This is a genomic window from Hafnia sp. CBA7124, assembly GCF_002355555.1.
In the GTDB taxonomy this organism is placed as follows: Bacteria; Pseudomonadota; Gammaproteobacteria; order Enterobacterales; family Enterobacteriaceae; genus Hafnia; species Hafnia alvei.
In genome coordinates, this window is the sequence record NZ_AP017469.1 from 346,029 (window position 1) to 461,371 (window position 115,343).

Consider the following 115,343-nt stretch of genomic DNA (forward strand, 5'->3'; position numbering starts at 1 on the left):
CAGTCTGATTGGCTGCACTATCTGTATGCCAAAATGCAGGCACGCGATCCGTTATTACCTGATTATGAAACGCTGCGCCAGCAGGGGATCTATAAACGAAAAGATCCAAATGGCCACTTCGTTGCATATAAAAAATTCCGTGAAGATCCCGATGCCAACCCGCTAAAAACGCCGTCTGGAAAAATTGAAATCTATTCTGAACGATTGGCTGAGATCGCCGCCACATGGCATTTGGATAAAGACGAAACCATCAGCGCTTTACCCGTTTATGCCTCAACGTTTGAAGGCTGGGACGATGCTTTGCGCCAAACCTATCCGCTGCAAATGTTTGGTTTCCATTACAAGGCACGTACTCACTCAACTTACGGCAACATTGACGTGTTGCAGGCCGCTTGCAGACAAGAGGTATGGATTAACCCGATTGATGCCGAGAAACGAGGTATTCAAAACGGTGATAAAGTTCGTGTGTTCAACAAGCGTGGCACGGTGGTGATTAACGCGAAAGTGACGCCGCGAATTATGCCGGGCGTTAGCGCTATGGGGCAGGGCGCTTGGCATCAGGCAGATATGACGGGTGATAAAGTCGATCACGGTGGCTGTATCAATACCCTCACCACGATGCGCCCGTCGCCGTTGGCGAAAGGCAATCCTCAGCACACCAATTTAGTGGAAATTGAAAAAGTATAGTCTGTCGATTGGGCTCCCAGAGGGGAGCCCACGGACATTACGAATGTCTGCCGCCATAAGCTAGCGTGACTTCTTTCGCTGCTTTAATCACTAAGGCACCAATTTCGATCACGCGATCGTCGGTGATACGAGAAACGGGGCCAGAAATAGAAATAGCGGCAAAGGCTTCCTGATGCTCATCATAGATACAGGCGGCAATACAGCGCAGGCCGAGAGCATGTTCTTCATCGTCAAAAGAAAATCCCTGTTTACGAATATGGGCCAGCTCTTCTTTCAGGCTATTGGGATTGCTGCGGGTGTGCGGCGTGTAGCTGTGCAAACCCTTTTTATGCAGTAATTCAACCAAATGAGTATCACTGACCGTCGACAAAAACGCCTTCCCTGCACCAGAGGCATGCATCGGCAGTTTGCCGCCAATCGGCGCAGACATGCGCATCAGCTGGGTACACTGTACCTGATCGATAATCACCGCCTGAAAATCGCTTACATCGAGCACGGCCAGATTCACGGTTTCGCCAGAGTCTTCCATTAAGCGGCGCAGAATCGGATGGACAATGGCCAGCAGGTTGCGGCTCTGCAAAAAACTACTTCCCACGAAGAAAGCGTGTGAGGCAATGGTCCACAGGCCAAGATCGCCGACTTGCTGGACGAATCCTTGCTGCTGCATGGTGCTCAAAAGGCGGTGTGTCGTAGAGTTGGGCAAACCCGCTTGCTGGGCTAAATCGGTGAGCGCCACGCTGCCGTGTGCTTCGGCAATTAATTCCAACAATCTCAATCCACGCTGTAAGGATTGAACCTGTCCGGTGGCTGCGGGAGTGGTGGCTGGCGTTGCGGTACGTGGTTTCTTACCACGTTTTACGGGCACGGTAGTCGCCATTTTAGTGCTCTCCTGAGACAGTCATAAATAATTATTTTTATTGAACAAATTCGTATTAAAAAAATGTTATAAAAATGGAATCTATTTTCGTTTTCGACATTATGGATGCGATCGTGGTTTTTAACTGCTCCGATGTGTTCAAAGTCAGAGGCTGCACGCAAAAGTCACCTGAAAAAGTCTCAAGATCGCCTCCGCCAACAGAACTGAAACCTATGTTAGGATGAGGAAACGTCACTTTTTTGAATAAAAAACCTGCACGAAAAGACGGGTGATATCAGGGTAAATGAAAGACTAGGAGCAACAGTGAGCACAATCGTTGAAAGATTACGCCATCAGCTTTCCCAAAGGATTTTGGTGCTGGATGGCGGTATGGGAACCATGATTCAGGGCTATCGGTTAACCGAAGAGGATTTCCGAGGCGAACGCTTTGCCGATTGGCAAAGCGATCTAAAAGGCAATAACGACTTATTGGTTCTCACTCAGCCGGACATTATTAGCGCGATACATTATGAGTATCTCGAAGCTGGCGCTGATATTTTGGAAACCAACACTTTCAACTCAACGCGCATTGCGATGGCGGATTACCACATGGAATCCCTGTCGGCGGAAATAAACTATGAAGCCGCGCGTTTGGCACGGGCATGTGCCGATGAGTGGACAGCGCGTACACCAGACAAACCGCGCTACGTTGCTGGGGTGCTTGGCCCGACCAACCGTACCGCCTCCATTTCTCCTGATGTTAACGATCCCGCATTTCGTAATATTTCGTTTGATCAGTTAGTTGAAGCCTATCGGGAATCAACGCATGCGTTAGTGGAAGGCGGGGTCGATCTGATCATGATCGAAACCATCTTTGATACGTTGAATGCTAAAGCCGCGATCTATGCGGTAGAAACCGAATTTGAAGCCATGGGAATCGAGCTGCCGGTGATGATCTCCGGCACCATTACTGATGCTTCAGGACGTACTCTGTCAGGTCAAACCACCGAAGCGTTTTACAACTCGTTGCGCCACGTTAAACCGCTGACTTTTGGCCTCAACTGCGCCTTAGGTCCAGATGAACTTCGCCAATATGTGGCCGAACTTTCGCGTATCGCAGAATGCTACGTCACCGCGCATCCGAATGCGGGTTTACCTAACGCCTTTGGTGAATACGATCTTGGCCCGCAAGAGATGGCTGAGCACATTTCAGAGTGGGCACAGGCTGGGTTTCTAAACATCGTGGGCGGCTGCTGTGGTACCACACCGGCGCACATTGCGGCGATCAGTCAGGCCGTTGAAGGCGTGAAACCACGCGTGTTGCCCGATATTCCCGTCGCCTGTCGTTTAGCGGGGTTAGAACCGCTGACCATTGATGCCAATACGCTGTTTGTTAACGTGGGTGAGCGTACTAACGTTACGGGATCGGCAAAGTTTAAAAGACTGATTAAAGAAGATAAATACGCTGAGGCGCTGGAAGTTGCGCTACAGCAGGTTGAAAGCGGCGCGCAGATCATCGACATCAATATGGATGAAGGGATGCTTGATGCTGAAGCGGCGATGGTGCGTTTCCTTAGCCTGATCGCCGGTGAGCCGGATATCGCCCGTGTGCCGATTATGATCGATTCCTCTAAGTGGGAGGTGATCGAGAAAGGACTTAAATGTATTCAGGGCAAAGGTATCGTTAACTCGATCTCAATGAAAGAGGGCGAGGAAAAATTCATCGAGCATGCACGCAAAGTTCGCCGCTACGGCGCGGCGATGGTGGTGATGGCGTTTGATGAAGTTGGGCAGGCGGATACGCGCGAGCGTAAGATTGAAATTTGCCGTCGTGCTTATAAATTGCTGACTGAAACCGTCTGTTTCCCACCAGAAGATATCATTTTTGATCCTAATATTTTCGCGGTTGCGACTGGGATTGAAGAGCATAACAACTATGCCGTCGACTTTATTGAAGCCTGCGCGGATATCAAAGCTGAACTGCCGCACGCGCTGATTTCTGGCGGTGTCTCCAACGTTTCATTCTCTTTCCGCGGTAACGATCCGGTTCGTGAAGCTATTCACGCCGTGTTCTTGTATTACGCGATCCGCAACGGCATGGACATGGGGATCGTGAACGCTGGGCAATTGGCGATCTACGACGATCTTCCGGCGGATCTGCGCGATGCGGTAGAAGATGTGATCCTCAATCGTCGTGAAGATGGCACCGAACGTTTGCTGGATCTGGCTGAAAAATATCGGGGTAGTAAAAGCGACGACGATAGCACCAAACCGCAGGCCGAATGGCGCGGCTGGCCGGTGAAAAAACGGCTGGAATACTCGCTGGTTAAAGGCATTACCGAATTTATTGAATTAGATACCGAAGAGGCTCGTCTTGAGGCCGATCGCCCTATTGAGGTGATCGAAGGTCCGCTGATGGACGGGATGAACGTGGTCGGCGATCTGTTTGGTGACGGCAAAATGTTCTTGCCGCAGGTGGTTAAATCCGCACGCGTCATGAAGCAGGCCGTGGCCTACCTCGAACCGTTCATTGAGGCGAGCAAAGAGAAAGGCACATCGGCCGGAAAAGTGCTGTTGGCGACCGTTAAAGGCGACGTGCATGACATTGGTAAGAATATCGTTGGCGTCGTTTTGCAGTGTAACAACTACGAGATCATCGATCTTGGTGTGATGGTGCCTTGCGATAAAATTCTAAAAACGGCCCGTGAGCAAAACGTTGATATCATCGGGCTGTCGGGCCTTATCACCCCTTCGCTGGATGAAATGGTGTACGTTGCCAAAGAGATGGAGCGCCAAGGTTTCGATCTACCGCTGCTGATTGGTGGAGCAACCACGTCGAAGGCGCATACGGCGGTCAAAATAGAGCAGAACTATAGCGGCCCAACGACCTACGTTTCGAACGCGTCACGCACCGTTGGCGTGGTAGCGGCGCTGCTGTCGCCAACGCAAAAGCCTGATTTTATTGCTCGTACCCGTAAAGAGTATGAAACCGTGCGTATTCAGCATGCACGAAAGAAACCACGCACGCCTCCGGTGACGCTGGAAGCCGCGCGCGAAAACGCGATGTCACTGGACTGGACGGATTATACGCCGCCTGTTCCACATCGTTTGGGTGTACATCAGGTAACGGCCAGCATCGACGTGCTGCGCAATTATATTGATTGGACACCGTTCTTTATGACGTGGTCGCTGGCAGGAAAATACCCGCGTATCTTGGAAGATGAGGTGGTGGGTGAAGAAGCCAAACGCGTATTTGCCGATGCCAACGCCATGCTGGATGATTTGGCTAGTAGCGGTAAGTTAAATCCGCGTGGGGTTTATGGCCTATTCCCGGCTAACCGCGTGGGTGATGACGTTGAAATTTATAGCAATGAGTTCCGCGACGAGCTGTTGGTGACGGGACATCATCTGCGTCAGCAAACGGAAAAAACGGATTTTGCCAACTACTGCTTGGCTGATTTCGTGGCGCCTAAATCCAGCGGCAAAGCCGATTACATTGGTGCTTTCGCGGTAACTGGTGGGCTCGAAGAAGATACGCTAGCCGATGCGTATGAAGCGCAGCACGATGATTACAATAAAATCATGGTGAAAGCGCTTTCGGATCGTTTGGCTGAGGCCTTTGCCGAATATCTGCATGAAAAAGTACGTAAGGTGCATTGGGGCTATGCGGCCAATGAAAATCTCAGTAACGAAGAGCTGATCCGTGAAAACTATCAAGGAATACGCCCTGCGCCGGGCTATCCTGCCTGCCCTGAACATACTGAAAAAGCAGCAATTTGGACGCTACTCGACGCAGAAAATAGCGTTGGCATGAAGCTAACGGAATCCTATGCGATGTGGCCGGGAGCGTCGGTATCTGGCTGGTATTTCAGTCATCCGGAGAGCAAATATTTTGCCGTTGCGCAGATCCAACGCGATCAGGTTGAAGACTATGCTCAGCGTAAGGGAATGCCGGTTAGCGAGGTTGAGCGCTGGTTGGCGCCTAATCTTGGGTATGATGCGGATTAATGGTTAATTTAGGTTTTATCAGTCAAGAGCGGTGTAATATTACGAACGCTGTTTGGCTCTGAGACCTATTTGGGTATCGCATCAGCGTTCGTGTTAGGGGGCCAATCACCGCCCCCTAACAACCCGGCTTGGCACCACCTTCCAGCCTGCTACGCAGGTCCCCTCATTCGCCATTTCGGTCTTAACGGAACGAACGGCAATCGCCATCCTGGCTCCTCCGTTCTTTCGCCGACATCCCTGTCGGCGAATCCTAACCTACATGACTCATTCGGCTGTACGGCAATGTGCCGGACAGGGTACTCAACTTTCTGATGGTGCCTCTTTTCTGCTCTCCTTTTCATCCCCCGTCGGACGTCCCTGCCAGTATCCAGCCAATAGGGAACCAGACAGGTTGTGCCAAACAGAGAACAAAGCGCCGGGTAACGCAGCCAGCGGAGAGAAGTAGATTTTCCCTAACGTGGCGGCTAAACCAGAGTTTTGCATACCGACTTCAATCGCCAACGTGCGACAGGTAGATTCATCGAAGCCGAACAGGCGTCCACCCCAATAGCCACTGAGTAAGCCGATCCCGTTATGCAAAATAACCGCAACAATAACCATTAACCCGACAGATGCGATGTGGCTTTGACTACCCGCAACCACGGCGCTGATGATGGCTAAAATGCAAAGCATCGAAAGAGCCGGTAGATAAGGCTCGACGCGTGCGACCAACTTGCTAAACATATGGTGAATGGCTAAGCCTGCGGCAATCGGAATAACCACGATTTGTAAGATGCTGATGAGCATTCCCATGATATCCACGCTGATGGTGGCATCGACATATAAGCGTGTAAGCAACGGGGTAGCGAAAACGCCGACGAGCGTTGAGAACGATGAAATGGTCACGGAAAGCGCAACATCTCCACGAGCCAGATAGATCATGACATTGGACGCGGTGCCGCTGGCCACGCTGCCGACGAGTACCATGCCTGCTGAGAGATCTGGTGACATATGGAAAGCTTTGGCAAGCAAGAATGCGGCGAGTGGCATCACCAGATAATGCAGGAAAATCCCTGCAGCAACAGGCGCAGGGCGAGAGAGAACGCGTTTGAAATCATCAATTTTTAGCGTCACACCCATCGTAAACATGATGAGCATTAACAAGGGGCTTACGTAGGGACCAATACCGGTAAAGGTAGTTGGCGTGAAATAAGCTGTGATGGACAGCAGAACTGCCCACAGAGGAAATAGACGAGTGAACGTTGCCAGCATAATTAGGCCTTTTTTATGGTGTTGTGATGTGTGTTATTCGTTATTTTTTTAGCATGTGGAACGGATATCTAATGTCCCCGCCGCAGAGCGCGGCGGGAAGGCCGGAGCGGCGGAGAGAGGTTACTCGAAGAGGTTGCTGTGGAGTGCGCGCACGACATGCTCGGCATTTTCGCCGGGAACGAGGAAGCAAAGGTTATGGCTGCTGGCACCGTAGCAAATCATGCGAATATTGAACGGCTCCATGACGCCAAACACCTCTTTGCCAACCCCACAGGCTGAGGAGAGTTTGTTACCAATCAATGCTACCAGCGCCAGATTCTCTTCCACTTCTACGCGGCATAGAGAAGACAGTTCGGTTAATAGCGATGTGGTTAATAAGCTTGCTCCGCTGGTGCAAGAACCGGTGGTATCCAGCGTTAGCGCAATGCTGACTTCAGATGTGGTGATTAAGTCCACGGAAATATTGTGACGCGCCAGAATGCCGAATACTTCAGCCAAGAAGCCTCGGGCGTGAAGCATGTTTAGGCTGTGCAGCGTCATCAAGGTTTGCTTGCGGCGCAGTGCAAGAGCGCGAAACAGCGGTGGCTGTTCTGTTTTGTTGCACACTAAAGTTCCGCCAGCAGAAGGATCTTTGCTGGAGCCGACGAAGACAGGGATATCGCTACGCACCGCAGGCAATAAGGTTGCCGGATGTAAAACTTTAGCGCCGAAAGTCGCCATCTCCGCCGCTTCAGAAAAACCGATTTCGCTGATACGGCGAGCGGCGGGCACGATGCGTGGGTCGGTAGTGTAGATACCCGGAACATCCGTCCAGATATCAACGCGTGCGGCATTCAGCGCTTCACCAAGCAGTGCTGCGGTATAGTCGCTGCCACCGCGGCCAAGGGTGGTTGTACGGCCTTTGGCTTCGCTACCGATAAAACCTTGAGTAATGATGATCGCTTCTTGTGTCCGTGGCACCAACTGCTGTTGTGCTAATTCGTACAGCGCATGGGTGTCTGGTTCTGCGCGGCCAAAGCGATCGTTAGTACGCATGATTTTACGTACATCAAACCATTCGGCATTGACGTCACGCTGGCGAAGGAGCTCGACGAACAGCAGGGTGGACATCAGTTCACCATGGCTAACTAATTCGTCGGTCAAGGCTGGCGAGGTAGCCAGCGCAGCGGCTTCTGACAGCATGGTGATATTTTCCAGCATGCGGTCAATTTCATCGCGCAGCACGTTTGGCTGATGCAACGTATCGAGGATGTTGTACTGAATGCGACGTATTTCGTCGATGACGTAATGACGCTTCTCCTGATCGCAGCCGTCAGCCAGTTCTACCAGTAAATTGGTGACGCCCGCAGAGGCAGATAACACCACCACGCGCACGTTCGGATTGGAAAGAACAATATTGGCACTGTTTTGCATCGCGTCAGCGTTAGCCACGCTGGTGCCGCCAAATTTTGCGACGATGGTATTTTTCATGTAAGCCTCGTGTCAGGGAAGCCCGCGTTAATTCACTTAATCGGGCTAAAAATTCCATTACCTTGGCACAAGGAGAGAGCGGTATACGGGAGCAGACGTAGGGATTAAAGCTACGATACACCCAGAAGCGCCTCACCTTGCCGATCCCCCGGAATACAGAGAATCGAGGTGACAGCCCAAGGGATTCAGCCCTTGTAGCCGACGTAGCAGTTTCTCCGGTGGGCTGCTGCGCCTCGGCGTCACACCCCCTCGCGTATCGTCAATGGAAACCGGCTCCTCTGATACGCTACCTGAGCAACGCGCCTCTTCTGGCTTGTACACGTGATGTACAAGTAGGTTTTTAGAAATAGCGACTTATTGAAGTTATGTCAATGTCATTAACATGAGCGATTTTCAATTTGAACGGGAATAAGTTACAACGGCGAATGTTAAGTTATATCTTCTTGAATAATATAATTTAATAGCGAATGACTCTGTTATTAGCCGTGCGCATGGCCTACCGGTGAGCTGATAAGCCATGCTAATAAAATGTTAGTTTGGCGTGGTGAGCGAATCGCCCTGAACCAAGGCAACCAGCGTACATGGCATCGCTGGAACGCTATTTTCATTCACCGGTTGTAAAGAACCATCTTCTTTTTGAGCGAACAGAGGGATCACTCCCTGATGTTTTTCCAGATATTCGACCCAGCCAAAATTTTCGTTAAGTTTGGTCGCCTTAATCACAGCACCTTTACCTAGCAAGGTACTCAGGCGTGAATAGGTCGCTTCGCGATTAAACAAAATCTCATGGCGACGGAAACGGCTGCTTTCGCCGTTGCTGCGGCCTTTGAGTTGTGCGCTGGAACGAATGGAAAACACTTTTCGTTCGCCAAAAATGTGCCCGAAGTGATAAACCGCAAGCGCGTTTTGATGCCGGTTTGGTGATAGGGCCAGCACCTGAGCCGTATCGCTGAGATCGAGATAGTTTTCTGCGTGTTCAGAGTAAGCGTGACCGTAATAGGCGGGAATGCCGTCCATACGTGCCTGACGATAGTATTCCCAACTGCTGTCTGTCACCATCACCGGAATTTTCAGCTTAATTAGCGCCTGTGCGACCGCACGTGCAACGCTGTTGGCCCCGATAATCAGTACGCCTCGCGGCTTTTGTTGTTGAACGCCTAACCAACGCGCCAGACGTGAGCTGGTGAGGCTTTGCAGCACCACCGTACCAATAATGACCGCAAAAACCACCGTGACGAGTTTATCTGCTTCAGGGTAATTCATTCGTTGTAGCGTTAGCGCAAACAAAGAACTCACGGCGGCGGCGACAATCCCGCGTGGTGCAATCCAAGACAGCAGCGCTTTTTCCCGCCACTTCAACGATGAACCTGCGGTTGAAACGGCGATACACAGCGGGCGAGCAATAAACTGCACAATCAGCAACACGATGACCAGCGGCCATCCCATATTCCAAAGCGCATCGACATCAAGACGCGCCGCCAAAATGATAAACAGCGCTGAAATTAAAATGGCCGAAAGCTCTTCTTTAAACGCCAGAATGTCGCTGATATCGACGTCACGCATGTTGGCCAGCCAAATCCCCATGACGGTAACGGCCAATAAGCCGGATTCTTCTGCAACCGCGTTTGAAAACCCAAAAGCACTGAGCATAACCGCTAATACGGCCAGATTTTGCAGATAGCGAGGGATCCACACCTTGCGTAAGGCTACGCCGAGCACGTAGCCAAATAGTGCGCCAATCAGTAGGCCGAGCACCACTGTTTTGCCAAAGGTGACAAACAGGTGAGTCCATGCCTCGGAATTCTGGTGCAGAACGATAAACTCAAATACCAGTACGGTGAAAATAGCGCCGACAGGATCAATGACAATCCCTTCCCATCTCAATACGCGGTTTATACTTGCCTTGGGGCGAACCACGCGCATTAGCGGTGCAATGACGGTTGGCCCCGTCACAACCGTCACCGCTCCCACTAGCGCAGAGAGCTCAGCGGAAAAGCCGAGCAGCCACCAACATGAAACGGAAATGATGGCGAAGGTCACGAGCATACCGATGCTGACCAAATTGCGAACAACGCCGCCAAGCCCGCGAATTTCCTCAAAGCGTAGCGTTAGCGAACCTTCAAATAAGATGATAGCGACTGAGAGAGAGACGAGTGGAAAAAGCAGTTCGCCAAAGAGATCATCCGGATTGACCACATGTGCGAGCGGACCAAGTGCTATACCCATGATAAGCAACGGTAAAATTGCAGGGATTCGTAGCCGCCAAGCTAACCACTGAGCCGCGAGTGAACTAATGCCGATAATCACCAGCATTAAGGGGGTTGATAGCTCCATAATATAAACCTTAGAAACGATTAACAAAAACAGTTGGTTATCATGACAGTTTAGCAACAATATGGCGGGGCGTAGGTGTTTGGCTGAAAGGAGTCAGTATCAGGTGGCAAAAGGGGTTAACAGTTTTCAACTATCGCAACAAAAGTGATCGCAACCCGAGGGGAAAAGGATACAATTTGGTAAATCGTTGGGAAAAGATGACTCAGTACCTGCTCGTCGTCATTCCAGTTTTCATGGAAACGCCGGGTTTGGTTGCTTGTTAGTCTCTATGTTCAGAAGAACACATGTCTGAAGAACAAACTTTCTTTTATTCTCAAGCATAAAGGCGTCGCTATGAAAAATATCAATCCTAGTCAAACCGCTGCCTGGCATGCGCTGCAGCAGCATTTCGAGCAAATGAAATCTGTGCAGATGCGCGATCTGTTCGCTCAAGATGCCGACCGCTTCTCTAAGTTCTCTGCTACCTTTGATGACCAGATGCTGGTCGATTTCTCTAAAAACCGCATCACCACAGAGACCCTCGAAAAGCTGCAGGCATTAGCCAAAGAAACGGATTTGCAGGGGGCGATTGCCTCCATGTTTGCGGGCGAAAAGATTAACCGTACCGAAGACCGTGCCGTTCTGCATATTGCTCTGCGTAACCGCAGCAACACGCCAATTATCGTGGATGGCAAAGATGTTATGCCTGAAGTGAATGCGGTGCTGGCTAAGATGAAACAGTTCTGCGAACGCGTTATTGGCGGTGAGTGGAAAGGCTATACCGGTAAAACTATTACTGACGTGGTGAACATTGGTATCGGTGGTTCAGACTTAGGCCCATACATGGTGACCGAAGCGCTGAAACCATACAAAAACCATCTGGGAATGCACTTTGTTTCTAACGTCGATGGTACCCATATTGCCGAAACGTTGAAAACCTTAAACCCAGAAACCACGCTGTTCCTTGTTGCGTCTAAAACATTCACGACACAAGAAACCATGACGAACGCCCACAGCGCGCGTGATTGGTTCCTGAAGTCGGCCGGTGATGAAGCACACGTGGCGAAGCATTTTGCCGCGCTTTCTACCAATGGCAAAGCGGTGGGTGAATTTGGTATTGATACCGCCAACATGTTTGAGTTCTGGGACTGGGTCGGCGGTCGTTACTCGCTGTGGTCTGCCATCGGTCTGTCTATTGCCTTAAGCATTGGTTTCGATAATTTCGAACAACTGTTGAGCGGCGCTCATGCCATGGACCAACATTTTGCCAATACGCCAATCGAAAAAAATCTGCCGGTACAGCTCGCCCTAATTGGCATCTGGTATAACAATTTCTTCGGTGCAGAAACCGAAGCGATTCTTCCATATGACCAATATATGCACCGTTTCCCAGCTTATTTCCAACAAGGAAATATGGAATCTAACGGTAAATATGTGGATCGTAACGGTAACCCAGTTTCTTACCAGACTGGCCCAATCATTTGGGGTGAACCCGGTACGAACGGCCAGCATGCGTTCTATCAGCTGATTCATCAGGGAACTAAACTGGTTCCTTGTGACTTTATTGCTCCGGCGATTAGCCACAATGCGTTAGGCGATCACCACAGCAAACTGCTGTCTAACTTCTTTGCTCAAACTGAAGCGCTTGCGTTCGGTAAATCACGTGAAGAAGTGGAAGAAGAGTTTGCGAAAGCCGGTAAAACCGCGGCAGAAGTGGCGCACATCGTACCGTTTAAGGTGTTTGAAGGTAACCGCCCAACGAACTCCATTCTGCTGCGTGAAATCACGCCATACAGCTTGGGCCTGTTAATCGCCTTGTACGAACACAAAATCTTCACTCAGGGCGCAATTCTGAATATCTTCACCTTTGACCAATGGGGCGTAGAACTCGGTAAACAACTTGCGAACCGTATCTTGCCTGAGTTGAGTGGTAGTGAAGAGGTAAATAGCCACGATAGTTCAACCAATGCGTTGATTAACCGCTTTAAAAACTGGCGCGCATAGTTGGTTAACTCTTTAAGTTAAAACATAAAAAACGCCACCCTTAATGGTGGCGTTTTTGTTGGGTGAGCTAGACCATTTTCGTGGCGCCACGAAAATGGTCTCTATTTTTTAGTGACGGGTGTTTGTAATCCCTTTGAGCCTAGCTTTTTGTCCTGAGCTTTGACTCGGCGCTGGAGTTTCTTAAGATCCTCTTCAGCAGGCAATTCCTCTGGTTTTATATGCCTTGATCCCAACATGTCCCGCACGCTGATATTATTTTGTTCGTGCTCTGACGTGATGGGCTGCTCACCGTGAAGGTCAATTTGCTGCACGTTATAATTGGTCATCTCGGTCGCTAGATTTTTAGCGGCAATAGTCAGAGTGGGAAGAAAATCGGCTAATGGGCGGTTTTTCACAATTCCGTACCGGTCTTTCATATCTTGAGTGGTATGCCCACCAAATAGTGCGGCGTCACCTCGAGAGCGAATGCGAGAGAAACCGGCATCATCAATACCGCGCTCATAAATATTCTGCGACAGCGCCTTCTCTGACTCTTTCAATCGATCTCTTGCCTCTAAGCGTTCGTATAAGCGCATACGATCTTCGATAAGCTCTTGTTTGCGAGTTTGTACGGCAAAGTAACTCTGAGCAAAGGCAATTTCCGGCTTACGTGGATCGCCATTCTGAGCAATCAGATAGCAGGCGTAACGTGTCAGAATAAGGTCTTCAACCGCCCGTTCCGCGCCGCTGCCCAGCAGAACCATTTTCGTGACGCCACGAAAATGGTCGAGTTCTTTGAAGCCAGATAAACGGCAGGCTTCAATGGATCTGATGATGGCGGTTTGGAAGTTTTCCCAACGGGCATAGCCCAGATGAGGCTGAAGGTCGCGCGCGAACCAAAACTCGATACCATCAGAATCAGTGCGTTGTGCGAGTGAATCGAAATGTTGCTGTAACATCTGAAGCTTTTTATCTAATGCCATGGAAAATCCCTCTAAATAAGTAACGTCCAAAGATGGGCGTTATCCCTTGTTCAGAGGGGGACTTCCACGGCGTTTCGCTAGCTTTGCGAAGCGTATCGCAGGGTATTTAACCTTGCATACAGGCTTTGCGCTTCAACCAATCCTTCCCTTCCACAAATCGCGTCACCATCATGGCGCAGACGGTATTTCCTGTGGAATTCAACAGCGTTGCGGGAACGTCGATGATGGTGCTGATAATCATGATGGTGCCGACTAACTCAGGTGAGAAACCAAACACCGAGCAGATCATCAATTCACCGGTCATCCCGCCGCTTGGGATCGCGCCCATGACGGCACCGACGAGGAATGCGACGCTGATGATGGCCGCGATATTCATCGGATCGCTCATATCTTTATGGAATAGCGTAAAGAGGAATACGATTTTGATGATGCCGCCGATTACCGAGCCATCTTTATGCGTGTTGGCACCCAAAGGGATGACGGTTTCGGCGATATCATGGGGGACGCCCATCTTTTTAGTCGCAATCAGGTTTGCTGGAATACAGGCAGCGCTGGATGAGGTGGCGACGGCGGTAATCGCTGGCGTCAGTACGTTAGACCAAAAGACTTTAACGCCCAGTTTTCCACCTGCAACAAAGGCATACAGCGTGTTTGCACCAAAAAAGTAGATCACGGTCAGGATGAGGTAAAGCAGGAAAGCATTCAGATAGCCATTGATAATCTGCGGCCCTAAATGACCAACCGTAGCGGCAAAGTAGCAGCCTAAGCCAACCGGTGCGGCGTACATGATGATTTTCACCATGCGAAGAATAACGACGGTGCCTGAGGTCAGAAAGTTGGCGATTGGCTGACCTTTTTCCCCTGACATCGAGGTAGCTAATCCTAACAACACGGAGAACACGATCAGCGGCAGCAGGCTAGATTTGGTAAACAGCTGCAGGAAATCAGGCACGGTAAAGGTATTTACGATGATTTCACCGAGGCTTTTGCCGTGTGAATCCGGCGCAGGTGGCAAATGTGCAATCAGCGTACTGACGTCGACGTTTTGGAATGGGTTATAAATCTGGGTACCGATGAAGGCGATAACGGCGGCAATGAGCGCGGTGCTTAGAAATACGGCAAAAACCGTTCCCATAATCTTGCCCAGACGCGCCATCTGTTTCATTTCAGCGATAGAAGACGAAATGCTGAGAAACACCAGCGGCACAATGACGACAAACATCAGATTAAGGAAAAGATCCCCGATCGGCTGCACAATTGCGGCCTTTTCTCCGAAAACGATACCGGATAGCCCGCCGAGGATAATCCCTAGCAGCAAGCAAATAGTAAAACCATAATGACGTAGTATTTTCATATTATTTTATTTCTCAATCGTTAGAACACCCTGGCATAAGCTGCAGTAATCATTCGCGATCAGGCGAAGGTTGGCCGGACGACATAGTAAAACGATTAGCAAAAAAATGTCGCGAAATGTGAGGGCCGTTAAGTTTCTATCTGAGGATTTACAGATTTATTTTGGTTTGGGGATAGACGACAAAATAGCCATTTTGTTAACTTGATCACATAAAATGATTAACGGCACAGAGGAACATCGATGCCAGGAACCAAACAAGCGAGCGCTATCGCGAAGATTTTGCAGTGGATTTTGAATGCTGGTCTGTTAATGCTGGCCGTGATTTTAGTGGTGTTCTTAGCGAAAGAAACCTTCACGCTAGGAACGGTGCTGTTTAACGCCAGCGAAACCGCATCCTCATATCTGCTCATTGAAGGGATTGTTATCTACTTCCTTTACTTCGAGTTCATTGCGCTTATCGTGAAGTATTTTCAGTCGGGATATCACTTTCCCTTACGTTATTTTATCTACATCGGTATTACCGCAATCATCCGTTTGATTATTGTCGACCACAAAAATCCAGCCGATACGCTGATTTATTCGGCGGCCATTTTGGTTCTTGTGGTGGCGCTATTTTTAGCGAATACAGAAAAGCTCAAACGAGAATAAGGCGAAAAGAAAAGGCGGCCAATAGGCCGCCAAAGTCGTTATCGCTTTAGCGATAACGGGATCGAATAACTGCAATGGCACAACAAAGACACAGGTTTTAACGCATTACCCTTTCACACCGCCGGACGTGAGTCCGCCCACCAGCCAGCGCTGAGCTAGCAAGAATACGGCAGTAATTGGAATAGCAGACAGCACCGCCGCAGCGGCAAAGTCACCCCACAGATAGTTTTGCGGATTAAGGTATTGCTGCATGCCGACGGCCAACGTATAGCTATTCACATCGCGCAAGAGCAGAGACGCCACCGGCACTTCGGTAATTGCGGCAATAAATGACAAGATGAAGACCACCGCCAAAATAGGTACCGACAACGGTAAAAGCACCAAGCGGAAAGCCTGCCAAGGTGTAGCGCCATCAAGAGCTGCGGCCTCTTCTAACGAGTTATCGATAGTTTCGAAATAGCCCTTAATCGTCCAAACATGCAACGCAATCCCACCCATATAAGCGAAAATTACGCCGCCGTGGGTATTAAGACCCAGGAACGGCACATACTGGCCGATACGATCAAAGAGCGCATACAGCGCCACTAGCGACAGCACGGCTGGGAACATTTGGAATATCAGCATGCCTTTCAGCAGCGAGCTTTTGCCTTTGAATTTCATGCGCGCAAAAGCATAAGCACAAGTGGTGGAAAGCGTCACAATGCCTATTGCCGTAACCACGGCGATTTTAATCGAGTTCCATAGCCATAAAAGAACCGGGAACGGTGGCGGAGTGACGCTGCCATCTGCGTTAGTCACGCTCATTCCCAACGCCAACTGCCAGTGTTCCCAAGAAATATTCTCGGGAATAAGGCTGCCGGTCGCAAAGTTACCAGAGCGCAGCGAGATAGCGATGACCATCAGCAGCGGAAACATGATGGTACAGATAAAAGCCAGCAGCATCAGATGTGTAAACAGCAGGCGTAAACGCTGGGATTTCGGTTGAACCATAGCCATGTTGTGGTCCCTCTCCTTAGTCGAAATTCATTTTGCTGGCTTTCAGATTCAGTATCGCCAACGCGCCAACCAACAGGAAAATCAGTGTGGCAATCGCTGCCGCTAAACCAAAGTCTTGTCCACCGCCGCCTTCAAACGCGATGCGATAGGTATAGCTCACCAGCAAATCGGTATAGCCTGCCGGTGTAGAGGTCCCGAGCATATCTGGACCGCCGTTGGTTAATAGCTGTATCAAAACAAAGTTATTAAAATTGAAGGCAAAACTGGCAATCATCAGCGGTGTTAACGGCTTGATCAGCAATGGCAGCGTGATGCGGAAAAAGTTCTGCATTGGGCCAGCGCCGTCCATCGCCGAGGCTTCGTACAAATCGTCTGGAATGGCTTTGAGCAAGCCCATGCACAAGATCATCATGTACGGATAGCCGAGCCAGGTATTGACGATCAGAATCATGCTTTTGGCGGTGAGCGGATCGCTAAACCAAGCGGGTTTAATACCGAACAGATGGCTGAGCATCATGTTGATTTCACCGAAGCTTTGGTTGAACAACCCCTTAAAGATCAGTATGGAAATAAACGACGGTACGGCATAAGGCAGAATGAGCATCACGCGATACAGCGCCTTACCTTTTAACGCTTCCCACTGAACCACACATGCCAGCACCATGCCGACGGCAACGGTGAACACCACGGTTAAGACCGAGAAGATAATGGTCCAGATAAAGATGCTGACGAACGGCTGGCGGATACCTTCATCCTGTACCACGCGTAAAAAGTTTTTCCAGCCAATAGAAACGGTGAATCCAGGGCTGAGCTGTTCATTTTCCCATTGCCCTTGTGCATTCACCGCTTGATAGAATCCTACGTCGGTATTCGGACGATAGACGGTGCCCGTTTGATTGTTTTTGAGGGTTTCACCGTCTTGCTCAAGAGTATATAGCGGGCTGGTTCCGGCGAACTGACGCAGGGAACTCATGCGCAATTCACTGCTTTCGGGCAAAACTGCCACGATGTTATTTAAGGCCTGACGGTTTTGAGTAATCACCCGCAGCGTAGCGCGATCGCCCGTCTGTTCGACGCTTTCTGGTTTCATGGTTAAGCGCTGTTCTTGAGCGCTGAAGCTAAAAGGATCTGAGATGTAAAGCCGATCGTTTTCGGGATTGGCTAGCTGTAAGCGCCACCGATCGCCTACGGGGTAAAGGCCAAAGCCGTAAGTTTTACCCGTGGTGAATTGACGCTGCATTAACACCGACTGTGCGCGTTCAAAGGTGAGCTGGTTAGTGCTGCTGTAATTGGTGAATGCGATGGCGATGGTGCAGATAAGGGGAAAGAGTACGAATAACCCCATTCCCGCAAGGCCCGGATAGACATAGCGCCACGCATAGGCTTTGCGATTGGCAAAAATGTAGAGTCCTGACCCAAGCAAAACCAGCGTCAGCATGGCAAACAGGTACTCGCCCTGTGCGTACATCACAATGGTGAGATAGCCCGTAAACAGGCACATGGCGGCGATAACGATCCATTTTAGTATGTCACTCTGCCACCATTTATCCGGCTTCGCGATTGGATATTCTGTATGGGATAACGACATCAAACTCTCCCTCATTTCTCTTACGCCGGAGGCGGTTACGGACAACTTAAATTTCGATGTTCAGACCCTATCCAGCCCATACCGAGATCGCTGAGCAAACCCCTCCTCAGTGAAGAGGAGGGTTAGGGTGGAGTCATTTACTGATGAACTTATTTGGCGATACGTTGTTCTGCGCCGGTTAAGGCTTCTTTCACACTCTGACGACCATTTACCGCGTTGATAATGGCGCTGCGCTCGGCGTACCAGAAGGCGCTCATCTGCGGGATGTTTGGCATGATTTCGCCTTTTTGGGCGTTTTGCATGGTGGCGGCGATTTTCGGATCTTTTTCCAGCGTTTCTTGGTAGGACTTCAGTGCAACCGCGCCCAGTGGTTTATCTTTATTAACCTGCTCCAGACCGGCATTGGTCATCAGGTAGTTTTCCAAGAACTCGGTGGCCAGCTCTTTATTCGGGCTAGCGGCATTGATGCCTGCGCTGAGTACGCCAACAAACGGTTTGGATGGGTGGCCTTTGAAGGTTGGCAGCAGGGCAACGCCATAGTTGATGTTGCTCTTATCGATGTTTGACCACGCCCAAGGGCCGTTAATGGTCATCGCGGTTTGCCCCTTATTGAACGCGGCTTCAGCGATGGAGTAATCGGTATCTGCATTGATATGCTTGTTTTTCACCAAATCAACGATGAACTGTAGGCCAGCCTGAGAGCCAGCATTATTCACGCCCACATCTTTGATGTTGTAGGTGCCGTTATCATATTTGAAGGCATAGCCGCCGTCGGCTGCGATGATTGGCCATGTGAAGTACGGTTCTTGTAGATTCCACATGATGGCGCTTTTGCCTTTAGCGCGCAGCTCTTTGTCTAGTGCCGGAATTTCTTCCCACGTTTTTGGCGGCTCTGGCAGAAGGTCTTTGTTGTAAATCAGCGACAGCGCTTCAACGGCCACTGGGTAAGCAATCAGTTTGCCGTTAAAACGAACGGCGTCCCACGTGAATGGATAAAGCTTCTCTTGGAAGGCTTTAGAAGGATGGATTTCAGCCAACAGGCCAGACTGCGCATAACCCCCGAAACGGTCATGAGCCCAAAAAATGATATCAGGGCCATCGCCGGTAGCCGCGACCTGCGGGAATTTTTCTTCCAGCTTGTCTGGATGCTCAATCAGCACTTTGATACCGGTTTCTTTCTCAAACTTTTTACCGACTTCGGCCAGGCCGTTATAGCCTTTATCGCCGTTAATCCAGATAACCAGTTTGCCTTCTTCAATTTTAGCGAACGCGGAAGAGGAGAGAACCAGTGTCGCCAGTGCCGAAAGGGCGAGGGTTCTGATGCCTGATTTCTTAGTCATTATCCAATCCTTCTTGTTCTGTTTCTGTCGAGGTATGAGTTGATGTCTGTACCACCGAGCATGGAAGCCGAAGCGGTTCAGATAAGCCGTAGAGTACGAATCGTTGTTAGCCCCTGCTTGTAGGGGATTTCTGATGCAGTGCCATACTCCTTTACACGAGATTGCTTCTCATCCTCCCCCCTTCTACGCCCCAAGGGGGTTTCTTGTGATCTACTTAACACTACCGCCTATTCTGTGGATGTAGACACAAAATCACAGGGTTATTTTTGCAAGCAGGATCACGAATTCACTGAAAGGTATGAACTTTTCACCGCACGCTATTTTCTCTCATCCTCCTATCTCCTCCCCCATGAAAAACTTTGTTACGGATGATTACGCTTCTTTGCTTAACGCGCACTATCGGCAGCAATCGATAAGGCGCATCTGCTGAACGGCGAGGCTAAGGATTAGGCCCGCTGAGATGTCGCGTTAGTGGACCTCATTAGTGACAGACAGGAGTAACGCATGGCGAGCGTAGCACTGCGAAACGTATATAAGGCTTACGGAGACGTCGTCATTTCTAAAGACGTTAACCTTGAAATCCAAGACGGCGAGTTTGTGGTTTTTGTTGGGCCGTCTGGCTGTGGTAAGTCGACACTGCTGCGCATGATTGCGGGTTTAGAAGATATCACTTCCGGTGAGCTACTTATTGCAGGCAAGCGCATGAATGAAGTGCCGCCCGCTGAGCGCGGTATTGGCATGGTTTTTCAGTCTTATGCTCTGTATCCGCATCTGTCCGTTGCCGACAATATGTCGTTTGGTCTCAAACTCGCTGGCACTAAAAAAGCAGAGATTACCCAGCGGGTGAATCAGGTTTCTGAAGTGCTACAGCTGGCGCATTTGCTCGATCGCCGCCCTAAGGCGTTATCCGGCGGTCAGCGTCAGCGAGTTGCGATTGGCCGAACGCTGGTGGCTGAGCCCGACGTATTCCTGCTTGATGAACCGTTATCAAACCTAGACGCCGCTTTGCGTGTGCAAATGCGTATTGAGATTTCCCGTCTACATAAGCGCCTAGAGCGCACCATGATTTATGTTACCCACGATCAGGTCGAAGCCATGACGTTGGCCGACAAAATTGTGGTGCTGGATGGCGGTAGCGTCGCGCAGATCGGCAAGCCGCTGGAACTTTACCACTATCCGGCTAACCGTTTTGTTGCGGGCTTTATCGGCTCGCCAAAAATGAATTTCCTACCCGTCAAAGTGACCGCCGCAGAACCGCAGCGAGTTCAGATTGAATTACCTAACCGCCAATTAGTATGGCTGCCGGTTGAAGGCACGGATGTGCAGGTTGGCAGCAACCTCTCGCTGGGGATCCGTCCTGAGCATTTGCTGCCGAGCCATGATGCTGAAGTCACCTTGGAAGGGGATGTTCAGGTTGTTGAGCAGTTAGGCAACGAAACCCAAATTCATATTCAGATCCCCGCGATTCGTCAAAACCTTGTTTACCGCCAGAACGATGTGGTGCTGGTAGATGAAGGCGCAAAATTTGCCATTGGCCTGCCACCTGAACGCTGTCATCTGTTCCGAGAAGATGGTGTCGCTTGCCGACGGCTGCATAAGGAGCTGGGTGTCTAGCTCTGGGTTAGAGAGATGTTAGTTAACAATACGTTAGACCATACGTTGAACAAAGAACACTTATAACTTTATGCCGTCAGGCAACCCCTTCAGGAGAATGATGATGACTTTGCGCAAGGTACCTTTAGCACTGGCTGTTGCGAGTGCGGTGCTGTCAACACAGGCACTGGCTGTAGATTTCCACGGTTACGCACGTTCCGGTATCGGCTGGACCGCAAGCGGCGGTGAACAGCAGTGTTTCAAAGCGACGGGAGCTCAAAGTAAATACCGTTTGGGTAACGAATGTGAAACTTATGCGGAATTGAAGCTGGGCCAAGAGCTATGGAAAGACGGCGATAAGAGCTTCTACTTTGACACCAACGTAGCGTACTCCGTGCAGCAGACCAATGACTGGGAAGCGACAGATCCTGCCTTCCGTGAAGCCAATATTCAGGCTAAAAACGTCATCGAATGGGCTCCGGGCTCTACGCTGTGGGCGGGTAAGCGTTTCTATCAACGTCATGACGTTCATATGATCGACTTCTACTACTGGGATATTTCAGGTCCGGGTGCAGGTTTAGAAAACATCGATCTGGGCTTCGGTAAACTCTCTATCGCCGCAACCCGTAACACCGAAACCGGCGGTTCAAACAGCTTCAGCTCCCAACAGCAGCGAGATTTAGTTAAAGACACCGCCAACGACGTCTACGACGTGCGTTTAGCCGGTTTGGAAACCAACCCAGGCGGTACGCTGGAATTAGGTTTTGACTATGGTCGTTCTAACCTAACCGATGGTTATCATCGTGCCAAAGATGCCTCGAAAGACGGCGTCATGCTGACCGCGGAACATACTCAGGCTATCTACAGCGGCTTTAACAAATTTGTCGTTCAGTACGCGACAGACTCTATGACCTCAAACAATTCAGGTCATTCTGAAGGCTCTAGTGTCAACAACAACGGTCACATGATCCGCGTTCTGGATCACGGCGGTATCGACTTCAATGACAAGTGGGCGTTGATGTACGTGGGTATGTATCAGGATATCGATCGCGACGATAAAAACGGTACTACATGGTACACCGCAGGTATTCGCCCAATGTACAAATGGACGCCAATCATGAGCACCTTGATGGAGTTCGGCTATGACAATGTGAAATCACAGCGCACTGGCGATAACAACAACCAGTACAAAGTGACGTTGGCGCAGCAGTGGCAGGCTGGCGACAGCATCTGGTCACGCCCAGCAATTCGTCTGTTCGCAACCTACGCGAAATGGGATGAGAAATGGGGCTATGCAACCAACACCGACACCGGATACAGCGATGGTGTTGCATACAACGATAACAGCACTCACAAATTCAGCCGCGGAAATGACGATGAAGTCACCTTCGGCGCGCAGATGGAAGTTTGGTGGTAACGGTTGTTTGACGGCGGCGGGGCGATCCCGCCGCGTTTGATTGAGCTCGGCTGCTTTCTTGCCATAGCGGCCGAGCTGTCTCTAAGGTGGTTCATAATGAAAAGCAAAATGAATAATAAAATCAAAGCTGTCATGAAAAAGAATACCATCGCGTTGAGCGTAGCCTTGGCGATGTTCAGCGTAATGCCGCTTAGCGTTCAGGCGGATGGCACCATCCAACCGGCGAATGTTGCCACGGCACCGGCGATCCCTGCTAATACGTTACACCAGCTACCTTGGGAGCCATTGGTTCCTCCAGTAACGAAAACGGCAAACTTAACCAGCAGCAGCGCGCAGTTGCATGTCGGTGATATCCAAGGGGCGGTAGGGGCTTTTGCATTACCGGCCGATCGGGGTTCACTTGAAATTACCATCAGCAGCTTGGTGGAAGGCAAAAGGGTCTATGCCCCAAGCGTAATGGTTTTAGATGAAAATATGCGGCCTGCGGCATTTTACCCAAGCAGCTATTTTAGCTATCAACAACCGGGTGTGATGAGCGGCGATCGTCTGGAAGGCACACTGAAATTGACTCCTGCGCTAGGGCAAAAACAGATCTATATGGTGATCTACACCACGTCGCAGGATTTAGCCAAAACGACCCAAATGGTTGATCCCGCGAAAGCCTATGCGGCTGGTGTAGGAAATGCGGTGCCAAATATTCCTGATCCGATCGCGATCCATCAGTCTACGGGCACGATCAAGATCAAGGTGAAGGCAGAACAGAATACCGGCAACGTGATGATCGGCGGGATCTTGCCGATGGCACCCAAAGAGCAGCCCGTAGTGGTAGGCGCTGCAGCGGCACCGGTTGCTACCGCGCCGTCAAAACCGGCTCAGCCAATGCTCAAAGATACCGACGAATATTTCAATAAAGGTATCCGTGATGCAGTGAAAGGCGGAGATATTGATAAGGCATTGAAATTGATGAATGAAGCTGAACAACTTGGTTCAACCACTGCCCGTGAAACCTTTATTCACAGCGTGAAAGGCAAGGGTTAAACCCGCGCTGTGGAAGCTGGCTCTTTGACTGGGTGCCCTTCGGGGCACCTTTTTTTGTTTTGTATTTTCCTTCCTTGTTACCAAATTGATCATCTATTGCTACTGCTCTGCCTACGTCGGGTAATCTGAGTTACAATGAACCTCCCATTTTCAGCGTGGGCGAGGGTCGGCGCTAAATTCTGTTTTGGAGTCACCGGAATGACTGACTGTCATCCGTCGTTGGACGTTACTCATTGGCACCCCATTCATGAAGTTGATTTGACTGCGCAGCAGCATAGTTGGCTGGGCGAGTGCCAATCCATGACCGCGCGTTTTGAGCGCTACTGCGACAAAGTCACTATCGTTCCACGGCGCGAAGGTTTTATCACGGCTCAATCGTTAGGCGAAGAAGCCATGCTGCTTCCAAACTGTGAGCGCTTTTGGCTACGCGAAGTTTTGCTGTGTGGTGATAATGTGCCGTGGTTGTTTGGCCGGACGCTGATCCCCGAAACATCTCTGACTGGGGAAGAGGTCTCCTTGTTGACGCTAGGTACAGTTCCGCTTGGGCGCTATCTGTTCAGCGCTGCGGAGCTTACGCGTGATTTTATTCAGGTGGGTTCTCAAGGAGAACTGTGGGCACGGCGCAGCCGTTTACGTTTGTCGGGTAAACCTTTGTTGTTAACCGAACTTTTTTTGTCTGAGTCTCCGTTGTATGGTGTTAATAATGAATTGTGATGTCGTCATCATTGGAATGAATGACTGGAGGGATTCGTGACTCAAACCAAATGGCAGGCCTATTGTCGCCTGATGAGAATTGATAAACCGATTGGTTCGCTGCTGTTGCTTTGGCCCACCTATTGGGCGTTGTGGCTAGCGGGCGGTCAAATTCCGAGCCTAAAGCTGCTGGTGGTATTTACGCTGGGTGTCTTTTTCATGCGTGCCGCCGGATGTGTGGTTAATGACTTTGCCGATCGTCGTGTAGACGGTCATGTTAAGCGCACGGCGCATCGCCCACTGCCAAGTGGCGCAGTGACGGAGAAAGAAAGCAAGATTCTGTTTGTGGCACTGGTGTTGGTTTCTTTTGGGCTGGTGTTAACGCTTAACGCCATGACGATTTGGCTATCGGTTGCGGCTCTTGCGCTGGCTTGGGTCTATCCCTTTATGAAACGCTTTACCCATTTGCCACAGGTTGTGCTGGGTATGGCGTTTGGATGGTCAATCCCGATGGCGTATGCCGCCGTAAGCGAAAGTTTGCCGCTAAGTTGCTGGTTGCTGTTTCTGGCGAATATTTGCTGGACGGTAGCTTATGACACCCAGTATGCGATGGTGGATAGGGACGACGATCTCCGCATTGGTATCAAGTCTACGGCGATTCTGTTTGGCCGCTTCGATAAGCTAATTATTGGATTGCTACAGCTGGCGACGCTGTTGTTGATGGTGTGGATTGGTTATTTAAACCAGCTGAGCGGCGCTTATTACTGGGGCGTTTTACTGGCTGGGGCGCTGTTTATTCACCAACAGAAGCTGATTGCACTGCGTGAGCGTATGCCTTGCTTCCAAGCTTTCTTGAATAACAACTATGCGGGACTGGTGTTGTTTATCGGCATTGCGCTTTCAATTTGGATCTGACATTAGGGTCTGAAAGCACAAGTTCTCACCTATAGAAAAGGCGCCAATCGGCGCCTTTTCTTATTTACTCAAGAGAGATTAACGAGACGTTATTCGCTCTTGTCGCTATCGTCTTCGGCCGGAGGCAAGGTTTCCATCTCAGGCGCGCTAACGCTTTCAATGGTCAGCTTAATCTCTGGCGTTATCATCGCGACCAGCAGGCTATAGATTTCCATGGTGTGTTCAGGGATCGCATCACCAACGTCGTTGATGTAGCCTTCGGAACGCAAGGTTCCCACCAAGGTAGCAAACACCGCTTTATCGAAGAATTCAGGGGCGTTGATGCCGTGCAGAACCGACAAACGCTGCGCCATAATACGGCTCTCTTTTTCCAGCGCACCACGGCTGATACTTGGGTTCGCGCTAAGCAGAGAGAAGGTGATGGCATAACGTTGCAGGGTTTCACGAACGCCAGCAGCCAAAAGCTGCAACGTGCGGATACGGCCTGGATTCATCACCAGCTCGTCGCCCTTCGCACAAATCAATTGCTGGCGGCACAGCTCGGTAATAATCGGTTCAAGCACCTGCGGTAAGTTGCTGCGCTCATTATGTAAGAACAGCTCTTCCTTCAGCATTGGGTAGAGTAAATCCACCTGACGCAGCAGCTCTGAACGCGAGATGCTGTTATGGTTCATCACCATATTGGCAATTAGCGACGGCAGCACCAACATATGCTGAATGTTGTTGCGGTAATACGTCATCAATACTGCCTGTTCACGTGGCAGTATGATGAGCTCGCCGATGTTGTCTTTTTCCACTTCAAACTTATCCATCTGAAGCGCATGTTTCAGCAGCTCTTCGGCGGTTTGGTTCGGCGTGGTGGCATCTTCGGCATAAGGCGCATTACGCAACAGCTGCAGATAGCAGTCTAGCTGTTCTAACAGTTGCTCACGCGTCAGCGCACGCTGACGAGAAGCCAACAGTGCGGTTGAACAGAGGTTCATCGCGTTAGCGGCAGCCGATTTATTAATGTTCACCATCACGGTATTGGCGATAGCGTTAACCGTTGGTGTTAACCAGCTTGGGCGCTGCGCTTCGATTGGGTCGATAGATTCGCGCCATTCAGGAACGTGCTGATTCAGCCAGTTGTTGATCGGGATCGGCTCACCAAAGTTTACGTAACCCTGTCCCAGATTGCGTAGCTTACGCAGCCCGCGAACCATCTGAATCAGGCTCTCTTTCTCTTTGGTGGCACCGCGCAGCTCTTTGGCGTAGGTAGCCACTTCCATCACGTGTTCGTAGCCGATATACACCGGAACCAGCGTGATTGGGCGCTTACCACCGCGCAGCATGGCCTGAATGGTCATGGCCAGCGTACCCGTTTTAGGCTCAAGCAAACGGCCCGTACGTGAACGGCCGCCTTCCATAAAGTATTCAACCGAATAACCACGGCTGAACAACTCGCCTAAGTATTCACGGAATACGGTGGAATAAAGCTTATTCCCTTTGAAGGTACGACGAATAAAGAACGCACCTAAACGGCGGAAAATCGGACCGGCTGGCCAGAAGTTCAGGTTGATACCGGCAGCGATGTGCGGCGGCACCAAGCCTTGATGATAAAGCACGTAGGACAACAGCAGATAGTCCATGTGGCTGCGGTGGCAGGGAACATAAACAATCTCATGGCCGTCCTGCGCTAATTTACGCACGCGCTCGGCGTTATGGACGTTGATACCTTGGTACAAACGGTTCCATGTCCAGCTCAGCACACGATCGGATAAACGTACCGCTTCGTAGGTGAAATTGGCTGCGACTTCTTCCATCAAAGCAACCGCATTTTGCTGGGCTTTTTCACGGGAGATTTTTTTGGTACGCGCCTCGTCCTCAACCGCTTTCTCAATCGCTTTGGATGAGAGCAGTTTATTAAACAGCGCTTGGCGATCGGGCAGGCTTGGCCCCACAGCGGCTAAGCGCTGACGGGAGAAGTGCATGCGCGCTACGCGTGCGAGTTTCTGGGCGATAGTTTGGTCTGTGCCGTGCTCGTCTGCCATATAACGCAGTGAAACGACGTTAGAGAAACGCACGAAGCTGTCACGACCTAGCCAGATAACGGCAAAGAATTTTTGGATACCGTTAAGCAAACGCAGCTGTGGGGCTCCGCTGTGGCCTTCACGACCCGGAGAGCGCCCAAACATAACCGACACCGGGATCATTTGGATATCCAGTGACGGGTTATTGCGGTGCAGATCCAGATAGTCATGGAACAGCTTGACGGATTCTTGCTTCGGCGCGTAATAACGGAATACGCGCGGGCCATCGTCAATGAAGACGTAGCGTGGCAATATAGTGCCGTCAATTTCGTTATCGTCGAGTGGATCAGGCAGGTCCTGAGCCAAACAGCGATCTCGGAAGGTCAATAAATCCGCTTTTGAGTTATAAGGTAAGACATACAACACCGGGCGGGTGGTGTCTAAACGTAGCTCTGCCACCGGTTCAGAAGGGATTACCTTGCTTTTAACCAGTAGCTTCAGCGGTAGATTCAATAACTTATAGTAAAATTTACGCCAACCTGACATAAAACAGAAAGCCTCTTGTTAGCCATTCGCCGCAAGGATACCAGAAACACGGTTTGAGATCTGTGGTGATGAGTGAATGAGAAGTCGCTAAAATCACATAAGACTTCTAAATTTTGATGGAATTAAAATGAATAGCACTACCGGATTGACTCGAATTGTTAAAGCCGCTGGTTACTCGGTGAAGGGATTGAAAGCGGCGTGGAAACACGAGGCTGCATTCCGCCAAGAATTGATGCTGATGATTGTGGCCGTGGTGATTGCTGCATGGCTGGATGTCTCTATTGTTGAACGTATCTTGCTGATAGGCTGCGTTACGCTGGTGGTGATCTTAGAAATCGTTAACAGCGCGATTGAGGCCGTTGTTGACCGTATCGGGTCTGAGTTCCACGAGCTCTCCGGACGCGCGAAAGATATGGGCTCTGCCGCAGTATTTGTTGCCCTGTGGTTGTCTGCTTTTATTTGGGTCAGCATCCTGTGGGGACACTATATGTAATGTGAGTATGTGCTTACATTCATAATGCATTAAGGCCACCCTTGGGTGGCCTTAATATTATCTAGCAGGACAAGCAGAGCGGTTTAGCTCCACAGAGCCAGAATCGGCCAACCTACCAGCAGCAGCAGGGAAATGTAAATCACACCGAAGATAGCACCCAAGCGCCAGTAGTCTTTGGATTTCACATATCCACAGCCGTAGATGATAACCCCAGGGCCCGTCGCATATGGGGTTAAGCAGCCCATGATACCGATAGACAGTACCAGCAGAATACACAGGTGTTCCATAGGCACGCCTGGGATACCTTTACCTACGGCTAAAATCACAGGCAGCATGGTAGCGGTATGTGCAGACAGGCTGGCAAACAGGTAGTGAGCGAAGTAGAACACCAATACCAGTACAATCACGGTCGCATTTGGCGAGAAGCCTTCCAGATGCGTACTCATGGTGTTAGCAAACCAGTCGATAAAGCCTGAACGAGTCAAACCGTTCGCCATAACCACTAACGTGGCGAGGTTTACCAACGTATTCCATGCGCTGTTGTACTTCGTGATGTCTTTCCAAGGCACAACGTGCAAGGCCAACATCAATGACACCGCCAACAGACCAACCGCAGTGGCATCGATGAAATCGCCGCCGAAGACCCACAAACCCAAGCTCAGCAGTACTAAACCAATCAGGGTGATCTCTTTACTGGTTAAGCGTCCCATCTCTTTTAATGCGCCACCGGCCCACTCAGAGACTTCTTCGCTGTGCGTAACTTCTGGTTTATACAGCACATAAGATAACCATGGAGCCACGATCAGCAGGATAAGGCCCACTGGCAGGAAGCTCAGGAACCACTGCAGCCAGCTAATCTGAATGCCCGCGATTTTACTCACGAATTCCAAGCCCAAGACGTTTGGCGCAGCGCCGGTCACGAACATAGAAGAACTCAGACTGGTACTGATCACCATCATCCACATCAAATAACCACCGATACGACGCGATGACGGATCGTTAGGGAATGACTTGAACAGCGGTGGCAGGTTCTTAATAACTGGGAATACGGTACCACCGGTACGCGCAGTGTTAGACGGCGTGAACGGAGCCAACATGATATCAATGATAACAATGGCATAACCAAGAGTAAGTGTTCGCTTACCCATGAACTTAACCATGAACAGCGCAATACGACGGCCTAGACCGGTGACTTCATAACCCAGAGCAAAAATGAATGCGCCAAACACCAACCACACGGTGGTGCTGGAGAATCCAGCTAGACCCCATTTCAGGGCTTGTTTGCCCGCATCAAAAGCCGGATCGGCCAGCTCTTTTGCATCAAACAGCAGATAGTTGCTGCCAATAACGCAGATAGTGACGGCGATAAAACTGATTGCCGTAGCAGGGATAGGCTCCAAAATCATCCCAACGATCATAGCCACAAACACGGCGAAATAGTGCCATGCCTGCGGAGGCATACCATCAGGAACAGGAATAAGTAGCATCACTGCCATAACCAGCAGCGGTGCTACTAATTTCCATATCTTATCTTTTGAAACAGACATAACTGATTCTCCAAGAAGGAATTTTTAAAGTTTAATGTGAATAATTGAAGTGCGAAATTTGAGCCAAAAACCAGGTAATAATCAGCAAGTCGGCGCAGCCGCCAGCGCTGAGGTTGCGTTGAATGCATTCCTGGTCGAAATCATGGAGGTGCTTGAGATCGGAGGGCTGGCGAATGCCACCCTGACGCAGCAATGCCTTAGCGCGCTGTTGCAGCCAACTGAGGCCGGTTTGGCCTCCGCGTGAGGCTACGTTGGTATCGCCGTTATGTGCCATCAGCACTAACAGCGTATCGAGCAAAGCAAGTTCAGGGTCGGTGCCCTGCGCGAGGCGAGCCTGATAGTGTGGCAGAGCGAGCTGAATAACTAATGGATAGCCCGCCTCGGCTTCGCCGCGAGCGCCGGTGAGGCCGAGTTGCCGATAAAGCCGTTGTCCTGCCGTTTTTTGTTGATTGTTATGGTTATTTTGCAGTTCACGTTCGGTCAGCCCACGGCAAAAAGCGGCGGCGGTGCTACAAATTAGTGCAGGTGTGATAGCGCTTTTTCTTTGATGCAAACGCCCGATAGCCGCGCACAATAACCCCAAAGAAAAAATGCTGCCTTTATGTGTATTCACGCCAAAAGTTGCGCGGAACATATCAGTTTCGCAGGCGATGCCAATGGGACGTAGCCCGGTGAGCACGTCTGCTTCAGCAAGATTGGCGCTACAGGCACCAAATTCGATAAAACGTGGTAACCATTGGCGGATAGCCAATGCGCTACGGTGAAAATCTTCCAGCGCCATATCTTTATGCGCGCCGCAGTTATTTCTATCGACCAAGCCCGGCTTTGGCGTGAGATTGACCTCAGCCAACATGGCACGGTAAGCAAGCTCGCTGCAATGGGCGACGAAATGCTCATCGGTAGCGGTGGAATCAGACGGCTGCTGCGTTATCGGCATCATGCAGTAATGCCTCCATGCGGGTGATCAGATCGGGAATTGCGTGTGCTCTTTCGCGTGCGCATACGGCCGCTTCGCGTTGGCACAGCAAACAGGTTCGGCTAGGTAATAAAAAGTCACGGCGAGAGAGAATTTTTCCTAGCGGATTCAATACGTCGATATCCCATAAACGCCCAAGCACATGTTCTTGTTCGAGTGCGATCATGGCTTCTTTAACCACGCGTGCCGGTGCGTCGATGGCGAGCAGCCCTTCAGGGCCGGTCGCCAACGCAAAAGAAGCCTGCTCCTTCAATTCCCAACCTGATTGTTCAACGCGTTGGCACAGCGCTTTCAAACCGTGATTAAAGATTTTGCGTGTCATCACGCTATCTTTAATCGGCCCGGGCGAGACCACGGTAAACGAGATCAGCGTTGAGGTATGGCGCGCCAGCCACTCCGCCTGCCGAGACTGCCTGCATTCACGGCTGAATAGCAGTTCCGGCAATGTAACGGTGTGGCTGGTCGCCAAAGTTGGGAGCAGGTAAAACATGGTTTATTCCTTAACCTGACGAACGACGTCGATCACGGAACCATCGCGATAGCGCACAACGGCGATAACACGGTCAGTGAATTCGATCGCACGAGGTTGTCCGGTAAGGATTTGCGCACGTTCACGCAGCCATTCAATGGAAACCACTTTCAAGCCAGCGGCTTTCAGGCGGTCAGCCAGCTCTGGGCGCGCAGGGTTAACGGCAATACCGTGGTCAGTAACCAGAATATCGACGCTTGAGCCTGGAGTGACGCAGGTGGTGACTTCATCAACCAGCGTTGGAATGCGGCCACGCACCAACGGTGCAACGATGATGGACAGCGCAGCTGCGACCGCAGTGTCACAGTGGCCACCGGAAGCACCGCGTAAAACACCGTCAGAACCGGTTAACACGTTCACATTGAAGTGAGTGTCCACTTCCAGCGCACTCAGCACCACCACGTCTAAGCGATCAACGGAAGCGCCTTTTGAGCCCCAGTTTGCATACTGGTTAGCGCTGATTTCGATGTGGTTCGGGTTACGCGCCAAAGACTCTGCGGCTGCACGGTCGAAGCTTTGTACATCCAGCAGCTTCTTGATGAAGCCTTTCTCGTGCAGATCAACGATGGTGGACGTAATGCCGCCTAACGCAAAGCCAGCATGAATATCGCGGCTACGCATTTTGTCTTCGAGGAAGCGGGTCACCGCCAGCGATGCACCACCGGTACCGGTTTGCAGCGAGAAACCTTCTTTGAAGTAGCCAGAGTTGACCACTACGTCTGCCGCGCTGCGAGCGATCAACAGTTCGCGTGGATTAGACGTCATGCGGGTTGCATCTGCACCGATCTTATCGGCATCACCGACCTGCTCGATTTGCACGATCAAATCGACCTGATCCTGCATGATGCTGGCTGGGTTGTGCGGGTATGGCAGCAGCGCTTCGGTCAGAAGAACCACTTGTTTGGCATTTTCGGCATCGACTTTGGCATAGCCAAGAGAACCGCAGCAGGCTTTGCCGGTGTAGCCGTTAGCATTACCGAACGGATCACAGGCAGGAACCCCAAGGAAAGCCACATCGATATTTAGCTCGCCGCTTTTAACCAAATGTACGCGGCCACCGTGGGAGTGGATCTGTACCGGTTCTTCCAGCAGACCACGGGAGATTTCTTCCGCTAATGGGCCACGCAGTCCAGAGGTATAGATACGGCTGACAACGCCGTTACGGATATGGTCTACCAGCGGTGCATGGCAGTCGCTCAGTGAGCTAGATGCCAGCGTAAGATTCTTGAAGCCCATCTGCGCGATAGTGGCCATCACTAGATTGATGGTCAGATCGCCACCGCGGAATGCGTGGTGGAAAGAGATGGTCATGCCATCATGCAGACCTGAGCGGCGAATCGCCTCTTCCAGCGTACTGCATAATTTTTTATCGCGAGGCTTTTGCGCCTGCAGATTTAATTTTGAAACGTTTTTATAGCTTGGCAGCGCGCTTTCAGTTTGGCGGGTATAGGCCGAAACGCGTTCCTGTCGTTGAAGAAGTTCTTTTTTCTGAGTCATTTTTTTTCGCCTTATTCTTCACGGATGCCAGACAGTTCTGCACGAGACAGAACCAAACGGGCGCGCTCAATCACTGGGCTATCAACCATTTTGCCGTTCAGTGAAACAACGCCACGCCCTTCACGTGCAGAAGCTTCTGCTGCTTCAACGACGAGTTTCGCGTGATTGACTTCCTTTTGAGTTGGGGCGTAAAGGTTGTGCAATAACTCAATTTGGCGTGGGTTGATCAATGACTTACCGTCAAAGCCCAGCTGTTTGATATGCGCAGCTTCGCGCAGGAAGCCTTCTTCATTGTTGGCATCGGAATAGACGGTATCGAAAGCCTGAATGCCTGCGGAACGAGCGGCTTGCAGAATTGAGCAGCGAGCGAATAGCAGCTCAACGCCTTCAGGTGAACGTTCGGTGCGCAAATTACGCACGTAGTCTTCTGCACCCAGAGCGATACCGATTAAACGTGGAGACGCGTGAGCAATCGCCACCGCTTGAGTAATGCCCTGAGCGGATTCAATCGCTGCCAGAAGACCAGTGCTGCCGACTTCGCGACCACATTCGGCTTCAATACGGGCAATTTCGTTTTCGATATCAATGACGTCTTGAGCGGTATCTGTTTTTGGCAGACGTACGATGTCTGCGCCACCGCGAACCACGGCTTCTAAATCAGCTACGCCATATTCAGAATCTAGCGCGTTGACGCGCACGATGGTTTCGATGTCTTGGTACAGCGGATGCTGCAATGCGTGATAAACCAGACGACGAGCGGCATCTTTTTCGCGCAGAACCACGGAGTCTTCGAGGTCAAACATCAGTGCATCGGCGTGATAGATAAAGGAGTTGCTGACCATTGCTGCGTTTGCGCCTGGTACAAACAGCATGCTGCGGCGAGTGCGAGATTTACGCTCTTGAGCGATACGAGAAGTCATGCGCGTTCCTCCCAAGGCAGGTTTTTCACATCGCTGGCACGTACCAGCAGAGTTTCCAAACGGGCGCGCAGGATGCAATCTAGAGCACCTTTGTCGTCAACAACGAGCTGAACGCCGCTGATATCATGGCGTGTGAGGATTTCCATAACGGTAGCGCGGATCGCGTCGCCGAACTGTTTCTCAACGCTGCTGCTGATTTGCAGATCAATCTCGGGTGTGTCGATAGGCGCTATTCGCACCATCACATCGCTAGACTCCAAAGTGCCAGCGACGGCTGCTTGGGTTATTTTCATTTTTCACCTGTTACTAATGCGGATTCCTGTGGCCGGTCCGTCACGTTTTCTGAGCGAGGAACGAGCAGGCGTTGTAAATAAGCGCGGGTCGCTTCAGGCACTAAAGGCGCGATGGCCGGAAGATCTTTTTGCACCAGCAGTTTGCGTACCCACGAGGCGGAGATCGCGGTGTCGTGGTATTGCAAACGCTCAATTTCCACCAGTTCAATCGGTGGTGCGGGTAGAGACGGAGTCTCCAGCCAGTGGCGCATGTCACGGTTGTATTTGGCTGTCACCTGACAGTACGGTTCGGTACCGACGAAGCGATGGGTGATCCCCAAGGCCGGAGCCAAATACTGACGAAAAATTTTAAGGTCGATCTCGGTGTAACAATCGTCCACGACGCCCTGTTCTTTGATGAAGTAACAAGGGAACGTCGCGCGGGAAATGATGTATTCCGAGCCGCGGTGTACCGTTAAGTTCTTAATATCAGAGGTACCGGCACGCACCAATTCGAGGCGATCTTCATAAGGGAAGCGCGAAGTATCCTCTTTGACCAAAAACAGGTGCAGCCAGTCGCATTGCGCCGCCGCCTGCTGAACCAGATAACGGTGCCCGTTGGTAAACGGGTTGGCATTCATAACGATGCTGCCAATTTTATTGCCGTCGTGGCGCAGCGTAGTGAGATAGCTAGCGTAGCGCTGAATACGTGTGGCGCTGTTTTCCATCAGCACCATGACGTTCGGTACGCTGGTGACGGTATAAAATCCGCACTGCTTGAATAACGCTTCGTTTTGGGTTTTTGTGTATATAAATAAATGAGTGCAGTGTTTTTCATACGCCAGATTAATTAATTCTGTGGCGAGGGTGAGCGCAAGCCCTTCACCGCGAACAGATTCACTGATAGCAACACATTTAATAATATTCCCCGCTATCCCACCGCAGGCGATTAGCTGGTCATCACGGGTGACGGTTATAAATACTTCCACCGTGGAATCAATGCTCAGGCCATTTTCTCGAAGAAAATGAGCGATGACAGCGATCTTCTTATTTTCCGAACGCTTAACCTGAGAAAATACGGTATTACCAAACATAGAGTTTCCTGTTGCTTGCCGCATGCGTGCAGTAGGATCACAATTGTTGTGATTTGTTGCATATTAATAACGTTTTATTTTCAATTGCTCGGCGCAACGCTTTAATCTTATTCGTATATATTTTTGCGTTGACGGAGTGATCGTAAGGAGTATTAAGGCGGGAAATCTTGACCTATTTCACAAAGAGTTATCAGAATTAAATAGACTTAATGGTTTTTATTTCCTTAATTATTTTTATTTGCATAAATAACGTGGTTTTTATTTGTTTAATTGATTTAATCCGTAGAATCTGCAACGATCTAATCCATAGTGGGTAGAAAGTAAGGAAACATATTCATTACATTTCCCTGATGCTAGCCCATCTTTTCATCGTAAAAAAGAGGAAATATCGATGTTTGGCAAACCAAATGTTAAAGAGTTTAGGTTTTTTAGCCGCATCGCATTTCCTTTACGAATATTTCTTTTATTACTTCTAGTCTCAACATTATTGGTTGCCGCGCTGGGGAAATATTTATCCGCCTCTTTTGAAGATTATCTCAGTAATCATGTCCGTGATATGGCTATGAATCAGGCCAAAATCATTGCTTCAATTGATAGTGTTGTCACGGCGGTGAAAAATAGAGATACCAAACGTCTTGCTATCATCGCCAATAAATTAGGTACCGGTTCGGATTTTGACTATGTTGTTATCGGGGATAAAAATTCTATCCGCTTATATCATCCTAATCCGGCCAAGATTGGCCTTCCAATGCAGTGGAGCAAACCCGGTGCACTGGAGCGTGGAGAAAGTTATTTCATTACCGGTAAAGGCTCTATCGGTATGGCAATGCGCGCGAAAACGCCGATTTTTGATGAGCAGGGCAAAATTATTGGCGTTGTTTCACTGGGCTATTTGGTCAGCAAAATAGATAGCTGGCGGCTAGATTTTTTACTGCCTTTAGCGGGCGTGTTTGTCCTGATTCTGATTATCTTGATGTTGCTATCGTGGATGTTTGCCTCGCATATTCGTCGGCAAATGTTAGGAATGGAACCGCGCCAAATAGCACGCGTGGTTCGCCAGCAAGATGCGCTGTTTGGCTCCGTGTATGAGGGACTTATTGCGGTCGATCCCGATGGCTTGATTACTGCGATCAACCGAAATGCGCGCAAAATGCTTGGGTTAAGCTCGCCGGGAAGACAATGGCTGGGAAAACCTATTGAAGAGGTTGTTGATCCTGCGGGCTTTTTCACGGAACAGATTGAAGAAAAGCGGCAGGATGTGATTTGCACGTTTAATGGCTTGAGCGTCATTGCTAACCGTGCGGCCATACATTTCGGCGATGAGCTATTGGGTGCCATTATTAGTTTCCGTAGCAAAGACGAAATTAGCACGCTTAACGCCCAGCTCACGCAGATAAAACAGTATGTTGAAAGCCTGCGCACGTTGCGCCATGAGCATCTTAACTGGATGTCGACGCTCAACGGACTGTTACAAATGAAAGAATATGATCGTGCGTTGGCAATGGTAAAAGGTGAGTCACAGGCGCAGCAGCAGCTGATTGATAGTTTAAGAGGTTCTTTTGACGATCGTCAGGTTGCAGGGCTGCTTTTTGGCAAAGCGCAGCGCGCTCGTGAGCTGGGGCTGACGTTTAATTTGGTTGAAGGCAGCCAGCTACGTCAGTTGCCTGAGGGTCTTGATAGCACTGAGTTTGCGGCTATCGTGGGTAATCTACTCGACAATGCTTTTGATGCTAGCCTGAAGAATTCGCAGGGTAATAAAACCGTCGAGCTGTACCTTAGCGACGAGGGCGAGGATGTGATCGTGGAAGTAGCCGATCAAGGATGTGGCGTTCCTGAGTCTTTACGTGAGGCTATTTTTGAGCAAGGGGTAAGCACCAAAACAGAAGACGCCGGTGAGCATGGCATCGGACTGTATCTGATTGCCAGCTACGTTGGCCGCTGTGGTGGTGTGATTACGTTAGAAGACAATGAACCTTGTGGAACTTTATTTTCCGTATTTATTCCGAAAGTGAAAAAGACTTATGACACAACCAATAACGATTCTGATTGTTGAAGACGAGACTCCGCTCGCAGAGATGCATGCGGAGTTTATTCGCCATTTCCACGGCTGTGGTCAGGTATGGTTGGCGGGAAATCTTGCTCAGGCCAGAATGATGATTGAGCGATTCAAACCCGATTTGATCTTGCTGGATAACTATTTGCCCGATGGCAAAGGCATCACGCTATTGCACGAATTAACTCAGGCGCGTTTCCCTGGTGGTGTGGTATTCACCACCGCGGCAAGTGATATGGATACGGTGTCAGAGGCGGTGCGGTGCGGCGTATTCGACTATTTAGTGAAGCCGATTGCCTACGAGCGCTTGGGGCAAACGCTTGAGCGCTACCATGTACGCAAGCGGATGCTTGCTAACAGCGATAGCGCCAGCCAGCGTCAGATTGATGATATGTTCAATGCCTATGCACGTGGCGAGCAGAAAGAAGAGTTGCCAGTTGGCATTGATGCGTTGACCTTAGATAAGGTGCAGAAGTTATTTGCCGATCCGGATGCGCGTCATACCGCTGAAACCGTTGCACAAGAGCTTAAGCTAAGCCGAACAACGGCACGGCGCTACTTAGAGTTTTGCGCGGGCCGCCATCTGATTATGGCTGAAATTGTGTATGGAAAAGTTGGCCGCCCACAGCGAACCTATAGAGCGCCAGAAACGGCCAAAAATGGCTGATGAATGGGCTGATTATTGATGGGTAGCTGGCTGAAAATACAAAAAACACATGCTTAATGCCGATCAGATGCGCTACGGCTCAATCTTTATGTATTTCACGGTTTCAAAATGGTCGCTACCTGTATATACTCACAGCAAAACTGTATAAACAAACAGGTGGTGGAATGAAAGCACTTACAGCCAGACAGCAGGAAGTCTACGATCTGATTCGTGACCATATTGAACAAACTGGCATGCCGCCAACCCGCGCTGAAATTGCTCAGCGCTTGGGATTCCGCTCTCCTAATGCGGCAGAAGAACATTTAAAAGCGTTGCAGCGTAAGGGCGTTATCGAGATCGTTTCCGGCGCTTCTCGTGGTATTCGTCTTTTGATGGAAGATGAAACGGGCCTGCCTTTAATTGGCCGCGTGGCAGCCGGTGAGCCCCTGTTAGCGCAAGAACATATTGAAGGCCATTATCAAGTGGATCCTGCTTTGTTTAAGCCAAATGCAGATTTCTTACTACGCGTTAACGGCATGTCGATGCGCGATATCGGCATTTTAGACGGTGATTTGCTGGCCGTGCATAAAACTCAGGATGTGCGTAATGGCCAGGTTGTGGTTGCGCGTATCGAAGATGAGGTGACGGTTAAACGTCTGAAAAAACAAGGCAATATTGTTCAGCTGTTGCCAGAAAACAGCGACTTCGAGCCTATCGTTGTTGACCTGCGTGAGCAAAACTTCACGATCGAAGGTTTAGCGGTAGGCGTTATTCGCAACGGCGACTGGATCTAAAACTTCGCCTGTTGTGTTTGACATCACACCGATAGATTAAGCCCCTTAATTGGGGCTTTTTTATGCGGCATATTTGTTCATGACTGCAGCCTCTTTGTGTTGAGATAACGGATAGCTCATCTGGAATGAATTCAAAAAAATGAAAATGCTTACACCAACCGATAAGGCGCTGTGGATCCTCGCACTACCGATGATCCTTTCGAATATCTCTGTTCCGCTATTAGGGCTAGTCGATACCGCGGTGATTGGGCACTTGGATAGCCCTGTTTATCTTGGTGGCGTAGCCGTTGGCGCGATGGCGACGTCATTCTTATTTATGCTGCTGCTGTTTTTGCGCATGAGCACGACGGGACTGACTGCGCAAGCATTCGGTGCAGGGGACAAAACGGCGCTGGCTCGTGCGTTGGTGCAGCCGATGCTCTTAGCGTTGCTGGCAGGGTTCGCTATTATTGCGCTGCGGCAGCCTTTGATTAACGGCGTGCTGCGAATTGTTGGCGGTCATGAGGATGTGCTGGAGCAGGCTCGTCTATTTATGCAGATTCGCTGGCTTGGTGCTCCTGCGACGCTGGCAAACCTTGTTATTCTTGGCTGGCTGTTAGGCGTTCAATATGCCCGTGCGCCGGTTATATTGCTGGTTGTGGGCAACGTTATTAACATCACGCTGGACCTGTGGTTTGTTGTTGGGTTGGGCTGGAAGGTGCCTGGTGCAGCAAGTGCCACGGTGATTGCCGACTATGCGACCTTTTTATTGGGGCTCGGTCTGATTTGGCACGTGATGAAACTGCGCGGTCTGCATCTGGAATATTTCCGTAATGCGTGGCGTGGGAACCTTCGCCGTCTGTTGGCGTTAAATCGCGATATCATGCTGCGTTCTTTGTTGCTGCAATTATGCTTTTCATCGCTGACGATTCTGGGTGCCAGAATGGGAAGTGAAGTGGTGGCGGTGAATGCGGTACTGATGAATTTGCTGACGTTTACCGCCTACGCGCTAGATGGTTTTGCTTATGCAGTGGAAGCCCATTCAGGGCAGGCCTATGGTGCACGCGACGGTCGTAAACTGCAGAAAATTTGGCATTCTGCCTGTCGGCAGGCGGGTATTGTGGCGGTATTTTTTGCCATGTTATATGCCGTATTTGGCCAACAAATCATCCAGATATTAACCTCGTTGCCAGAAGTACAATCGTTGGCATTACACTATCTGCCATGGCAAATTGTTTTACCACTGCTGGGCGTATGGTGTTACCTGCTGGATGGCATGTTTATCGGTGCGACGCGCGGTGCTGAAATGCGCAATAGCATGGCCGTTGCCGCTGCGGGGTATGGTTTAACACTGTTCACGCTCCCTTGGCTGGGTAATCACGGTTTATGGCTGGCTTTAGCGGTATTTTTATCGTTGCGCGGACTTTCATTATGGATTGTCTGGCGACGTCATTGGCGGGAGAGAACTTGGTTCCCTGTCAATAATGTTGAATTAAATTAGGTTGTTATAGCGTTAAGCAATGAGGGCAATGTGATAATTCCGATAGTTTTCGCATTGCCCTAAAATGGCGCGCTATTAATATTTGCTTACATTCTAACTGATAAAAATTATTCTCCGCTTATTCCCTGTTTTTTCTCTGCTTTTATGCCTTTTTGCGAAGATTTTTTATTAAATATTATCGATTATCTAGCTGAAAATATTTTTATGCTCAGTATCCGCTAGTCTTAATGGTGAACGTTAACTGATGCCTCACATCGCAATTGTGATTAATTCAATCTAGTACAGATGTGTGGGGAATATATTCCATTACATAAGTGATACGGAGTTATTATGAATAAAGATCAAGCGAGCGGTAACTGGAAGCAGTTTAAAGGCACAGTGAAAGAAAAATGGGGCAAGTTAACCGACGATGATCTTACCGTAATCGAAGGGAAACGCGATCAGCTGGTAGGTAAAATCCAGGAACGCTACGGCTATCAGAAAGAAGCCGCTGAAAAAGAAGTTAAAGCGTGGGAAGATCATAATAAATATCGTTGGTGATATTTAAACTTGCTTGCCTAAATAATCACTCTGCAAATACGCATTATAAATAAAGAACGGATACGAATATTAAAACGGGAAATACTCCATTATTGATATTCCTTTATTAATAATGTGCCACTGCTGATATTGATTGCAGATGATTAAAAAGAGAGCCGCAGATGCGGCTCTTTTTTATGCGTTATTTAAACGCTATTTTTTCTTTTTTGGTTCGGAATGATCGTGATGACATGTATCACGATTATCGCAAGACTCAATTTTCCCACAGTCTCGACATAAACCATGCGCTTCTACCACGCTATGCTGCAGTGAGAACCCCGTCAGCGCGGCGAGCTTTTCTAAATGTTCCTGCACATCCTGCGTTGTTTGCTCAGTCACCTGCCCACAGCGATGGCAAATAAATAATGCAGACGTATGGCTAGGCTCTTCGATGTGATGACACATTACGTAGCTATTGGTGGACTCCACTTTGTGGATGAAGCCTTGTTCTAGCAAAAAGTCGAGAGCGCGATAAATGGTCGGCGGCTTAGCCTGTGGCTCAGAAACACGTAGCAAATCCAGTAAATCATAAGCACTGATAGTGCCTTTCTGGCAGGCCATCAGACGCAACACCTCCATTCTTTGCGGAGTCAGTCGAACATTGCGTTGCAGACAAATCTCTTCTGCCTGTGCGAGCAGTCGCTCTAACGAGGTTGTGGTCATGATGTTTTGCTTCCGGCCAAGCCAATAGGGTGCCGTTATTTTAACATAGTTATACTCGTCATACTTCAAGCTACATTTTGTTAGCAGTGTTTGCTTAAAACCCAAAATAAAACGGGCTGACAGGGGATTCCCGTCAGCCCGCTTTTACTTAAGGCTGCAGTGGCAAATATTCAATCTGTTATTTGATTTCAGACTGATGCGCATAGGCGTCGCCGTTATTCAGATTATTGATAACAGTTGCGCGTTGATCTTGTGCACTTAGCTGTGAAAATGTTGCGCTACCGTGGACGGTAGAACTCGCGATACCGGCTTCATGCAGTTTTTGTTTAGCCATCATCTGATGAGCGTAAGCAGAGCCGTTACGGTTTGAGTACGCTAAGGTACTTTGTTCTGCTGGGCTGAGGTCAGAAAATGATTGAGCAAAAGCTGAACCAGTTAGAGTAAGAGCAACGATAGCAGACAGTAAAATTGAAGTTTTCATGATTTTCTCTTCTTTAAATTTTTTGCAGTAGGTCAGGGCACTCGGTGGTGGCTCACTGACCTACTTTGCAGGATTTAATAACAAATTCAGTTCTGTATGGCACTGGGCAATGCCGATTATTTATTGATAGTAATTTGATGAGCTTGAGCACTACCGTTGTTCAGATGATTGACAACGGTTGCGCGCTGTTCACTTGCGGTCATATCAGAAAAGCTTTGTGCAAAAGCAGAACCCGCAAGGGCTAGAGTCATTAGTACGGTCAAAGTAATAGTTTTCATGGTGTCATCTCGCTAAATATGTGATCTAGATACTGATTTAATAGACCAGTCGTCTAGTTAAAGGGTAAAAAATAATGCCAAACGTTTTCACGCAGGCATTCATTGTGCTGCGATTGTCTCTTTAAATGGTGCCGGGCTTCAGCAAGCGTTCCGTACGCTGCATGGCTGAAACAAACGGTGCATCAGATCTGTTGACCTTAGCCCGTAACGCTGCGCCTAACCATAAAGAGTATAGTGAATCTGCGAGTAGTTCGGGGGATTCTTCAATCACCAGCGACCCTTCTTCAACGCCAGACTCGATACTCGACTGCAACTGGGCGATGACGCGTGTGATACCAGAATCTAATGCTTCACGCATGACCTCTGATAAATCACTGACTTCACCTGCCAGTTTTACGACTAAGCACTTACTGTGGCATACCGTTTCACAGCTTTGCGTCATCCAATGTGAGAAATAATCTAACAAATGCTGACGCTGTGTCTTTTGCCCATCCGAAAACTTCTCTTTCAGCATTATTACGTAATCGCTGAAATAACGGGTAAGCATAGCTTCACCAAACTTCTCTTTAGATTTGAAGTAATGGTAGAACGAACCTTTTGGTACCCCTGCGGTAGCCAGAAGCTCATTTAAACCCATCGCCGTAAAGCCAAGGTTTAAAATCAATTCTTCACCCACATCTAAGATGTGTTCGCAGGTGCTGTTGGTCGTGCTCGTCGTTTTGTTCATGTGAGTTACTATAGTAGACCGGTTGGTCTAAGTCAATAATCAAGTAAATCTGTGAACCAGATCACATGTGTATGGATTAGTTTACACACAGGGTAACGCTAGCCACAGTCGCTAATGGCTGTAAGAGTATCTCAGTTCTGCCGAAAAATCAGGTATCTCACGTTTTCTAAAGCAGAGTGCTTGAGCCTCTGGCCGCTTGGCATGAGCGCGGAAGTCTGTGGGTTCAGCTCAAATTCACGGTATACTTGCCTAATACCCACGGCGATGCTGTTTTTTCTAGGCGCCGTATCTGATTCAAACTGACTGAAATCCTGAGAATAATGACCCAAAACGCCAATAATCCTTCTTCTGCTATGCCATTCAGCCAGAGCCGCTTTTCTGTTGCGCCGATGCTGGATTGGACCGATCGCCATTGCCGCTATTTTCATCGCAAGCTGACTAAACAGACCCTTTTATATACCGAGATGGTGACGACGGGTGCCATTATTCACGGCAAAGGTGACTATCTGGCTTATAGCGAAGAAGAGCATCCGTTGGCGTTGCAGCTGGGAGGAAGCGATCCTGAAGCTCTGGCGCATTGTGCGCGTTTGGCTGAGCAGCGTGGCTACGATGAGATTAACCTCAACGTAGGCTGTCCTTCAGATCGCGTTCAAAATGGTCGTTTTGGGGCTTGCCTGATGGGCGAAGCCCAGCTGGTTGCCGACGGCATTAAAGCGATGCGTGACGTGGTTTCTATTCCTGTTACCGTGAAAACGCGTATTGGCATTGACGATCAGGATAGCTATCAATTTTTGTGCGATTTTATCGGCATAGTTTCAGGCAAAGGCGAATGCAATAGCTTTACAGTTCATGCGCGCAAAGCATGGCTCTCTGGCTTAAGTCCGAAAGAAAACCGTGAAATCCCGCCGCTCGATTATGAGCGTGTCTATCAGTTAAAACGCGATTTTCCTCATTTAAATATCGCCATCAACGGCGGCATTAAAACGCTGGAAGAAGCCAAAATACATCTGCAGCATTTAGATGGCGTGATGATGGGGCGCGAAGCCTATCAAAGCCCAAGCATTTTAGCGCATGTCGATCGCGAGTTATTTGATCCTTCTGCCGAAGTGCCAAACAGCATTGATGTTGTACGTTCTTTGTATCCGTATATTGAACGTGAATTGGCTAATGGAACCTATCTGGGCCATATAACGCGTCATATCCTCGGTATATTCCAGAGCATCCCCGGCGCTCGCCAATGGCGTCGTCATCTGAGTGAAAATGCGCACAAGGCGGGAGCAGGCGTTGAAGTGGTTGAAGCTGCTTTGCAATTTGTTAGCCAGTCACGTGGTGAATAAAACTAAAATTTAGTAAAACTCATCAGGCGCTGTTGCATAAGCTGCAGCGCTATCTTTTAAAATCATATAGTTACGTAATTTCTATTCTTGGCATGATTCTTGTAAATCACTGAGTAGTCGACGGTATCACCGTTGTATTTCACTCAGGAGATCACCATGTTGGAAGTCCTCTTTATTCTTGGCTTTTTTGTCATGCTGATGGTGACCGGAATTTCAATTCTCGGCATTATCGCCGCCGTGGCCGTTGCCACACTGTTCATGCTGTTTGGTGGCCTGTTTGTGATGGTCTTTAAACTGCTGCCGTGGATTGCTTTGGCTATTGTGGTGGTGTGGATCTATCGCTCCATGCAGAAGCCACAGACGAGGCGTTATTATTAATCGTTGAGTTGTAACCCCCTCCCAGCCTCCCCCTTCGCAGGGGGAGGGGCCGATTGCCCTTCTTTATTTACTAAGGAGGGCTATTACTCTGGTATCAATAAACTCGATCCCTGTGTTCCGCGACTTTGCAGGGTTTCGTGCGCTTTTTTGGCATCCGCTAAAGCAAATTTCTGCGCATCGGGTACATCCACGTTAATCGCGCCGCTGGCGATCAGCGAAAAGAGTTCGTGACTAGCGCTGAGTAAATCCTGATGGCTGTTGATGTAGCCGTTGAGAGAAGGGCGCGTGACATACAACGAACCTTTCTGGTTTAAAATTCCCAAATCCACGCCGGTAACGGGGCCTGAAGCGTTGCCGAAGCTCACCATCAGGCCGCGTTTTTTCAGGCTATCGAGTGAGGCCAGCCAAGTGCTTTTCCCCACCGAGTCGTACACGACGCTGACTTTTTCACCTTGAGTCAGCTCGGACACGCGTTGGGCAATGTCTTCGGTTTGATAATTAATGGTTGCCCATGCCCCCGCCTGTTTGGCGCGCTCTGCTTTGGCATCGGAGCCTACGGTGCCAATCAGTTTGGCGCCGAGCGCTTTTGCCCACTGGCAGGCGATTTGGCCGACGCCACCGGCTGCGGCATGGAATAAGAAGATTTCACCCGCTCTGATTTCATAGGTTTGACGCAGCAAATAGTGCACGGTCAGGCCTTTTAAGAAAGCGGCGGCACCTTGTTCAAAACTAATGGCTTCGGGAAGCAGCGCAACCTTCTCGGCTGGCACGTTATGAACGGTGCTGTAGGCGCCGAGCGAGCTTTGCGCATAAACCACGCGGTCACCCACTTCAATGCTGGTTACGCCTGCGCCCACTTTTGTCACGACGCCAGCCGCTTCGGTTCCTAGACCTGACGGAAACTGGGGCACTGGGTACAGTCCGCCACGAATATAGGTGTCAATGTAGTTGATTCCGATTGCTTTATTGCTGATTTGTACTTCGCCAGCCGCGGGATCTTTTGGCGTAAACTCTACATATTCAAGAACTTCTGGCCCGCCGTGGGCGTTAAACTGGATACGTTTTGCCATCGTCTTTCCTCAGATGCATAGTGTCATTGTTATAATCGAAAATCGGGCACATTCAGGTATACTGACGCGTCTTTCATTAACAGGTAAAGCATTCCCACTATGGCAGGAAATAAACCCACCAACAAATCAAACGAGACCCCGCGCGACAGGCAGATGGAGGGGCTCAAGCTACCACCACATTCGCTGGAAGCGGAACAGTCCGTGTTGGGCGGGTTGATGCTGGACAACGAACGCTGGGATAACGTGGCAGAACGTGTCGTCGCCAACGATTTCTACAGTCGTCCACACCGCCTCATCTTTACTGAAATGCAGCGCTTGCTAGAAATGAGCAAGCCTATCGACCTGATCACGCTGTCTGAATCATTGGAGCAGCGCGGTGAATTAGAGTCGGTGGGCGGATTTGCATATCTAGCCGAGCTGTCGAAAAACACCCCAAGCGCGGCAAACATCGGCGCTTATGCGGATATCGTGCGTGAACGTGCGGTAGTTCGCGATATGATCTCGGTAGCCAACGAGATCGCCGATGCGGGCTACGATCCGCAAGGCCGCAGCAGCGAAGATTTGCTGGATCTGGCCGAGTCTCGCGTATTCCAAATTGCTGAGAATCGTGCCAATAAAGACGAAGGGCCAAAAAGTGTCGATCGTATTCTTGAACAGACGGTCGCGCGAATTGAGCAGCTCTATCAGACGCCACATGATGGTGTGACTGGCGTTGATACCGGCTATCAGGATCTGAACAAGAAAACCGCTGGTTTGCAGCGCTCTGATTTAATTATCGTGGCAGCACGTCCATCGATGGGGAAAACCACCTTTGCGATGAACCTGTGTGAAAATGCCGCGATGACGCAGGATAAACCGGTGCTAATTTTCAGTCTGGAAATGCCCGGCGAACAGATCATGATGCGTATGCTGGCTTCCTTGGCTCGCGTCGACCAAACCAAAATTCGTACCGGTCAGCTAGATGATGAAGATTGGGCGCGAATTTCAAGCACCATGGGGATTCTGCTGGAAAAACGGAACATGTATATCGATGATTCCTCCGGCCTAACCCCAACGGAAGTGCGTTCACGCGCACGCCGTATTTTCCGCGAGCATGACGGCCTTAGCCTAATCATGATCGACTACCTACAGTTGATGCGGGTTCCGTCTTTGTCAGATAACCGTACCTTGGAAATCGCAGAAATTTCGCGTTCACTCAAAGCGTTAGCGAAAGAGTTGCAGGTTCCGGTCGTGGCGCTGTCTCAGCTTAACCGCTCCTTGGAGCAGCGTGCTGATAAACGCCCAGTTAACTCTGACCTGCGTGAATCGGGCTCAATTGAGCAGGATGCCGACTTGATCATGTTTATCTATCGTGACGAGGTCTATCACGAGAATAGTGATTTAAAAGGCATTGCGGAGATTATTTTGGGTAAACAGCGTAACGGCCCAATCGGTACGGTTCGCTTAACCTTTAACGGCCAGTTCTCACGTTTCGACAACTACGCAGGCCCGCAGTACGATGACGAATAATTGAACGAGCAGCAGCTCTAAGCGCGTTCAGAAGTAGGTGTATTTATTAACTCATTTGAGAAATCGGGAAGGAATAGAAATGAAAGCGGCAACCGCAGTCATTGATCGCCGCGCTCTGCGACACAACTTTCAGCAAATTCGTCAATTTGCGCCGCACAGCCGACTGATAGCCGTTGTAAAAGCCAATGCTTACGGGCACGGGCTTTTAGAAACTGCCAAAACGTTAAAAGATGCAGACTGCTATGGCGTAGCGCGTATCGGTGAAGCGCTGAAACTGCGTTCAGGCGGTATCGTAAAACCTATCCTGATGCTGGAAGGTTTTTTCTCTGCCGATGATTTGCCGGTTTTAGTCGCCAACAATATCGAGACGGCCATTCATAGCGATGAGCAATTGCAGGCTTTAGAAGAGGCCGATTTAGAGCGCCCGATTAAGGTCTGGATGAAACTCGACACGGGCATGCACCGTTTGGGCGTGCGTCCAGAGCAGGCGGAAGCTTTCTATCAGCGTCTTTCCAACTGTCGCAACGTGGAGCAGCCCGTGAATATCATGAGCCACTTTAGCCGTGCGGATGAGCCTGAAACGGGAATGACTGAAGCTCAACTGGCCTGTTTCGATGCATTCGCTACGGGTAAGCCGGGCTTGCAATCCATTGCGGCTTCCGGCGGTATTCTGCTGTGGCCTCAGTCGCATCGCGACATGGTTCGTCCTGGGATTATCCTGTATGGCGTATCGCCTTTAGCGGAGCCCTATGCCGATCACTACGGTTTACAGCCGGTGATGACGCTAAAATCTAGCCTGATTGCGGTGCGCGAGCACAAGGCCGGTGAGCCTGTTGGTTATAACGGAACTTGGGTCAGCCAGCGTGATACGCGTTTAGGCGTGGTCGCGATTGGTTATGGCGATGGTTATCCACGCAGTGCGCCGTCGGGAACGCCTGTGTTGCTGAACGGCCGTGAAGTACCGATTGTTGGCCGCGTATCTATGGATATGATTTCAGTCGATTTAGGCCCTGAAGCCAAAGATAAAGTGGGCGATGAAGTGGTGCTGTGGAGCGCTGAACTACCGGTTGAGAAGATTGCTAGCTATACGGGGATCAGTGCTTACGAATTGATTACCAAGCTAACTCCACGTGTGACGATGGAGTATGTCGGCGAATAACTGCTAGGCTGGCCCCTCCCAACCTCCCCCTTGTCAGGGGGAGGAGCCGATCGAGTTTCTCATTGGAAGTCGGTTTGCTTCCTTCTTACTAAGAAAGAGTCGAACGAGTTTTTCATTGGAAACCAGTCTGCTCCCTCCCCTGCGAAGGGGAGGACTGGGGTGGGGTCAGTCTTTCAGTTATTTTTACAGCGACGCTTCGTAAATCTTACGGCTATCTTCTAGCGTGATATCACTGTTTTCGCCCAGCGCAGTCATGCCGTGCTCTTCCAGTTTTGCCAGCAGGCCTGGGATGGAGCTGGCATCAACGCCGTAATCTTTCAGATACGTTTTAATGCCCATTTCTTCGAAGAATTTACGCGTAGCAGCAATCGCGGCATCAATGCGCTGTTCTTCATTACCTTCACGAATATTCCATACGCGCTCTGCGTATTGCAGCAGCTTAGCGTGTTTCTGTTGGCGTTTTGCTTGCAGCAGAGAAGGCAGTACCACGGCTAAGGTCTGTGCGTGATCCATACCGTGCATCGCAGTCAGTTCATGACCCAGCATATGCGTTGCCCAGTCCTGTGGTACACCAGCACCGATCAGGCCGTTCAGCGCCATAGTGGCACTCCACATAATGTTGGCACGAACATCATAGTTTTCCGGTTCGGCTAGCGCACGTGGGCCTTCTTCGATCAGGGTCAAAAGCAGACCTTCTGCGAAACGATCTTGAACTTTAGCGTCAACCGGGTAAGTCAGATATTGCTCAACGGTATGCACAAACGCATCCACTACGCCGTTTGCCACCTGATGCGCTGGCAGGGTGTAGGTTACAACCGGATCTAGGATAGCGAACTGAGGCATCACGAATGGAGACTGGAATGCACGTTTATCTCCTGTCGCACGGCGAGTGATAACCGCGCCCTTGTTCATTTCAGAACCGGTCGCAGGCAGGGTTAACACCGCTGCCAATGGGATGGCGCTGGTGATTTTGCTGCCGTAGGTTTCAAGAATGTCCCAAGGCTCACCGACGTAGTTTGCCGCTGCGGCAATGAACTTGGTGCCATCAATAACGGAACCGCCGCCGACAGCCAGCAGGAAATCGATTTTCTCGTTGTGAACCACTTCGACGCATTTCATCAGCGTTTCGTAAGATGGGTTTGGCTCGATGCCACCGAATTCAAATACGTGTAAACCTTTCAGCGCTGCGTGAACCTGATCCAAAACGCCGGTGCGTTTTACGCTGCCGCCGCCGTAGGTGATCAGGATGCGTGCATTTTCGGGCACTTCATTGCGTAGGTTAGCGATTTGGCCTTCGCCGAACAGAACTTTAGTTGGGGTGTGGAGTGTGAAATTTTGCATTGAAATTTGCCTCAGTGTTTATTTTGATTCGTTATGCTTTGGCCGTCGACGCCATTGCATTTTCTGAATGCTATTCTGGGCGTAATGAGCGTATGGCTCAATGCTCATTTCTGTTGATGACTTGCCTATTTCTACAATCAACTGTAGAAATAGAGATGTATTTGGCATCATTCATTGCACTTTATTTGGTTCGGCGGGGATTGGTCAATGTTAATCGATGAGCGGTGGACACAGCTTGCACAGCAGCTAAGCCGTCAGGTGGTTCAGCCTGGAGTGAGTGCGTCACCGATTGAGAATGTAAAAATAATCTATGCTAATCAGCATCAACCGCGTACGCCGGTGATGTATGAGCCTTGTATTATCATTGTGTTACAAGGGCATAAAGTGGGCTATCTCGGCGAGCAGGTGTTTCGCTACGATCCCACTAATTATCTGCTGATGACGCTGCCATTACCCTGCGAATGCGAGACGTTTGCCACTCCAGATGAGCCGCTGATCGGTTTATCAGTGCGGGTAAACACCAGCATGTTGCAGGATCTCTTAATGGATATCGGTGACGGTTTGGCCGCCAAGCAGCGCTGTCAGTCGAGCGGTGTGAAATCGGTATCTTTGGATGAGTCGATGTTTTGTGCCACCGAACGCTTGGTCGATGCAATGGCTAATCCATTACAGGCACGTGTATTAGGACCGCAAATTGTGCGCGAAATGCTGTTCCACGCGCTGTGTGGAGACGGTGGCGAAGCGCTACAGGCGTTAGCTAACCGTCACAGCCACTTCAGTCAGATCGCTAAGGCGCTACGCCTGATTGAACAACAGTACTCAGATAGCCTAAACGTTGATTTGCTGGCGCAGGAAGTGAATATGAGCGTTTCTGCGTTTCATCATAATTTCAAAGCCGTTACGGCTACCTCTCCGCTGCAATATATCAAATCCTTCCGCTTGCATAAGGCGCGAATGATGATGTTGCATGACGGGCTAAAAGCCAGCACCGCGGCCATTCGCGTGGGTTATGAGAGCGCTTCGCAGTTTAGCCGTGAATATAAACGTTTCTTCGGTAATACGCCGAGTGAGCAAATGACGCGCTACCGCGAAGGTGGCTTGAGCATCGTTGAGCGATAAAAATGAATTTTGCCGCAGGAGTGGTCTGCCATGATTGAAAAGGAATATCTGTTAGCCGGTATGTGGGTGCGTGAGCATCGTGTATCGGTACCGCTGAACTGGTCTGATGAAAATGATCCGCGCCGTATTACGGTTTTTGCACGTGAGTTATCAGAGGGCGGCAAAGCGGCAGAAGATTTACCATGTTTGCTGTTCTTACAAGGCGGCCCTGGCGGGAAATCGCCGCGACCAACCAGTAAAGGCGGATGGTTAGGCGAGGCGCTGAAAAGCTTTCGCGTGATCTTGCTTGATCAACGCGGCACGGGGCAGAGCAGCAGGATCGAATCGAGCGTGATCCGCAATATGGACGTGGATCAAACCGCTGACTATCTCAGCTATTTCCGCGCTGATTCTATTGTGGCAGATGCTGAGCATCTGAGAAAAACGCAGTTTGGTGGCCGTAAATGGAGCACCTTAGGGCAGAGTTTTGGTGGCTTTATCACCCTGACTTATTTATCTCAGGCCCCAGAAGGGCTTGATGCCTGTTATATCACCGGTGGTCTACCCTCAATTAAACCCGATGCCGAGCAGCTGTATCAGCGCACCTATCAGAAGCTGAAAGAAAAGAATCAGATTTTCTTCTCGCGCTATCCCCACATGCAGCAGCAAATCAACCGGATTGCGGACGTGCTAAACGAGCAGGATGTGTATCTGCCCGATGGCGATATCCTCACCGTACAGCGTTTGCAAACGCTGGGTATTCAGTTAGGTATGAGTGAAGGCTATGAGAATTTGCTGTGGCTGTTTGATGAAGCCTTTAATCATGAAGGTGAGCTGAGCGATACGTTCTTGTCGCAGGTGATGCATCTCACCGGCTTCACCGAGCATCCTCTGTACGCTGTTCTGCATGAAAGTATTTATGCTGATAATCATAGTGGGGCGACCCACTGGGCAGCGCAGCGCGTGCATGACACGCTGCCTGAGTTTCAATCCGATTGCCGCCCGCTGTTGTTAACGGGCGAGATGATCTATCCGTGGATGTTTGATGAAATGCAGTGTTTACGACCGCTCCGCGATGCAGTTCACCAGTTGGCGCAGCGTTCGGAATGGCAACCGTTGTACGACGCGGAGCGCTTGGCTGCCAATACGGTGCCAGTGGTTGCGGCGGTTTATTACAATGACATGTATGTAGATGTTGGTTTATCGCTGGAAACGGCCAAGCATATTGGCAACGTGGAAACGTGGATCACCAGTGAATTTGAACACAATGGTTTGCGGGTGGGGAACGTGTTTGCTCACCTACGTCAGATGATGGCGCTGCGCGGCGTGAATTAAAGCCCCTTTATTTTCAAACATAAAATTCAAACGTAAAATTCAAACGAAAAAAACCCGCCATTGGCGGGTTTTTTATGACTCATACTTATCAGACATTCTCTAAGCATAAAGCTTAGAAGAAAAGGTCTTAGAAGTAGTAGTTAACACCAGCGGTGAAATCGTGGGTAGCCACTTTAACTTTGGAAGCTTGTGCAGTTGCATCGCCAGCGTCCAGGTATTTGTAGCCCAGATCCAGATCCATGTGGTTGTTGATAGCGTAAGAAACGCCAGTACCAACGCTCCATGCGAAGTTATCACCGTTACCAGTGTGGCTTGCACCATCCTGAGTGTTTTTCAGGTTTACGTTAGCGTAACCGATACCAGCACTGATGTATGGAGTGAAAGCAGTGTCGGTATTGATGTCGTAGTAACCGTTCAGCATAGCGGTCTGCAGACGTACACGGTTGTGAGTACGAGTGTTGTCAGCTTTGATGAAGTGATCGGTATCAGTAGTATCACGGAATGAATAATCTAATTCTGCACGAATTGGCAGGTTGAATTCATTCTGGAAGTTATAACCGAATACCAGGCCAGCGGTGCCAGCTTGTTTGGTGTCACGCGGTACGCTGCTGCCAGTTGCAGATTTCTGACCGTGGATTTGCTCCAGGCTGGTACCCAGTTTAGCACCGGCATAATAGCCAGTGTTTTCAGAGTTAGCAGCAAAAGCAGAAACAGAAGTTGCTAAGCCGATAATTACGGCCAGGCTAGTTAATTTTTTCATGATAGATTCCAACTTAATAAGTATTTTACTTGTGAAACTATATCATCATGTGACAGTTGTCACAAAAATGAAGACGCTAGATAATAATAGCGATCCCTGTACGAAAATTGAATTATTTTTTTACTAATAAAATCAAAGGGTAGTGTTTTTTGTGTAAGTTTGTTTAGTTTTTGTTTAGAGAAAATCCACTTTTAGTAGGAATAGTCTTATTTATAACGTTTACAAGCGATTGATATTTAATCATCGTAATTTCGCTATGAGCTTAAAATAAACGTCTCTTATTCTTTCATGTAATGAGTAAATTTATGTATAGAAAGTAGGTTTAGAAATTTACTTATTTTTATTATTTTGGAATATGACGATAAATAACATTTTTTTTCGTTTAAAGAATAAATATTCGTTAAATAGGATTTAGTTTAAATATATCCTTAGCTAAGAAGTTTCTTGAAATGAAAATAAATCTGCACGAATATTTATATAATTCATGCAGATACAAAATGTGATCGGGGTCACTTTTACAGCCGTATCGTTGACAGGTTATGCATCCATATCGCTGGCACAAACTTGGTTACGCCCTGCCGTTTTCGCTCTATACAGGCGTTTATCGGCCTGCGACTGTAGGCTTTCTATGCTGCAACCCGTCGTTCCAGAACAGGCAGAAACGCCCATTGATGCAGTGACCTCTACGGTTCTGCCATCAGAAAGCATCAGATTTTGGCGATTAAACTGTGTATGAATACGTTCGGCAATCGCCACCGCCTCAGAAAGCACGGTGTTTGGCAGCATGATGCAGAACTCCTCACCGCCAATGCGGCCAATGATGTCCTGCTTGCGTAGCATCGATGTCATTGTGTCTGCGGCATGTTTAAGCGCCAGATCGCCAACATGATGGCCATAGACATCATTGATATTCTTAAACTTATCTAAATCAACCTGAATGATAGCCATGGAACGCCCGTAGCACTGACCTTTGCGCGTTATCTCTTCGGCTTTATCAAAGAAACCACGACGGTTAAGCAGTTCAGTTAACGGATCGTGTTCCGCGCGCCAGCTCAGCCGATTCTGTAAGGTTTCCATATTGCGCACTAGCCGTGATATCACGTAATGGGTGCCAATCAGGGTGATAACAAAGAGACACCACAGGGCAACTAACGTCAGGCTGATGCGGCCATACTGGTCCTGTAAGCCTTGGCGCAAGGATTGCAGACTAATCAAGGTGATATTCGGATTTTCCATACGGGTAAACGTCACAAAGCTGGTGCCGATACGGGTTGTCCCTTCGCTTTGCTTTAATACGGCTTTTTGTAGCGAGAGCCTCTGTGCCTCAGAAAAGTATTTACCGCGATACCAGTTGGTATCGGAAGATGTGATCGGCTCAAAGTGACTGTCATACAACATAAAAACACTGTGCGGATGGGAAGGAAGTGCCTCTTGAAGATAGTAATTGAATCTTTTAATCGAGAAATCAATTCCCAAGATCCCCCACCAACGATCGCCATAATCGACAGGCGCAGTTGCGCTGATCAGCATTCCATCTTGCTGATTGTCAAACATGCGGCTCCAAAATGCTTTTCGGTGCGGATTAGCCTCTGGAGCCGCCATCGGGAAGTAAGGTCGCGCCAACATATGCGTATACAGCCCTGAAATCAGTGACTTGTCCCGTGGTGGCGTTGAAGACAAATAGAAGCCTGAACGCGAGATATAGTAAATACGCGGCTGTAATGCTTGGTTAAGATTGGTGAGCGGCAGTAACGCTTTGAGACGCATGGCGGCATTGATTTCTGTTAGCCACAAATCGTTATTCGGACGGTCGCTTGAGGGGAGTAGACCAATTTGACTGTCACCGATCCCATTGAGCGGTGGAGATGCCGAATGGCTGTGACCTGTTTGCCAAATATCCTGCACACGCAACGTGGCCATTTCAGCTTCAAGCAGTCGTTTTTGCTCCGGCATGATGGGCTGAGAAAGCATATAGCGCATGTAATTACGTAAGAAAAGCAGGTTATCCAAACGAAACTGCATACGGCTTCCAAGCTGCGCGCTCACGTTTTCCAGCCGGTTTAATTGGCTTGCCTGATAGCCGTTGTTCAGCACTTGCCCCTGACGCCAGAAAAGCAACGATGTAAAAATGAAGACAGCAAAAAAACAGATATTAATAATCCTTTGCGGGGTAAATCGTCGGCTGCACTGGGGCGTTGCGGGGATATCGGACAAACCGTTCTCCTGATTGATATTGAAGCGGCCTTCAATGGCCAATAATTTCATCTGTGGATGATTTTTACGTACGAAATAGTGCTTTTGCCTAGCTCTGAGTGGAGCATAGCCTATATGGCGCAGATTTCAGAAATGAATAGATCTAAGATTAATTTAAAGTGCGGAAGATGGTTCGCCCATCCCGCCTTGCGATTCGGCCGGATGGGGATAAAGTGGACTGCTATCTAAATACGGTCACTGCATCGACGAGCCACATGGCCTGCTGTTTTACCTTGGCTGATGCTTCCGCGCCTTCTTGTACTAAAACCGCATTTTGATGGGTGATGCGATCAAGCTCATCAATGGCTCGGCTGACTTCATTGAGTCCGGTACTCTGTTCTGAGGTCGCAGCGCTAATCTGCGCAATAAGATCGGTGACATTTCTCACCTGTTCAACAATATCCCGCATGGTACTTCCGGCCGTATGAACCTGATTTGTGCCGCTTTGGACTTTCTCCGCGCTGGCTTCGATCAGGCTTTTGATTTCGCTCGCGGCGCTTGCGCTGCGTTGGGCTAAGTTACGCACTTCTCCTGCGACCACGGCAAAACCTTTGCCATCTTCTCCGGCTCGTGCGGCTTCGACCGCTGCGTTGAGCGCCAATATATTGGTTTGAAAAGCAATGCTGTCGATAAGGCTGGTGATAGAGGCGATTTTTTTGGTGCTGCTGGCGATTTCATCCATGGTGGCGATCACGGTTTCCATTACCTGACCGCCGTTAGTAGCCGCGCTGCTCGCGGAAATGGATAGTTGATCGGCTTTGGCTGCCGTTTCCGTGTTGTTTTGCACCGTAATCGTCATTTGCGTCATGGTTGACGCCGTTTGCTGCACGTTTGCCGCGGTTTGCTTAGTGCGGGCGCTGAGGTCGATATTGCCCTGCGCCAGTTCGTCGCTGGCGCTGCGCACGTTGATCACCTGCCCACTCACGTCATTAACAAGCCAACGGAACATCAGCCCTAATTGACCAATAGCGCGTAGCGTTACACCAATTTCATCAACGCGATTCATATGCTCCACGTTATGGCTCGCGCCAGTGGCGACCCGCAATGCCTGTTGGCATACCCGTTCTAGTGGGCGAGATATTTGTGATTCCAGCCATGCCGATATCAGGATAAGAAACAGCGCCATGGCCGCAGAGAAAATGCCTAGCGCCAGATGTTCGACATTCAAGGCACTCACCGTTGCAATGGAAAGCGGGAGTAGGGCAAACAGCGCGGTGCGAATTCTCCAACGTAAGGGCATCGTTTTCATGATGGATGTCCAGCGCCAAAAACCCGAGCGTAATAACAATCCTTTATGCACTCGTCGGCTGCCGAGTTTATTCTGATTCATCTGCTCATAAAGCTGGCTAGCTTTTGCTATTTCTTCGTTAGAGGCTTTAGTGCGGACTGACATAAATCCGACGGTTTTCCCTCCACGCACAACCGGTACTGCGTTGGCGCGCACCCAATAAAACCCCCCGTTTTTACGGCGGTTTTTAACCAATCCTGTCCAAGGCTCGCCCTGTTTTAGCGTTGCCCACATATCTGCAAAAACCTGCGGCGGCATATCCGGATGGCGAACGACGTTATGGGGTTGCTTAATGATATCTTCGGCGGTGAAACCACTCGCTTCGATAAAGCTGACATTCGCATAGGTGATGTAGCTATTGGGATCGGTTGTCGACATCAGCGTCGCGTCGTCTGCTAACGTGTATTCTTGTTGGGTAATTGGTTGGTTATTGCGCATCCGGACAATCCTTAACGTGTGCTTGAAGCGTAGCGAAAAGAGAGAGTGAGCTAAGAATGATTGTCGGCTTAAGTTGGTTAAACTTTATACTTAAATAAACAAATATTTCACAATTAAAGTCATTAAATTTAAATTGTGTAGGTGTTTTAGGTCTTTGAATTATTATTTTAATTTCAAATAAATATATATGCAGGGTAATCAATGTTCGTAAATAGATGAATACCAAGATGATACGAAGGGCGGGGAGCAGCGAGAAGAAGGATACAGCTTGCCTAGAATGACTAAAGTAAAGCACAACTACGTGAATTGATTGGCTTAGTACTCATCATTTTAGCCACTTTTTTGACCGTTTGATTGCCTAGAGAACACCATAAAGTAGCGGTTGTAGTCAGACGTCTATCAAAGGGTTATTTCGTGGCAAAACAATTATTACGCAGCGGCAGCTTGGATGATTTTCTCGCGTTGGGCGAAAACGGCCAGCCTGTTTACGCTTCAGCGCTACAGCTAAGAGAAACGCTACGCCTGCGTCATCAGCAAAGTATCGCCGATATGTTGGCGATCCCACAGCCTAATGAAGGCGGCGATCGCATTGATTGGTACGCGCCCATCTCAGGGAAAATAACCTCGTGGATCGCTGCGAGCGATGAAGAGCGCGCCTCTGCGCTGAGCCAGTTGGAACATTGCCAGCAAACGGTGAATGAACTCAGCCAGAAAGCCCAACAGTCAGAGAAATCGGCTTTGCGCCTGTTCGGTATTTTGCTAGCGAAAGCCATGCAGTTTCCTGGTGCGAATCATGTTTTCTTGGTGGATGGCAAACCCGTGCTCACTTTTTGGGGCTTTGTGAATCTGGATAAAAAATCCAGATCCGATGCTTTTGATTGCCTGAGAGCCGCGCAGGGCGACGCTGCGCCAAGTAAAAATATAGCCACTGAAATACCGAAACCTCTCGCCATCCCCACACCAAAACCAACCGAACAAGCACCGCAGAATAGCGATACAGCAGCAACGGAACCTAGCAAAGTGGTACGCCGCAGAGAGTGGCGCCAGCTGTGGTGGTTACCGCTGGCGCTGGTGGTGCTGGGAATTCTTTTCTTCCAAATTCGAGCCAAAAACGATGCGCCGAAACCGGTGGTGAAATCCTCTGAGGCGGTAAAGAAATCCGCCCCTGAGAATGAAAAACGCGCTCTGTCATCCCGTGCCGCTGCACCAAAAACGCATTTACCCGTTGCGCATATAGCTGCACCAACACCAACGCCGGTGGTTGAAGTGGTAAAAACGCCTGAGGTGAAGCCTGTCGAAGTACAAAAAACAGCGGTATCCGCAGACGCGTTGGTGATGCCCGCTGAGGCGGTGAAATTAGGTTCGACGCGTTTTATGAATGGCAAATGGCGCGCCAGTCTGGACATTAAAACTCCGCGCCTTGGTAAGCCTCCGAGCTTGGTTTATCAGATTAAAAACAGCAAAGGCAGCGTGAAAATCATCCATGGTGATGGTATCAGCTGTAATGCCAGTGTCACCGTGGGGCTTATGAGCTCGGGAAGTTTAGTCGTCGATAGCCGCGCCAAGGCCAAATGCAGCGATGGCTCGCGTTACAAAATCCCACAGTTGATTTGTAAGTCGGGTGAAAACGGCGTGGCCGACTGCAATGGGCGCTATGACGCCGACACTATCTTGCCAATCAATATGACGCGCATCAGCAAGTCATCTCAGTAAAAATGGATGAATAAAACCATGTTAGCCACCATCACCGATTACAAGCATCAGGTTGCGCTCATTCAGAACAGCGGCATTCAGTTTTTGGATTTTGCCCTCAAGCCCAATTTCACGGCGGAGCTCCCCGGTAAATTTGTACGCCAAACGGCGAATGGACCCCTGCTGCGTTTACTGCACAATGCTGAAAGCGATACTTATTGGCTGCCCGCGCCAGCTGGCACGCCGCCAGAACGGGTCAAGCCCGAATCGAGCATTTCGTTGGAGCAGTCGCTTCAATTGCTGAATGGGATCTGGCTGCCGTTGCCTTTTTTCCGTTTTAATCCTCCGCGTACGTTTTTAGGTGGGCCTGACAACTGGGCGCGAATGCAGGTTATAGCGCTAGATAAGCCCGATCGTGATGGGAATACCTATCGCGTATGCATGGCGTTTGATACGGCTATTTCAGCCGATGGCCACAATAATGAATCCCTGCAACCGAGTGAAAATGATGTCAAAAGCGGCGCGGGTTTCGCTCTGGCCTATCGCAGCGAAGAACTGGCTGAATTCCTCGACCTGACTTGGGTGGATGGCTGGCTGCGTGAGGTTTTCACTCAACAAGCGATACAGCAGGAGGATCGGCATTCTGTCGGCATCCAAACCGCGCTACGCGAGTTTGAGTATCAGGCGCACTACTTGAATATCCTGTATCTGCTCGGCAAACAGCTCAATGTGCCTACCGTTAAGCTCAATACTAGTACGCTGCAAGAACCCACCGTTCATGTTGATTTGATTATGGATGTTGGGAACTCCCACACCTGCGGCATTTTGGTAGAAGACCACCTTGATGAGCTCAATGGTCTGAAACAAACCTACGAGCTGAACCTGCGTGACCTCAGCCAGCCACATTATGTGTATAACGAGCTGTTTGATAGCCGCGTCGAGTTTTCACAGGCCGAGTTTGGTAAGCGTAATTTTTCCGTAGAAAGCGGGCGCGAACAGGCGTTCGTCTGGCCGTCGATTGTGCGCGTTGGCCGAGAGGCCAGCCGCATGGCGTTGCAGCGAATGGGCACCGAAGGTTCAACGGGGCTTTCAAGCCCACGTCGCTATCTATGGGATGAAGAAGAGTATCTACATGGTTGGCGCTTTAATACGCTGAACCAAGCCCAGCAAGAGCCGTCTGCAACCGCGCTTCCACTGACGTTTTTGTTAAACGATCAGGGACAGCCGCTCTACGACCAGCCATTAGATGAGCGTTTACCGGTATTTTCAGCGCACTACAGCCGCAGCTCACTGATGACGTTTATGTTGTCTGAGCTATTGGCGCAGGCACTAATGCAGATAAACAGCGTTGCCCAACGCCTGAAAATGACGCATTCCTCAGCGCCTCGTCAGCTGCGCAGCATTATTTTGACCTTGCCTTCTGCCATGCCAAAACCTGAGCGCGAAATCTTCCGCCGCCGTATGTATCAAGCCATTGGTTTGGTGTGGAAAAGTATGAGCTGGCATCCGGCTGACCATGATTTCTCCAGCGAAGCCGATCGGGCTGAAAGCACGGTGCCGGTGCCTGACGTGCAGATGGAATGGGACGAAGCGACCTGTGGGCAGATGGTGTATCTGTATAACGAAACTCAGGTCAATTTTGGCGGCTGTAGCGAAGAGTTTTTTGCCAGTCAGGCACGAACTGACCGCGAGCTGGCGGAAGGTGAAGTTGCCGGAAAAACGCTGCGTATTGCGTCGATTGATATCGGCGGCGGCACCACCGACTTAGCGATTACCCAGTACCGTTTAGACGATGGGGCTGGCAGCAACGTCAAAATTATTCCGCGTTTGCTCTTCCGTGAGGGCTTCAAGCTAGCAGGCGACGATATTTTGTTAGATGTCATTCGCTTATATGTGCTGCCTGCCTTGCAGAACGCATGCCGAAAGGCGGGCGTTGCCGACAGTGATGAGCTGATGAACAAGCTATTTGGTGATGGCAGTATTTCTGCGCTACGCCAGCAGGCGACGTTGCAGGTATTTAGCCCGATTGGGCGCGCTATTCTTGAGTCCTACGAACGTTACGACCCGTTGGATGCCGCTGCTGAAATTGATGCGACCTTTGGCGAGCTTTTGTCCCAAGTGCCAACGGTTAAAGTGCAGGAATATATTAATAATGACGTACAGCGAGCTCAGCCTGCTGATGCGGTACCTTTTGATATTTTGCAGGTTCCGCTGATCCTCAAGCTAAGCAAACTCCACGCGGAGTTTCTGTCCCCGCGCATGCGCATCACGCAGCATCTGCGCTCGCTGTGTGAAGTGGTGGCGCTGTATTCCTGCGATGTGTTGCTTCTGACAGGGCGCCCTTCGCGATTCCCAGGCATTCAGGCGCTATTCCGCCATTTGCAGCCTTTGCCGATCAACCGCATTTTGCCGCTTGATGGATATCACACCAGTGAATGGTATCCATTTAATAAGCGCGGGCGCATTGATAACCCGAAATCTACCGCCGCGGTGGGGGCGATGCTCTGCTTGCTGGCGGTGAATTTGCGCTTGGCAACGTTCAACTGCAAAGCCGGAGATTTCCAGCCCTACTCGACGGTGTGCTATCTCGGCACGCTGGATGGTAACCAGTCATTGATGACCAGCGACGTTTGCTATAGCGATATCGATCTCGATAATCCTGATTTTGAGCTACCAAGCGAAGGTTCATTCCAAATGCGTGGCCCCGTGTGTTTGGGGTTCCGCCAGCTCGACAACGATCGTTGGCCTGCGTCGCCGCTATATCGCTTATCTATTGCTGATCAACAGCTGGCGCGCAAAGTGGCGGGCGAGAGCGTGCTGAACGTGAGGTTAGCGACCGAAGCGGAAAGCCCAGAACAAGGGCCGGAACGCTTCAAGCTGGCTGAGGTGACGCTGGATGACGGCACGCCTGTTCCTTTGCATCACTTAAAACTAAAACTGAACACTTTATCGGATAGCACCCATTATTGGATCGACAGTGGGAGCGTATTTAGCCAATGAAACCATTGAATTCAAAACAAATTAATAACCAGCTTCAGGTTATCACGCAGCATGTCGATCTCGCCCTTGATTGGCTAGAGAGCACGCGTCAGCACTCACCGAGATTAGATATTGAGGCTGATAGCCTACGTGTAAAACTGCATCGCTGCCGGTATCAGGCAGTGTCGATGCAAGAGCTACCGCAGCATTTTCCAAGCATCGGTTTTTTTGGCCTGTCACAGGCGGGAAAATCCTATCTGATTAGTGCGCTTGCGGCGGATGAGTCTGGCCAATTAGCCTTGAATTTGGCTGGACGCACGCTGGATTTTGATAGCCATATCAATCCAGGTAATCAGGCCTGTGGTGTGGTCACCAGATTCACTCATCGAGCCGGAATCAATAACCATGATTTCCCGATCGAGATCGCCATGCTGGCTGAGTATGAGCTGGCGAAAGTCATGGTTGATGCTTTTATTCATGATTTTTCATCCGACGAGGCTGATCAAGAGCGTGACGAGGAGTTCATTGCCGATCACCTTTCCGCCTTGTCGGCGCTATGTTTGCCTGAGCCTGTAGCCGGATTTAGCGAGGACGATGCGGTTGCGCTATGGGATGCGGTGAATCGCCGTATTGGCGCACGCGGTAAAACTTTGGATCGCTACTTTTGGCCTTCGGCGGTGCGGCTCGCGCCGTATTTGAGCGTGGATAATCGCGCTCGCCTGTTCTCGTTATTATGGTCTGAGCAGGAAGAACTGACCGCAGCGTACGTTGGTTTGGGGCATATCTTGCAGCGCTTATCCAGCGTTGAGCGCGTAGCTGCTCCGCTCAGCGTTCTGGTGGATGATATGCAGCTGCCGACGGAAGGTCTACTCAGCGTTGATGTGCTAAGCAACGCTAATTCGCCGCTCGATTTCAGCGTGCAGGTTTGCCCGCTGGTGAAGGGGAAAACCATGAAGCCGGTTGAGCTGTCCATTTCTGAGCTATCGATGCTGGCGCGTGAGATAACGCTGCCGCTGGCAGGTACGCCACGTGAGGCTCAGTTTCAGCAGATGGACGTGCTGGATATCCCCGGCTTAGGGCAGTCACTTGAAAGCGAATTCGAACCCTCATGCTCACTGCTTCATGTTTTGCAGCAGGCCAAGGTTTACGGGCTGCTAGAACGCTATGCCGATAATCAGCAAATTGCAGCATTAATGGTATGTACGGCGGCAACGGCGCGATCTCAGACTCATAGCGCGGGCAAAGTTTTGGCTCATTGGGCAAAAGCTATGCGCAGTGATGCCGAACATCGTAAGCCGACGCTGATTTGGGCACTTACCGCCTTCGACCAACGGGTCACACAGGGTAAAAATTACGATGAGGCCGTGCAGCGCCATGTCGGTTTACCCGGTGATAGCTGGGGATCAATGCTGGTTACGGATAAAAGCGGTGTGCGCCGGATGGTGGACTACTTAGCCACCGAGGCAAACAGTGACGCAACCTTGAGGCAGCTAACGATGAAGTTAGAGGCGCTGCGCCGAGAGCTGGCTGAGAATTTGTTAGGAAATTGGCTGTTATTAAGCGAGCAACAAGAAGAGCAAGAAAAACAGCGTATTGCACAGATTCTGTTGAAAACCCTGCAAACGCGCACCGGTGTGCATGGAGAACTTCTGGAACGCCTGCTACCAACCCGTGATGAGCTTCGACGCCTTTATTTACAACAACGGCTACAGCAGCGGTTTGTCACTGAATCAGCGATGAACAGTGGCGAAAATGCATTACCGATTATGAATGGCGATCCGTTTGGTATTGAAATGAATATTGATTTGGTGGCAGACCTGGTGTCCGAGCCGAGCGCGATAGAGCAGCAGGCGTTACCCGAGGGCAATTTTGCCACGCAGGCCTATCAATATTGGGTGAACCATCTACGCAATTTATCTGAAAACGGCGCGCTATTAACGTTACTTGGCGTTGCAAAACCGGAGCTAGAGCTTCTCTTGCAAGAGCTTATTACGGCCAGCGTCCGTATGGAGATCCCGCGTTCGCTGTCGCAAACGTTATTTAATACCGAGCTGGCTGGGGTGGATAATCAGATGCTGGCCGACCGACAAGTGTCCCGTGTGCTCGGCGTGTTAGGTAATTTTGTGGCGTGGCTAGGCTTCCAAAACGTAGCGGAAGCGAAAAAGCCGGATAGCCGTGTGAACCGTGGGCAAAAGATATTTGCAAAACCGCCAGCCATGAACGCGGCGGGGTGGGGTAAATCCCAACGCTTAACTAAGCTTTCGGCGGCACCATCGAACAATACAGGTTTTTATATTTACGATTGGCTGGTGGGCTTAAGCGAGATGATTATCCAAAACCAAGGATATTCTGCGGCTCTTGAGCTTAGCCAGCAGCAAGAAATGCAGCTGAGGAGAATCGTAGAGGCGCTTGCAGCATAATCCGAATAGGTTCACGGATGAACCTTAAGCTTTTCCTTTCTACTAGGTGAAATAATAATCACCGCAGAATGTTTCGATATTTTCATCTGCAGTAAGGGATTGTTTCATTATCTTCCCGCTGTATTGGCGCCATACGCGGGTAAACCTCTTTTCGTTTATATTCTGTTGAATTTTCATAGCTCAAACTTGTAACCAAATTCATCTCGGTTTTTCCCATCTGTCTGGTTTATACCGCTGAGATCTCTAACTATCACTAATTTGTTGGGGCCAATATGAGCTTTTTCAAAAAATGGCGGCACCAGAGTGGGCTCTGGCGTTCACTAAATACAGGCTATGATTCCGTTAAGCTTGGTTGTCGCATTGCTGCAATGCCAACGTTTGAGTACATCAAATATAAAAAGATGTGTAATGAATATTACAGTGCTCAATTGTTGAATCCTGTAACGAATACTATTTCGCATCCTTTCATCAAAAGACCCGTAAACAAGTACCTCAATCGCAAGTGGTCTGGTAAACAGAAACTACGTACTGCGATGAAAACGCTGGATGTCATTGAACATGCTTTTTCACGTAAAGCGCTAGAAATACTCTATTCAGCAGATAACGACGGTATTGTTCTGGCTGATATCGAGCTTAAGAGCGGTGATATTGCTCAGCTGAAACTCATGCGCTCCAGATTCACGCGTGAAGGGGATCTTGGCTTATACCTGTTTAATGAGAATCAAGAAGATGTTTATGGCCTGACGTTTTCTTTTGGGCCGAAAGGTGAGCTTTATCTCTCAGGATTGCAGGGGCCGAACACTGAAAACGGCGCAGAAATTGTTAAAAGCATGACTAAGCTGATGCATGGTATGCGTCCTAAAAACCTGCTTATTTCGGCGCTATATGCGTTGGCACAGCATTTTCATATTTCAACCATCGCTGGTGTGGCGAATAAAGCACATATCAAAAGCCAACATTTGAAATCGAGCTACGATAATTTTTGGCTTGAGTGTGGTGGCGAGTTAAATAGGCAAGGATGGTACTGCTTACCTAAAAGCGAGCCAGAGCGCGATATTGAAACGGTAAAAAGCCAGCATCGTTCTGCGTTCCGTAAGCGCGAAGCGCTGCGTGAAGGCGTTACCGATGCCGTTTCCCGTAACTTACAGCGCTATGCAGCTGGCGCTAAGGCTATAACCGCGAATGAAGATGATGCGGTGCTGAGCCAGCAAACATTGTGAGAAATAACGCGATTTAGTTTAGATAAAAAACCCGCCATTGGCGGGTTTTTTATATTCTAGAGATATCCGGACTCGGACTAACGCCGAAGGCGTTTGAACAACGGCTTTGCCGTTGGCCCGTAGGGTGAGCCGCTGGCGGCGAATAATCGAACGGAGTTCGATGAAGAGTCCGTATGCTAGAAAGCAAAAAACCAGCCCGTAGGCTGGTTTCTTTAAATAGTGGTGCCCGGACTCGGACTAACGCCGAAGGCGTTTGAACAACGGCTTTGCCGTTGGCCCGTAGGGTGAGCCGCTGGCGGCGAATAATCGAACGAAGTTCGATGAAGAGTCCGTACGCTAGAAAGCAAAAAACCAGCCCGTAGGCTGGTTTCTTTAAATAGTGGTGCCCGGACTCGGAATCGAACCAAGGACACGGGGATTTTCAATCCCCTGCTCTACCGACTGAGCTATCCGGGCAACGGGGCGCATTAAACCGTATCAGCGGCGCCGCGTCAATAAATTTATCACTTTCATGGTTTAAGCGCTCAATAATGACGCATTACTGGCGATGAGACGCGGATCTTGGCAGACAAATACCATGGCTTAAAATTATATGCCTTGTAATCTCAATTCATAAGATGAATTTTTAAGCACTTTTTTGACTTAAAAAGTCATATCAAACATTTTGAGGAAGTTAATTACAAAACATATTTTTTACAATTACTTATCAATTTATAATAAAACCGCATTATTTGTATAAGCTAAAAAATTCAATGTTGCCGAATTCCTTTAATGATAGGATTTATTTTAATAATACAGATAAAAGGAATTCGTTACATATTACTAACTATTAGCGATGCTTAAATATGCATTCAAGGCTGGACAATAATATTTTTTTATTTATTATATACCTCGTAATAGTGATAAATATCACGGTTTACATAATCGCACAGGTTACAATGTCCTCGGTTTCCACATAAAGAGGAAATAGGAAATGGAAAATAACAATAAAGCTATGCCGCATATCCGACGCGTCACTCATCTGATGATGATGGCCCATCGTAGCTGCTTTGACTTTCACCTTTTCAACTCTAAATAATCCCCCCTCCTACGGCGTCCGTTGTTGCGGATCGTCATGCTTGCCCGATCTCATTTGTTGGTGAATCTAGTATCTAGCTGAATAGTCTAGTTTTATCCATAATTCGGTAAGCAGATTTTGACTATCCCAATCAACTCATGCGCCAATCTGGTGGCTTAGCCACCTGGCATTTATCTACCTATTCCAGTAATTCAATAACCTGAATTATTGCAGGGTAATATTGCCTTTAAAAAATAATGACGCTTCGGATCCCTAAGGGGAATATCTGACGGCTTTGCTTTACCCTAAATTAATGACTATTAATAAAATAAGAGACCATAAATAAAATGGAAAAATTAAAAATAGCAGTTAATACCAACACCTCTGAATGCTTTAGTACTGAACGTGAAACTGTAGATATTAATAATACTAACTTTACTGATGTATCCGCTGCCGTTATTTCTGTGGAAGATGCGGTTTCAGGCACGCTGGATACGATTGAGCAAACAGGCTTCGGTATTCCTGTTTTTGTGGCCGTTTGCTGCGAAGAAGAATTACCAGCAGAAGTGCTGCCGCGTGTTACTGGCGTGTTTGAGCTGTGCGATGGCAACGTTGATTTCTACGGTAAACAGCTCGAGGCCGCTGCGGTTAAATATGAGAAAGACGTTTTACCTCCTTTCTTTGGTAGCCTCGTTGAATATGTGCAGCAAGGTAACGCCGCATTTGACTGCCCAGGACATCAAGGCGGCCAGTTCTTCCGTCGCCACCCTGCAGGCCGTCAGTTCTTTGATTACTTTGGTGAAACATTATTCCGTTCTGACCTGTGTAACGCTGACGTATCAATGGGTGACCTGCTTATCCATGAAGGCGCTCCTTGCACCGCGCAGATGCATGCGGCCAAAGTCTTTAACGCCGATAAAACTTACTTCGTCTTAAACGGGACTTCTTCTTCGAACAAAGTGGTGCTGAATGCGTTGTTGGCTCCGGGCGATTTAGTGTTATTTGACCGTAACAACCATAAATCTAACCACCACGGTGCGTTAATTCAGGCGGGCGCAACACCGGTATATTTGGAAACTGCGCGTAACCCGTTTGGCTTTATCGGTGGTATTGATTCCCATTGTTTTGAAGAGAAATACCTGCGTGATTTAGTGCGTGAAGTGGCTCCAGAACGCTCTTCAGAAAAACGCCCATTCCGTTTAGCGGTTATTCAGTTAGGTACCTACGACGGTACTATCTATAACGCCCGCCAAGTCGTTGATAAAATTGGTCATCTGTGTGACTACATCCTGTTTGACTCTGCATGGGTAGGCTACGAACAGTTCATTCCAATGATGAATGATTGTTCTCCTCTGCTGTTAGAGCTGAATGAAAACGATCCTGGTATTTTGGTGACTCAGTCCGTTCATAAACAACAGGCTGGTTTCTCTCAGACTTCACAGATCCACAAAAAAGATAAACATATCAAAGGCCAAGATCGCTATGTAAATCATAAACGCATGAACAATGCTTTCATGATGCATGCGTCAACCAGCCCATTCTATCCATTGTTTGCTGCGCTTGATGTGAACGCCAAGATGCATGAAGGCGAAAGCGGAAAACGCATGTGGATGGACTGCGTTAAAGTCGGTATCGAAACACGTAAGCTGTTGTTAAAACTCTGCAAACACATTCGTCCGTTCGTTCCTGCAACCATCGATGGCCGTAAATGGGAAGATTTTGATACCGAAGAAATGGCTAACGATCTGCGCTTCTTCGACTTCATCCCTGGCGAACGCTGGCACTCATTTGAAGGCTATGCAGAACATCAGTACTTTGTAGACCCATGCAAACTGATGCTGACCACGCCGGGTATCAACGTGCAAACCGGTGAATACGATAAGTTTGGTGTTCCAGCGACTATCCTTGCCAACTTCCTGCGTGAGAATGGCATTGTCCCTGAAAAATGTGACCTGAACTCAATCCTGTTCCTGATGACGCCTGCGGAAGATATGGCGAAGATGCAGCATCTTGTCGCGCAAATCGCTCGTTTTGAACGCTTGTTAGAAGAAGATGCGCCACTGTCAGAAGTGTTGCCATCCATCTACAAAAACTACGAAGAACGTTATCAGGGTTACACCATCCGTCAGCTGTGTCAGGAAATGCATGACCTGTATGTCAGCCATAACGTGAAACAGCTGCAAAAAGAGATGTTCCGTAAAGCTCACTTCCCGAAAGTGGTGATGAATCCACAGCAGGCAAATATCGAGTTTGTCCGTGGCAACGTTGAACTGGTTGCGCTGAATCAGGTTGAAGGCCGCATCGCCGCTGAAGGTGCACTTCCTTATCCTCCAGGTGTTCTGTGCGTCGTCCCAGGTGAAATCTGGGGCGGTTCTGTACAGCGTTACTTCTTGGCATTGGAAGAGGGCATTAACCTGCTGCCAGGGTTCGCACCTGAATTACAGGGTGTCTATATCCAACAGGATGAGGATGGACGTAAACGTGCTTATGGTTATGTTATTAAACAATAAATTAGAAATCTTTTCTCGGCAGGGGTACTGGCCGAAACTGATTTTCCGATAAAAGAAACAGCGGGGAGCTGCGACGTTTCCAGCTCTCCGCCAATAGATTTCATAAGAGAGATTGTTTATGAGTACGTCTAAAAGCAGTAACAAAATGGGCGTCGTTCAGCTCACAATTTTGACAGCGGTTAACATGATGGGGTCAGGGATCATCATGTTGCCGACCAAATTAGCGGAAGTGGGTACGCTTTCCATCGTTTCATGGCTGGTGACCGCGTTAGGGTCGATGGCCTTGGCCTATGCGTTTGCTAAATGCGGGATGTTTAGCCGTAAATCAGGCGGTATGGGCGGATATGCGGAATATGCTTTCGGCAAATCCGGTAACTTTATGGCGAATTACACCTACGGTGTATCTTTGCTGATTGCTAACGTGGCAATCGCCATTTCGGCCGTAGGTTACGGTACCGAATTAATGGGAGCGAACCTTACCCCTCTGGGCATTTGCATCGCGACTATCGGCGTGCTGTGGTTGGCGACTATTGCTAACTTCGGTGGCGCGCGCATCACTGGCCGTATTAGCGGCGTGACCGTTTGGGGTGTAATCATCCCTGTGGTTGGGATTTCCATTATCGGTTGGTTCTGGTTTAGCCCAACCATGTACGTGCAATCATGGAACCCGCATCATTTACCTGTATTTGAGGCCGTTGGTTCTTCTATTGCCATGACGCTGTGGGCATTCTTGGGCTTAGAATCAGCCTGTGCGAATACCGACGTTGTTGATAACCCAGAACGTAACGTTCCCATTGCCGTACTAGGCGGGACGTTAGGCGCAGCGGTTATCTATATTGTTTCTACCAACGTGATTGCCGGTATTGTGCCAAACATGGATTTGGCTAACTCAACCGCGCCGTTTGGTTTAGCGTTTGCCCAAATGTTCACCCCGGGCGTGGGTAAGATCATCATGGCTCTGATGATTATGTCCTGCGTAGGTTCATTGCTGGGTTGGCAGTTCACCATCGCGCAGGTATTTAAGTCTTCTGCGGATGAAGGTTATTTCCCTAAAGTTTTCTCTAAATTAACCAAAGCTGAAGCACCGGTAAAAGGCATGATCGTTATCGTGATCATCCAGACCGTGCTGTCTTTAATGACCATCAGTCCGTCGTTGAACAAACAGTTTAACGTGTTGGTTAACTTAGCGGTGGTGACCAACATTATTCCGTACATCCTTTCAATGGCGGCGTTGGTTATTATCCAGAAAGTGGCGAAGGTTAATCCTAGCAAGGCGCGTATGGCGAATATCATCGCGTTTATCGGTGCGATGTATAGCTTCTATGCGCTTTATTCATCTGGCGAAGAAGCCATGATGTACGGTGCGATTGTGACCTTCTTAGGATGGACGCTGTACGGTCTTATTTCTCCACGCTTTGAAATGCAGGACAAAAATGTTTAATAGTGGTTTTTAATCAAGCTTATTAAACACTTGTTTTACCCCATGAAGAGAGCCCATCAGTGGCTCTCTTTGTTTTTTCTCATGCGCGTAATCTTCTGTGTGATTTTGTCACTGCTGTCTATAGTTAGAAAACATCAGCCAGCGGAGTTAGCCAATGATTACGGTTCATCATCTTAACAATTCGCGTTCCCACCGTGTGCTTTGGACCCTAGAGGAGCTTGGGTTGCCCTATCAGATTGAGCAATACCAACGCGACCCAGTAACTATGTTGGCACCTGAATCGCTGAAGAAAATTCATCCTCTGGGCAAAGCGCCGGTTCTGACTGATGGAGAGTGGACCATTGCGGAATCAGCCGCCATTCTTGAATATCTTCAAGAGACCTATGACCATTCGGCGCTGCTAAAGCCACAAGAAAAACCAGAGCGCATGCAATACCGATACTGGCTGCATTATGCCGAAGGATCGTTAATGCCGTTATTGGTGATGAAGCTGATTTTTAATCGTTTGGGAAAAGCGCCGGTTCCGTGGCTGATTCGCCCAATTGGAAGCCTGCTCGGCAAAGGCGTGCAGCGCGGTTATCTCGATCAGCAACTGGCGACGCATCTTCGTTTTATTGAAAATCATCTGAGCAAAAATAACTGGTTTGCTGGCGATCATTTTAGTCTGGCTGATATACAAATGAGTTTCCCACTCGAGGCGATGAATATCCGTACTGGTTTAGATAAAGCCCCTCATGCGCGTGGTTTATTGAAGCGTTTGCATGCCAGACCCGCCTATCTGCTCGCGTTAGAGAAAGGTGGCCCACTGGAGTTGATGGATTAGCTGACCGAGGTCGTTTTTTTCAGCATAGGAACAATGTCATACTCTGAAGAATTACACGGCTTCAGGAATTAACTTTATGCAACGAGTCACTCTTTCATTGGACGACGATTTGATGGCAGAAATTGATGCCATCATCAAAGAACGTAATTACCAAAACCGCTCAGAGGCGATCCGTGATTTGGCTCGAGCAGGGCTGCAAGCCACGGCAACGCCAACGTCGAACGATGAAACCAGCAACTGTGTGGCTGCGCTGTTTTACGTTTACGATCATGAAGCGCGTGAGCTTTCTAAGCGCCTGACGAAAAGCTTCCACGATCACCACGATCTCTCCCTTGCAAGCCTGCATGTGCATCTCGATCACGGCAGTTGCCTAGAAGTTTCCTTGCTGAAAGGCGCGACGGGAAAAGTGAAAGGATTAGCCGAGAAGGTGATTGCCGAACGAGGCGTTCGCTACGGCAAACTGCTGGTTGTGCCGGGCGAAGAGTATGAACATCAGCATGAAGATGGGGAAGGGCATCACCACCATCATCATGATTAATTTCCAGTTATAGCATTTCCCACATTTAACCCTAACCTCTCCTAAGCAGAAAAGGTAACCGTTCGGCGTTCAATAGATAACTCGGCCGGAGCCTCCCCCAGCGAAGGGGGAGGCTGGATAGGATTAATGCAAAAACCTACTTCCCGCGACGATAGCTCTTCTGGGCGTTGTTCACTTTGTATAGATAACGACGAGATTCGCCCGATGGGTGCTTATTGGTTAGCGTTTCGTACACATCACCCGGCGTTAGCTGGTTGATGATACTTACCGCGCGGTTACGGTCGCTGGAGAACACGCGCAGCACGCTACCGGCACCGCCGTTATAGGCGGTAATAACGGCATAGCGGCGTGAAGTTGGGTTCTGAATACCACCCAAATAGTTGTTCTGCAAAATCGCCAGATAGGCAGTACCTGTATCGATATTGTTTTCTGGATCAAACAGATAGCTACGGCTTGGCGTGCCCCATTTCCCTTTCTGCACGAATACGTCTTTACCCGCCGTGTGCTGAACCACCTGCATCAGACCGAGCGCATCCGATCCGCTTACCGCATACGGGTTAAAGCTGGATTCTGTTTGCATAATAGCCAGAATCAATGACTCATCAACGCCATATTTTTCAGAGGCTTTGCGCACCATGCCAAGATATTTATGCGCACGCTTATCCAAGTGGTTAGGCACCAGTTGAATGGTTACGGAGTAAATCACGTGCAGGCCAGACGTCCGTTTCATCAGCTTATGCTGGATCAGATAGTCGGCAAAGTTACTGGCGCGCCCCTGCCAGCGAATAGGCTGCCCGGTGTTATCTAGCACCTGCCCATACAGGAAGGGTTCTTTACTGATCTGAATATCGTTCACATCAGAATAGAGATCGATAGACCCCGGATCGTCACCCATCAGCAAAGTGCTCACGATCGCCTGTTTTAAACTGGCTGCGGGATCGGTTGGTGAGATGGTTTCGATGGTGATCTGGCCGGAATCAAAGTTGATATGGCTACGTGTCAGGTATTGACCGGTATATTTTACGTAGTCTTTTGGACCCGCAATCAGTACCTCGTTAATGCCCCAAATGTTTTCAATGTTATGGGCAAACTGTCCCATCAAAATATCGAAACCATTGGTATCTTTAACAAAGGCTTCGCTGTCCTGAGTATTTTTCTTTCCAGAACAAGAGATCAGCAAGGGTGCGATCAGGATCAATGCTAAAACTTTCTTCATCTTCACAGCCATATTGGATGAAAAATGGGTCTCAAATCGCGGGCTTAACATGATTAAACCCGCAATATACTCATTAATAAGCTTACTGACTTGGCGGCGTGTAACCTTCGATATGCACGTCGTGGCCTTCAAACAGGAACTTCACCATTTCCTGTTCCAGCAGTTTTCGGTCGTCAGGATTCATCATGTTGAGCTTTTTCTCGTTGATGAGCATGGTTTGTTTCGACATCCACTGCGACCACGCTTCTTTAGAGATTTCGTTATAGATCCGCTTACCCAGTTCACCGGGATATAGCTGGAAATCCTGCCCTTCGGCTTCTTGATTCAGAAATGTACAAAAAATCGTTCTACTCATGATTATTCCTCATGTGGTGAGCCTGGTTCAGTTTATTGAAAGTCATAGCTCTCACTTAGCAACAGGCTCTTTTACCAGCTGCTGCAATAAACGTTCCACGGGGGCTGCCAGACCGACAGACGGTGGCTGGGCTAAGTTATACCAGAGTCCAGTTCCTTCATCCATGCAGTGGCTGTGCTGTGTTATATCAAACCAAATTGGCACGATATCTAAATGAAAATGGCTAAAGGTATGGCGAAATGAGGTTAGCTGATGAAGCTTTGGCTGACCTATGCCCAAAGACTCAACGTGCAGACGTAATTCGTCTTCGCTGGCAAACTGTGGGAAGCAGTACAAGCCACCCCATAGCCCAACGTTAGGACGCTGTTCCAGCCAGACCTTATCGCCTATTTGCATCATTAAGAAATAGCCGGTTCGTTCGGGAATAGTCTGCTTCGGTTTCTTACCCGGATACTGGCTCCAACTGTTGTTGGCGTAAGCCATGCATCCGCTGCTCAGCGGGCACAGTTCGCATTTTGGTTTGCTGCGCGTGCAAACTATCGCGCCTAAATCCATCATCGCCTGATTAAATTGGCTGACGCCTTTGGCCGGAGTGACTTCTTCACTGATTTGCCACAGACGGTTTTCAACCTCTTTTTTGCCCGGCCAACCGTCAACCGCATAGCAGCGGGCCAATACGCGTTTTACGTTTCCGTCTAAAATAGGGTAATGCTGGCCAAGCGATAAAGAGAGAATAGCGCCCGCGGTAGAACGTCCAACGCCGGGCAGCGCGCAGACCTCTTCAAAAGAGGTTGGGAATTCACCGCCGTGCTTTTCAACGATGGTTTGCGCGGCTTTATGTAGATTACGCCCACGGGCGTAGTAGCCGAGGCCGGTCCACAGGTGCAAAACTTCATCCTGAGGCGCAGCGGCGAGCGCTCGCACGTCAGGGAATTTTTCCATAAAGCGCAGAAAATAGGGGATCACGGTCGCAACCTGCGTTTGTTGCAACATGACTTCTGAAAGCCATACTTGATAAGGTGTTTTTGGACTTTGCCACGGCAAAGTTTTGCGTCCGTAGCGGTCGTACCAAGTTAGCACCGACTGCGCGAACTGTTGCGCCAGCATCATAAGCGTGAAGAGTTCCCATTAGGCCGCGCTGGTTAAGAAAGCGAGGCCGATAAAAATAGGCAGCGATTGCAGCACAGAGCCTACCTGCTGTAAACCGGATCTTTCTCAAGCGGATGCGAATAGGCGATTTCCTGTTATCCGCAGAGAGCTGGTTATACCTAAAAGGGTGATGTGATAACGATGATTAATACGCGTTTTATTCAACGATTAACGCTAATTAATGAAAGTTTCTGACTAGAGCTTGCCAGTAGCTGTTAAAATCAAAACTTGTTAAAACGGGCCAATTTTGCATAATGCGCGCTCACTTTATGTTAAACATCCACATTCAGGCAGATGAAGCACCACTATGAATGACGTTGTATCACCGGAATTTGATGAGAACGGCCGCGTTATGCGCCGTATCCGCAGTTTTGTTCGCCGCCAAGGGCGTCTGACCAAAGGGCAGCAGTTTGCGCTGGATAACTTCTGGCCGGTGATGGGCGTAGATTTTCAGCCACAGCCGCTGGATCTGGTGGCTTTGTTTGGCCGTGAAGCGCCTACCGTGCTTGAAATCGGCTTTGGTATGGGCGCGTCGTTGGTTACCATGGCGCAGCAGCATCCTGAGAAAAACTTCCTCGGCATCGAAGTGCATTCGCCAGGCGTGGGTGCATGTTTGGCCGCAGCTCATGAAGCGGGCATCACTAACTTACGCGTGATGTGCCATGATGCGATTGAAGTACTGGAAGAGATGATCCCGGAGAGTTCGCTGGCAATGGTTCAGCTATTCTTCCCCGATCCATGGCATAAGGCGCGCCATCATAAGCGCCGTATCGTACAAGCTCCGTTTGCACAGCAGATTAAGAGCAAATTAAAAATCGGCGGCGTTTTCCATATGGCAACTGACTGGGAAAACTACGCTGAGCATATGCTGGAAGTGATGAACAACGCACCAGGTTACAAAAACCTGTCCAGCGATAATACATACGTCCCTCGGCCGGACTCGCGTCCATTAACGAAGTTTGAACTGCGTGGTCAGCGTTTGGGGCATGGCAACTGGGATTTGATGTTTGAGAGGGTAGAATAATGGCTAAAAACCGCAGCCGTCGTTTGCGTAAAAAGATGCATATCGATGAGTTTCAGGAATTGGGTTTCAGCGTAAGCTGGAACTTTGAAGAAGGCACCGGTATCGACATTATCGACACTACCGTTGATAAATTCATCGATGAAGCGATTGAGCCAAACGGTCTGGCATTTGATGGCAGTGGCTATCTGGCATGGGAAGGTCTGATTTGCCTGCAGCAGATCGGTCAGTGCACCGAAGAACATCAGAAGCTGGTTAAAGACTGGCTAGAAGCACACGGCATGAAAAATGTTGTCGTGAGCGATCTGTTTGATGTTTGGTGGGATTGATTTCCACAGGTATAAAAAAACCCGCTTCGGCGGGTTTTTTATTGTTTTGCGAAGGGTATCCGCACAATTTTATCGTTTTTGACTGCCAAATCGAAGGCTTGTTTGGCAAGTTGCATACCTAAAATCTTTCGTTCACGCACCGTCATTTTTTTGAGTTCTGAAACAGGGGGTCTTGAAAGCATAACCGAGTTCTCCGGGGCCAATATTGTTGCTGAGTTCAAAATTTAACCTATTTTCGCTTCTGCTTACAAGCCTATCGTAGAAATGTTTTAAGCGTAAATTTTCAGCGTTGGCAAAATAGGATTTAGCATTAAATGTTTGATAATGCTGTTCAATAATTTGAGTAAGAATCTCGCCAAGCATCAATAGTTCTCGATAACCAAAGCGCGTTATTTGTGAAACCGGAGAGGCATAAAAATGACCAGATTCGAAGTTATCTTGGCGATCGAATTTGACGTCATAGCTAGGTTCTTGCAATAAAAAACCAACCTCCTCAGATCTAAATATCAAGTAACTGTCATCATCAAGATCTACCAAAGAAAACAAACAGGTAAACGGTTGATTATGGATGCTGAAATGGCATAGATGCAGGGTGAAGTCCCCCTGTTTTAGCGCTAGAAATTCCATGTAATTTACTCTCTGTCCATAGCGATAATTTGCGCAATCTAGCCCTGATTATTTTAATCTTCTAGTGAGAACCACAGGTTATGGAATGCTGTTCGCAAAGTTATTTTGTATCCACGTTATCTCTCTGCTACTCCTTTCCGTTCCGGCGCATTTGCTTTATCCTCCCGCCCGTTATGAACGTATTTTGGATACATTGTGGAGTAGCGTGTGGCGACTAAGCTGAGTAATCAACTGCTGGAAGATATTCTGGCTCAGGTACGCCCTTTGATCGGGCAGGGCAAAGTGGCGGACTATATTCCGGCTTTGGCTGAAGTGCCTGCGAATAAGCTGGGGATCGCCGTGTGTACCGTCGATGGCGAAACCTATCAGGCCGGTGACGCAGACGAGCGCTTTTCTATTCAGTCGATTTCTAAAGTATTGAGCTTGACCGTAGCGCTGAGCCGCTATGCGGAATCGGATATTTGGGCGCGGGTCGGTAAAGAGCCGTCTGGTCAGCCGTTTAACTCGCTGTTGCAGCTTGAGCTGGAGCAGGGGAAGCCGCGCAACCCTTTTATTAACGCAGGTGCGCTGGTGGTGTGCGATATGCTCCAGTCGCGTCTGAGCGCACCTAAGCAGCGTATGCTGGAAGTGGTGCGGGCGCTGTCCGGCGAGCCGGATATCGTATATGACGCACGCGTTGCGCGCTCTGAGTTTGAACATTCAGATCGAAATGCGGCTATTGCTTATCTGATGAAGTCGTTTGGCAACTTCGAAAATGACGTGATTACGGTGCTGCAAACCTACTTCCATTACTGCGCTTTAAGAATGAGTTGTATGGAACTGGCGCGCACTTTTGTCTATCTTGCCAATAACGGGCATTCACCTGCGCTGGATGAGCCTCTCATCAATGAGCGGCAGAACCGCCAGATTAATGCCATGATGGTCACTAGCGGTATGTATGATGGCGCTGGCGAATTTGCCTATCGTGTCGGAATGCCCGGCAAGTCAGGCGTGGGCGGTGGCATTATCGCCGTTGTTCCACATGAAATGAGTATCGCAGTTTGGTGTCCGGAACTGGATGCCTCTGGTAACTCACTGGCGGGAACCGCCGCGCTTGAGATCTTGGCTCAGCGCATTGGCCGCTCGATTTTTTAGGAGAGAAAGAACGCATGATTCGTAAATTAGGGTTATCTCTGCTGATGCTAACCGCGTGGCAGGCACAGGCGGCATGGGAATGTAACGTTAAACCGCAGGATGACATCATCATTAATCCGCAGCAGGTACAGATTGTGGGTGCCAGCGGAAATCTCACCATTGATAAAAACGGCAATATGACCCGCGATGGCAAAGCCGTAGCGCTCAGTGCTAAAGCGCAACAGCAGGCGGTAAATCTGCAATCGGGTATTCGTACTGATTTTCCGTGGATCGATCAGGGGGCTCAGCAGCGTTTAGAAAAGGCTCGTGTTTCGCTGGATAAAGTGATCGTTGAGCAGGTGGGTAGCGACAGCAATATCCGTAACCGCCTGACCAAACTGGATTCTCAGCTCAAAGAGCAGATGCAAAAAATTCTAGAAAAGCGCAGCGATGGGTATACCTTCCATCATCAAGCCATTTCTAAAGTTGAGCAGGAAGGCCAGAATTTAGTCAACCAGACCATGGGTGGTGTTCTGCAAGACAGCATCAATGAGATGGGGCTGAAACAGGCTGCGAATGCCACCAAGTCCGATAACCCGTTACAGGCCATCATGGGCAATCTGGGTGGGTTACAGCAGGCGATCCGTACCGAGTGGAGCAAGCAGGATGATGACTTCAAAGCTTTCGGGAAAGACGTTTGTACGCGCATTACTACGCTCGACAACCAGCGTCAGGCGCTGATTAAAGAGCTGCCAAAGGCGTAAGTGAGACAATAATTTGCCAGCCCAAGCGGCTGGCAAATTTCATCATTTCAGTGAATTTACGACAGGTTTCTGCGGTTTACCCGAAAACAGGTAGCGCAACAGAGGCACGCGGCGATGTATCTCATACAGCGCTAACGATCCTAATACCACCAGCGTGACGCCAATAATGAATCCAATAAATGGGTTCGGATGTGCGGTTTCCATCAGGCTGCCGTAGATAATCGTCAGTGGATGATGCACCAGATAGATAAACAGCGATGCGCCAACAAAGTAGGTCACGCCGCGCGACTCGCGATTTAACAGGCGATGACCCAGCGTAAGTACGACTTTAGTCATCGTCAGACCAATGATGAAAATCAGGCAAAACTGCACGCTGAGCTGAAGCGGTGCGAAGACCTGTGTGTTTTCATTCAATAGATATAATCCCACCGACGCCGCAGCAATCAGACCGTCGCTGAATGACACCCGCGTAATATTTTCTTTATGTTTTATGTGCACGAATGCCACGGCACCGAGCAAATAAAACGGGAAATACATCAACGTATTCACCACTAAAAAGTTAAATAACGCCGAGCCGGTAATCTCAGGCATGAAGGTCGCGCAAAGCTTGTGTAGAACGGCAAAAACAACGCCTAATGCGATGAAAATTGGCAATAACATGTGGGTTGGTACTTTGCTCCAAAGCCCTCGATTCACGATAGCGTTGAGCAGTGGCGCGCTGATGACGGTAAGCAAACTTAGCGTGAGTAAAAACCAAAGGTGTGAAACCAGATACCACACGCAAATATTGGCTTTTTGCCACACATTAGCCTGATCCCAATCGCCGATCCCCGAAGTGTGATGCAGGATATACCAGAACTGGGGCAGCGTGATCAGCACCATCGCGGTTGCCATCGGGATCAATAATCGCGTTAGGCGAACGTTCAGCCATTTTTTTAGCGGGTATCGCTGATACAGCATGCAGGAAAAATAGCCTGAAATAACAAAGAAGACCTGCATACGAAAGGCGTGGATGAAATCATTAAATAAGCTGAGAGTCAGGCTTTCTGGCGTGCTATTCACCACCCAATGGTGGGCTGAATAGACCAGCGAAACATGAAAAGGTATCCCCAACAGCATGAGCGTAGCGCGGATATAGTCTAGATAGTGTTCTCGTTGGATAGTTTTAGCCAATGCGTTATACCTAAAAATCCTGTCAGATAAGCCATAAAGTGGCGTAACTCTAGGGAGATAATGCCTATCCGGCAAGTGTTCGCATGCATTTTTGGATTAATCCGTGCTTAAGTAAGACTTCATACTAACGGCTGGTACCCTCATCTTCAGCTTCCGACAAAGCGTCAGTTTCCGGCATTTCTAAGTTCGTTATCACCTGCACCACATCGCTAATGCCACCAATCTTTATTTCACTGGTGCGATTCATTTTGCTTTTATCTATCAGTAATAAAGATTGTAGTGCACGCTTAAGCAGCAGCGATTTGAATTCAGCGTTATAGCTGTTGGAATCCCATAAAATACCTTCTCTATCAATGCCTTCACACGAGAAGATAAAGAGATCGATTTCGAGTTCTTTGAGCTGTGAAAGGATGGCTGGATTGACATAGCACGCATATTTACGCTGTAGCAGGCCGCCGGAGCTGATGAGCTGGATATGCTCTCGTTTCGACAGTTCTTGGCAAATGCGCACGCTGTTGGTGAACACGGTGATATCAATATCAGGTAATTGTTTCGCCAAATACCAGCAGGTTGAGCTGGCATCAAGGGCAATCGTCATTCCCGCATCGATCCATGGAAGCGTTTGGCGCGCGATGTCGGCTTTGCTGGTGAAGTGGCTTTTCAAGCGAGCGCTGAAGGGATCGCCGTTGTCTTGCGTATCGCGCTTGATGCTTTTGGCGCGGCCGTGTTGGCGGATGATCTTACCTTGCGCCTGTAGCGTATTAAGATCGCGTCGGATCGTCTCCTTGCTAACGTGCAGCAGTTCGGCAAGATCTTCAGTGGTCAGGGTTTCATGCTGTCGGATGAGTTGTACGATGGCCTGATGGCGATCTGTTTTCACGATGGCTCTCCTCTCACGAAAAACCATGCGCCGAGTTCTTGCCTAATGGCTGGCGCATGGTTAAATCCAGAGCAAGAGATTAAGGCGTCACCCCTTTTTTTAACAGTATATTCCCGTATTTAGCCGTCTCGCCTGTGATGACGATCGCAAAGGCCTTTTGGGCTCGTTCGTAAAAGGCAAAGCGATCGATACGAGTGACCGACAGATCGCGGCGATCGGGGCTCGATAATGCCTGCAAATAGCGCTGCTCCACGCTGGCATCCAGCGTATCGCCTTCAACCGCAGCCATCATGACCAACGGCGGGGCGTAGCTATCGAGTTCAAACAGCGGGATGATGGCGGCCAGTAAATCGCTGACGCGCAGCCCATCGGCTCGAATGACTTTCGGCCCCATACTATGAGCGGGAAAATGCGCATCGGAAAAAATGATTTCATCGCCGTGTCCCATTTCTGCCAAGGTCTTGAGCAATTGAGGTGAGATCAGCGCAGAGATATTTTTCAGCATTTTATACTCCTTCCTTAAGCAGATTATTTTCGTGGGCAAGAGATTGATAGATCTCGCTTTGCTCGCCGGGATAATAAGATTGATAGCGATAATTCACCTGCTGGCGAGCCTGTTCTGGCGAATCGTAGTAACCCACACCGCTCCAAGCGAACATCGCAGCGCCTAACACGGTGGTTTCTGCATCGTGCAGCACTTTGACCGGAAGATTTAAAACATCGGCTTTAATCTGATTCCACAGCATGTTTCGGCTGCCGCCGCCAACCAGCAGTAATTCCTTAGAAGCAAACCCCCCAATGTTTTCTAGCACTGCGAGATTTTGCTGTAGTTGCCAAGAAAGTCCTTCGAGAGCGGAGCGGTAGAAATGCCCACGCTCGGTGTGCAAACGCATGCCGCGCCAACCCGCCTGAGCGTGGTTATCAAGCAGTTGGCAGTTCATGCGCAGGCCTTCCGCGCCGGGGCGAATGGCGTCAGCTTCGGTAATCATTTGGGCGTAGGCATCGGGGATTTTTTCGTTAGGCCAATAAAGCTGGCGCACTCTTTCCAACACGCCGGACGCTAGCCACTGAAGACCGGGGTTGAACAGGCCTTGGCAGCTATCAAGTTCGCAGGTCGAACCGGCAAAACGCGGCAGCAGCGACGTATTCACCTGTGGTGTGCGAACCATCAGAATTTCCCATGTACCGGATGACAACACGGGCTGATCGAGTTCGGCACCGGAGCCAAACAGGGCAAACTGGGTATCATGACCGGCGGAAATCACCGGAGTGCCTACGGGAATGCCAAGACGCGCGGCCATTTTCGGTAATAAATTGCCAACATGCTCCCCTGCGGCGACCATGCGCGGGAAGAGCGAAGAGGGAAGACCAGTGCGTTGTAAAATAGTCTGGCTAAAGGTTTCTTGGCGCACGTCGAGTAGCTGGCTGGTGCCAGCCATAGTGCGATCGGTAGTAAATTCGCCGGTCAGACGGTGATTAATCAGCGACGAAATAAACAGCCAAGAATGCGCTTGTTCTAATAATTCAGGCCGATTTTCTTTTAGCCAGATCAGCTTATACAAAGTATTAAAGCTAAATTGACCGATACCGGAAATGGTTTGTAGTTCGCCGGGCGTAATATAGCGATCGATTTTCTCCATAATCGCCGCCGTTCGCGGACACTTCCAGCTAATCACCGGATAGAGTAATTCGCCGTTTTTATCGACCAGCGCACCGTCAACGCCAAAGGTGGTCACGCTCAGCGCATGAATGTGGTAGCCGTTTAGCTGTGGCATGAGCTGCTGACAGCAATCGGCAAAGCGCTGCAAAATGTCATCTAATGACCAGATATGCCATTGGTCATTTTCTGCGGCGGGCTGGCTCGCATTGGCGGTGGACGCCTTAGCGACCACAATGCCTTTGGCGTCTATCGCTATAGCGCGAATATTGGTGGCACCGCAGTCTAAAATGATCACCACATCATGGTTCATGGTGGCTCCTAGTGAATAAATATAAACAGGTTTACCCCACCCCAACCCTCCCCTTGTCAGGGGAGGGAGCCGTTCAGTGACGCAAGCCGAACTCGGTATGCTCCTCCCCTTGTGAAGGGGGAGGCCGGAAGGGTGTGAATTCCCTGCCGTTCAGTGACGCAAGCCGAACTCGGTATGCTCCTCCCCTTGTGAAGGGGGAGGCTGGGAGGGGGCGAATTCCCTGCCGTTAAGTGACATAAACCGAACTCGGTATGCTCCTCCCCCTGTGAAGGGGGAGGCTGGGAGGGGGTCACTCCGCGCATTATTTTTTATACAAAGGCCCGTAGTTTTGGCAGGCACGATAATCCTGTCCTTCGGTATCCATGCCGTGCGCGGCCCATGACGATGGACGGTAGATTTCGCCGTCTTCCACGTTATGCATACACACTGGAATACGCAGCATCGATGCCAGCGTAATCAGATCTGCACCTACGTGACCAATGGTCAGCACGCCGTGGTTAGCACCCCAGTTCGCCATCACAGAGTACACATCGGTAAACGGCCCTTTGCCGGTTAAGCGTGGGGCAAACCATGTGGTTGGCCATGTTTCGTTGGTGCGCTTATCTAACGTGTCATGTACGTCTTTAGGCAGCTCAACGCTCCAACCTTCTGCGATCTGCAATACTGGCCCAATGCCTTTGATGATATTGACGCGGGACATGGTGAAAGGAACGCCGCCGCGGGTTAGGAATCGAGATGAATAGCCGCCGCCACGGAAATACTCGTGGATCGCAGGGCACCATTCGGTTGCTTGCAGGCAGGCATCCGCTTCTTTCTGGCTGATTTGCCAATGCGGTTTCATGGTTGGATTGCCCTGCGCGTCAAGCTGACGGCATGAGCCATCTAGCGCCGCAGAGCCGGAGTTAATCAGATGGATGATGCCGTCTTTGGCATGACCGGTGAGGTCACTTCCGGTGACGCGTTTTACCGCTTCAGGTGACCAGTAGGTACGAACGTCGGCGAATACCTGTGCGGTGCCGGTGAGCATGTGGCCAAACAGCATCGCAACGCCGTTGAGGCTGTCGTTTTCAGTGGCTACCACAAACGGTTTACGCACGCCGTTCCAGTCGAACGAGCTATTGAGCAACGCTTCTGCGGTATCGCCATTAGGGTATTGATCGGTCCAGTGACGCTGGCCTTGGAAGCCTGCTGCAATCGCGTTATAGCCTAGTGATTCCTCGACGAATCCTTGCTGAGCCAGTTTTTCGTTGCCCTGCATCATGTCGCGAATGCACATGGCCATCAGCAAGCTTTCGCGTAATACCGCTCGGCTGCTTTCTGGCGAACGACGATATTGTTCGGCATTAAGGTCAGGCCCAAAGCGGAAATTGTTATCCGCCCACGAAAGCGCGAGTTCAAGCTCTTCGGCATCGTAAATCTTCTGATCGATACGGCGGCGTAGTTCGGTCATATCCACCGACTGCACTTTCATACCGAGCCAAGATTCAAAGAAGTTATGATCAACGATGGAGCCGGCAATCCCCATTGAGACGCCGCCCAGCGACATATAACTTTTGCCTTTCATGCTAGCGACGGCTAAACCAGCGCGCGCAAAGCGTAGAAGTTTTTCCTCTACGTCTGCTGGAATGCTGTCATCGCCACCGTCTTGCACATCGTGGCCATAAATAGAAAACGCAGGGATGCCCTTTTGGCTATGTGCCGCCAGCGCGGCTGCCAGATACACCGCGCCAGGGCGTTCGGTGCCGTTAAAGCCCCAGATGGCTTTTGGGCGCATTGGGTCCATGTCGATGGTTTCGCTGCCGTAGCACCAGCAAGGGGTGACGGTGATGGTTAATCCCACATTCTGGCGGCTGAATTTATCTTCACAGGCGGCAGACTCCGCCATGCCCGCTATACAGCCATCGGCAATCACGCACTCTACTGCAGCGCCACAGGCGTGATGCAGCTGCTCGCTTAATAGCTGCGCGGTGGCTTTCGCCATATTCATGGTTTGTTCTTCAAGGGACTCGCGTACACCCATGCGGCGGCCATCAATGACTGGGCGGATACCAATTTTGGGCAGGTTTTGTAGGGTCTGGTGTTGGCTATTCATTCTTATTTTCCTCACGTTAATCGGTAGGTTGTCTTTCTTAAGGTTGAATTGCTTAAGCCGTTGCGCGCGGCATGATGTTTGATCTGAACTTGGCAAAGATGAAAATGATGGCGAAGCACAGCGCCGGGATCAGTTCTGCGGTTGGAATGTTGCCCGCCGCATCGCTAACAAATCCCATGACCGGTGTGACAATGCCGCCGCCGATAATGGTCATAACAATAATGGATGAACCGTATTTGGTGTCTTGGTCTAATCCCTTAATCCCTAAGGAGAAAATGGTTGGATATTGGATAGACATAAACATGCTGCACAGCGTTAGCGCGATAAGGCCAACGTGGCCGCCGGCCGCTGCGGAAATGATGCATAACAGCATGGAAATAAAGGCATAGATGGCTAAAACCTTGTGCGGCGCATAGTGACGGATAAGCCACGTTCCGCTAAAACGCCCGATGAAGAAGCACACCATGGTGGCAGTGAGATAATTGGCGGCGAATCCTGGCGTTGTGCCTGGAAGCTCCTCAATGGCGTAACGGATCAGATAGCTCCAGCAGGCGGTTTGAGCACCGACATAGCAGAACTGCGCTAATACGGCCCAGCGCCAATGCCGGATACGTAGCAGACGTGATACCGAAGCCAGCAGGGAACCGCCTTTGTCACCGCTATGCGCATCACTTTGAATGGTTGGGAATTTAGTGAAGGCAATCAGCAAGGCGACAAACAGTACAATGGCCACGATCATCATGTAGGGCGACTGAACCGCCAGCACCAAGCTGTGGTTATAGGCCGCGAGCTGCTCTGGCGCCATTTGGCTTAACACTTCGGCTGGCTGATGAGGAACATGAGATAAAATCAGCCCCTGACCAAAGACGACGGCAATAATGGCACCAAATGAATTAAAGGTTTGGGCTAGATTAATTCTGAAATGTCCTGATTCCTCTGGCCCTAATACGGTAACAAAAGGATTAGCCGCCGTTTCCAAACAGCCAAGTCCCGCGGCTATGATAAATAAGCCAATAAGAAATAAGGTATAATTCATTCCCTCGGCGGCAGGCCAAAACAGTGCGGCGCCAATGGCATAAAATAATAACCCAGTAATAATCCCTGCCTTGTAACTAAGTTTTTTCATTAATATTCCGGCAGGAATAGGGATTAGGAAGTAACCAAAGTAAAATGCTGACTGTATCAGCCCAGCTTGAAAGTTAGTTAAGGTAAATGCCTGCTGAAACTGAGGCAGTAAAATATCATTTAGGTTGTTAGCGACAGCCCATAAAAAGAAAAGTGAACATAATAATGCAAATGGAATTAAATAATTCCCTTTGCGCTCATGACTGGCAACGCGGTAGTTTTCTGACTGGATTGAAACGTTTCCCATAGCGCCCTCGTTAGGTCATACAGAGATATTGTGTATACCCTTCATACTTGAAGCTGCTTCTGCGTTGGCTAGGCTTGGTGACCTGAATCACTGGCTAAAGTCAGCTCATCGGGATTGACTCTCTTGCCGCCTAGAAGCAACTCCAATTATTTTTGGCATAAATCTGTTCTTCTTCCGCAGCAACACGTTCAGGCACTCTCCGTTCAATCGGAGGCGGGGTGCAATCATGCCGTTTATGCGGTAAGTGAAGCTATTCTTAAAACAAAAAAGCACTAAAAGTATGAGTTCAGTCACATTCAATATTATTGGGGGTGGAAATGTGAAGGTAGTCACTTTAATAAATCAAAAAACATGCCCGTTTTAATCAAATAAGACATAAAAAACACAAATAGAATGCCCGATTATTTTGTTTTTAATTTAAACGGTCAGTTCTCTGTTTATTTTTATAGATTTGCCCGTTTTTATTTAATGAAAATTAAACGGACATTTTTGTTTTTCTATTTGTGGGCTTTTTATATGGCGGTGATGTAATTCTATTGAGCTGTGTCACATATTTTAATCAGGTTTTTTATTGTTGTTCTCTACAGGATAAATATGACAGTTACCAACACCGTTATTTTTAAATGACTGATTCCATCAATAATCAGAGAGGCAACAAATGGAAAGAGACTCATTAGCTCGCGAAATAATTCATACCTGCTTGGAAATGACACGTCTGGGCTTAAATCAGGGGACTGCGGGTAATGTCAGCGTGCGCTACCGCGATGGAATGCTGATTACCCCAACGGGCATCCCTTATGAGAATTTGACCGAGTCACATATTGTTTATATCGATCAGCATGGGAAACACGAGGAGGGGAAAGTGCCCTCAAGTGAATGGCGCTTCCATCAGATTGCGTATCAAACGCGTCCAGAAGCCAACGCGGTGGTGCACAACCATGCCGTGAACTGCACGGCGGTTTCTATTCTGAATCGGCCAATCCCAGCCATTCATTACATGATTGCCGCCGCCGGTGGCAGCACCATTCCCTGCGCGCCTTATGCGACGTTTGGTACCAAACAACTTTCCGAGCATGTTGCCGTTGCGCTGAAAAATCGTAAAGCCACGCTGTTACAGCATCACGGCATGATTGCCTGCGAAGCCAATTTACAAAAGGCTTTATGGCTGGCCCACGAAGTTGAAGTTTTAGCCGAGCTTTATCTGGCAACGTTGCCAATCGTGGATCCGGTACCGGTCTTGTCTGATGAAGAAATCGCCATTGTATTGGAGAAATTCAAGACTTACGGCCTGCGTGTGGAAGAGTAGCGCGGCGACAATATTTCTCACTAAAGGGTTTTCATTATGACAAATCGAATGATTTTGAATGAAACATCGTTTTTTGGCCGTGGCGCGGTGAACGAATTAGTGCCAGAGGTTTTACGCCGTGGTTATGGTAAAGCGCTGATCGTAACCGACGCTCAGTTAGTTGCCTGTGGCGTGGTGGAAAAGGTGACCGCTAAACTCGATGCCGCCGGATTGGAATATCAGATTTTTGATCGCGTGGTGCCTAATCCTACTATCGCTGTTGTGCAGCGTGGGCTGGCAACGTTTAACGAGAGTGGCGCTGATTATCTGATCGCCATTGGCGGCGGTTCACCGCAGGATACCTGCAAAGCCATTGGGATCATCAGCGCCAACCCTGAGTTTGAGGATGTGCGCAGTTTGGAAGGCGTTGCGCCAACTCATAGCCCAAGCGTGCCGATTTTGGCGATCCCAACCACGGCAGGAACAGCGGCTGAAGTGACCATTAACTACGTGATCACCGATGAGGAGAATCGCCGGAAGTTTGTTTGTGTCGATCCTCACGATATTCCGCTGGTGGCCTTTATCGACGCCGATATGATGGACGGCATGCCTGCCAGTTTGAAAGCGGCAACGGGTGTGGATGCGCTTACCCATGCGATTGAGGGATTTATCACGCGCGGCGCATGGGAGCTTACCGATACGCTGCATTTGAAAGCGATTGAAATCATTGCTCGCTCGCTGCGTAGCTCGGTTGCCGGTCTGCCAGAGGCCGTTGAAGATATGGCGCTAGGACAATATGTGGCGGGGATGGGGTTCTCTAACGTGGGATTAGGCTTGGTACACGGTATGGCCCATCCGCTAGGCGCGTTTTATAACACCCCGCACGGCGTAGCCAACGCGATTTTACTGCCTCATGTCATGCGTTATAACGCCGCATACACCGGTGAAAAATACCGTCAGATTGCACGTGCAATGGGGGCAGATGTGGCTCATGCCACGCTGGAACAGGCGCGAGAAGCGGCAATTCAAGCCGTAGAGGCACTGAATCGTGATGTGGGGATTCCCGCTTCGCTAAAAGAAGTTGGCGTGCGTGAGGAAGATATCGCAGAGCTGGCGCAGGCCGCGTTTGACGACGTTTGTACCGGAGGGAATCCGCGCCAGGCGAAAATCGCAGAGATCGAGGCGCTGTATCTGGCGGCAATGTGAAGGTTTGTATGCTGAGGTAAGTGAAGGCTTAAGTGAAATATTTCGGACGCCAATTAGCTCATGCACTTCCATAAGACATATGTGCAGGCGGCCTCTTAACTCGCGCGCTTTTATCCGAGATGCCATTTTCGCTCCGGTTTGGTATCGCCCATCCGGGGCGCCCCAAACTCCGCCGAGACATCCCTGTCTCGGCGGCTCGTCCTGCCAAGGCCTAAGCAAAAAGCATCTTGGTGTTATAGGCGGAAGAAACCTTTCACCTATATTTCAAAATTAAGCCTCTCGCTTAAACATCCCCGCGATTTGGAAACAGCTGAAAGAGCTAAACAGCATCTCAATCCCAACGATAGTGGTGACCAGTGTGACTGACATGGCTGGCCCGGCGGTGATAAACATGGCGGCAATCGCCAAGTCTAAAATCCCAATGATGATTTGTAGCCATCCTCCGCTAACGCCACGCAGTTTGTAACCAGCGCTCAAACGAATAATACCGCCGAGGGCAAAGAGGGTCGCTAAGATCACCGACATGGTGAAAATCCCCACCATCGGATTGGTGATAAATACGTAGCCCATAATGATGTATGCGACGCCCATCAGAATGCCCGCCACCATCGGCCAGAAATTACGCGTGCGGTTGGCAATCATCCCGATAATCAAACCGATACCGCTGAGCATAAACAGCGTGCCCACAATGGCGCTTAATGCTGCGCCGGAAGCAAAGGGGTTAATCAGGCAGAAAATCCCACCCAAGAGCAGCAGAAAGGAGATAACTAACAGCAAGGTACGCTGTTTTTTAAGAAAGTTTCCGTCCAAACCGAGCAAACTTTTACGATCGATATTTAACATGATGACTCTCCATTTTCGAGGTTGCGTTCGGTAGTTAAATCTCTGGCTTATTATAGTCATACGACAAGTGTGCTATGGGCGCAAAGAATGTCAGAAATCGGTCTAATTAAAGATGGAAAGCAATGCTGCCAGTGGTAGGGAATGTAAAAAGAAAAAAGCCACCGCAGGCGGTGGCTTAGTGCAGGTGTTACTTCAAAACTAGATTTATACGTGGGCTAGCTGATTGTGCTCTTCACGGTGTCCTGGCATGCGGATGGTTGCGGACAGTACCAGCGAAATCACCAGCAGAGTCATAATCACCGAGAAGGTCACGATGAAGCCGCCGAACATTGACGCGATGATGGAACCAATGATGCTGCCGATACCAAAGCCCAGATACAGCAGGCCGTAGTTTTTAGTCAGGTTGTTTAAGCCAAAGAAGTCACTGACCAGCGATGGATATACGGTAATCGTGCCGCCGAAGCTGAATGCGATACAGGCAACGGAAGCAAAGAACAGACCTTCATTCAAAGGAACGAACAGCAGTGTCCCCATACCGATGAGGGAAATGACCTGAGCCAGAGAGATAACGCGAATACGTGCCATTTTGTCAGACAGAATGCCCAGCACCAAGCGGCCACTCAGGTTAGCAATGGCAATCACGGTTACGGCGCTGGCGGCGGTCATGGCAGGCAAATGAACCATGCCTTCACCGATATCTTTCGCCACACCAATCACATACAGACCACTCATGCAGGCGGTCAGGAACATCAGTGCTAGCATCCAATATTGTGGCTGACGCACGGCTTCTGCCAGTGTGTAATCCTGCGCGGTGCTTTCACCTTGCGCATTCGATGCAGCAACTTCTTGTTTTGGCGCATCTTTCATTAGCATTGCTCCAGCCATCACCATCACCATGGCCAAGCCACCCCAAATCATGAAGGTGTTTTCCAAGCCATAAGTGGCCAGCAGGCTGGTATCGATATATTTGAAACCAAGGCTACCTAAACCGTAGGCACCAATAGCACAGGCTGAAATCATGCCTTTACGCTCTGGGAACCATTTTACGCAGTTAGAAAGCGTCATCAGGTAACCAGCACCATCGGCAAGGCCGACCAAGATACCGGCGCTGAGATACAGCATGATCAGGTTGTTAGAGTGCGCGGTTAAGAAGAACCCCAGCGCTAATACCACACCAGCGGCGATAGTGACGTTGCGTACGCCGAAACGGTCCTGCAATTTACCTGCAACGGAAGAGGCCACCGCAAGTGCGAGGCTCAGCAGACCAAAGGAAAAGGCCACGCGGCTGATGGGTTCATCTAATTTTTCAGACAGAGGGCCGTTGAACAGGCTCCAGGTATAAACGGAACCCAGAGCGAACTGAGTAATGATGGTGCCAACCAGCGTGAGCCAGCGGGTGCGATTGTAATTTTGCATGCCAGTCATATTCATGATGCTGCTCCAGATAAATATTTATTAACTGTGAGTATGTTAAGGCTATCTCTAGGGCAGCGATCCATTCTGGGAATGAATAGCCTGAGTGCAGGAATGAAATGCATTAAAGCAGGAATGAATGAACGAAAAACGGGGTAAAAGAGGGTAATTTAGGGTGATCCACAATTGATGTGGATCACAATTTTCTCATATTAATTCACTGGGAGGGCCGTTTTAGAGCGGCGTTTCCACCAAAACTCCGGTGGAAAGGCAGAAGCATCCACTGATTATGTTAACGGGAATATTGACGGATTCACCGGCGATGAGCAGATGCGTCTCTGCGCCAACGGTAAATTCAAACTCTCCGCTAACCACGCGCGTGGTGTTACCTTGCATCTGCTTGCGTAGCTGGCTAAAAGCACCAGACTCAAACGTTAACTCAGCGGCAGGTTTGCCGTTGCTGATAACTCCGCTACGGCGGGTGATGCCCACGCCATATTCTTCAGCCGGAGTCTGTGCTTTGAATGTCTCCATGAAACCTATCCTTATTGTTGCGGTTTTTTGTTTCTATGTGAGTTGCTAAAAAAAGCAGGGCACAGCCTAACACTCTGGAGGAAAACAAGCATCAACGCTGGGGAAATTCGCGGGAATAAAGCGGATTCGGCGTGAATTTAATCAGATAATTCTCGCTAGGCGTATCACCGCTTGAAGCAGTGAAAATGCAGGCATACACTAGCGCGTCGATCGATTCCGAGATCGTCAGTCCCTGTCTGATTTTGACGAAAGCCGTTTTTAACGAACATTGTTTTAGTGAACATTGTTTTTAATGAATACCGTTTCTAAAAGTTCTGCCGCAGGTTTTTCTCCATCCGTCACAAAACACCTTAATTATGATTGTTAGACCCCAACAACATTGGTTTCGCCGCCTATTTGTGTGGCATGGCTCCGTGTTACCTAAAATTCTCTTCCGCTTAAGCTTAAATTTTGGTTTTGCCTGCATCGCTGTGGTTTGTTATCTGTGGCATGAAATGTTGGATGTGAATCTGACGTTGGCTCCGTTCAGCCTGCTGGGCGTTGCCATTGCGATCTTTCTCGGTTTTCGTAATAACGCCAGCTATGCGCGTTTTACCGAGGCGCGTCTGCTGTGGGGGAATTTGCTGATCACCGAACGTTCGCTGCTAAGGGAAGTGAAAAGCCTGATGCCGGATCCAGCAGAACAGGCACGCTATTTCACTTCGTTGCTGATTGCGTTCACCTACTGCTTAAAGCATCAACTGCGTAAAACTGATATGCGTATTGATGTAGACCGGCTGCTGGCGCCATCGGAGCGTAATTCGGTGCTCAATAGTCACTCTCCTTGTAATACGCTGTTGTTGAAAATGGGGATGTGGTTAGGTGAACAGCGCCGATTGGGGCGGATTAGCGACATCAGTTTTCATTCGATAGACAGCAACTTGAATCATCTTTCTTCTATTCTTGGCGGCTGCGAACGTATCTCCAATACGCCGATCCCGTTTGCCTATAGCCTGATTGTGCATCGCACTGTGTATCTGTTCTGCGCGTTGCTGCCGTTTGCCTTGGTGTCGGATTTACACTATCTCACGCCGCTGGTGTCGGTATTTATTTCCTATACCTTTATCTCGTTGGATTCACTGGCTGAAGAACTGGAAGATCCCTTTGGCATGGCGCCAAACGATCTGCCGCTTAATGCGATTTCTGCCACGATAGAGATCAATCTGCGGGAAATGATTGAAGATGATGAGAAACCGATCCCGATGAAACCGGATCATCATTGTTTGTTGAGTTGAGTTTACCCCCTCCCAGCCTCCCCCTTCTCAGGGGGAGGAGCCGATCGAGCGCTTGAATAATATCGAGAACAGGTCTGCTCCCTCCCCTGCGAGGGGAGGGCTGGGGTGGGGGCATTTATTGAGAGGGGATCAAACCGGCGATCGATTCTGCCCCACGGCAAAAATATCGTAGAACGACAGTTCAGATTTTCGCTGCATAATGGCGCGTAGCTTCTGCTTGCGTGATTCATCTACCTGAGAGGATTGCAGAATGCTGTCGACCAGCGCGTCCGGCACCATTCGCGTGTTATACCATTCGCCGTTGAAGCATACGCGCAGATCCAGAACGTCGATATCGTCGTAGTGATAGCGTGGATTGACGTCAAAAAAGAAGAACAGGTTCAACCCCACAAACAGCAGCGTCATCACCCATGTTACGTCTGCCAGCGTTTCTGACTGCAACATCACCGCCAACGTAGCCGCATAGGCCAGATACATACCCACGAATAGCCCAGGATGTTTTTTTATAAAGCTGATGCTAAAGCGCGGGCGATTATCGCGGTGTTCGGCTTTATTCACCCTGTCGATTTCTTCTTTAAGGATGCGTTCAATTTCGCTCATGGTCGGTCACCTGTATTGATGTTACAGCTTGATAACATAATTCTATCATTTTTGTGTGGTTAATGGCGCTCAATGTGACTTCAGCCCAGCGGCCGTCATTAATAAACGGAATAGCATTGAGACACAGCCCAGCGCCAACACGCTTCCCGCCCAGATAGCCGCTAGCCACAGCATGCGTTTCCATAACGGAGAGCGGGGCGTTTGCGCTTCAATCGTTGTCATGTTTTACCTCATCTACTCAGTGATAGCCTTCGTCGGCGCTGATTTTTCCGCGAAAAACGTAATAGCTCCAGAAGGTGTAAACCAAAATAATTGGGATGATGAACAAGGCACCAACCAGCATAAATCCGAGACTTTGCGGCGGTGCCGCTGCCTGCCAGATATCGATAGAAGGCGGAATGATATGCGGCCAGATACTGATCCCTAGCCCGCTAAAGCCGAGGAAAACCAACAATAGGGTCATCATAAACGGCAAGTAGTGATCGCCGTGGCGCGTTCCGCGCCAAATCACTCCGGCGCACACGAGCGTCAGCACGGGAACCGGTAAAAGGAACACGATGTTTGGCCAGCTAAACCAACGCTCGGCAATGGCGCCGTGCGCCAGCGGAGTCCAAATGCTGATGATGGCAATAATAATCAGCAGAGCCAGCAGTAAAGGGTGCGTAATGCGATACATTTTATTTTGCAGATGATGGCTGGTTTTCATGATGAGCCACGTGCTGCCCAGCAGCGCATAGGCGCACATCAGGCCGATACCGCAGAACAGGTTAAACGGGGTAAGCCAATCAAATGCACCCCCGACAAAGGTTCGCTCCGACACGGGAAAACCGTTAATCACGGCGCCGACTACGATACCTTGCATAAACGTGGCGCAGCCTGAGCCAACGATAAAAGCCTTGTCCCAGAACCCGCGATGATTAGGCAGCGCTTTGAAGCGAAACTCAAAGGCAACGCCGCGGAAAATCAGCGCGATCAGCATCAGCGTGAGAGGAATCGATAACGCATCAACAATCACCGCGTAGGCTAGAGGAAAGGCGCCAAACAGCGCCGCGCCGCCGAGCACTAGCCACGTTTCGTTGCCGTCCCACACGGGGGCGACGGTGTTGACCATCATGTCGCGCTCTTGCATATCACGGGTGACGGGCAGCAACATGCCAATGCCTAAATCGAAGCCATCCATCACGATATACATCAGGGTGGCGAAAATAATGATGGCGAACCAAATGAGCGGCAGATCGATACCCATTAGTGAGTCTCCTGCTGATGAGAGGGCTTAGCGGCAATGCGTCCGGCGGCGGTAGGTAACGCTTTGCTATGCGCTTCTGGAATAATCGGTTCAGGGCCTTTGCGGATCAGCCGCATCATATAGGCATAACCCACGCCAAAAACCGCGCCGTAGACCACGAAGAATGTCAGCAAACTGATGCTCATATGCAGGTCGCCATGGGCAGATACGGCATCTTTAGTGCGCATCAGGCCATGCACAATCCACGGCTGGCGGCCCACTTCGGTGGTTATCCAACCCGCTAAAATGGCGATCAGCCCCGAAGGCCCCATCCAGAACACGAAATGCAGGAAAGGGCGCGATGTGTACAGACGCTGCCGATAACGTAGCCATAAACCGATAGCATCTAGCAAAATCATCAACATGCCGAGACCTGCCATAATGCGAAATGACCAGAACACCAGCGGTGAGTTTGGACGATCCTGTTTGGCAAATTCGGTTAATGCAGGTACTTGCTTATCAAGACTGTGCGTTAGGATCAGGCTGCCAAGATAGGGCACTTCCATTTTAAAGCGCGTTTCTTCGCGCTCCATGTCGGGCAGCCCGAACAGAATCAGCGGCGTTGCTTCGCCGGGTTTATTCTCCCAGTGACCTTCGATCGCGGCGATTTTTGCTGGCTGATATTTAAGGGTGTTGAGGCCGTGCATGTCGCCAATAAAGGCCTGAAGCGGGGCGACAATCAGTGCCATCCAGAGCGCCATTGAAAGCATTTTGCGCGTGGCAGGCGTGTCGTTTCCACGCAGTAGATGCCACGCCGCAGACGCTCCGACAAAAAAAGCGCTGCTCAGGAAAGCGGCGGTGGTCATATGCAGCAGGCGATAGGGGAACGAAGGGTTGAAGATCACCGCTAGCCAATCAACCGGAACCACCTGACCGTTCACGATTTCATAGCCCTGTGGGGTATGCATCCAACTGTTGGACGCCAAGATCCAGAATGTCGACATCAGCGTGCCGAGCGCCACCATGCAGGTGGCAAAAAAGTGCAGCTCTTTGCCCACTTTGTTCCAGCCAAACAGCATGACACCAAGAAATCCGGCTTCAAGGAAAAATGCGGTGAGCACTTCATAGGTGAGCAACGGGCCGGTAATACTGCCCGCAAATTGGGAGAATCCGCTCCAGTTGGTGCCAAACTGATAAGCCATCACTAAGCCGGAAACCACACCCATGCCGAAATTGACGGCGAACACTTTCGCCCAAAAGTGATAGAGCGTGCGGTAATCTGGGTTACGCGTTTTGAGCCATAAACCTTCTAGCACCGCCAAAAAGCTGGCTAGCCCTATAGTGATGGCAGGGAAAATAATGTGAAAGGATACCGTAAAAGCAAACTGGATCCTGGCGAGATGGAATGCGTCTAATCCGAACATGGACAGCCTCGTACTGACATAAAGTTCTGCGCGGTAAATTGCAGGCGTGAGAAACGGAGTGCCGGAGCGATCAGGGCCGGAACGATGAAAGGGATCTTACGGGCTGTAAAATAGATATGACAGAAACAGAAATGTTGTTTTAATGTATAACAGTTTGATTTGGATCATGGCGACGACACCCTATCGGAGAGCGCAGTGGCAAAATATGAAGACTTGGTAAAACGCATTCGCGGGCAGATCACCGCTGAAATTTGGCAAGTTGGCGATAAGCTGCCGTCGCTGCGTGAGCAGGTTTTGCACTCTGGTTTGAGCCTGATGACGGTGATGCACGCCTACCAAATTCTAGAGAGCCAAGGGTGGATCGTTTCCCGTCCTCAGTCGGGCTATTATGTTGCGCCGCAGGCGAAGTTTTTAGCCCCATCGCCTACGCATGAACCCGTGCAGCGTGCCGAAGAAGTTGGCATCAACGCGTTTATTTTCGATGTATTGCAGGCCAGCCGCGATCCCGCCATTGTGCCTTTTGGCTCCGCGTATCCCGACCCAACCCTGTTTCCTCGCCAACAAATTAGTAAATCGTTGACCACGGTGGCGCGGGCGATGACCACGCTAAGCGCCACGGATAATTTGCCGCCGGGCAATGAGGATCTGCGTAAGATCCTCGCGAAACGCTATGCCATGCAGGGCATTCGCATTGATCCTGAGGAGATCGTTATTACCGCGGGCGCATTAGAATCGCTGAACCTGAGTTTACAGGCCGTTACGCAGCCGGGCGACTGGGTAATTGTAGAAAATCCGTGTTTTTACGGTGCATTGCAGGCGCTGGAACGCCTGCGGCTAAAGGCTCTTTCAATTGCGGCACATCCCGAATTCGGCATTGATTTAGCGGCGTTAGAAGAGGCGCTAAAGACTTATCCGGTACGCGCGTGCTGGTTGATGACCAATATCCAAAATCCGTTAGGCTGCACGCTTTCGGTTGAGAAAAAACAGCAGCTGGTGGCGCTCTTACAGCGGCATAACGTGTATTTGATTGAAGACGACGTTTATGGCGAGCTGTATGCCGGCGGCGAAAAACCGCTTCCGGCCAAAGCCTTTGATGAGACGGGAATGACCATGCATTGCTCTTCGTTCTCGAAAAGCTTAGTGGCCGGATTTCGTGTTGGCTGGGTGGCGGCGGGAAATATGGCGAGAAAAATCCAGCAGTTGCAGCTAATGAGCACGCTTTCGACCAGCGCACCGATGCAGCTGGCGCTGGCAAACTATTTAGCCACTCGCAGTTATGACAGTCATTTGCGGCGTCTGCGCCGAGTGATGGAGCAGCGAAAATATGCGGCATGGCAGTCACTGCGCGCACATCTTCCGCAGGGCGTGAATATTAATTACTCACACGGTGGCTATTTTCTGTGGGTCGAGCTACCTATCAATGTGAATGCGACCGAGCTATACCATCGAGCGCTGAATGAAAGGATTAGCATCGCCCCCGGCCAGATGTTTTCTGCCAGCAATCAGTACACCAACTATTTTCGCTTTAATGTCTCTCATGAATGGACAGACAAAAGCGAAAAAGCGGTGCAAAAACTGGCGGTTATCGTGCGTGAAATGATGGGGATAGCTGATTAAGCGGCAGTTTTTCTATCACGTATTTCTAGAATTAGCTCGATGAGTGCTTTGAGTTCGGCAGGCGGATGACGGCGGCCGGGATAATAGAGCCTTAGCCCATCAAAATAGGGACACCACTCATCGAGAACGCTGACTCATTTTCCACTGGCGAGATCTTCCCTGATGAGCCATTCAGAAATAAAGGCCAAGCCAATGCCACTGCGTGCTGCCTGATGGATGGCGCGCATCTCGCTTAGCACAATACGCGTGGGTATGTTAACGGCCAATTTTGCTGATAACGTTCTCATTCCCAATGATAAATGCCGCCGTGTGACATTCTCATCCCTACACCATGATGGTTTTTAAGAACGCTGAGTGTTGTTTTATTTAATTGTAAATTTATATATAAAAATGATTTTTATTTCATGGTGCTTTAATATAATGAAGTTATTAAATTTAAAGATACGCATTATTTAATTCAATTTAAAATAAAATGTCATTTAGTTTTTTTTAATTCAAAATTAAATAGAGCTTAATTTAATTTGGCTATACTTAGAATTTAGCAGGGCTTAATCTATATTGAGTCAATTAAAACAATTGGTTAGCTGACTTTTTCCTTCCTGATTCATATCTCGTTTATTTTAAACATGACATTTTAAAAAAAATCACTAACATGCTTTCTGCGGTGTGAGACTAATTTTTTATTGATTAAAAAAATCAATGTTTGTACTCAGCACGCTAGCTTTTTGCCCAAAAACATCCAAATGAGTGGATGTCATATTTATAGATTAAGGAAAAATTCATGAGCTTAAATAAGTCTGTTTTGTGTCTTGCGCTTTCTCTCGCTGCTTTCAGCCAATGTTCTATGGCAAAAGATGGAACCATTAACTTTACTGGTTCTATTGTTGAAAGCCCGTGTGTGGTTAGCCGCGATACTCAATATCAAGATGTTCCGCTGGGCGAGGTACAGTCATCTACCTTTGTGCAAGCAAAAGATACTTCAGCATTTAAAGACTTCAATATTGATTTGGAAGAGTGCAACACAACAACATTGAAAAATGCCAACGTGACTTTCCGTGGTACCTCCGATGATATTGATACTGATTTGTTGGCGGTCGGTGGTGAAGCTGGTGCAGCAAAAGGCGTAGGTATTGAAATTACCGATCAGTCTGGAGCTATCGTGTCTATGAATAAGGCAAGCAGCGATATGAGTCTGGTCAATGGTCAAAACATTTTGTATTTTAAAGCTCGTTATAAAGCAACTAAGGTGCCTGTTGTCTCTGGTCATGCCAATGCTCAGGCTGATTTCCAAATAGCTTATAAATAAGTATGAATTTAACCGGTGTCATTAATTAATGATGCCGGGAATCCAGAGAGACTATTATGAAAATTAATAAATTAGTAGCAGCTATTTCATTAATAGCTGCTTCACATTCCGTATTTGCTGCTGGCGGCATATCTTTAGGTGCCACTCGTGTAGTTTACAATGCCAATAATAAAGAAGCTTCCCTTACCGTAAATAATAAAAATACGGAGCAGTATTTTTTGATTCAATCTTGGGTTGATGACAAAAATGGTAATAAGAAAGTACCTTTTGCCATTACTCCGCCGCTGTTCAGATTGAATGCTAAAAATGAAAACATGCTTCGCATTGTAAAAACAGCAGGTGAGGTGCCCTCAGACCGTGAATCCGTCTATTGGGTAAATGTAAAATCTATTCCACCAATGCCTGCAGAAAATGGGCCTCAGAACGTATTACAGCTGGCTATTACTACCCGCATAAAAATGTTCTATCGTCCCTCTGGATTAGTTGGAAAAGCGGAAGATGCACCAGCACAGCTACAGTGGGTACATCAGGGCAATGAATTAATTGTTAAAAATCCGTCTGCTTATTCTGTGAGCCTCGGTGAGGTGAAAATTGCAGGTAAAGATATACCTGGCGTAAATTTGGTTTTACCTAAAGATGAAGCCCATTACACCCTGCCTGCAGGTAGTGGGGGTATCGGCAATGTAACCTATCGCGCAATTACCGATTTCGGCGGACTAACCAATCCGATCACATCAGAAATCCATTAATTGTCGGTAGTCACTGATTTCGCTGGCAGAGAGAAAAATGCAAGCAGTAAAAATATCTAAAAAGAGCGAGCCCGTATCGAACTGCCCTTTATTAATGGAACTAAATAGATATTTTAAGCCGAGCGCAGTAGCACTCATTTTTTTATCTTCAAATTGTTTTGCTGACTCAAGTTTTAACCCAGCCTTTTTGGAAAAAATGGGTGGTGATGGTACTGCTATTGATCTATCTGTTTTCTCGTCCCCAACTGGTGGTCAATTACCAGGAAAATACATCGTTGATATTTATATCAATGATGAACTTGCGGATCATCGAGAAGTTGAGTTTATTGCCGATAAAAGTACTTCAGGCAAAGGTAAGAATGGAACGAAGAATAATGAAGAAATAACGGGGTTAATTCCTTGTCTTACACTAGAAGACTTAAAAGGATATGGTCTAAGAACGGATGCTATCGAGGCCTTTAACAAAAACAGTGAAGATAAATCTGCTGCTGAACAGGTTGATAACGCAAAAGCTAAAGTAAATAGCCCTGCGGTCGAAGGTGCTTGCACCAATATTCTGCAGTCAATACCTGCAGCAAAAGCGGATTTCGATTTTAATAAGCAGAGGCTAAACCTGAGTATTCCTCAGGCGCTTATGTCCCACTCCGCTAGGGGATATGTCGATCCTAAGTTTTGGGATGATGGTATTACAGCTGCTCTGATTGATTATAATTTCACTGGTGCGAATGGAACGAGTAGTGGAGATAATTCCAAGGATGATAGCTATTATCTCAACTTACGAAGCGGACTGAATTTAGGGGCTTGGCGTTTACGTAACTATTCTGCCTGGAATGATAATAATGGTGTTCGTGAATGGCAGAATATCAATACTTATTTGCAACGTAGTATTATTTCTATTAAATCCCAGTTAATTTTAGGGGATAATTACTCTTCAGCGGATATTTTTGATAGCTCGCAATTTCGGGGTATTCAAATTGCATCTGATGACGATATGTTACCGGATAGTCAGCAAGGTTTTGCGCCTATTGTTCGTGGTATCGCGAAGACCAATGCGCAGGTCACAATTACTCAGAATGGATACACCATCTACCAGAGTTATGTTTCACCTGGCGCATTTGAGATTAATGACCTTTATCCGAGTGCGGGTAGCGGCGACTTAACCGTAGTGATTAAAGAGCAGGATGGTAGCCAGCAGACTTTCATACAGCCTTATGCGTCGGTACCGATGCTGCAGCGTGAAGGTCACACAAAATACAGTCTGACCGCTGGCCAATATCGGAGTGGTTATAGCCAATCTAAGCCTAATTTTGGTCAGTTTACGCTGATACAAGGTTTGAGCCATGGGGCAACAGTTTATGGCGGTGTGCAGGCCAGTGAAAATTATATGGCTGCCGCAGCAGGGATTGGGCAAAACTTGGGAGATTTGGGGGCCGTCTCTATCGATATTACGCAGGCAAAAACCGATTTGACAGATTCAGGCGTCTCCAAAGGACAGTCATACCGATTTTTGTATGCAAAAACTTTTGCTGATAGCGGCACCGATCTGCGTTTGATGGGATATCGCTATTCAACCAGTGGTTTCTATACTTTGCAGGAGTCAGTCGACCTTAACGATGATGACAACACCTTGTCAGAGTACGATGTTCGCACTCACAAGCGCAGCCGTGTTGAAGGTTCTATTAACCAAACATTACCAGAAAATTGGGGGTCTTTATTTTTTTCCGCCAGCGTACAAGATTATTGGGACGATTCGGCGAAAGAGCAGACTTTACAATGGGGTTATAACAATGACTGGAAGGGCATTTCTTATAACATTGCGGTTAGTGACAACTATATAACAGAAGAAGAACGAGACAGGCAGTTTTCGCTAAACGTATCGATTCCATTGGATAAATGGCTGTCGTCTGCATCGGTAAGCTATAACAGCACCAGTGATAGTGATGGCAGAGTCCAACGGCAGACCAGTCTAAGCGGTACGTTGCTTGAAGATCGCAACCTTACTTATAACATTAGCCAAGGGGTTGGCAATCAGGGGCAGGGTTATAGCGGCAATACCTCGCTGAGCTATCAGGGCAAATACGGTAACTCAAACGTGGGTTACAGCTATACCAAAGATTCGCGCCGTCTTAATTACGGTTTGCAGGGCGGAATTATTACCCATAGTGATGGGATAACCTTTTCCGAGCCGCTTGGGGAGACCGTCGCTTTGGTTGCCGCGCCTGGTGCGGGGGATACTAAAGTTAAGAATAAAAACGGCGTTAGAACAGACGATGAGGGTTATGCCGTATTGCCTTATATCACAGCATATCGGCACAACAATGTCTCATTGGATACGACTAGTTTGGGTAAAAACGTCGAAATCGATGAAAGTGTTAGAGATGTTATCCCAACCCGAGGGGCTGTCGTTCGCGCCAAATTCACCACTCATGTGGGGTATCGCATGATGATGATGATGATGCGTCCTTCAGGTAAACCAGTGCCATTTGGTACAACTGTTTCTCTGTTAGACGCAACCAGTGCAGGGATTGTGGGTGAAGATGGTGAAGCTTATTTGAGTGGTTTACCAGCCAAAGGCTCACTTAAGGCGCAATGGGGCAAAGGAGCAGATGAGCACTGTATTGTTCATTATCAGGTTAATGAAAAGCAGGCTGCTGAAGAAACACTCATGACATTACAGGCGAAATGTTTGCCTGATTAACAATAGGTTTCTGTCTTTTAAAATTATTCACATCATCGTTAATGATATGAATAACAGTAAATTTGGCTATATATATCACGCAAGGAAAGTAAGATATGAACAAAAAAGCGATTTATGCACTAACCGCTATTGCTCTGCAAAGTGTTATATTTCAATCAGCAAATGCAGATTCAATTGTAAGAATAACTAGCAATATCACTGCCTCACCTTGTACAGTTGACACTACAAGTTCAGATATAAATTTGGGGGTGATGACAGCGTCGTACCTTAATAATCCTAGTCTTAACAAAGCTTCGGAGTACACGCTTCCACTTGTAATAAAACTTATTGGTTGCCCTGAGACTACTACATCGGTCAGCGCAACGTTCAGTGGTACTCCATCCACACAAAATAGCAGTTATTATAAAAACACGTCCGGCAACGCTGGTGATGCAGCGGCTATGGATGTTGAGTTTGACAGATATACAGAAGGTACTGGTGACCGTGAACTATTGAAAAATGGTTCAATGATACGAGACCTTGCCATTGAGAACGGTCAGGCATCGTTTGCTGTGGTTGCACGTATGATAAACTCTTCCAGTAGCACAACAATAGGAGCTGGTGATGTCAGTACGGCTATTTCAATAAACTTTTCTTATAAATAAAATAGCCAAAAGAGAAGAGTCATGAACACAAAAAGTATCGTATTCATTTTACTCTACTCTGCTGCTTTATTTAATTTCAATATTCCGCTGGCGGCTTTAGCAGAAAGTAACGGTGACAGTGAACTGAATATCAGTGGCAAAGTGGTAGCGCCTTCATGCACCATTGCTCCGGACACTGTGAATGGAAATGTTGACCTCGGTGAGGTGCTAAGTGAACGCCTGCAGAGTGCGGGGAGTTTCTCAGCGTGGTCGCAGTTCTCACTGAATTTGACAGAGTGTCCAGCCACGACGACTGAAGTCGTCGTGTATTTCTCAGGGGGGCAGGATCCTGATTATCCGGTTTATTTTAAAAATACAGGCAGCAGTAAACATGTGGCTATTGAGGTTGCAGATGATACAGGCTCGCGCATAAGCAATGGTTCAGTGCGTAATATGGCCGTAGATTCACAGCAGCAGGCTAAAATGGTTCTAAAAGGTAGGATGATATCACCTCAGGGCAAAGCCATTTCCGGTAGCGTCTCGAGCTTAATGGAGTTGGCCTTTGGTTACAAGTAGTTAAGTTGCAGGGTAAATTATGATGTCTTATATTTACCTAGCAGAGTTCAGATTAAATATTTCTAATTACGTTAGATATAATGTTTGTTATTACGTAGATAAATATTAGGTCACCATTAAGTAACGGGGCGATGATAGTGGGTAAAGTGGCTATCATCGAAGGTATCATTTTCATAGAACATTTTGGTGTGAAAATGAATGAAATACCTCTCTTGTTAAAGTAAATGAATAAACGCTGGAGTTATGAAAAAATACATTAGTTTTCTATTGGCAAGTTCACTGACTCTGGCACCAGTTTTAGTCATGGCCGATGTACAGATAGGTAGCACTAGAGTTATTTATAACTCTAGTGCTAATGAAGCTGCATTGCCCATAAAAAATACCGATGCAGCGAATATATATCTTGTTCAGTCCTGGGTGGAACCAAATCCAGGTAGCAAGCCATCGTTTATTATCATCCCTCCATTGTTTCGCTTAGAGGGTAATGAGGAGCATTCTTTAAGAATTATTAAAACTCGTGATAATTTACCTAAGGATCGGGAGTCTCAATTTTGGTTAGATATTAAATCTATTCCAAGTACTGATAACAAAACTACTAAAGATAGCTTGCAGTTAATTGTTAAATCTCGATTAAAATTATTCTATCGGCCGGAAAATTTAGCAGGCAGTCCAGATGAGGCTTATAAAAAAATCATTTTTAACGCAGATGGTTCTGAAATTAAAGTGACCAACCCTACAGATTTTTATATTACCTTCTACAAATTTAAGGTAAATGATAGGGATATAAAAGAAGCGACAATGGTGGCTCCGAAAAGCTCTGTAACGTTCAGCCTACCAAAAGATGAAGATAATACTAGGATTGTAACGTGGCAGGCTATCACGGATTCAGGTAGCCCGACGACGGTCGAGAAAAAAATACTCTAAACAGGGAGCTGATATTTTGAAATCAAGATATTTTTTATTCACCTCAGCCGTGCTGCTCACATCAGTATTATCTGTTAAAGCATCCTATGCGCAGGGTAATGAGGCAACGTGTAAGTTCGATTCTGGATATGCAATGAACATATCCACCCTTGCTTTGGCGCCTGTTATCAATATCCGTGCGGGTATGCCGGTTAAGACTCTTTTATGGGATTCGGGCTGGCTCAATGGGGGATCTACAGCAATAACGTGCGGGCTTGCTGGCGACAGTAGCAAGACTTTTTCCGTGCAAGGTGGATATATGAACAATATGACGTTGTCTGCCGTTGGAGACTCTATTTATGATACCGGAATTCCTGGTATCGGGGTGAAAGTATTCTATTCTAACAGTCATGAAGTATCATCAGACAGGGTGTTAGAATACCCACGGAAAAGCCAATCAGTCATGATACAGGGTGATCAAAAGCAATATTCCCCTGCTTCGGAATATAAAATTCAGTTTTGGAGCACGGGTAACTATGCCAGTGGTAGCACTGTGTTCCCAAATCCATTGGCTAGTACCCAATATGGTGATCTGGTGACCAATCAGGTTTCATTAAGTAATACCCGTTTTGTGGTTAATTTAGTCGGGTGTACGGTTCAATCTTCAGTCAATGTTGATCTTGGTAATGTAAATGACACTACTTTTACTGGTGTTGGGTCAGCCAGTGCCTGGAGTCATTTTAAGATCCCACTAAATTGTTATGCAGGCACCAAAATATCCACAACGATTGATGCAACCCAGGATCCTGCAAATGTAGCAGGAGTGATTCAATTACTTACACAAGATAACAGCGCAACAGGGTTGGGGGTGCAGCTGAGTTATGCAGAAGGCGCTGCCGTAGTGTTTGGTGAGAAATCGTTATTCAAGGAGTCATCATCAACCACTGAGAATATTGAACTGGCGACGCGTATGTATCAGACTCATGAAAAAGTGACCATGGGTAAGGTCAGTGCAGTGGCTTATTTGACGATGACATATGAGTAACCGCTTTTCCTGATATTCATATGAGGTGCATTTATGAATACTACTTCATTAATTATATTTAGATAAGAATTATAGTTCACAATAATATGAGTAAGGAAAAATTAATGGCATGTATGGTTTGTTTAATTAAATATAAATAACATTATATATTTCATTAATGAGATTTATGTTATCTCTGAACTAACTTTTTAGATTATTTAAAAATTACCAGCTGATATAATAAACATCGGTAGGTTGTGTTTTTAGATTAATCATAGTTGCCGTGTTTGATTATAAAAATCAACGCGATAAATTATTTTAAAGCTATTCTTTAGAATAGCGGTATCCGGTGGCTAGGTTGTCACTTGTACAAAATAATAACGGTTATAGCGTATTAATAAAGGACTAGGATTTATGAATTTTTCAATGAAAAAAATCTCTGCGCAGGTATTGCTTTGTTTATCTATCGCTGCAATGTCCAGTCATGTTATGGCGGCAGATGCCACTATCAATATATCTGGGCAAGTGGTTTCAGAAGGTTGTTCAATAGCTGCAAGTAGTCTCAATGTTGTGCTTCCTGATATTGACGCAACTACACTTGCAACAACGGGAAGCGCTTCAGATTATGAGCCTTTTAAAATTGATTTTACAGACTGTTCTCATGGTATCTCACAAATATCAATCTCGTATACGGCGACTGGAGCGGATAATAGTGCCGCTGGTATGGATACGTATTGGGCTAATATCGGTACAGCAACAAATGTGAATGCTGAAATCCGTGATACAGGTAATGGTGGGGGAGACAAACCAGCGGTCCCGAATTCGATGGGTAGTATCGTAAATATTTCTGCTGCTACAAATTCAGCATCAGAGAGTTTTAAGGCAAGAATACGCAATAATGGAGTGGGCGCAGCGACTACAGGTACGGTCATCGTGGATTTTACATTGGTATTTACTTATGTCTAAATTATTTTTTCTTTTTAACAACGTAGTAGTTAACAAAATATTTAATTTGCGTTGACTGTTATCACTGGGCACGATCTTTATCATTTATGTAGAGTAAAGATCGTCCCGGAAATTATAGATCTCATTTATTCAGAGTTTGATTAGCTATTTTAAATTATTTTACCCATGCTTATCCTTGGGGGCGATACAGAAACTGTATGATTTCCATTTCATATGATATGGGAGCTTTTACAATTAAAGCTATGCACGTAAACTCCCTTGATATTTGAAGCATAATTTCTGGTTCAAACCCATTGGGACCTAACATGTAGGATAAGCAACATTCTGTTGTAAATACTGGGGCTTGCTGAATCTTGAGGCTCATCAGGCGCGGGATTGAAATTCTGCTTAGATGCCAGCCAGATAGGTTTAAGTAAGCCAACTTATCGTCACAACCGCAGTGTTGAAAATACGATAATTTCATTCCCCTGTTAAGCTATACCAGCCCCTGTTCTATTATCTCTGTAAGCAAAATTTGTTCGGAATGATGCTCCATGCGGATAAAGAAAACCATGTCACCACTAACCAATGCAGGCTTGCCATTCCTCATATCTAAATAAGTATGAAAAGGAAGAGCGATAGGTAACAACCCCAAAGGCGTTTGAACAACGGCTCTGCCGTTGGTCCGTAGGGTGAGCCGCTAGCGGCGAATAATCGAACGGAGTTTGATGAAGAGTCCGTATGCCAGAAAGCAAAAAACCAGCCCTTGGGCTGGTTTCTTTAAATAGTGGTGCCCGGACTCGGACTAACGCCGAAGGCGTTTGAACAACGGCTTTGCCGTTGGCCCGCAGGGTAAGCCGCCAGCGGCGAATAATCGAACGGAGTTCGATGAAGAGTCCGTATGCTAGAAAGCAAAAAACCAGCCCTTAGGCTGGTTTCTTTAAATAGTGGTGCCCGGACTCGGACTAACGCCGAAGGCGTTTGAACAACGGCTTTGCCGTTGGCCCGTAGGGGGAGCCGCTAGCGGCGAATAATCGAACGGAGTTCGATGAAGAGTCCGTACGCTAGAAAGCAAAAAACCAGCCCGTAGGCTGGTTTCTTTAAATAGTGGTGCCCGGACTCGGACTAACGCCGAAGGCGTTTGAACAACGGCTTTGCCGTTGGCCCGCAGGGTGAGCCGCCAGCGGCGAATAATCGAACGGAGTTCGATGAAGAGTCCGTATGTCAGAAAGCAAAAAACCAGCCCGTAGGCTGGTTTCTTTAAATAGTGGTGCCCGGACTCGGAATCGAACCAAGGACACGGGGATTTTCAATCCCCTGCTCTACCGACTGAGCTATCCGGGCAACGAGGCGTATTAAACTGGATCTGCGGCTTGGCGTCAACGTAATTTCTTCATTCCTTTGTTTAGTTGCCTAATGTTTGGGCATTTTGGGTTTTTTGCATGAAATTTATGCTGCCTTGAAGACGTTGCCGTTCTTTCTTCAAGAGAGATTCGTCGATACGGCTCAAATTTGCTGGCGTTGACCTATCACTTCTTAATCAGACGCCTTATCAATGTTTGCTAGTTCTATTATTAAGATCACATAATATTACAAATATCACTCTTAGATGTGACACGAGAGTTGTTGTCGATAGGTTTAAAAATACAATGTCAATTTTAGCTCATAAATTGCTTTTAATAGATTTTATTTAGAGTGGGTTTATTTATTGTATATCTGATTTTTATATTTCGCTAGTTTGTGGTTTGTTGTTGGTGATTTTAAAATAGTTCATATTAAACATATGGTTATTAATTAAATTTTAATTAAATCCTGAATGAATATTAATCTATTGTAATGAAGGTTAAACAGAGTTCATTGGATGTAAACTATTTTTTCCTTGAAACGTTATTGGTGTTTTACAGCGAGTGCGTTTAATTTCTGTGTATTGACATAATTCATGCTGAATATATAACTTAAGCACTGTGATTGAGAGGTTTTCCAATTTAATGGATTGGCCTCATAGCCGAATAATATAAATTAAAGCAGGTATATTAATTATGAAACGTATTCTTACTGCAACCGCACTTTCTCTTGCCATGATGTCTACTTTTACTTGGGCTGCTGATGGCGCAACCACTGCTCCAGCGGCAACGACCACCGTGAGCTCTAATGTGTTAACTGCCCAGCAGGCGAAAGAAGTTGCTAAGGTAGCTCAACAGGGCTTTAACGCCATGCGTGATGTGCAATATGCTCGCGTCTCTTTATTCCGCGGATACCCAGATGTGGCGCAAAAATTAGTCGATCAGGCGCAAACCCTATTATCTGATGACAGCACCAACTGGAAAGATTTTATTAAGGCCGATAAGAAAACTCCGCTGACTGGTGATAACTACGTAGTTATTAATGCTTCTATTTCTTTGGCTGAGGATTTTGTGGCAACGCCTGAAAAACAAAAAGCCATTGATAGCGCTAATGCTAAATTCAAGAAAGGTGATCACAAAGGCGCAATGGAAGAACTGCGTTTGGCTGGCGTTGGTGTAACGGAAACTCAATATCTGATGCCGCTGAAACAAACCCAGCAGGCGGTTAAGAAAGCACAACAGCTGCTGAAAGAGGGTAAATACTATGAAGCGAACTTGGCTCTGAAAGGGGCTGAAGAGGGGATTATTACCGACAGCGTTTCTTTAGTGGGTGCCAATTAATCTCTCGATGAGTTAATTAACACTTTCTATTTCCTACCTTCGATAAACCACCCTTTGGGGTGGTTTATTCATCGATATTGTAATAAATACTCAGCTTTAGCCTAAGGCACCATTTCGGCGGCAGCGCGCAATTTGCAGAATATCTTCGGCTAAGCGACGTGCAGTTTCCACATCTTGCAGTTGGCGTTTTACCAGCAAACGGCTTAAGCAGCCTTCCAAAACTAGCTCCATCTGATGAGCGACCATTTCAGGATCGTCCATGTCGATGTCTTGCAACAGAGCAAGCGTGAACTCGTAAGAGGCGGTTTTCTGCTGCTCGGCAAGCAGGTGGATTGGATGATCGTCTTCAGGGAAAAAACTGCAGGCGGCGATAAACAGGCAGCCGGGATAGCGCTGTTGCTGCACATACTCGGCCAACACGTGGTAACGCGCCAAGATTTTATCCCGAGCTGAAAGGGTTTCATCCAGCAGCAGCTGGCGGCGCCATGTGTCTATCTGCTGTGCGTGGTAGCGCAGACTGTCATAAAGCAGGGCTTCACGATCCGGCCAAAAACGAATTAGCTCTTCCTTTGAAATATCGAGCTGGGGAGCCAGCTTATCCAAGGTTGTGGTTGCTAGTCCTTGTTGTTCCAGCAGGCCAAGTACCTGGCTGAGCACGAGTTCTCGTTGCACGTGATCCTCCTGTCTTATGTGCGGATCTTTCACGATCGGATCCTCAGTGTCGTTGATGGTTAGCGATTGTGCAAATGCGCTGTGAATTCCTTTGCGTTCATAAAACCGGTGACGCGCAGTTGTGGTTGTTCTTGTGCCTGCGTGTTGTAGAACAAAATGGTTGGCAGACCTAATACGTTTAAATGCTTGAGCAGCGCGGCATGTTCCGCGCTGTTCGCCGTGACGTCAGCCTGTAACAGCACCGTATCCGCAAGTTGCTGACGCACCGTTGGATCGCTGAAGGTGTATTTTTCAAACTCTTTACAGGCCACACACCAGTCAGCATACAGGTCTAACATAACAGATTTGTTCTCTGCTTTAGCCTGTTGTAGGGCATGATCCAGCTCAGCAATGGTATTCACTTTTTGGAACGGCAGATGAGCAATGGTTGCTTGTGATGCATTTCCAAATGCCCAATCTTGCAATGGCCGTGAACAAACCAGCGCCAGACCTAGCATCACAATTTGCATGATGCGCGCTAGGCGATGAGAAGACTTCAGGCTCAGTGCGAACGCCCATCCGAAGAAGGCAACGCCTAACAGCGACCAGAGGCGTAATCCCCATTCGTCACCCAGAATACGCTCCAGTAAGAATACCGGCAGCGCGAGGATTACAAATCCAAACGCCTCTTTGACGTACTGCATCCATGGCCCGCTACGTGGTAACAGGCGGTTGCCGAAAGTGGTTACGAGGATCAGCGGGATGCCCATTCCCAGCGCATAAAGGTATAGCGTGCCGCCGCCAGCGGCCATATTACCGCTTTGTGCAATGTACAACAGAATCGCGCTGAGCGGTGCGGTGGTGCAGGGTGAACATATTAGACCTGCTAGTGCGCCCATGACGAATACGCCAATCAGCGAACCGCTGCGTTGCTGGTTGCTCCAGAGCGTGAGGCGCGTCTGAACTGAAGAAGGTAGCTGTAAGGTAAACAGGCCAAACATCGACAGCGCCAGCAACACGAATAAAATCGATAGCCCAATCAATACATAGGGGTGCTGGAACGCGGCTTGGAACTGCAATCCAGCGGCGGCGACCACCATCCCCAGCAGCGTGTAAGTCACCGCCATGCCTTGTACATAAACGAGCGACAATACAAAAATTCGGCGATAGCTTTGCTGGCGATCCTGCCCAAGAATAATGGCAGATATCAGCGGATACATCGGCAAGATGCAGGGCGTAAAGGCAATGCCTATCCCAATGAGAAGCGCCCAAAGCGGCGAGAACGGCAGTGCAGGAGCCGACTCTGTGTTAGGCGCTGTATCTTGAACCGCATCGGTGATGGCTTGCGCATTAACGGAATCTAAGGGGATAGTTTTGGTTTCCGGCGGATAGCAAAAGCCCGCCTCAGCGCAGCCCTGATAGGTAACAACCAACGTGGCATTTTGAGCGGCGTTTTGTAGACGCAGATTGAGCGTTAGGTCGTTTTTAAAAATAGCCGTTTTGCCGTAAAACTCATCATGGTGATCGAGGCCTTCAGGCAGCGTAAACGGCGCGATTGTAGCCTGATGAGGCTCTATTTTTATCTGCTGGCGATAGAGATAGTACCCCGGTTTGATTTGCCAGTTTAGGTCGAGCTTATGATCTTGCTGCTTGAAATCGAATGTGAAAGCCTGATCGACCGGCACAAACTGCGTTTTGCTAGAGAATAGCGATGCCTGTGCCGGAAGCAGAGTACAGATAAACAGAAAAACTAGCGTAAAGAAGCGTTGAGCCATGACAGGTAATCTTTATCTCCCGCGTGAACCGGTAAAACTAAAAGTTCAGGGGTTTGGTATGGATGATGCTGTTTCAGAAAGCTAAGCAGAGCTTCCTGATGTGAGCGTTCGCTTTTCAAAATCATCTGGACTTCGTATTCCTGCTCCAGCTTGCCTTCCCAATAGTACATGGAAGATGCGCCGGGTAGCAGCGTGACGCAGGCCGCGAGTTTTTCACTCAATGCGAGCGAAGCCAACTGCTGAGCACAGGCTTCGTCGGGCGCCGTACACAGCACAACGATGGCATCGGTAACGTTATCGGGTAGTGGCTTTTCAGTCTCTGACATCTGATCTAAACCTCGCCGTGGATGATTTTGAATCAACACTATACCTTGTGTGAGTGAAAATTGTCAGCAACGCAGAAATAGCGTGATCAGAATAAGAAAAGGACGCCGAAGCGTCCTTTTTGTACTCAGCGCGAGAAAGGCTTAGAGCATAATGCTTCCCAGCACGAAGCCGAAGATAACAGACAGCGCCACGCCGATAGTGCCTGGGATGAAGAACGGATGGTTAAAGACCAGTTTACCGATACGAGTTGTACCGGTGTCATCCATCTGCACCGCCGCAACCAGAGTTGGGTAGGTAGGCAGAATGAACAGACCAGAAACCGCGGCGAAAGATGCGACTGCGGTCAGAGGAGAAACGTTCAGCGCCAGTGCCATTGGCATCAGGGCTTTCGCTGTTGCTGCCTGAGAATACAGCAGGGCAGATGCGAAGAAGAAGATAACCGCTAGCAGCCAAGGGTGAGACTGAATGACGGTACCCGCAGTTTCTTTGATCCAATCAAGGTTTGCCTGAACGAAAGTATCGCCCAACCAAGCCACACCCAGAATACAGATACATGCGCTCATACCTGCTTTGAAGGTGCTGGAGTTCAGAATGCTGTCAGTTTCAACGCGGCACAGGATAGTGGTCAGCGTTGCGACGCTCAGCATGATGATCAGAATCGCGTTGGTGGTGTTCATCAGTGGTTTTTCAACCAAACCGAGGCTTGGGCTGTTGATAATTGCATAGCAAACGACGCATACAACGCCCAGCAGGAACAACCATACAGAGCTTTTGGCACGAGGTTTGATAACCACTTGCTTGTCGCCACGCAGTTCAATCAGGCCTTCAGCCAGACGTTTCTGGTAAACAGGATCGTCAGACAGTTTGGAGTCAAAGCACCAAGATACGATGAGTGACATCACCAATACAGCTAAGAAAGTGGATGGAATAACAACCATCAGCAGATGAATATAGCTGATGCCGTGGCCTTCCATCACAGAAGACATATAAACTACTGCGGCTGAAATTGGAGACGCAGTAATTGCAATCTGAGCAGAAACAACGGCGGTAGACAGTGGACGGCATGGCTTGATGCCTTGCTCTTTAGCCACTTCAGCGATAACTGGCAGTGCAGACAGAGAAATATTACCGGTACCTGCAAAGATGGTCAGAAAATAGGTCACAATCGGTGCAAGGATCGTGATGTATTTTGGATTCTTACGCAGAAGTTTTTCAGTTTGATGAACTAAATAATCCATACCACCGGCAACCTGCATTGCAGAGATTGCGGCGATAACAGCCATGATAATTGAAATAACGTCGAATGGAATATTGCCTGGCTTAACACCGATCATGGCAAGGACTAAAACTCCTAAACCACCGGCAAACCCTATTCCTATGCCCCCCAGTCTGGCACCTAAGAATATGGCGAGCAGTACGATCACCAGCTCCAAAACTAACATAGTGTTTCTCCTCAAGATGTAACGATAATATTCCTTTTGCCCTTGAAGCTGCCGCGTGGATTAAGCGTATATTCTGAGGCTCATACGCACGTAGGCGACTCAGAATTTCTTTACTTATCATTCACTGCAACACAATGACATCGGGTGTAATTCTTGTTTTAAGTATGTTGGTCGCAATAAAAAGGCACGGCTGACCATGGGGACAGACGTGCCTGATATCGACTAGCGAACTTTATTATTGTTCGCTTTCGTCAGTATAACGTTTTGCTTTATAAGCAGGGTGCATCAGGTTCTCTACAGAGAAGATGTCGTCCAGTTCCGCTTCGGTCAGCAGACCGCGTTCCAGAACAACTTCACGCACGTTTTTACCTGTTTCGGCACAGATTTTACCAACGATATCACCGTTGTGGTGGCCGATAAACGGATTCAGGTAAGTTACGATACCGATAGAGTTAAATACATAGCTTTCACAAACTTCTTTGTTTGCGGTAATGCCGTTGATGCATTTTTCCAGCAGGTTGTAGCAACCGTTAGTCAGGATAGAGATGGATTCAAACATCGCCTGACCAATTACCGGTTCCATAACGTTCAACTGCAGCTGGCCTGCTTCAGCAGCCATGGTGACGGTGGTGTCGTTACCGATGACTTTGAAGCACAGTTGGTTAACCACTTCAGGAACCACTGGGTTCACTTTAGCTGGCATGATTGAAGAACCAGCCTGCAGTTCTGGCAGGTTGATTTCGTTCAAACCGGTACGTGGGCCAGAAGACAGCAAACGCAGGTCGTTACAGATTTTAGACAGTTTAACCGCCAGACGTTTCAGAGCACCGTGAACCATCACGTATGCGCCGCAGTCAGAGGTTGCTTCGATCAGGTCTTCTGCAACAGAGCATTGCAGGCCGCTAACTTCAGACAGTTTCTGCACAGCTAACTGAGAGTAGCCTTCTGGCGTATTCAGACCAGTACCGATAGCGGTCGCGCCCAAGTTAACTTCCAGCAGCAGCTCAGAGGTGCGTTGCAGGTTCTTAACTTCTTCTTTCAGCAATACGCTGTAGGCTTTGAATTCCTGACCCAGAGTCATAGGTACCGCATCCTGCAATTGGGTACGGCCCATTTTCAGAATGTTTTCGAATTCTTTGGCTTTACGATCGAAGCCTTCGCGCAGCTGGTTGATTGCATCCAGCAGTTTCATGATGGAAGAGTACACCGCGATACGGAAACCGGTAGGGTAAGCATCGTTGGTAGACTGGCATTTGTTCAGGTGATCGTTCGGGTTCAGGTATTGATATTCACCTTTCTGGTGACCCATCAGTTCCAGACCGATGTTTGCCAGAACTTCGTTGGTGTTCATATTAACGGAAGTACCTGCACCACCCTGATATACGTCTACAGGGAATTGATCCATGCATTTGCCGTTGTTCAATACTTCGTCACAAGCAAGAATAATAGTATCGGCAATTTTGCGCGGAATGGTGTGTAACTCTTTATTGGCGAGAGCAGCAGCTTTTTTTACCATAACCATGCCGCGAACAAATTCAGGGATATCGCTGATTTTGTTGTTGCTGATATAAAAGTTTTCAATTGCTCGCAGAGTGTGAACACCATAATAAGCGTCTGCTGGAACTTCACGGGTGCCTAACAGGTCTTCTTCAATACGAATGTTGTTTGACATAAGAACCTTCTTTAATTGATGCCGAATAGTAAACTTGCTAATGAATTTATATCGTTTAGATTTTCAAATTCGAAAGGATCATCCGTCCTCTCTGTTCTGTGGCTGATCATATGCTGCTGGCGTGGAAAAGCATGAACCCAGATCACTATATGGCGCTTCAAGTTTCAGGTGTTTACATATCTGTGATTACTCTCACAGATAAAGAAAATAACCCACAAGAGTTATAGGGTTGAAAACGTATAAAATGCCACCACTTGTCATATATAGACTGTTTTTAGACATATATGCTGTTAAATTTTAACTATCTCAGTTGTTCTTTAATGCAATACTTATCATTAGAAAGCACTGCAATTTAGGAGAAGGATGTTGCGCTGGTTACCGCTCATGTTGGTATTTCTGTTTGTTTATATAGAAATATCTATTTTTATTAAGGTCGCCGCAGTGCTTGGGGTTGCCCTGACATTGTTGCTCGTGGTCCTGACTTCTTGCCTCGGGGCTTCGCTCGTTCGTCATCAGGGAATGAAAACGCTGATGCAGATGCAGCAGAAGATGGCGATGGGGGAAAGTCCAGCCGCAGAAATGGTGAAAAGCGTTTCGTTGGTGATGGCGGGCTTTTTGCTCATCCTGCCCGGTTTTTTCACCGACTTTTTAGGCCTGCTGCTAATTTTGCCTCCGGTACAAAAGCATCTAACGCTTAAACTATTACCGTATTTCAGTTTTTCTCGCTCCGGCGGCAGTTTCGGGGGCGGTGATTTTGGTGGATCTCAAGGTGGGAACACCTTTGACGGTGAGTTTGAACGCAAAGATGAGAACCGTCCGCCGCTAGATAATCGTCTCGATCATAAAGACGATAGATACAAAGACGACAAATAAGCGTATTAGTGTTTCATTCTTAGCAAAGGCGTGGCACATTTCGGCCGCGCCTTTTCTTTTATTGGCTCTGCCTCGCAGAGGTTGAAGAAAAACACAAATTTTTTACTTATCCCCCCTTGAAGGGGTTGTTGGTTGCCCCAATCTGGTAACCACGAGTCCGAGAGCGGAGGGTGTTCCTCTGGCTTCGGCGTTCAACCCTAAACGATATGGACCTTCTCAAAGGAGAGCTATCAATGAATATTCGCCCATT

97 protein-coding genes, 2 tRNA genes and 1 riboswitch (2 of these 100 cut by a window edge) are annotated in these 115,343 nt (G+C 48.6%); of the genes, 49 read left to right on the plus strand and 50 right to left on the minus strand.

The window, feature by feature from the left end; genetic code table 11:
• Positions 1–687, plus strand: partial view of a selenate/tellurate reductase subunit YnfE gene (ynfE, locus tag CPY98_RS01620; protein ID WP_043490428.1) — the end only. It extends 1,755 nt beyond the left edge of the window; only the last 687 of its 2,442 coding nucleotides appear in the window; the start codon falls outside the window, past its left edge; the stop codon is at positions 685–687.
• Positions 688–724: 37 nt separating this feature from the next.
• Here ynfE and iclR read toward each other — a convergent pair whose 3' ends face one another.
• On the minus strand, positions 725–1,564 hold the full coding sequence (iclR, locus tag CPY98_RS01625) for a glyoxylate bypass operon transcriptional repressor IclR (protein ID WP_025802473.1): 840 nt from the start codon (positions 1,562–1,564) through the stop codon (positions 725–727).
• 303 nt (positions 1,565–1,867) lie between these two features.
• Here iclR and metH point away from each other — a divergent pair, with 303 nt between their 5' ends.
• On the plus strand, positions 1,868–5,551 hold the full coding sequence (metH, locus tag CPY98_RS01630) for a methionine synthase (RefSeq protein WP_046448791.1): 3,684 nt from the start codon (positions 1,868–1,870) through the stop codon (positions 5,549–5,551).
• Between the two features lie 300 nt (positions 5,552–5,851).
• Here metH and panS read toward each other — a convergent pair whose 3' ends face one another.
• The 3 genes from panS to CPY98_RS01645 form a co-directional block, all read right to left on the minus strand.
• A complete protein-coding gene (gene panS, locus CPY98_RS01635) occupies positions 5,852–6,802 on the minus strand; it encodes a ketopantoate/pantoate/pantothenate transporter PanS (protein WP_043490433.1) in 951 nt (316 codons plus the stop codon).
• 120 nt (positions 6,803–6,922) lie between these two features.
• Entirely contained in the window at positions 6,923–8,272 is a 1,350-nt protein-coding gene (gene lysC, locus CPY98_RS01640; RefSeq protein ID WP_096386101.1) for a lysine-sensitive aspartokinase 3, read from the minus strand.
• Between the two features lie 117 nt (positions 8,273–8,389).
• Positions 8,390–8,588, minus strand: a riboswitch (Lysine riboswitch).
• A gap of 215 nt (positions 8,589–8,803) precedes the next feature.
• Positions 8,804–10,606, minus strand: a complete 1,803-nt coding sequence (locus tag CPY98_RS01645) for a sodium:proton antiporter (protein ID WP_096386103.1) — start codon at positions 10,604–10,606, stop codon at positions 8,804–8,806.
• A 333-nt stretch (positions 10,607–10,939) separates the two neighbouring features.
• Between CPY98_RS01645 and pgi the strand changes: the two genes are divergently transcribed.
• Positions 10,940–12,589 (plus strand): glucose-6-phosphate isomerase, encoded by a 1,650-nt coding sequence (gene pgi / locus CPY98_RS01650; RefSeq protein ID WP_046448789.1) that lies wholly within the window; start codon positions 10,940–10,942, stop codon positions 12,587–12,589.
• Positions 12,590–12,690: 101 nt separating this feature from the next.
• On the opposite strand, the gene dinD is transcribed toward pgi, so the two are convergent.
• Positions 12,691–13,551, minus strand: a complete 861-nt coding sequence (gene dinD / locus CPY98_RS01655; RefSeq protein WP_096386106.1) for a DNA damage-inducible protein D — start codon at positions 13,549–13,551, stop codon at positions 12,691–12,693.
• A gap of 106 nt (positions 13,552–13,657) precedes the next feature.
• A complete protein-coding gene (locus CPY98_RS01660) occupies positions 13,658–14,905 on the minus strand; it encodes a dicarboxylate/amino acid:cation symporter (protein ID WP_040044755.1) in 1,248 nt (415 codons plus the stop codon).
• Between the two features lie 240 nt (positions 14,906–15,145).
• On the opposite strand from CPY98_RS01660, the gene psiE reads away from it, so the two are divergent.
• Positions 15,146–15,553: a phosphate-starvation-inducible protein PsiE gene (gene psiE / locus CPY98_RS01665; protein ID WP_025802457.1), complete on the plus strand. Its 408-nt coding sequence runs from the start codon at positions 15,146–15,148 to the stop codon at positions 15,551–15,553.
• A gap of 105 nt (positions 15,554–15,658) precedes the next feature.
• Here the strand turns inward: psiE and malG are convergent, their stop codons facing one another.
• From malG to malE, 3 genes are all read right to left on the minus strand, one after another.
• Positions 15,659–16,549: a maltose ABC transporter permease MalG gene (gene malG / locus CPY98_RS01670; protein ID WP_025802454.1), complete on the minus strand. Its 891-nt coding sequence runs from the start codon at positions 16,547–16,549 to the stop codon at positions 15,659–15,661.
• A 16-nt stretch (positions 16,550–16,565) separates the two neighbouring features.
• Positions 16,566–18,137 carry a maltose ABC transporter permease MalF gene (gene malF / locus CPY98_RS01675; RefSeq protein WP_096386108.1) on the minus strand — a complete coding sequence of 524 codons (1,572 nt, stop codon included), beginning with the start codon at positions 18,135–18,137 and terminating at the stop codon, positions 16,566–16,568.
• A gap of 149 nt (positions 18,138–18,286) precedes the next feature.
• On the minus strand, positions 18,287–19,477 hold the full coding sequence (malE, locus tag CPY98_RS01680) for a maltose/maltodextrin ABC transporter substrate-binding protein MalE (RefSeq protein ID WP_025802450.1): 1,191 nt from the start codon (positions 19,475–19,477) through the stop codon (positions 18,287–18,289).
• Between the two features lie 504 nt (positions 19,478–19,981).
• On the opposite strand from malE, the gene malK reads away from it, so the two are divergent.
• The 5 genes from malK (at position 19,982) to ubiA (ending at position 25,133) form a co-directional block, all read left to right on the plus strand.
• Complete coding sequence (malK, locus tag CPY98_RS01685) at positions 19,982–21,091, plus strand: maltose/maltodextrin ABC transporter ATP-binding protein MalK (RefSeq protein WP_025802448.1); 1,110 nt, start codon at positions 19,982–19,984, stop codon at positions 21,089–21,091.
• A 97-nt stretch (positions 21,092–21,188) separates the two neighbouring features.
• Complete coding sequence (locus tag CPY98_RS01690; protein ID WP_130992517.1) at positions 21,189–22,487, plus strand: maltoporin; 1,299 nt, start codon at positions 21,189–21,191, stop codon at positions 22,485–22,487.
• Between the two features lie 132 nt (positions 22,488–22,619).
• Entirely contained in the window at positions 22,620–23,525 is a 906-nt protein-coding gene (gene malM / locus CPY98_RS01695; RefSeq protein ID WP_162622617.1) for a maltose operon protein MalM, read from the plus strand.
• A 198-nt stretch (positions 23,526–23,723) separates the two neighbouring features.
• The gene (gene ubiC, locus CPY98_RS01700; RefSeq protein WP_025802442.1) at positions 23,724–24,239 is read left to right on the plus strand and encodes a chorismate lyase; all 516 of its coding nucleotides are present in this window, start codon (positions 23,724–23,726) and stop codon (positions 24,237–24,239) included.
• 24 nt (positions 24,240–24,263) lie between these two features.
• Complete coding sequence (gene ubiA / locus CPY98_RS01705) at positions 24,264–25,133, plus strand: 4-hydroxybenzoate octaprenyltransferase (RefSeq protein WP_025802440.1); 870 nt, start codon at positions 24,264–24,266, stop codon at positions 25,131–25,133.
• Positions 25,134–25,222: 89 nt separating this feature from the next.
• Here the strand turns inward: ubiA and plsB are convergent, their stop codons facing one another.
• Entirely contained in the window at positions 25,223–27,688 is a 2,466-nt protein-coding gene (gene plsB, locus CPY98_RS01710) for a glycerol-3-phosphate 1-O-acyltransferase PlsB (RefSeq protein ID WP_096386116.1), read from the minus strand.
• 127 nt (positions 27,689–27,815) lie between these two features.
• Between plsB and CPY98_RS01715 the strand changes: the two genes are divergently transcribed.
• Positions 27,816–28,181, plus strand: coding sequence for a diacylglycerol kinase (locus CPY98_RS01715; RefSeq protein WP_025802436.1), 366 nt, complete (start codon positions 27,816–27,818; stop codon positions 28,179–28,181).
• 83 nt (positions 28,182–28,264) lie between these two features.
• Here CPY98_RS01715 and CPY98_RS01720 read toward each other — a convergent pair whose 3' ends face one another.
• Genes CPY98_RS01720 through citC form a run of 7 tightly spaced genes read right to left on the minus strand, consistent with a single transcriptional unit; the run spans position 28,265 to position 35,016 of the window.
• Positions 28,265–29,728, minus strand: a complete 1,464-nt coding sequence (locus CPY98_RS01720; RefSeq protein WP_043490458.1) for an anion permease — start codon at positions 29,726–29,728, stop codon at positions 28,265–28,267.
• 31 nt (positions 29,729–29,759) lie between these two features.
• Positions 29,760–30,668, minus strand: coding sequence for a triphosphoribosyl-dephospho-CoA synthase CitG (gene citG / locus CPY98_RS01725; protein WP_043490461.1), 909 nt, complete (start codon positions 30,666–30,668; stop codon positions 29,760–29,762).
• On the minus strand, positions 30,640–31,194 hold the full coding sequence (gene citX / locus CPY98_RS01730) for a citrate lyase holo-[acyl-carrier protein] synthase (RefSeq protein ID WP_096386118.1): 555 nt from the start codon (positions 31,192–31,194) through the stop codon (positions 30,640–30,642). Before citX ends, citG begins: the two co-directional genes overlap by 29 nt.
• 3 nt (positions 31,195–31,197) lie before the next feature.
• Positions 31,198–32,730: a citrate lyase subunit alpha gene (citF, locus tag CPY98_RS01735; protein ID WP_096386121.1), complete on the minus strand. Its 1,533-nt coding sequence runs from the start codon at positions 32,728–32,730 to the stop codon at positions 31,198–31,200.
• Between the two features lie 11 nt (positions 32,731–32,741).
• Complete coding sequence (citE, locus tag CPY98_RS01740; protein ID WP_025802426.1) at positions 32,742–33,650, minus strand: citrate (pro-3S)-lyase subunit beta; 909 nt, start codon at positions 33,648–33,650, stop codon at positions 32,742–32,744.
• A complete protein-coding gene (gene citD, locus CPY98_RS01745; protein WP_025802424.1) occupies positions 33,647–33,943 on the minus strand; it encodes a citrate lyase acyl carrier protein in 297 nt (98 codons plus the stop codon). Before citD ends, citE begins: the two co-directional genes overlap by 4 nt.
• The gene (gene citC / locus CPY98_RS01750; protein ID WP_025802422.1) at positions 33,940–35,016 is read right to left on the minus strand and encodes a [citrate (pro-3S)-lyase] ligase; all 1,077 of its coding nucleotides are present in this window, start codon (positions 35,014–35,016) and stop codon (positions 33,940–33,942) included. Before citC ends, citD begins: the two co-directional genes overlap by 4 nt.
• Positions 35,017–35,407: 391 nt before the next feature.
• Between citC and dpiB the strand changes: the two genes are divergently transcribed.
• From dpiB to CPY98_RS01775, 5 genes are all read left to right on the plus strand, one after another.
• On the plus strand, positions 35,408–37,069 hold the full coding sequence (gene dpiB, locus CPY98_RS01755; RefSeq protein ID WP_046448786.1) for a sensor histidine kinase DpiB: 1,662 nt from the start codon (positions 35,408–35,410) through the stop codon (positions 37,067–37,069).
• Positions 37,038–37,736: a two-component response regulator DpiA gene (gene dpiA, locus CPY98_RS01760; protein WP_096386123.1), complete on the plus strand. Its 699-nt coding sequence runs from the start codon at positions 37,038–37,040 to the stop codon at positions 37,734–37,736. Before dpiB ends, dpiA begins: the two co-directional genes overlap by 32 nt.
• 164 nt (positions 37,737–37,900) lie before the next feature.
• Positions 37,901–38,509 (plus strand): transcriptional repressor LexA, encoded by a 609-nt coding sequence (gene lexA / locus CPY98_RS01765; protein ID WP_025802416.1) that lies wholly within the window; start codon positions 37,901–37,903, stop codon positions 38,507–38,509.
• A gap of 139 nt (positions 38,510–38,648) precedes the next feature.
• Complete coding sequence (dinF, locus tag CPY98_RS01770; protein WP_043490471.1) at positions 38,649–39,989, plus strand: MATE family efflux transporter DinF; 1,341 nt, start codon at positions 38,649–38,651, stop codon at positions 39,987–39,989.
• A gap of 330 nt (positions 39,990–40,319) precedes the next feature.
• A complete protein-coding gene (locus tag CPY98_RS01775; protein WP_025802413.1) occupies positions 40,320–40,529 on the plus strand; it encodes a CsbD family protein in 210 nt (69 codons plus the stop codon).
• Positions 40,530–40,721: 192 nt separating this feature from the next.
• Here the strand turns inward: CPY98_RS01775 and zur are convergent, their stop codons facing one another.
• From zur to CPY98_RS01790, 4 genes are all read right to left on the minus strand, one after another.
• Positions 40,722–41,231, minus strand: a complete 510-nt coding sequence (gene zur, locus CPY98_RS01780; protein WP_043490474.1) for a zinc uptake transcriptional repressor Zur — start codon at positions 41,229–41,231, stop codon at positions 40,722–40,724.
• 178 nt (positions 41,232–41,409) lie between these two features.
• Positions 41,410–41,712 carry a hypothetical protein gene (locus CPY98_RS01785; RefSeq protein WP_025802409.1) on the minus strand — a complete coding sequence of 101 codons (303 nt, stop codon included), beginning with the start codon at positions 41,710–41,712 and terminating at the stop codon, positions 41,410–41,412.
• A 116-nt stretch (positions 41,713–41,828) separates the two neighbouring features.
• Positions 41,829–41,990 (minus strand): hypothetical protein, encoded by a 162-nt coding sequence (locus CPY98_RS20895; protein WP_165490603.1) that lies wholly within the window; start codon positions 41,988–41,990, stop codon positions 41,829–41,831.
• 121 nt (positions 41,991–42,111) lie between these two features.
• The gene (locus tag CPY98_RS01790) at positions 42,112–42,717 is read right to left on the minus strand and encodes a TetR/AcrR family transcriptional regulator (protein WP_046457569.1); all 606 of its coding nucleotides are present in this window, start codon (positions 42,715–42,717) and stop codon (positions 42,112–42,114) included.
• Positions 42,718–43,037: 320 nt separating this feature from the next.
• On the opposite strand from CPY98_RS01790, the gene dusA reads away from it, so the two are divergent.
• Both dusA and pspG read left to right on the plus strand, forming a co-directional pair.
• On the plus strand, positions 43,038–44,054 hold the full coding sequence (dusA, locus tag CPY98_RS01795; protein WP_043490476.1) for a tRNA dihydrouridine(20/20a) synthase DusA: 1,017 nt from the start codon (positions 43,038–43,040) through the stop codon (positions 44,052–44,054).
• Positions 44,055–44,210: 156 nt separating this feature from the next.
• A complete protein-coding gene (pspG, locus tag CPY98_RS01800) occupies positions 44,211–44,432 on the plus strand; it encodes an envelope stress response protein PspG (RefSeq protein WP_025802403.1) in 222 nt (73 codons plus the stop codon).
• 83 nt (positions 44,433–44,515) lie between these two features.
• Here pspG and CPY98_RS01805 read toward each other — a convergent pair whose 3' ends face one another.
• Positions 44,516–45,502 carry a quinone oxidoreductase gene (locus tag CPY98_RS01805; protein WP_046448784.1) on the minus strand — a complete coding sequence of 329 codons (987 nt, stop codon included), beginning with the start codon at positions 45,500–45,502 and terminating at the stop codon, positions 44,516–44,518.
• A gap of 99 nt (positions 45,503–45,601) precedes the next feature.
• Between CPY98_RS01805 and dnaB the strand changes: the two genes are divergently transcribed.
• Complete coding sequence (gene dnaB, locus CPY98_RS01810; protein WP_004093484.1) at positions 45,602–47,011, plus strand: replicative DNA helicase; 1,410 nt, start codon at positions 45,602–45,604, stop codon at positions 47,009–47,011.
• Between the two features lie 79 nt (positions 47,012–47,090).
• Positions 47,091–48,170, plus strand: a complete 1,080-nt coding sequence (gene alr, locus CPY98_RS01815; RefSeq protein WP_025802398.1) for an alanine racemase — start codon at positions 47,091–47,093, stop codon at positions 48,168–48,170.
• Positions 48,171–48,353: 183 nt separating this feature from the next.
• Here alr and yqhD read toward each other — a convergent pair whose 3' ends face one another.
• The gene (yqhD, locus tag CPY98_RS01820) at positions 48,354–49,511 is read right to left on the minus strand and encodes an alcohol dehydrogenase (RefSeq protein ID WP_025802396.1); all 1,158 of its coding nucleotides are present in this window, start codon (positions 49,509–49,511) and stop codon (positions 48,354–48,356) included.
• Between the two features lie 207 nt (positions 49,512–49,718).
• Between yqhD and CPY98_RS01825 the strand changes: the two genes are divergently transcribed.
• Both CPY98_RS01825 and CPY98_RS01830 read left to right on the plus strand, forming a co-directional pair.
• On the plus strand, positions 49,719–50,630 hold the full coding sequence (locus tag CPY98_RS01825; RefSeq protein ID WP_096386126.1) for an AraC family transcriptional regulator: 912 nt from the start codon (positions 49,719–49,721) through the stop codon (positions 50,628–50,630).
• Between the two features lie 30 nt (positions 50,631–50,660).
• On the plus strand, positions 50,661–51,944 hold the full coding sequence (locus CPY98_RS01830; protein WP_096386128.1) for an alpha/beta fold hydrolase: 1,284 nt from the start codon (positions 50,661–50,663) through the stop codon (positions 51,942–51,944).
• A gap of 127 nt (positions 51,945–52,071) precedes the next feature.
• On the opposite strand, the gene CPY98_RS01835 is transcribed toward CPY98_RS01830, so the two are convergent.
• The 3 genes from CPY98_RS01835 to CPY98_RS01845 form a co-directional block, all read right to left on the minus strand.
• Positions 52,072–52,704, minus strand: coding sequence for an outer membrane protein (locus CPY98_RS01835; protein WP_025802390.1), 633 nt, complete (start codon positions 52,702–52,704; stop codon positions 52,072–52,074).
• A 537-nt stretch (positions 52,705–53,241) separates the two neighbouring features.
• Entirely contained in the window at positions 53,242–54,969 is a 1,728-nt protein-coding gene (gene dgcQ, locus CPY98_RS01840; protein ID WP_096386131.1) for a cellulose biosynthesis regulator diguanylate cyclase DgcQ, read from the minus strand.
• 169 nt (positions 54,970–55,138) lie between these two features.
• On the minus strand, positions 55,139–56,683 hold the full coding sequence (locus tag CPY98_RS01845) for a PAS domain-containing methyl-accepting chemotaxis protein (protein ID WP_096386133.1): 1,545 nt from the start codon (positions 56,681–56,683) through the stop codon (positions 55,139–55,141).
• A gap of 414 nt (positions 56,684–57,097) precedes the next feature.
• Here CPY98_RS01845 and CPY98_RS01850 point away from each other — a divergent pair, with 414 nt between their 5' ends.
• From CPY98_RS01850 to CPY98_RS01865, 4 genes are all read left to right on the plus strand, one after another.
• Positions 57,098–58,396 (plus strand): SrfA family protein, encoded by a 1,299-nt coding sequence (locus tag CPY98_RS01850; RefSeq protein ID WP_043490490.1) that lies wholly within the window; start codon positions 57,098–57,100, stop codon positions 58,394–58,396.
• A gap of 18 nt (positions 58,397–58,414) precedes the next feature.
• Positions 58,415–61,375: a virulence factor SrfB gene (locus tag CPY98_RS01855; protein ID WP_096386136.1), complete on the plus strand. Its 2,961-nt coding sequence runs from the start codon at positions 58,415–58,417 to the stop codon at positions 61,373–61,375.
• A complete protein-coding gene (locus CPY98_RS01860; RefSeq protein WP_096386138.1) occupies positions 61,372–63,774 on the plus strand; it encodes a putative virulence factor in 2,403 nt (800 codons plus the stop codon). The genes CPY98_RS01855 and CPY98_RS01860 overlap by 4 nt, the downstream gene beginning before the upstream one ends.
• A gap of 272 nt (positions 63,775–64,046) precedes the next feature.
• Positions 64,047–64,994, plus strand: a complete 948-nt coding sequence (locus CPY98_RS01865; RefSeq protein WP_025802379.1) for a DUF535 family protein — start codon at positions 64,047–64,049, stop codon at positions 64,992–64,994.
• A 380-nt stretch (positions 64,995–65,374) separates the two neighbouring features.
• Here CPY98_RS01865 and CPY98_RS01870 read toward each other — a convergent pair.
• Positions 65,375–65,450 (minus strand) — tRNA-Phe (locus CPY98_RS01870).
• A 517-nt stretch (positions 65,451–65,967) separates the two neighbouring features.
• Between CPY98_RS01870 and speFL the strand changes: the two genes are divergently transcribed.
• The 5 genes from speFL (at position 65,968) to nikR (ending at position 71,363) form a co-directional block, all read left to right on the plus strand.
• A complete protein-coding gene (speFL, locus tag CPY98_RS01875) occupies positions 65,968–66,072 on the plus strand; it encodes a leader peptide SpeFL (RefSeq protein WP_016361109.1) in 105 nt (34 codons plus the stop codon).
• Positions 66,073–66,398: 326 nt separating this feature from the next.
• Positions 66,399–68,561 (plus strand): ornithine decarboxylase SpeF, encoded by a 2,163-nt coding sequence (speF, locus tag CPY98_RS01880; protein ID WP_043490527.1) that lies wholly within the window; start codon positions 66,399–66,401, stop codon positions 68,559–68,561.
• Positions 68,562–68,679: 118 nt separating this feature from the next.
• A complete protein-coding gene (gene potE, locus CPY98_RS01885) occupies positions 68,680–70,002 on the plus strand; it encodes a putrescine-ornithine antiporter (protein ID WP_025798584.1) in 1,323 nt (440 codons plus the stop codon).
• Positions 70,003–70,156: 154 nt separating this feature from the next.
• Positions 70,157–70,825 carry a glutathione S-transferase family protein gene (locus CPY98_RS01890; RefSeq protein ID WP_040046375.1) on the plus strand — a complete coding sequence of 223 codons (669 nt, stop codon included), beginning with the start codon at positions 70,157–70,159 and terminating at the stop codon, positions 70,823–70,825.
• A 76-nt stretch (positions 70,826–70,901) separates the two neighbouring features.
• Complete coding sequence (nikR, locus tag CPY98_RS01895) at positions 70,902–71,363, plus strand: nickel-responsive transcriptional regulator NikR (RefSeq protein ID WP_025798588.1); 462 nt, start codon at positions 70,902–70,904, stop codon at positions 71,361–71,363.
• Positions 71,364–71,499: 136 nt separating this feature from the next.
• Here the strand turns inward: nikR and mltC are convergent, their stop codons facing one another.
• The 3 genes from mltC to mutY all read right to left on the minus strand — a co-directional run bounded on the left by mltC (position 71,500) and on the right by mutY (position 74,044).
• Entirely contained in the window at positions 71,500–72,579 is a 1,080-nt protein-coding gene (gene mltC, locus CPY98_RS01900) for a membrane-bound lytic murein transglycosylase MltC (protein WP_025798590.1), read from the minus strand.
• 82 nt (positions 72,580–72,661) lie between these two features.
• Entirely contained in the window at positions 72,662–72,934 is a 273-nt protein-coding gene (locus tag CPY98_RS01905; RefSeq protein ID WP_025798592.1) for an oxidative damage protection protein, read from the minus strand.
• Positions 72,935–72,985: 51 nt separating this feature from the next.
• Entirely contained in the window at positions 72,986–74,044 is a 1,059-nt protein-coding gene (mutY, locus tag CPY98_RS01910) for an A/G-specific adenine glycosylase (protein ID WP_172863830.1), read from the minus strand.
• 346 nt (positions 74,045–74,390) lie between these two features.
• On the opposite strand from mutY, the gene trmB reads away from it, so the two are divergent.
• On the plus strand, positions 74,391–75,107 hold the full coding sequence (gene trmB, locus CPY98_RS01915) for a tRNA (guanosine(46)-N7)-methyltransferase TrmB (protein ID WP_025798597.1): 717 nt from the start codon (positions 74,391–74,393) through the stop codon (positions 75,105–75,107).
• Positions 75,107–75,433: a YggL family protein gene (locus CPY98_RS01920; RefSeq protein WP_025798599.1), complete on the plus strand. Its 327-nt coding sequence runs from the start codon at positions 75,107–75,109 to the stop codon at positions 75,431–75,433. Before trmB ends, CPY98_RS01920 begins: the two co-directional genes overlap by 1 nt.
• Positions 75,434–75,565: 132 nt before the next feature.
• Here the strand turns inward: CPY98_RS01920 and CPY98_RS01925 are convergent, their stop codons facing one another.
• Positions 75,566–76,060, minus strand: coding sequence for a hypothetical protein (locus CPY98_RS01925; RefSeq protein WP_096386141.1), 495 nt, complete (start codon positions 76,058–76,060; stop codon positions 75,566–75,568).
• A gap of 207 nt (positions 76,061–76,267) precedes the next feature.
• Between CPY98_RS01925 and glsB the strand changes: the two genes are divergently transcribed.
• Complete coding sequence (glsB, locus tag CPY98_RS01930) at positions 76,268–77,194, plus strand: glutaminase B (protein WP_025798602.1); 927 nt, start codon at positions 76,268–76,270, stop codon at positions 77,192–77,194.
• Between the two features lie 14 nt (positions 77,195–77,208).
• The gene (locus tag CPY98_RS01935) at positions 77,209–77,937 is read left to right on the plus strand and encodes a DUF2884 domain-containing protein (protein ID WP_043490538.1); all 729 of its coding nucleotides are present in this window, start codon (positions 77,209–77,211) and stop codon (positions 77,935–77,937) included.
• Between the two features lie 42 nt (positions 77,938–77,979).
• Here CPY98_RS01935 and mdoC read toward each other — a convergent pair whose 3' ends face one another.
• From mdoC to fucP, 6 genes are all read right to left on the minus strand, one after another.
• Complete coding sequence (gene mdoC, locus CPY98_RS01940) at positions 77,980–79,110, minus strand: glucans biosynthesis protein MdoC (RefSeq protein WP_072008143.1); 1,131 nt, start codon at positions 79,108–79,110, stop codon at positions 77,980–77,982.
• Positions 79,111–79,234: 124 nt separating this feature from the next.
• Positions 79,235–79,990, minus strand: coding sequence for an L-fucose operon activator (fucR, locus tag CPY98_RS01945; protein WP_096386143.1), 756 nt, complete (start codon positions 79,988–79,990; stop codon positions 79,235–79,237).
• A gap of 79 nt (positions 79,991–80,069) precedes the next feature.
• Positions 80,070–80,495 (minus strand): L-fucose mutarotase, encoded by a 426-nt coding sequence (fucU, locus tag CPY98_RS01950; protein WP_046450367.1) that lies wholly within the window; start codon positions 80,493–80,495, stop codon positions 80,070–80,072.
• 1 nt (position 80,496) lies between these two features.
• Positions 80,497–81,960 carry an L-fuculokinase gene (gene fucK / locus CPY98_RS01955; RefSeq protein WP_096386146.1) on the minus strand — a complete coding sequence of 488 codons (1,464 nt, stop codon included), beginning with the start codon at positions 81,958–81,960 and terminating at the stop codon, positions 80,497–80,499.
• 301 nt (positions 81,961–82,261) lie between these two features.
• Positions 82,262–84,052 carry an L-fucose isomerase gene (gene fucI / locus CPY98_RS01960; RefSeq protein WP_096386148.1) on the minus strand — a complete coding sequence of 597 codons (1,791 nt, stop codon included), beginning with the start codon at positions 84,050–84,052 and terminating at the stop codon, positions 82,262–82,264.
• Between the two features lie 52 nt (positions 84,053–84,104).
• Positions 84,105–85,424, minus strand: a complete 1,320-nt coding sequence (fucP, locus tag CPY98_RS01965) for an L-fucose:H+ symporter permease (protein ID WP_025798615.1) — start codon at positions 85,422–85,424, stop codon at positions 84,105–84,107.
• Positions 85,425–86,082: 658 nt separating this feature from the next.
• Here fucP and fucA point away from each other — a divergent pair.
• Positions 86,083–86,730, plus strand: coding sequence for an L-fuculose-phosphate aldolase (gene fucA, locus CPY98_RS01970; RefSeq protein WP_025798618.1), 648 nt, complete (start codon positions 86,083–86,085; stop codon positions 86,728–86,730).
• Between the two features lie 36 nt (positions 86,731–86,766).
• Positions 86,767–87,915 (plus strand): lactaldehyde reductase, encoded by a 1,149-nt coding sequence (gene fucO, locus CPY98_RS01975; protein WP_096386151.1) that lies wholly within the window; start codon positions 86,767–86,769, stop codon positions 87,913–87,915.
• A gap of 270 nt (positions 87,916–88,185) precedes the next feature.
• On the opposite strand, the gene CPY98_RS01980 is transcribed toward fucO, so the two are convergent.
• The 3 genes from CPY98_RS01980 to CPY98_RS01990 form a co-directional block, all read right to left on the minus strand.
• Entirely contained in the window at positions 88,186–88,758 is a 573-nt protein-coding gene (locus CPY98_RS01980; RefSeq protein ID WP_025798622.1) for an HdeD family acid-resistance protein, read from the minus strand.
• Between the two features lie 204 nt (positions 88,759–88,962).
• Positions 88,963–90,189 (minus strand): MFS transporter, encoded by a 1,227-nt coding sequence (locus CPY98_RS01985; protein ID WP_096386154.1) that lies wholly within the window; start codon positions 90,187–90,189, stop codon positions 88,963–88,965.
• 216 nt (positions 90,190–90,405) lie between these two features.
• On the minus strand, positions 90,406–90,705 hold the full coding sequence (locus CPY98_RS01990) for a cupin (protein WP_025798627.1): 300 nt from the start codon (positions 90,703–90,705) through the stop codon (positions 90,406–90,408).
• Positions 90,706–91,061: 356 nt separating this feature from the next.
• On the opposite strand from CPY98_RS01990, the gene CPY98_RS01995 reads away from it, so the two are divergent.
• Positions 91,062–91,979: a bestrophin family protein gene (locus tag CPY98_RS01995; RefSeq protein ID WP_043490559.1), complete on the plus strand. Its 918-nt coding sequence runs from the start codon at positions 91,062–91,064 to the stop codon at positions 91,977–91,979.
• A gap of 129 nt (positions 91,980–92,108) precedes the next feature.
• On the opposite strand, the gene CPY98_RS02000 is transcribed toward CPY98_RS01995, so the two are convergent.
• The 4 genes from CPY98_RS02000 to CPY98_RS02015 form a co-directional block, all read right to left on the minus strand.
• Positions 92,109–92,579 (minus strand): YlaC family protein, encoded by a 471-nt coding sequence (locus tag CPY98_RS02000; protein ID WP_025798632.1) that lies wholly within the window; start codon positions 92,577–92,579, stop codon positions 92,109–92,111.
• A 69-nt stretch (positions 92,580–92,648) separates the two neighbouring features.
• Positions 92,649–92,801: a DUF2474 domain-containing protein gene (locus CPY98_RS02005; RefSeq protein WP_072053386.1), complete on the minus strand. Its 153-nt coding sequence runs from the start codon at positions 92,799–92,801 to the stop codon at positions 92,649–92,651.
• Positions 92,802–92,817: 16 nt separating this feature from the next.
• The gene (cydB, locus tag CPY98_RS02010; protein ID WP_096386156.1) at positions 92,818–93,825 is read right to left on the minus strand and encodes a cytochrome d ubiquinol oxidase subunit II; all 1,008 of its coding nucleotides are present in this window, start codon (positions 93,823–93,825) and stop codon (positions 92,818–92,820) included.
• Positions 93,825–95,228, minus strand: a complete 1,404-nt coding sequence (locus CPY98_RS02015) for a cytochrome ubiquinol oxidase subunit I (protein ID WP_096386159.1) — start codon at positions 95,226–95,228, stop codon at positions 93,825–93,827. Before CPY98_RS02015 ends, cydB begins: the two co-directional genes overlap by 1 nt.
• Before the next feature lie 195 nt (positions 95,229–95,423).
• On the opposite strand from CPY98_RS02015, the gene CPY98_RS02020 reads away from it, so the two are divergent.
• From CPY98_RS02020 to CPY98_RS02065, 9 genes are all read left to right on the plus strand, one after another.
• Complete coding sequence (locus CPY98_RS02020; RefSeq protein WP_043490572.1) at positions 95,424–96,845, plus strand: PLP-dependent aminotransferase family protein; 1,422 nt, start codon at positions 95,424–95,426, stop codon at positions 96,843–96,845.
• A 781-nt stretch (positions 96,846–97,626) separates the two neighbouring features.
• Positions 97,627–98,151 carry a fimbrial protein gene (locus CPY98_RS02030; protein ID WP_096386161.1) on the plus strand — a complete coding sequence of 175 codons (525 nt, stop codon included), beginning with the start codon at positions 97,627–97,629 and terminating at the stop codon, positions 98,149–98,151.
• A 56-nt stretch (positions 98,152–98,207) separates the two neighbouring features.
• Complete coding sequence (locus CPY98_RS02035; RefSeq protein ID WP_046450376.1) at positions 98,208–98,900, plus strand: molecular chaperone; 693 nt, start codon at positions 98,208–98,210, stop codon at positions 98,898–98,900.
• Positions 98,901–98,937: 37 nt separating this feature from the next.
• On the plus strand, positions 98,938–101,598 hold the full coding sequence (locus CPY98_RS02040; protein ID WP_096386164.1) for a fimbria/pilus outer membrane usher protein: 2,661 nt from the start codon (positions 98,938–98,940) through the stop codon (positions 101,596–101,598).
• A gap of 95 nt (positions 101,599–101,693) precedes the next feature.
• Entirely contained in the window at positions 101,694–102,242 is a 549-nt protein-coding gene (locus tag CPY98_RS02045) for a fimbrial protein (protein ID WP_096386166.1), read from the plus strand.
• A gap of 21 nt (positions 102,243–102,263) precedes the next feature.
• Positions 102,264–102,797 carry a fimbrial protein gene (locus CPY98_RS02050; RefSeq protein WP_096386169.1) on the plus strand — a complete coding sequence of 178 codons (534 nt, stop codon included), beginning with the start codon at positions 102,264–102,266 and terminating at the stop codon, positions 102,795–102,797.
• A 243-nt stretch (positions 102,798–103,040) separates the two neighbouring features.
• Positions 103,041–103,721, plus strand: a complete 681-nt coding sequence (locus CPY98_RS02055; RefSeq protein WP_096386172.1) for a molecular chaperone — start codon at positions 103,041–103,043, stop codon at positions 103,719–103,721.
• A 16-nt stretch (positions 103,722–103,737) separates the two neighbouring features.
• Positions 103,738–104,745: a fimbrial protein gene (locus tag CPY98_RS02060; RefSeq protein WP_130992982.1), complete on the plus strand. Its 1,008-nt coding sequence runs from the start codon at positions 103,738–103,740 to the stop codon at positions 104,743–104,745.
• A gap of 393 nt (positions 104,746–105,138) precedes the next feature.
• Positions 105,139–105,690, plus strand: coding sequence for a fimbrial protein (locus CPY98_RS02065; RefSeq protein WP_096386174.1), 552 nt, complete (start codon positions 105,139–105,141; stop codon positions 105,688–105,690).
• Positions 105,691–106,937: 1,247 nt separating this feature from the next.
• On the opposite strand, the gene CPY98_RS02070 is transcribed toward CPY98_RS02065, so the two are convergent.
• A tRNA-Phe gene (locus CPY98_RS02070) sits at positions 106,938–107,013 on the minus strand.
• Positions 107,014–107,708: 695 nt separating this feature from the next.
• On the opposite strand from CPY98_RS02070, the gene CPY98_RS02075 reads away from it, so the two are divergent.
• Positions 107,709–108,353, plus strand: coding sequence for a YfdX family protein (locus CPY98_RS02075; protein ID WP_096386177.1), 645 nt, complete (start codon positions 107,709–107,711; stop codon positions 108,351–108,353).
• A gap of 96 nt (positions 108,354–108,449) precedes the next feature.
• On the opposite strand, the gene CPY98_RS02080 is transcribed toward CPY98_RS02075, so the two are convergent.
• The 5 genes from CPY98_RS02080 to aspA form a co-directional block, all read right to left on the minus strand.
• Entirely contained in the window at positions 108,450–109,025 is a 576-nt protein-coding gene (locus tag CPY98_RS02080; protein ID WP_043490603.1) for a transcriptional regulator, read from the minus strand.
• 59 nt (positions 109,026–109,084) lie between these two features.
• A complete protein-coding gene (locus tag CPY98_RS02085) occupies positions 109,085–110,779 on the minus strand; it encodes a protein-disulfide reductase DsbD (protein ID WP_096386179.1) in 1,695 nt (564 codons plus the stop codon).
• A complete protein-coding gene (gene cutA, locus CPY98_RS02090; RefSeq protein ID WP_043490608.1) occupies positions 110,755–111,105 on the minus strand; it encodes a divalent cation tolerance protein CutA in 351 nt (116 codons plus the stop codon). The genes CPY98_RS02085 and cutA overlap by 25 nt, the downstream gene beginning before the upstream one ends.
• Positions 111,106–111,246: 141 nt before the next feature.
• Positions 111,247–112,548 (minus strand): anaerobic C4-dicarboxylate transporter, encoded by a 1,302-nt coding sequence (locus tag CPY98_RS02095; protein WP_025798664.1) that lies wholly within the window; start codon positions 112,546–112,548, stop codon positions 111,247–111,249.
• A 235-nt stretch (positions 112,549–112,783) separates the two neighbouring features.
• Positions 112,784–114,220, minus strand: a complete 1,437-nt coding sequence (gene aspA / locus CPY98_RS02100; protein ID WP_025798666.1) for an aspartate ammonia-lyase — start codon at positions 114,218–114,220, stop codon at positions 112,784–112,786.
• A gap of 366 nt (positions 114,221–114,586) precedes the next feature.
• On the opposite strand from aspA, the gene CPY98_RS02105 reads away from it, so the two are divergent.
• Together CPY98_RS02105 and CPY98_RS02110 are read left to right on the plus strand one after the other, a co-directional pair.
• Positions 114,587–115,093 (plus strand): FxsA family protein, encoded by a 507-nt coding sequence (locus tag CPY98_RS02105; RefSeq protein WP_025798668.1) that lies wholly within the window; start codon positions 114,587–114,589, stop codon positions 115,091–115,093.
• Positions 115,094–115,326: 233 nt separating this feature from the next.
• A protein-coding gene (locus CPY98_RS02110) for a co-chaperone GroES (RefSeq protein ID WP_008814807.1) crosses the window boundary here: on the plus strand, positions 115,327–115,343 show its 5' portion. It continues 277 nt past the right edge of the window; the window shows 17 of its 294 coding nt (coding positions 1–17); the start codon lies at positions 115,327–115,329; the stop codon falls past the right edge of the window.

Bases quoted from the DNA above. Each gene is read 5' to 3' on its own strand.
- malG (WP_025802454.1), bottom strand. From the start codon at position 16,549: ATGGCTATGGTTCAACCGAAATCCCAGCGTTTACGCCTGCTGTTTACA.
- CPY98_RS01920 (WP_025798599.1), top strand. From the start codon at position 75,107: ATGGCTAAAAACCGCAGCCGTCGTTTGCGTAAAAAGATGCATATCGAT.
- cutA (WP_043490608.1), bottom strand. From the start codon at position 111,105: ATGTCAGAGACTGAAAAGCCACTACCCGATAACGTTACCGATGCCATC.
- CPY98_RS01805 (WP_046448784.1), bottom strand. From the start codon at position 45,502: ATGGCAAAACGTATCCAGTTTAACGCCCACGGCGGGCCAGAAGTTCTT.
- malF (WP_096386108.1), bottom strand. From the start codon at position 18,137: ATGTCGTTATCCCATACAGAATATCCAATCGCGAAGCCGGATAAATGG.
- pgi (WP_046448789.1), top strand. From the start codon at position 10,940: ATGAAAAATATCAATCCTAGTCAAACCGCTGCCTGGCATGCGCTGCAG.
- dusA (WP_043490476.1), top strand. From the start codon at position 43,038: ATGACCCAAAACGCCAATAATCCTTCTTCTGCTATGCCATTCAGCCAG.
- yqhD (WP_025802396.1), bottom strand. From the start codon at position 49,511: ATGCAAAATTTCACACTCCACACCCCAACTAAAGTTCTGTTCGGCGAA.
- speF (WP_043490527.1), top strand. From the start codon at position 66,399: ATGGAAAAATTAAAAATAGCAGTTAATACCAACACCTCTGAATGCTTT.
- citE (WP_025802426.1), bottom strand. From the start codon at position 33,650: ATGACTTCTCGTATCGCTCAAGAGCGTAAATCTCGCACTCGCCGCAGC.
- malK (WP_025802448.1), top strand. From the start codon at position 19,982: ATGGCGAGCGTAGCACTGCGAAACGTATATAAGGCTTACGGAGACGTC.
- CPY98_RS01865 (WP_025802379.1), top strand. From the start codon at position 64,047: ATGAGCTTTTTCAAAAAATGGCGGCACCAGAGTGGGCTCTGGCGTTCA.
- CPY98_RS01720 (WP_043490458.1), bottom strand. From the start codon at position 29,728: ATGTCTGTTTCAAAAGATAAGATATGGAAATTAGTAGCACCGCTGCTG.
- iclR (WP_025802473.1), bottom strand. From the start codon at position 1,564: ATGGCGACTACCGTGCCCGTAAAACGTGGTAAGAAACCACGTACCGCA.
- CPY98_RS02045 (WP_096386166.1), top strand. From the start codon at position 101,694: ATGAACAAAAAAGCGATTTATGCACTAACCGCTATTGCTCTGCAAAGT.
- fucU (WP_046450367.1), bottom strand. From the start codon at position 80,495: ATGCTGAAAAATATCTCTGCGCTGATCTCACCTCAATTGCTCAAGACC.
- dinF (WP_043490471.1), top strand. From the start codon at position 38,649: ATGAAAATGCTTACACCAACCGATAAGGCGCTGTGGATCCTCGCACTA.
- alr (WP_025802398.1), top strand. From the start codon at position 47,091: ATGAAAGCGGCAACCGCAGTCATTGATCGCCGCGCTCTGCGACACAAC.
- CPY98_RS01985 (WP_096386154.1), bottom strand. From the start codon at position 90,189: ATGAATATGACTGGCATGCAAAATTACAATCGCACCCGCTGGCTCACG.
- CPY98_RS01715 (WP_025802436.1), top strand. From the start codon at position 27,816: ATGAATAGCACTACCGGATTGACTCGAATTGTTAAAGCCGCTGGTTAC.
- CPY98_RS02015 (WP_096386159.1), bottom strand. From the start codon at position 95,228: ATGTTCGGATTAGACGCATTCCATCTCGCCAGGATCCAGTTTGCTTTT.
- mltC (WP_025798590.1), bottom strand. From the start codon at position 72,579: ATGAAGAAAGTTTTAGCATTGATCCTGATCGCACCCTTGCTGATCTCT.
- fucA (WP_025798618.1), top strand. From the start codon at position 86,083: ATGGAAAGAGACTCATTAGCTCGCGAAATAATTCATACCTGCTTGGAA.
- CPY98_RS02030 (WP_096386161.1), top strand. From the start codon at position 97,627: ATGAGCTTAAATAAGTCTGTTTTGTGTCTTGCGCTTTCTCTCGCTGCT.
- CPY98_RS01790 (WP_046457569.1), bottom strand. From the start codon at position 42,717: ATGAACAAAACGACGAGCACGACCAACAGCACCTGCGAACACATCTTA.
- CPY98_RS01835 (WP_025802390.1), bottom strand. From the start codon at position 52,704: ATGAAAAAATTAACTAGCCTGGCCGTAATTATCGGCTTAGCAACTTCT.
- dpiB (WP_046448786.1), top strand. From the start codon at position 35,408: ATGTTTGGCAAACCAAATGTTAAAGAGTTTAGGTTTTTTAGCCGCATC.
- CPY98_RS02065 (WP_096386174.1), top strand. From the start codon at position 105,139: ATGAATTTTTCAATGAAAAAAATCTCTGCGCAGGTATTGCTTTGTTTA.
- CPY98_RS01890 (WP_040046375.1), top strand. From the start codon at position 70,157: ATGATTACGGTTCATCATCTTAACAATTCGCGTTCCCACCGTGTGCTT.
- CPY98_RS02000 (WP_025798632.1), bottom strand. From the start codon at position 92,579: ATGAGCGAAATTGAACGCATCCTTAAAGAAGAAATCGACAGGGTGAAT.
- CPY98_RS20895 (WP_165490603.1), bottom strand. From the start codon at position 41,990: ATGAAAACTATTACTTTGACCGTACTAATGACTCTAGCCCTTGCGGGT.
- potE (WP_025798584.1), top strand. From the start codon at position 68,680: ATGAGTACGTCTAAAAGCAGTAACAAAATGGGCGTCGTTCAGCTCACA.
- CPY98_RS02055 (WP_096386172.1), top strand. From the start codon at position 103,041: ATGAAAAAATACATTAGTTTTCTATTGGCAAGTTCACTGACTCTGGCA.
- CPY98_RS01855 (WP_096386136.1), top strand. From the start codon at position 58,415: ATGTTAGCCACCATCACCGATTACAAGCATCAGGTTGCGCTCATTCAG.
- dnaB (WP_004093484.1), top strand. From the start codon at position 45,602: ATGGCAGGAAATAAACCCACCAACAAATCAAACGAGACCCCGCGCGAC.
- CPY98_RS01775 (WP_025802413.1), top strand. From the start codon at position 40,320: ATGAATAAAGATCAAGCGAGCGGTAACTGGAAGCAGTTTAAAGGCACA.
- CPY98_RS02040 (WP_096386164.1), top strand. From the start codon at position 98,938: ATGCAAGCAGTAAAAATATCTAAAAAGAGCGAGCCCGTATCGAACTGC.
- CPY98_RS01645 (WP_096386103.1), bottom strand. From the start codon at position 10,606: ATGGAGCTATCAACCCCCTTAATGCTGGTGATTATCGGCATTAGTTCA.
- CPY98_RS02085 (WP_096386179.1), bottom strand. From the start codon at position 110,779: ATGGCTCAACGCTTCTTTACGCTAGTTTTTCTGTTTATCTGTACTCTG.
- citD (WP_025802424.1), bottom strand. From the start codon at position 33,943: ATGAAAATAACCCAAGCAGCCGTCGCTGGCACTTTGGAGTCTAGCGAT.
- dpiA (WP_096386123.1), top strand. From the start codon at position 37,038: ATGACACAACCAATAACGATTCTGATTGTTGAAGACGAGACTCCGCTC.
- panS (WP_043490433.1), bottom strand. From the start codon at position 6,802: ATGCTGGCAACGTTCACTCGTCTATTTCCTCTGTGGGCAGTTCTGCTG.
- CPY98_RS02005 (WP_072053386.1), bottom strand. From the start codon at position 92,801: ATGACAACGATTGAAGCGCAAACGCCCCGCTCTCCGTTATGGAAACGC.
- dinD (WP_096386106.1), bottom strand. From the start codon at position 13,551: ATGGCATTAGATAAAAAGCTTCAGATGTTACAGCAACATTTCGATTCA.
- CPY98_RS01980 (WP_025798622.1), bottom strand. From the start codon at position 88,758: ATGTTAAATATCGATCGTAAAAGTTTGCTCGGTTTGGACGGAAACTTT.
- pspG (WP_025802403.1), top strand. From the start codon at position 44,211: ATGTTGGAAGTCCTCTTTATTCTTGGCTTTTTTGTCATGCTGATGGTG.
- CPY98_RS02035 (WP_046450376.1), top strand. From the start codon at position 98,208: ATGAAAATTAATAAATTAGTAGCAGCTATTTCATTAATAGCTGCTTCA.
- CPY98_RS02050 (WP_096386169.1), top strand. From the start codon at position 102,264: ATGAACACAAAAAGTATCGTATTCATTTTACTCTACTCTGCTGCTTTA.
- ubiC (WP_025802442.1), top strand. From the start codon at position 23,724: ATGACTGACTGTCATCCGTCGTTGGACGTTACTCATTGGCACCCCATT.
- CPY98_RS02075 (WP_096386177.1), top strand. From the start codon at position 107,709: ATGAAACGTATTCTTACTGCAACCGCACTTTCTCTTGCCATGATGTCT.
- psiE (WP_025802457.1), top strand. From the start codon at position 15,146: ATGCCAGGAACCAAACAAGCGAGCGCTATCGCGAAGATTTTGCAGTGG.
- CPY98_RS01935 (WP_043490538.1), top strand. From the start codon at position 77,209: ATGATTCGTAAATTAGGGTTATCTCTGCTGATGCTAACCGCGTGGCAG.
- citC (WP_025802422.1), bottom strand. From the start codon at position 35,016: ATGTTTGGTAATACCGTATTTTCTCAGGTTAAGCGTTCGGAAAATAAG.
- plsB (WP_096386116.1), bottom strand. From the start codon at position 27,688: ATGTCAGGTTGGCGTAAATTTTACTATAAGTTATTGAATCTACCGCTG.
- dgcQ (WP_096386131.1), bottom strand. From the start codon at position 54,969: ATGAAATTATTGGCCATTGAAGGCCGCTTCAATATCAATCAGGAGAAC.
- lysC (WP_096386101.1), bottom strand. From the start codon at position 8,272: ATGAAAAATACCATCGTCGCAAAATTTGGCGGCACCAGCGTGGCTAAC.
- nikR (WP_025798588.1), top strand. From the start codon at position 70,902: ATGCAACGAGTCACTCTTTCATTGGACGACGATTTGATGGCAGAAATT.
- CPY98_RS01785 (WP_025802409.1), bottom strand. From the start codon at position 41,712: ATGAAAACTTCAATTTTACTGTCTGCTATCGTTGCTCTTACTCTAACT.
- fucI (WP_096386148.1), bottom strand. From the start codon at position 84,052: ATGAATAGCCAACACCAGACCCTACAAAACCTGCCCAAAATTGGTATC.
- citF (WP_096386121.1), bottom strand. From the start codon at position 32,730: ATGACTCAGAAAAAAGAACTTCTTCAACGACAGGAACGCGTTTCGGCC.
- CPY98_RS01860 (WP_096386138.1), top strand. From the start codon at position 61,372: ATGAAACCATTGAATTCAAAACAAATTAATAACCAGCTTCAGGTTATC.
- cydB (WP_096386156.1), bottom strand. From the start codon at position 93,825: ATGGGTATCGATCTGCCGCTCATTTGGTTCGCCATCATTATTTTCGCC.
- fucP (WP_025798615.1), bottom strand. From the start codon at position 85,424: ATGGGAAACGTTTCAATCCAGTCAGAAAACTACCGCGTTGCCAGTCAT.
- citG (WP_043490461.1), bottom strand. From the start codon at position 30,668: ATGATGCCGATAACGCAGCAGCCGTCTGATTCCACCGCTACCGATGAG.
- CPY98_RS01660 (WP_040044755.1), bottom strand. From the start codon at position 14,905: ATGAAAATACTACGTCATTATGGTTTTACTATTTGCTTGCTGCTAGGG.
- citX (WP_096386118.1), bottom strand. From the start codon at position 31,194: ATGTTTTACCTGCTCCCAACTTTGGCGACCAGCCACACCGTTACATTG.
- lexA (WP_025802416.1), top strand. From the start codon at position 37,901: ATGAAAGCACTTACAGCCAGACAGCAGGAAGTCTACGATCTGATTCGT.
- speFL (WP_016361109.1), top strand. From the start codon at position 65,968: ATGGAAAATAACAATAAAGCTATGCCGCATATCCGACGCGTCACTCAT.
- CPY98_RS01825 (WP_096386126.1), top strand. From the start codon at position 49,719: ATGTTAATCGATGAGCGGTGGACACAGCTTGCACAGCAGCTAAGCCGT.
- malM (WP_162622617.1), top strand. From the start codon at position 22,620: ATGAAAAAGAATACCATCGCGTTGAGCGTAGCCTTGGCGATGTTCAGC.
- CPY98_RS01995 (WP_043490559.1), top strand. From the start codon at position 91,062: ATGATTGTTAGACCCCAACAACATTGGTTTCGCCGCCTATTTGTGTGG.
- CPY98_RS01845 (WP_096386133.1), bottom strand. From the start codon at position 56,683: ATGCGCAATAACCAACCAATTACCCAACAAGAATACACGTTAGCAGAC.
- CPY98_RS01905 (WP_025798592.1), bottom strand. From the start codon at position 72,934: ATGAGTAGAACGATTTTTTGTACATTTCTGAATCAAGAAGCCGAAGGG.
- CPY98_RS01690 (WP_130992517.1), top strand. From the start codon at position 21,189: ATGATGATGACTTTGCGCAAGGTACCTTTAGCACTGGCTGTTGCGAGT.
- malE (WP_025802450.1), bottom strand. From the start codon at position 19,477: ATGACTAAGAAATCAGGCATCAGAACCCTCGCCCTTTCGGCACTGGCG.
- fucO (WP_096386151.1), top strand. From the start codon at position 86,767: ATGACAAATCGAATGATTTTGAATGAAACATCGTTTTTTGGCCGTGGC.
- CPY98_RS01990 (WP_025798627.1), bottom strand. From the start codon at position 90,705: ATGGAGACATTCAAAGCACAGACTCCGGCTGAAGAATATGGCGTGGGC.
- trmB (WP_025798597.1), top strand. From the start codon at position 74,391: ATGAATGACGTTGTATCACCGGAATTTGATGAGAACGGCCGCGTTATG.
- mutY (WP_172863830.1), bottom strand. From the start codon at position 74,044: ATGATGCTGGCGCAACAGTTCGCGCAGTCGGTGCTAACTTGGTACGAC.
- CPY98_RS01830 (WP_096386128.1), top strand. From the start codon at position 50,661: ATGATTGAAAAGGAATATCTGTTAGCCGGTATGTGGGTGCGTGAGCAT.
- CPY98_RS01925 (WP_096386141.1), bottom strand. From the start codon at position 76,060: ATGGAATTTCTAGCGCTAAAACAGGGGGACTTCACCCTGCATCTATGC.
- CPY98_RS02095 (WP_025798664.1), bottom strand. From the start codon at position 112,548: ATGTTAGTTTTGGAGCTGGTGATCGTACTGCTCGCCATATTCTTAGGT.
- aspA (WP_025798666.1), bottom strand. From the start codon at position 114,220: ATGTCAAACAACATTCGTATTGAAGAAGACCTGTTAGGCACCCGTGAA.
- zur (WP_043490474.1), bottom strand. From the start codon at position 41,231: ATGACCACAACCTCGTTAGAGCGACTGCTCGCACAGGCAGAAGAGATT.
- fucK (WP_096386146.1), bottom strand. From the start codon at position 81,960: ATGAACCATGATGTGGTGATCATTTTAGACTGCGGTGCCACCAATATT.